Below are 115343 nucleotides of genomic sequence, written 5' to 3'. Positions count from 1 at the left end.
AATACGCACCACCGCGCAGGTCAAGTTCTTCAGGTTTTGTATTTAATTCAGGATTTTTATACAGATCAAATAACTTTTTCTCTAATGCCTGTACGACTTGTGCGCGAACGCCATTTTTATAAAATTCCCCCATCTCAATGGCGAGCATTTCTTTATGTTTAAAATAGTAACGTAAGTAAGCACAGGGCAGAAGATTAAGTGCCCGAATTAAATTAGGATTGAAGGTTAAACTGTCAATATTTTTGACGGTACTTCCCTCAAGTAAACCTTCAACGACACCATCGAGCAATTCAGCAAAACGTGATTGTCCATTCACCCATACATCTTTAAGAAAGACCATGTGGTTTAAGCCAAATATGTCTAGTGAAAGGTCATCGTCGGCACCCAGCTTCAGGGCCTTGTGAACGAAACTCTTCATCCCAACAGGGACATTACAGACACCGATAAACCGTTTAAATTGGGTATGGCGGTACACGGCTTCAGTGACCATCCCGGCAGGATTAGTGAAATTAATAATCCAGGCATCGGGGCAAAGTTCTTCTACATCTTTGATGATATCAAAGACCACGGGGATGGTACGCAATCCGTTGAATAAACCGCCCGCGCCATTGGTTTCTTGCCCCAGATATCCCTGACTTAGTGGGATCAACTCATCCATTTCCCGCGCTTTTAATTGCCCGACCCGAAATTGTGTAGTGACAAAGTGCGCGCCCTGTAATGCCGCACGGCGGTCCAGAGTTTTCACAACTTTTAATGGTATACCTGCTTTTATCACCATCCGCTGACAAAGGTCGAAAATAATGTCCAGCTTTTCTTTGCCTTCTTCAATATCAACTAACCATAATTCACTGACTGGTAATTCATCGTAGCGTTTTATGAACCCGTCAAGGAGTTCTGGTGTATAGCTACTACCACCGCCAATAGTAACGATTTTTAAATTTTTCATGTTACTTCCATACTCAATATTAAATTGATTTGTGATGCCATGTTTTTATCTGAACGTTGGCATGATGAAGCGTGCTATTAAAACTTCAACGCATTGGCGATATCTTCTTCGCTTTCTTCTTTATTAATTTCGACTTGTGCTTTGTTTGAGATGATGACAAAGGGAAGATAAACCATTGTGGCAACACCTAAGTTAAAGAGCGCAAGGAGTAATCCGGCAATGCTCCCATTTGAACTGAAGAATGCATTGAGTCCGGGAGGCATGGTCCAGGGGGCAATATTTGTCGATGGCGGAATAATACCCATGTTATAGGCGATTAAGGTAATCCCAGCGAGAATGGGTTGGATCATCACAAACGGGATTAACATAATGGGGTTCATAATGATCGGCAAACCAAATAAAATAGGTTCGTTGATATTAAAGATACCAGAAGGTAATGCTAATTTAGCAACCTGACGATAATCTTCCCGGCGTGATGCAATGAAAATGGCGAAAATGAGTCCCAGCGTTGCCCCTGTTCCACCGAGGAAAACGTAAGCGTCAAGCATTGGGCCGGTCCAGAAATGGAAGGTTTTTCCTGCCTCCAGTGCCGCTTGTACCGAACCATATTGTGTGTAGGTTGCAATATTCTCCAGCCCCCAGGGACCCAGCGTGCTGCTTTGTAACGCAGTTAATACTAAGCCGCCGTGGATACCAAAGAACCATAACAGGGAATTAAAGACAACGAATGTCCAGCCAACAATACTACTCATTGAGGTTAATGGCGTAGCCAGAGAGGTAATAATAACCTGATGGAAATTGGTGCCATATATCGACAATATGCCAGATAAACTCCCCATAATTAACAGGATGATAAACCCAGGCACCATTGCCGAGAATGAGCGTGATACTGCGGCCGGGACACTCGCGGGTAAACGAATCACCCAGTTGTGGCGGATTATAAAAGCGAAAATTTCCGCCACAACTAACCCAATGATCATTCCAGAAAGAATATTGGCTCCCCCCAGCCAGTTTGCGCCAATGACATTAGCGGTTTCTCCTGTTTTGAAGGGGGTGACGGTCATAAACGCTGCGACAGAGAGTAAGCCAACGGATAACGAATCAACTTTCCGTTCTTCGGCCAGTCCCATCCCAATAAAAAAGGGCGTCATGAGCGACATAATGCCCAGCGTGCCATGATAAGCACTATCACCGACGACGGTGAAGGCACTTAAGGTTTTAATGGTTGATGGATCCAGACGGACGCCTAATGAATAAAAAAAGGAACCTTCACTAAAATCTAAAAAAACGCTGTTAATGAGAACAAATAATGTACCAGCCAAAGTTAACGGCATCATACGGATAAAACCGTTTTTTATTGCGTTGACGTGAGGCTGTTTCCCTAGTTTAACTGCAAAAGGAAGAATGAGTTTTTCAAGTAGTGCCATCATTCCGGGCATAAAAATATCCTTATATACCGATTAATGTATCACTGCGACGTTGGTTTTATTAATATCCTGTTTATATGGTTTGGTCACTTTTGCTCTTTTTTATTATGGCGATAGCTGATTTTAGAACACCTAAGCCATCAATTTTTCCATATAATATTGAATCAATAACTTCTACTGGCTTTCCTGGTAATAAGCTTTGGATCTCTGATTGCATGTAAGCAATTTGAGGTCCCAATAATATAACATCAGCTTCCGGACCTTTCTCTGCGGCAACAGATTCCGAGAATGCCTCAATAATTACTGGTACATCATATTTTATCGCCTGCACTTTCATTTTTGATACCAGCAGTGATGTTGACATTCCCGCTGAACAAAATAAGTATATCTTTTTCTTTTCCATAGAAACTCCAGATATATTACGACATAATATATTTGTCATGCCATGAATGGCATATGAGGCGACTTTAATTAAAAAGGCACGGATATTTATATTGATTTCCTGAATATCGTCTTTTGGTATTAATCTCAAAAAATTCAGGAGCCATTGAATAATCTGGTTTATAGAATTGAATGTCAAGAGAGTGAAATTGTGGGCGTGTTGTAATAAAAACAACGCGGCTTTCGGTAGGTTTCTTTTTTAGCGGAATGAAAAGTACAGGCGATATGGTAATAGAATAAATTAACGTTTTTTCAATAGATTACGTTTTTTCTGCCTCCAGGAATGAAAAAAACAACAATCTAAAAATACTTTAGATATGTGAGCGTTATCACTTCCTTTTTGTTGGGAAAACGGGGAAACACAGTCTCCCCATTTTCCGTTCATGCAAGGCCGTCAGGTCACCGGTGCCGGGTTAAACACCGCCAGCTGGTTATGCAATCCCCATTGATCCGAGAAGGTTTTCTTCTTCCCGCTGGCGACGTCGAGAATAAAGTGGAACAGCTTCCAGCCCACTTCTTCTATGGTTTCTTCGCCGGTGGCGATGGTGCCTGCGTTGATATCCATTAAGTCAAACCAGCGGTTCGCCAGTTCGGTGCGGGTTGCCATTTTAATGACCGGTACTGCCATCAGACCATACGGCGTGCCGCGACCGGTCGTAAACACTTGCACGGTAATACCCGAAGCCACCTGTTGCGTGCCACAAACAAAATCGCTGGCTGGCGTCGCGGCGTAAATTAATCCGCGTTTAGTCGGGCGTTGACCAGGCGACAGCACTTCAACAATTGCGCTTTTACCCGATTTAGCAATGGAGCCGAGTGCCTTCTCCACCACATTTGCCAGACCGCCTTTCTTGTTGCCCGGCGAAGGGTTGGCGCTGCGGTCGGTTTTTCCCATATTGAGATAGTTATCGTACCACTCCATCTCTTCCAGCAGCCGTTTGCCGACCTCTTCGTTAATGGCGCGCGGTGTCAGTAGATGAATCGCGTCACGCACTTCCGTTACTTCTGAAAACATCACCGTTGCACCGCAGCGCACCAGTAAATCAGACGCATATCCAACCGCCGGGTTTGCCGTTACGCCAGAAAATGCATCGCTGCCGCCGCATTGCATGCCGACAACCAGTTCCGAAGCAGGACAGGTTTCTCGCTGACGTTGATTCAGTTTTTGTAGATGGCGTTCGGCGACCTGCAAAATATCCTCGACCATTGATTGAAAGCCGACATGCTTTTCATCCTGCAAGCTGACAATGCTGGCGCTTTCTACTGGAATAGCCTGCACATCATCCGTGCCGACCAGCAGGCGCTCTGGTTGCAATTTCTCGCATCCCAAGCCAATCACCATCACCTCGCCGCCAAAATTTGGATTGAGCGAAATATTGTGAATGGTACGTATTGGCACTACAGCCGCCGGAGCATTAATCGCCACGCCACAACCGTACAGGTGATTCAGTCCCACTACGCCATCGACGTTCGGGTATTTTGGCAGCAGATCGCGCTCAATGATTTTTACTACGTAATCCACCACGCCTGCCACACAGTGGACGCTGGTGGTAATGCCGAGCAGGTTTTTGGTTCCCACGCTACCATCAGCATTGCGATAGCCTTCAAAGGTATAACCTTCCAGCGGCGGTAAGGGTTCCGGGACTTTGGTTGCCAGTGGCAGCGTGTGTAACGGCGGCGCTTCCGGTAGTACTACCATTGATTCGTCGATCCAGCTTCCGCGTGGGATGGCGCGCACGGCGTAACCAATCACTTCGCCATAACGAATAATTTCTCCATTAGCTGGAATGTCCAGCAATGCGACTTTATGCCCCTGAGGAATATGTTCAATTAATTCCAGTCCGTCCGGAAAACGCGTTCCTGCTTTCAGGCCATTATCATTAACAATAATTGCCACATTATCTGTGTCGTGAACTTTTATATAAAACGCAGTTGGTGTTTCTTGTCTGATTTCGATGTTGGCCATTGTGCAATATTCTCCAGCCAGGGACTATTAAAATGAGGACCTGGTCTCATTTAAAAATAAATGACTTCATTGGGTGAAATAAGAATGTCAGGAGTTTAAACGCAGAAATGTGATCAATGTCAATCATTTCAGGGATTGCAGTACCGCCCGGCAAGGCAATGCGTAAATCTGTGCTTTAGCGCGCAACCTTATGTGCATATGCTCAAAATAATATTTAAATCGTATTAATTAAATTAGCATTTGCACAATGATTATTATTCTCGCGCTGCTTATACTGATTCCCGAGTTCATTGTCATTACGGCATAAATGAAACTCATAAATAACATCTTCCCCATAATAATAAAAATCAGCATAAGTACCCGAGGTAAATAAAATGATTCTGGACACCGTTGACGAAAAAAAGAAAGGCGTGCATACCCGCTATTTAATATTAATGATTATTTTTATTGTTACCGCCGTTAACTACGCCGATCGTGCAACGCTGTCTATTGCTGGTACCGAAGTAGCAAAAGAGTTGCAGTTAAGTGCGGTTTCGATGGGTTACATCTTCTCCGCTTTTGGCTGGGCCTACTTGCTGATGCAAATCCCCGGCGGCTGGCTGCTTGATAAGTTTGGCTCGAAGAAAGTTTACACTTACAGCCTCTTTTTCTGGTCGCTGTTCACCTTCCTGCAAGGCTTTGTCGATATGTTTCCGCTGGCCTGGGCTGGGATCTCCATGTTCTTTATGCGCTTTATGCTGGGGTTTTCGGAAGCGCCGTCATTCCCGGCGAACGCCCGTATTGTCGCGGCCTGGTTCCCGACGAAAGAACGTGGTACTGCCTCCGCCATCTTTAACTCGGCGCAATATTTCTCGCTGGCGCTCTTCTCACCGCTGCTTGGCTGGCTGACTTTTGCCTGGGGCTGGGAGCACGTCTTTACCGTTATGGGAGTGATTGGTTTTGTGCTGACGGCGCTGTGGATCAAGTTGATTCATAACCCGACAGATCACCCACGCATGTCCGCGGAAGAGTTGAAGTTTATCTCTGAAAATGGCGCGGTGGTTGATATGGACCACAAAAAGCCGGGCAGTGCGGTGGCAAGCGGTCCCAAACTGCATTACATCAAGCAATTGCTCTCCAGCCGCATGATGCTGGGTGTATTTTTCGGACAATATTTTATCAACACCATCACCTGGTTCTTCCTTACCTGGTTCCCGATTTATCTGGTGCAGGAAAAAGGCATGTCGATTCTGAAGGTAGGCCTGGTCGCCTCGATTCCGGCACTGTGTGGTTTTGCTGGCGGTGTGCTCGGTGGTGTCTTCTCGGATTATCTGATCAAACGCGGTTTGTCACTGACCCTGGCTCGTAAGCTACCGATTGTACTGGGAATGTTGCTGGCTTCCACCATCATCTTATGTAACTACACCAACAACACCACGCTGGTGGTCATGCTGATGGCGCTGGCCTTTTTTGGCAAAGGATTTGGTGCGCTGGGCTGGCCGGTGATTTCTGACACCGCGCCGAAAGAGATTGTTGGCCTCTGCGGCGGCGTATTTAACGTCTTTGGCAATGTTGCCTCCATTGTCACTCCACTGGTGATTGGTTACCTGGTAAGTGAACTGCACTCCTTCAATGCGGCACTGGTCTTCGTGGGATGTTCGGCGCTGATGGCGATGGTCTGCTACCTCTTCGTGGTTGGCGACATTAAACGTATGGAATTGCAGAAATAAGCAAAGGTATAAGCGATGAATAACGATATTTTTCCCAATAAATTCAAAGCCGCATTGGCCGCGAAACAGATACAAATTGGTTGCTGGTCAGCTCTCTCTAACCCGATAAGCACTGAAGTTCTTGGTTTGGCTGGCTTTGACTGGCTGGTGCTGGATGGCGAACATGCGCCAAACGATATCGCCACATTTATTCCCCAGCTGATGGCCCTGAAAGGTAGCCCCAGCGCGCCAGTGGTGCGGGTGCCGACCAACGAACCGGTAATTATTAAGCGTCTTCTGGATATCGGTTTCTATAACTTCCTGATTCCATTTGTCGAAACAGAAGAGGAAGCGGTACAAGCAGTGGCATCTACTCGTTATCCACCAGAAGGTATTCGCGGCGTCTCCGTTTCTCACCGTGCCAATATGTTTGGCACCGTGGCGGATTATTTCGCTCAGTCGAACAAGAACATCACCATTCTGGTCCAGATTGAAAGTCAGCAAGGCGTAGATAACGTCGATGCCATCGCCGCTACCGAAGGTGTAGACGGCATCTTCGTCGGTCCCAGCGATCTGGCTGCGGCATTAGGCCATCTCGGCAATGCATCACACCCGGATGTACAAAAAGCGATTCAACATATTTTTAACCGTGCCAGAGCGCACGGCAAACCCAGCGGTATCCTCGCACCGGTCGAAGCCGATGCGCGTCGTTATCTGGAATGGGGCGCGACGTTTGTGGCTGTTGGTAGCGATCTCGGCGTGTTCCGCTCTGCCACCCAGAAACTGGCAGATACCTTTAAAAAATAACCACCACCGCAACAAGAGAGATGATTGATATGACTATGAAAGTTGGTTTTATTGGCCTGGGTATTATGGGTAAACCAATGAGTAAAAACCTTCTGAAAGCAGGTTACTCGCTGGTGGTTTCTGACCGTAACCCTGAAGTTATCGCAGAAGTGATAGCTGCAGGTGCAGAAACAGCTTCTACGGCTAAAGCGATCGCTGAACAGTGCGACGTCATCATTACCATGCTGCCAAACTCTCCTCATGTGAAAGAAGTGGCGCTGGGTGAAAATGGCATTATTGAAGGCGCGAAACCCGGCACGGTATTGATCGACATGAGTTCTATCGCACCGTTGGCAAGCCGTGAAATCAGCGAAGCGCTGAAAGCAAAAGGCATTGATATGCTGGATGCTCCGGTTAGCGGTGGTGAGCCGAAAGCGATTGATGGCACTCTGTCAGTGATGGTGGGTGGCGATAAGGCTATTTTCGACAAATACTATGACTTAATGAAAGCGATGGCGGGGTCTGTGGTACATACCGGGGAAATCGGTGCAGGCAACGTCACCAAACTGGCCAACCAGGTCATTGTGGCGCTGAATATTGCCGCGATGTCAGAAGCGTTGACGCTGGCAACCAAAGCAGGCGTTAACCCGGATCTGGTTTATCAGGCAATTCGTGGTGGACTGGCGGGCAGTACCGTGCTGGATGCGAAAGCGCCAATGGTGATGGACCGTAACTTCAAGCCAGGTTTCCGTATTGATCTGCATATTAAGGATCTGGCGAATGCGCTGGATACCTCCCACGGCGTTGGCGCGCAACTGCCGCTGACGGCTGCGGTTATGGAGATGATGCAAGCGCTGCGTGCCGATGGTCTGGGAACAGCAGACCATAGCGCCCTTGCGTGCTACTACGAAAAACTGGCGAAAGTCGAAGTTACTCGCTAATGACGTCGTGCCCGGATGGCTTATTGCTATCCGGGCCTGGAATCCAGGCCGAATAAGAGAAACGCCCCCCGGCGTCATGTGGTAACAGGCAAAGATATGAAAATCGTAATCGCCCCAGACTCTTATAAAGAAAGTTTATCAGCCAGCGAGGTTGCGCAGGCGATAGAAAAAGGATTTCGGGAAATTTTTCCTGATGCACAGTACGTTTCTGTTCCTGTTGCCGACGGTGGCGAAGGAACGGTGGAAGCGATGATTGCTGCCACCCAGGGGGCTGAACGTCACGCCTGGGTTACAGGGCCGCTGGGCGAGAAAGTGAATGCCAGTTGGGGGATCTCCGGCGACGGCAAAACCGCGTTTATCGAAATGGCTGCGGCCAGTGGGCTGGCGCTGGTGCCATCGGAAAAGCGTGATCCGCTGGTAACCACTTCACGCGGCACAGGGGAGTTAATCCTGCAGGCGCTGGAGAGCGGTGCAACAAGCATCATTATCGGTATTGGCGGTAGCGCCACCAACGATGGCGGTGCTGGGATGATGCAGGCGCTGGGAGCGAAGTTAAGCGATGCCAATGGCAATGAAATCGGCTTTGGCGGCGGCAGTCTTAATACTCTGAATACCATTGATATCAGTGGCCTCGATCCACGTTTAAAGAATTGTACGATTCGCGTCGCCTGTGATGTCACCAATCCGCTGGTGGGCGACAGTGGCGCTTCGCGGATCTTTGGCCCGCAAAAAGGGGCGAATGAAGCCACGATTGTCGAGCTGGACAAGAATCTCTCTCACTATGCTGATGTCATCAAAAAATCGCTGCATGTTGATGTGAAAGACGTCCCCGGTGCAGGTGCGGCGGGCGGAATGGGCGCGGCGTTGATGGCTTTTCTTGGCGCAGAGCTAAAGAGCGGCATTGAGATTGTGACGACGGCGCTCAATCTGGAAGAACATATTCATGATTGCACGCTGGTTATCACCGGAGAAGGGCGCATTGATAGCCAGAGCATCCATGGCAAAGTACCGATTGGGGTGGCTAATGTGGCGAAGAAATACAATAAACCGGTAATTGGTATTGCGGGTAGTCTTACGAAGGATGTTGGCGTTGTGCACCAGCATGGTATCGATGCTGTATTCAGCGTGTTAAACAGTATTGTTACGCTGGATGAAGCTTTCAGCGGGGCTTATGACAATATTTACCGAGCTTCGCGCAATATTGCTGCAACACTGGCGATTGGAATGCGCAACGCGGGGTGACAAGGGCGTGTAAACGCTCTATACTGCGCGCCGAAGCTGACCAGACAGTCGCCGCTTCGTCGTCGTCCTCTTCGGGGGAGACGGGCGGAGGGGAGGAAAGTCCGGGCTCCATAGGGCAGGGTGCCAGGTAACGCCTGGGGGGGAAACCCACGACCAGTGCAACAGAGAGCAAACCGCCGATGGCCCACGCGAGTGGGATCAGGTAAGGGTGAAAGGGTGCGGTAAGAGCGCACCGCGCGGCTGGTAACAGTCCGTGGCACGGTAAACTCCACCCGGAGCAAGGCCAAATAGGGGTTCATAAGGTACGGCCCGTACTGAACCCGGGTAGGCTGCTTGAGCCAGTGAGCGATTGCTGGCCTAGATGAATGACTGTCCACGACAGAACCCGGCTTATCGGTCAGTTTCACCTATTTTAACGAAAACCCGGCAGTGCGAACTGGCGGGTTTTTGCTTTTGCGCGGCAGTAAGATGAATGACTGTCCACGACGCTATACCCAAAAGAAAGCGGCTTATCGGTCAGTTTCTTTTTTTCAGTATAAATACTCTTTTTTCGTCACCCTTTTTGTCTCCCGAGATTACTTACCTGCAAATATGAATTATTAGTTTTGTGATCATCAACACAAAATGCTATCCGTGCATTATGATGACAGCAGAAACCATGGAAAACGATTGCATTCACAAAATGACATCCTGCTATGATGGTAAAAATTGACGTTAATCAATTGTTCGAGATGATCAATATCTGTATTCGATTTTTTAAAATATTGATAAAATAGATGTTTTGTGACCAACAAATTCCGAGAAAAAATGTGACGCGGCGCATTATTTACCTGTAAATATGATTTGTTTATAATAAAATTTGATAAGTTGCTTATTAAATTTAACTTAAAATTCGCCTGAGAAATACACGATATTTGCTTGAAATATCGTCGCAGGACATTTTTTAATAAGCCAGATAAAGCGTGTTGTTATCGCCATAAAATATGGTTATCCCCCCCTTTGTTTTTTGATAAAAGTCAGGCTTTATGCGGATTTCATTATGTTAACTTATTGATATTAAAGATTTATATTGATTTAAGTAGATACCTGGAAAACAATTGAAAGTTAATTTGTGAGTGGTCGCACATATCCTATTCATTCCATTTTGATACACTTCATGTCGTCAATGAGGTAATTAATGCAGGCCGATATGAGCACTATTCTTCTTCCTAAAACGCAGCACCTGGTAGTCTTTCAGGAAGTCATCAGAAGTGGCTCTATTGGCTCGGCTGCAAAAGAATTAGGTTTAACTCAACCTGCTGTAAGTAAAATCATTAACGATATTGAAGATTATTTTGGCGTGGAATTAGTGGTACGGAAAAATACCGGTGTAACGCTGACGCCAGCCGGTCAATTGTTGCTCTCACGTTCCGAATCCATTACCCGCGAAATGAAAAATATGGTTAATGAGATAAGCGGTATGTCCTCTGAAGCCGTGGTGGAAGTCTCATTTGGTTTTCCTTCGCTAATTGGCTTTACCTTTATGTCCGGGATGATCAACAAATTCAAAGAGGTGTTCCCGAGAGCGCAAGTCTCAATGTATGAAGCACAGTTGTCCTCGTTCTTACCTGCTATCCGCGACGGACGCCTCGATTTTGCGATTGGTACGTTAAGTGCAGAGATGAAGCTTCAGGATTTGCATGTTGAGCCGCTGTTCGAGTCCGAGTTTGTGCTGGTGGCCAGCAAGTCCCGAACATGCACCGGCACTACCACGCTGGAGTCGTTGAAAAACGAACAGTGGGTGTTGCCGCAAACTAATATGGGATACTACAGCGAACTTCTCACCACGTTACAAAGAAATGGCATCAGTATTGAAAACATCGTTAAAACCGACTCAGTCGTGACAATTTATAATCTTGTTCTCAATGCTGATTTCTTAACCGTTATTCCTTGTGATATGACTTCACCTTTTGGTTCTAATCAATTTATTACTATTCCGGTTGAAGAAACGTTGCCCGTGGCGCGATATGCCGCGGTATGGTCAAAAAATTATCGTATTAAAAAAGCAGCATCGGTTTTGGTTGAACTAGCCAAAGAGTATTCATCTTATAATGGGTGTAGACGAAGACAATTAATAGAAGCTGATTAGTTATTTGTTTTTTCTCAAACATAAATAATCCACCTGTCTTTTTTCGGGTGTCGGTTACGGTTACCTACATATTTAATTCAGGTTAAGAGGTTTATCATGCATATTACATACGATCTCCCGGTTGCTATTGATGACATTATCGAAGCAAAACAACGACTGGCTGGGCGAATTTATAAAACAGGCATGCCTCGATCCAATTATTTTAGTGAACGTTGCAAAGGTGAAATATTCCTTAAGTTTGAAAATATGCAGCGTACTGGTTCATTTAAAATTCGTGGCGCATTTAATAAATTAAGCTCTTTAACCGATGCTGAAAAACGCAAAGGTGTGGTGGCCTGTTCTGCGGGTAACCATGCGCAAGGGGTTTCGCTCTCCTGCGCAATGCTGGGCATCGACGGGAAAGTGGTAATGCCGAAAGGCGCGCCAAAATCCAAGGTCGCGGCGACATGTGACTACTCCGCTGAAGTTGTTCTGCACGGCGACAACTTTAACGACACCATCGCCAAAGTTAGCGAAATTGTCGAAACGGAAGGCCGTATTTTTATCCCACCTTATGATGATCCGAAAGTGATTGCCGGTCAGGGAACGATTGGCCTGGAAATTATGGAAGATCTCTATGATGTCGATAATGTGATTGTGCCAATTGGCGGTGGCGGTTTAATTGCTGGTATTGCGGTAGCGATTAAATCTATTAACCCGACAATTCGTGTTATTGGTGTGCAATCAGAAAACGTTCACGGCATGGCGGCTTCTTTCCACTCGGGAGAAATAACCACGCACCGAACTACCGGCACCCTGGCGGATGGTTGTGATGTCGCCCGCCCGGGTAATTTAACTTACCAAATCGTTCGTGAATTAGTCGATGACATCGTGCTGGTCAGCGAAGACGAAATCAGAAACAGTATGATTGCCTTAATTCAGCGCAATAAAGTCGTCACCGAAGGCGCAGGCGCTCTGGCATGTGCTGCTTTGTTAAGCGGTAAATTAGACCAATATATTCAAAACAGAAAAACCGTCAGCATTATTTCCGGCGGCAATATAGATCTTTCTCGCGTCTCTCAAATTACCGGTTTCGTTGACGCTTAATCATCTCGTTGAGGATAGGATATGAGTACTTCAGATAGCATTGTATCCAGCCAGACAAAACAATCGTCCTGGCGTAAATCAGATACCACATGGACGTTGGGTTTGTTCGGCACAGCTATTGGTGCCGGCGTGCTGTTCTTCCCTATCCGCGCAGGTTTTGGCGGACTGATCCCGATTCTTCTGATGTTGGTATTGGCATACCCCATCGCGTTTTATTGCCACCGGGCGCTGGCGCGTCTGTGTCTTTCAGGCTCTAACCCTTCCGGCAACATTACGGAAACGGTGGAAGAGCACTTTGGTAAAACGGGTGGCGTGGTCATCACGTTCCTGTACTTCTTCGCGATTTGCCCACTGTTGTGGATTTATGGCGTAACCATTACCAACACCTTTATGACGTTCTGGGAAAACCAGCTTGGCTTTGCGGCGTTAAACCGCGGCTTCGTGGCGCTGTTCCTGCTGCTGCTGATGGCGTTCGTCATTTGGTTTGGTAAGGATCTGATGGTTAAAGTGATGAGTTACCTGGTATGGCCATTTATCGCCAGCCTGGTACTGATTTCTCTGTCACTGATCCCTTACTGGAACTCTGCTGTTATTGATCAAGTTGACCTCAGTGCGCTGACGTTAACCGGTCATGACGGTATCTTGATTACCGTCTGGCTGGGGATTTCCATCATGGTCTTCTCCTTTAACTTCTCGCCAATCGTCTCTTCCTTCGTGGTTTCTAAGCGTGAAGAGTATGAGAAAGACTTCGGTCGCGACTTCACCGAGCAGAAATGCTCACAGATCATCTCCCGTGCCAGCATGCTGATGGTTGCCGTGGTCATGTTCTTTGCCTTCAGCTGCCTGTTTACGCTGTCTCCGGCAAACATGGCGGAAGCAAAAGCACAGAACATTCCGGTGCTTTCTTATCTGGCTAACCACTTTGCTTCCATGTCCGGCGAGAAATCGACGTTCGCCACCGTACTGGAATATGCCGCTTCTATTATCGCACTGGTTGCTATCTTCAAATCTTTCTTCGGTCACTATCTGGGAACGCTGGAAGGTCTGAACGGTCTGGTACTGAAGTTCGGCTACAAAGGCGATAAGACGAAAGTGTCTTCAGGCAAACTGAACACCATCAGCATGATCTTCATCATGGGTTCCACTTGGGTAGTTGCTTACGCCAACCCGAACATTCTGGACCTGATTGAAGCCATGGGCGCGCCGATTATCGCTTCACTGCTGTGCCTGTTGCCGATGTATGCCATCCGTAAAGCGCCGTCGCTGGCGAAATACCGTGGTCGTCTGGATAACGTGTTTGTTACCGTGATTGGTCTGCTGACCATCCTGAACATCGTATACAAACTGTTTTAATCCGTAACTCAGGATGAGAAAAGAGATGAATGAATTTCCGGTTGTTTTGGTTATTAACTGTGGTTCGTCTTCAATTAAGTTTTCCGTGTTGGATGCCTCGAACTGTGAAGTATTAATGTCAGGTATTGCCGACGGTATTAATTCGGAAAATGCATTCTTATCCGTAAATGGAGGAGAGCCAGCACCGCTGGCTCACCACAGCTACGAAGGTGCACTGAAGGCAATTGCGTTTGAACTGGAAAAACGGAATTTAAATGACAGCGTGGCCTTAATTGGCCACCGCATCGCCCACGGCGGCAGTATTTTTACCGAGTCCGCCATTATTACCGATGAAGTCATTGATAATATCCGTCGCGTTTCCCCACTGGCGCCGCTGCATAATTACGCCAATTTAAGTGGCATTGAATCGGCCCAGCAATTATTTCCTGGCGTAACTCAGGTAGCAGTATTTGATACCAGCTTCCACCAGACAATGGCCCCGGAAGCGTTTTTATACGGCCTGCCGTGGAAATATTACGAAGAGCTGGGTGTGCGCCGCTATGGCTTCCACGGCACGTCTCACCGCTATGTGTCCCAGCGTGCGCATTCTCTGCTGGATCTGGCGGAAGAAGACTCCGGCCTGGTGGTGGCGCATCTTGGCAATGGCGCGTCTATTTGCGCGGTTCGTAACGGGCAGAGTGTGGATACCTCAATGGGTATGACGCCGCTGGAAGGGCTGATGATGGGGACGCGCAGTGGCGATGTCGACTTCGGCGCGATGTCCTGGGTGGCCAGTCAAACTAACCAGAGTCTTAGCGACCTGGAACGCGTGGTGAATAAAGAATCGGGGCTATTGGGGATTTCCGGTCTTTCTTCCGACCTGCGTGTACTGGAAAAAGCCTGGCATGAAGGTCATGAACGTGCACAACTGGCAATTAAAACGTTTGTTCACCGAATTGCCCGTCATATTGCCGGACACGCTGCCTCATTACATCGCCTGGATGGAATTATATTCACCGGCGGAATAGGTGAGAATTCAAGTTTAATTCGTCGTCTGGTCATGGAACATTTGACTGTATTAGGCGTAGAGATTGATGCAGAAATGAATAATCGCTCTAACGCTTACGGTGAAAGAATTGTGTCCAGTGAAAATGCGCGCGTAATTTGCGCCGTTATTCCGACTAATGAAGAAAAAATGATTGCGCTAGATGCAATTCATTTAGGCAAAGTTAAAGCACCCGCAGAATTTGCATAATTTAGTTGAAGTATTGTAGAGAGATTATTTTTCATGAAGGTAGATATTGATACCAGCGATAAGCTGTACGCCGACGCATGGCTTGGCTTTAAAGGTACGGACTGGAAAAACGAAATTAATGTCCGCGATTTTATTCAACATAACTATACACCGTATGAAGGGGATGAATCTTTCCTCGCCGAAGCGACGCCAGCCACCACGGAATTGTGGGAAAAGGTGATGGAAGGTATTCGTATCGAAAACGCGACCCATGCGCCGGTTGATTTCGATACCAATATTGCCACCACCATTACTGCCCATGATGCCGGTTATATCAACCAGCCGTTGGAAAAAATCGTTGGCCTGCAAACAGATGCGCCACTGAAACGTGCGCTGCATCCGTTTGGCGGCATCAACATGATTAAAAGTTCATTCCACGCCTATGGCCGTGAAATGGACAGCGAATTTGAATACGTGTTTACCGATCTGCGTAAAACCCATAACCAGGGCGTATTTGATGCTTACTCACCGGATATGCTGCGCTGCCGTAAATCTGGCGTATTGACTGGTCTGCCGGACGGTTATGGCCGTGGACGTATTATCGGTGACTATCGCCGCGTGGCGTTGTACGGGATCAGTTATCTGGTCCGTGAACGCGAACTGCAATTTGCCGATCTCCAGTCTCGTCTGGAAAAAGGGCAAGATCTGGAAGCCACCATCCGTCTGCGTGAAGAGCTGGCAGAACATCGTCATGCGCTGCTGCAGATTCAGGCAATGGCGGCGAAATACGGCTTCGACATCTCTCGTCCAGCGCAAAATGCGCAGGAAGCGGTGCAGTGGCTCTACTTCGCTTACCTGGCGGCGGTGAAATCGCAAAACGGCGGCGCGATGTCGCTGGGTCGTACTGCATCGTTCCTCGATATCTACATTGAACGTGACTTCAAAGCCGGCGTGCTCAACGAGCAGCAGGCGCAGGAATTGATCGACCACTTCATCATGAAGATCCGCATGGTGCGCTTCCTGCGTACGCCGGAATTTGATTCGCTGTTCTCCGGCGACCCTATCTGGGCAACGGAAGTCATCGGTGGGATGGGGCTGGACGGTCGCACACTGGTGACCAAAAACTCCTTCCGTTACCTGCATACACTGCACACTATGGGGCCAGCACCGGAACCTAACCTGACCATTCTGTGGTCGGAAGCATTGCCGATTGCCTTCAAAAAATATGCGGCACAAGTCTCCATCGTCACTTCTTCTTTGCAGTATGAAAACGACGATCTGATGCGTACTGACTTCAACAGCGACGATTACGCGATTGCCTGCTGCGTCAGCCCGATGGTGATTGGTAAGCAGATGCAGTTCTTCGGCGCACGCGCTAACCTGGCGAAAACGCTGCTGTACGCAATTAACGGCGGGGTGGATGAGAAGCTGAAGATTCAGGTCGGCCCGAAAACAGCACCACTGATGGACGACGTTCTGGACTACGACAAAGTCATGAGCAGCCTTGACCATTTCATGGACTGGCTGGCAGTGCAGTACATCAGCGCGCTGAACATCATCCACTACATGCATGACAAGTACAGCTACGAAGCCTCACTGATGGCGCTGCACGATCGTGATGTCTATCGCACGATGGCATGTGGTATTGCGGGCCTGTCGGTGGCGACGGATTCACTTTCCGCAATTAAATATGCTCGCGTGAAACCAATCCGTGACGAAAACGGCCTGGCGGTGGACTTTGAAATCGACGGCGAATATCCGCAGTACGGCAACAACGACGAGCGCGTAGACAGCATTGCTTGCGACCTGGTTGAACGCTTTATGAAGAAAATTAAAGCCCTGCCAACCTATCGTAACGCCGTACCAACTCAGTCGATTCTGACCATCACCTCTAACGTGGTGTACGGCCAGAAAACCGGTAACACACCGGATGGTCGTCGCGCCGGTACACCGTTCGCACCAGGTGCTAACCCGATGCACGGTCGTGACCGCAAAGGGGCCGTGGCTTCGCTGACCTCCGTTGCCAAGCTGCCGTTCACCTACGCCAAAGACGGTATTTCGTACACCTTCTCAATTGTCCCTGCGGCGCTGGGTAAAGAAGATCCGGTACGCAAAACCAACCTTGTCGGCCTGCTGGATGGTTATTTCCACCACGAAGCTGATGTGGAAGGTGGTCAGCACCTCAACGTCAACGTTATGAATCGGGAAATGTTGCTGGATGCCATTGAGCACCCGGAAAAATACCCGAACCTGACAATCCGTGTCTCTGGCTACGCCGTGCGCTTCAACGCACTGACCCGTGAACAGCAGCAGGATGTGATTTCACGTACCTTTACCCAGGCGCTTTGATGCCGGAGGATGTATGAAAAAGATTATCGAAACGCAACGTGCGCCAGGCGCAATCGGCCCGTATGTTCAGGGCGTTGATTTAGGCAGTATGGTATTCACCTCCGGGCAAATTCCGGTTTGTCCGCAGACCGGGGAGATCCCTGCGGACGTGAAAGATCAGGCGCGTTTAAGTCTGGAAAACGTCAAAGCGATCGTGGTTGCTGCCGGGCTGACCGTTGGCGATATCGTGAAGATGACGGTGTTCATTACCGACCTTAATGACTTTGGCACCATCAATGAAGTCTACAAGCAGTTTTTTGACGAGCATCAGGCGACCTACCCGACACGCAGCTGCGTGCAGGTAGCGCGTTTGCCGAAAGATGTGAAGCTGGAAATTGAAGCTATCGCGGTACGCAACGCATAAAGCTCCTGAGCGGGGCGATCGCAGGGTCGCTCCGCTCCTCTTCACGAACGGCAATCCGAGGGTGTGGATATGATTAGTGCATTCGATATTTTCAAAATTGGGATTGGTCCCTCCAGTTCTCATACCGTGGGGCCAATGAATGCCGGAAAAAGTTTTATTGATCGACTGGAGAAGAGCGGCTTATTAACCGCGACGAGCCACATTGTGGTCGATCTTTATGGATCGTTGTCACTGACGGGCAAAGGTCACGCCACGGATATCGCTATCATCATGGGACTGGCAGGAAATAGTCCGCAGGACGTTGTTATTGATGAGATACCTGCATTTATGGAATTAGTGACGCGCAACGGAAGGTTGCCGGTGGCAGCGGGCGCACATGTCGTTGATTTCCCAGTGGCAAAGAACATTATTTTCCATGCGGAAACGCTGCCCCGTCATGAGAATGGGATGCGTATTACCGCGTGGAAAAAGCAGGAAGAACTGTTAAGCAAAACCTATTATTCAGTCGGTGGCGGATTTATTGTCGAAGAAGAACAATTCGGCTTGTCACTGGATGTTGAAACGCTCGTCCCTTACGATTTCCATTCAGCAGGTGAGCTGCTGAAAATGTGTGATTACAACGGGTTATCTATTTCTGGTTTGATGCTGCAAAACGAGTTGGCACTACGTAGCAAAGCCGAAATTGATGCTGGTTTTTCGCGTATCTGGCAGGTGATGCATGACGGTATTGAACGCGGTATGAATACCGAGGGTGTGCTGCCAGGCCCGCTCAATGTGCCACGTCGGGCGGTGGCGCTGCGGCGTTTGCTGGTTTCCAGCGACAATATCTCTAACGATCCGATGAACGTGATCGACTGGATCAATATGTTTGCTCTGGCAGTCAGCGAAGAAAATGCCGCTGGCGGGCGTGTTGTGACAGCGCCAACTAACGGCGCTTGCGGCATTATTCCTGCGGTGCTGGCCTATTACGATAAATTCCGCCGCCCGCTCAATGAGCGCTCCATTGCCCGTTTTCTGCTGGCGGCTGGCGCTATCGGTGCGTTGTATAAAATGAATGCCTCCATTTCCGGTGCGGAAGTGGGCTGTCAGGGCGAAATTGGCGTGGCCTGTTCAATGGCGGCGGCAGGGTTAACCGAACTGCTGGGCGGCAGCCCGGCGCAGGTGTGCAATGCGGCGGAAATCGCTATGGAACACAACCTGGGACTGACCTGCGATCCGGTTGCCGGGCAGGTGCAAATTCCGTGTATTGAACGCAATGCTATTAATGCTGTTAAAGCCGTGAACGCCGCGCGGATGGCGATGGGACGCACTTCCGCACCGCGTGTTTCTCTCGATAAAGTTATCGAGACGATGTACGAAACCGGCAAAGATATGAACGATAAATACCGCGAAACTTCACGCGGAGGACTGGCCATTAAAGTGGTCTGCGGCTGATATCTCATCCGCGTTTATACTGGGGTGCACAAAATGTGCACCCTTTTTTATTGTGATCTGCCGCAAATAGAGAATAACTATTTCTCTAAGATTGATTTGATAGAAAATTATTATCCATAATTGCTATTTCAAAGTCTTGATTGTGAAGATTTTCTCTGACCTCACGCGTATCATTTCTTCATTCTAATAACTCGCCTGCAAAAAAACGTAGACCGCGTATCGCCTTGATGCGGCTCGAAAAAAATAATAAGCCCTACAAAATATTGAGCGAGAACTTATGGAAATTGCAACGAATAAAGGCGTCATTGCAGACGCTTCGACCCCGGCGGGTCGTGCTGGAATGAGTGAAAGTGAATGGCGTGAAGCTATCAAATTCGACAGTACCGACACCGGTTGGGTGATTATGAGTATTGGGATGGCGATTGGCGCGGGGATAGTTTTTCTCCCGGTGCAGGTCGGATTGATGGGATTGTGGGTATTTTTGCTCTCATCAGTGATTGGCTACCCGGCAATGTATCTATTTCAGCGATTGTTTATTAATACGCTGGCGGAATCTCCAGAGTGTAAAGATTACCCGAGTGTCATTAGTGGTTATTTGGGTAAAAACTGGGGCATTTTGTTAGGTGCACTTTACTTTGTGATGCTGGTTATTTGGATGTTTGTTTACTCCACCGCCATCACTAACGATAGCGCCTCCTATCTGCATACTTTCGGCGTGACGGAAGGATTGCTGTCTGACAGTCCGTTTTATGGCCTGGTACTGATTTGTATTCTGGTAGCGATCTCTTCACGCGGCGAGAAACTGTTATTCAAAATTTCGACCGGCATGGTGCTGACCAAACTGCTGGTGGTGGCGGCGCTGGGTGTATCGATGGTCGGGATGTGGCATCTGTATAACGTAGGTTCGCTGCCGCCGTTGGGGCTGCTGGTGAAAAACGCCATTATCACACTGCCGTTTACCTTAACCTCGATTCTGTTTATTCAGACGTTAAGCCCGATGGTGATTTCCTATCGCTCGCGAGAAAAATCGATCGAAGTAGCACGACACAAAGCGTTGCGGGCGATGAACATTGCGTTTGGGATCCTGTTTGTCACCGTCTTTTTCTACGCAGTGTCGTTCACTCTGGCGATGGGACATGACGAAGCAGTAAAAGCCTATGAGCAGAATATTTCCGCGCTGGCGATTGCCGCACAGTTTATTAGCGGCGACGGTGCAGCATGGGTGAAAGTGGTCAGCGTCATCCTCAATATCTTTGCCGTTATGACAGCGTTCTTTGGCGTCTATTTAGGCTTTCGCGAAGCAACGCAAGGGATCGTAATGAACATCCTGCGCCGCAAGATGCCAGCTGAGAAGATTAACGAAAATCTCGTTCAGCGCGGCATCATGATTTTCGCCATTTTACTGGCCTGGAGCGCCATCGTACTGAATGCGCCAGTGTTGAGCTTTACCTCTATCTGTAGCCCGATTTTCGGCATGGTAGGGTGCCTGATCCCGGCGTGGTTGGTTTACAAAGTACCGGCATTGCACAAATACAAAGGTGCCTCTCTGTACCTGATTATCGTCACCGGTTTGTTGCTTTGCGTTTCTCCGTTCCTGGCATTTTCATGATTTACCTGAAATTTTAAGGTTTTTATTATGTTTGATTCGACTCTAAATCCGTTATGGCAGCGTTACATCCTTGCAGTTCAGGAGGAAGTAAAACCGGCGCTGGGATGTACTGAACCTATCTCACTGGCGCTGGCGGCGGCGGTTGCTGCGGCAGAACTGGAAGGTCCGGTTGAACGTGTAGAAGCCTGGGTTTCGCCAAATCTGATGAAGAACGGTCTGGGCGTCACCGTTCCCGGTACGGGAATGGTGGGGCTGCCGATTGCCGCGGCGCTGGGGGCGTTAGGTGGAAATGCCAACGCCGGGCTGGAAGTGCTGAAAGACGCAACGGCGCAGGCAATTGCCGATGCCAAAGCGTTGCTGGCGGCGGGGAAAGTCTCGGTCAAGATCCAGGAACCTTGCGATGAAATCCTCTTCTCACGCGCCAAAGTCTGGAACGGCGAGCAGTGGGCTTGTGTCACCATCGTCGGCGGACATACCAACATTGTGCATATCGAGACGCACAATGGCGTGGTTTTTACCCAGCAGGCGTGTGTGGCAGAGGGCGAGCAAGAGTCGCCGCTGGCGGTGCTCTCCAGAACGACGCTGGCCGAGATCCTGAAGTTCGTCAATGAAGTGCCGTTTGAGGCTATCCGCTTTATTCTCGATTCTGCGAAGTTAAACTGCGCGTTATCACAGGAAGGTTTGAGTGGGAACTGGGGGCTGCATATTGGCGCGACGCTGGAAAAACAGTGTGCACGCGGTTTGCTGGCGAAAGATCTCTCCTCGTCAATTGTGATTCGTACCAGCGCGGCATCCGATGCGCGTATGGGTGGCGCAACGCTTCCGGCAATGAGTAACTCCGGTTCTGGCAACCAGGGGATCACCGCGACAATGCCCGTGGTGGTGGTCGCGGAACACTTCGGGGCAGATGATGAACGGCTGGCGCGCGCGCTGATGCTTTCGCATTTGAGCGCGATTTATATCCATAACCAGTTACCGCGTTTGTCTGCGCTGTGTGCCGCAACGACCGCCGCAATGGGCGCCGCCGCTGGGATGGCATGGCTGGTGGATGGGCGTTATGAAACCATCTCGATGGCAATCAGCAGCATGATCGGTGATGTTAGCGGTATGATTTGCGATGGCGCGTCGAACAGTTGCGCGATGAAGGTTTCGACCAGTGCGTCGGCGGCGTGGAAAGCGGTGTTAATGGCGCTGGATGATACCGCCGTGACTGGCAATGAAGGGATTGTGGCGCATGATGTTGAGCAGTCAATCGCCAACCTGTGTGCGCTGGCAAGTCATTCAATGCAGCAAACGGATCGGCAGATTATCGAGATTATGGCCAGTAAGGCCAGGTAAGCACCGGATTTCGGAGGTCATACCTGATGCCGGATGCGATGCTGACGCATCTTATCCGGCCTACGGATTGTGCGATTTGTTGATGTTGTTGGGTTTTGTACCTGATGCCGGATGCGATGCTGGCGCATCTTATCCGACTTACGGATTGTGCAATTCGTTGATGTTGTTGGGTTTTGTACCTGATGCCGGATGCGATATTGGCGCATCTTATCCGGCTTACGGGGTGTGCAATTTGTTGGTTTTGTTGGGTTTTGGACCTGGTGCCGGATGCGATGCTGGCGGATCTTATCCGGCCTACGGATTGTGCGATTTGTTGATGTTGTTGGGTTTTGTACCTGGTGCCGGATGCGATGCTGGCGCATCTTATCCGGCTTACGGGGTGTGCAATTTGTTGGTTTTGTAGGCCGGATAAGGCGTTTACGCCGCATCCGGCAACCTGTGTTTACGCGGTAGCTTCATCCTCGGCTAACCGTATTTCGGCGTCGGCTACTATCGCCTCCAACTCACTCAACATCTCTTCATAGCCAAAACTTTTGGTAGCGCGGGTGGTTTCTTTCGCTGCAACGGACTTTACTGGCTGACGTTTCTTCGCCGATTTTTTACTCATCATCTTCTCCCTGTAAAAAAACTAGACAGGTAAATCTATCAGCAAAGCACGCAGCGGGGAATCAGCAACGAGTGTAATGTTAGCCTCGTCACGAATAAATGCGCCATCACCGCAGGTCAGCGCAGCTTTCTCTTCGTGATGCGTAATCGCATGAAATTGACCGTGGATCGATTGCAAATAAGCACGCGGACCGTGCAGTTGAAAGTTCGCGCTTTCTCCCTCGGCGAGCACAATATGATGCAGCCACACCTGCTGGCGCAGTTGCAGGCTACCTTTCGCGCCATCTGGCGAGGCGATTAATTGCTGCTTGTCCATATTCAGCGCCAGTTTTTGAATCAGCGGATTCTCCCGTTGCGGGCAGGCATCCAGCCAGAGCTGCATTCGCGTTAACGGTTTGTCCTTGCTGATATTATGTTCGCTATAACTCACGCCCGGCTGAGTAGAAAGCAATAAGGCTTCACCGGCGTGGGCCTGAACATGATTACCTTCGCTGTCCCGATACTCTGCTTCTCCGTCGAGAATCACATTCAAAATATCAACTTTTGGGTAGGTACGTGGCTGGAAGGCGGCCCCTGGAGCCAACACTTCCTGGTTAAGCACGCGCAGGGAGGCATAGCCTAACAATTTAGGGTCGAAGTAGTGTCCAAAGGAAAAAGTATACCGGGCCTGCAACCATCCGTAGTCTGCTTGTCCACACTGCCTGGCAGTTCGGGTAGTAATCATAATTCTTGACCTCTCTTTACTTCCTTTTATGGTAAGGGGCTGGACGCTACATTGTTAGCCAGATATTCTGCCCGGTATGTTCAAATTTCCTGAATGAGAACGAAATGGCCAAAGAAAGGGCATTAACGCTGGAAGCACTAAGGGTTATGGATGCGATCGATCGCCGTGGTAGTTTTGCAGCGGCGGCCGATGAGCTGGGACGAGTGCCTTCCGCGCTTAGCTACACCATGCAAAAACTGGAAGAAGAGCTCGATGTGGTGCTGTTTGACCGCTCGGGCCATCGCACCAAATTCACCAATGTCGGGCGGATGTTGTTGGAGCGAGGACGTGTTCTGCTGGAAGCCGCAGATAAACTGACCACCGATGCCGAAGCCCTCGCGCGTGGTTGGGAAACGCATCTCACCATTGTGACCGAGGCGCTGGTGCCCACGCCTGCCTTTTTCCCGTTGATCGACAAACTGGCGGCTAAAGCCAATACCCAACTGGCAATCATCACCGAAGTGCTGGCGGGGGCGTGGGAGCGGCTGGAACAGGGGCGGGCAGATATTGTTATCGCGCCGGATATGCATTTTCGTTCCTCGTCGGAGATCAACTCTCGTAAGCTTTACACCTTGATGAACGTCTACGTGGCAGCGCCTGATCACCCGATTCATCAGGAGCCGGAACCGCTTTCTGAAGTTACGCGCGTGAAATATCGCGGAATTGCAGTGGCAGATACTGCTCGTGAACGCCCGGTATTGACCGTACAGTTACTGGATAAACAACCGCGCCTGACGGTCAGCACCATTGAAGATAAACGTCAGGCATTGCTGTCAGGGCTTGGCGTCGCAACGATGCCGTACCCGATGGTAGAAAAAGATATCGCTGAAGGACGGTTGCGTGTAGTTAGTCCGGAATCGACCAGCGAAATCGATATTATTATGGCCTGGCGTCGCGACAGTATGGGAGAAGCAAAATCCTGGTGTCTGCGGGAAATTCCAAAGTTGTTCGCTGGAAAATAATCTATAAAGCACCTTTCACAAGGTGCTTAATTATTATTCCTGTTCCAGTTTTGGATCAGGTCCAAACCGGTTTTCGCCTGGTGTCCCCGGCTGGCAGTTAAAGATGATGATAATCAGCCAACCGATAAACGGAATTAAGAACAGTAGCACCCACCATGCTGAACGGTCGGTGTCATGCAGGCGACGGAACTGTACAGCCCACCACGGCAAAAATACCAGAATGCCGTAGATAGTCGTCAGGATGCCTTCGCCACCGGCACGTTGCCAGCCCAGCATTTTATCCAGCAGCCCCAGTACGAGCGTAAAGATGATGTTGACCAGAATAAACATCCAGTACTCTTTGCGCCGTGCACGTCCCCGGAAACCGACATAATTTTTTAGTACTTTCAGATACCAGTCCATTTTTGCCTCAATTTTGCTCAATCACTTGTTTTTAAAGCAGCAAATTAAGAATAGACATGAATGAATTTGCAGTAAATATTATCGCGATGAATTAATAAGGCGCTGTGAAGGATAAGGGTAAGCGCAAAATCGCCAGATGCGCTACGCTTATCTGGCCTGGGCGGGTTCTGCAATATATTAAATGTACAATGTTTTGTAGGTCAGATAAGGCGTTCCCGCCACATCCGACATGAACAACACGCACTTAGCCAACAACCATAGGCACCACGAAGGGTGCCTTTGTTTAACCGAAGCGAACATCCCGCCCGTGCGGTTCATCGAGATCCTGCCACGGGCCAATCGAAATAATTCCTGTTGGGTTGATGGTCTTATGGCTGCGGAAGTAGTGATTACGGATATGGTCGAAATTGACGGTTTCAGCTATTCCCGGCATCTGATAGATATCGCGCAGGAAGCCATACAAATTCAGGTAATCGCTGATACGGTGCTTATCGCACTTGAAGTGGGTGACATACACCGGATCAAAACGGACCAGCGTGGTCCACAGGCGAATATCGGCTTCGGTTAGCTGGTTACCTGTCAGGAAGCGATGCTGCCCTAATATCTGTTCCAGACGCGCCAGTGATTCAAACACTTTCACCACCGCCTCGTCGTAGGCTTCCTGGCTGGTGGCAAAACCAGCTTTATAGACGCCATTATTTACGGTGTCGTATATCCAGCCGTTAAGTTCGTCAATTTTAGTTTGCAGAGCCGGGGGGTAATAATCGCCCGCTTTTGCGCCCAGCGCATCAAATGCGGTATTGAACATGCGGATGATTTCTGCTGATTCGTTGCTGACAATGGTGTGATTCTTTTTGTCCCACAGCACGGGGACAGTAACTCGTCCGGTGTAGTGTGGATCAGCGTGGAGATAAAGCTGGTACAGGAATTCATGTTGATAGAGCGTGTCGCCGGTTGCACCCGGGAAACTGTCATCAAAGGTCCAGCCGTTTTCCAGCATCAGCGGATTCACCACGGAAACGGAAATAAACGGTTCCAGTCCTTTGAGTTTACGCATGATCAGCGTGCGGTGCGCCCACGGGCAGGCGAGTGAGACATAGAGATGATAACGATCTTTCTCTGCGGCAAATCCACCTTTGCCAGTGGGGCCTGGTGCGCCATCGGCAGTGAGCCAGTTACGAAATGCGGAAGCTGAACGTTGAAATTTACCGCCAGTGGATTTGGTGTCGTACCAGGTGTCATGCCAGACGCCGTCAATCAGTTGACCCATTTTTCTCTCCTCCAATAGCAAAAACGAGGAGCGTTTCTCCTCGTTTGAGACTGATGGCAAACGCAAAACTGCCTGATGTGCTATGCTTATCAGGCCTACGAGGTTCTTGCAATATATTGAATTTGCATGTTTTTGTAAGCCGGATAAAGCGTTCACGCCGCATCCGGCATGAACAACGCGTACTTTGTCAACAATCTGAAACGAGGAGTTTCCCCCTCGTTTTTTATCGTTAAGTATAGCGCGTGCTTACCACTTTTTATTCAGCAGACGGTCGATGCTATACGCGCCCGGTCCGGTAATCGCCAGCAGCAGGAATCCGCCAGAAATTGTCAGGTTTTTCATGAACATCAGCGAGTTGACGCCTTCAGCAAAGTTGCTGTGAAATAAAAACGCCGTCAACAGTGTAAAGCCAGCGGTAAACAGCGCGGTGGTGCGAGTCAGGAAACCGAACAGGATTGCCAAACCGCCACCGAACTCAAGCAGGATCACCAGCGGCAGCATAAAGCCCGGGACGCCCATTGCTTCCATATATTGTTGAGTACCAGCGTAGCCAGTAATTTTTCCCCAGCCTGCGGTAACGAACAGAATCGGCATTAAAATACGCGCTACCAGTACACCAACATCTTCTAATTTTTTCATCATACTCTCCACTGCGCCACTCAGGCTGCTGATTGTTTTTTTGTGCAAGGGCGCGGTATTAGCGTCATTGCTGTCGATGGAGAGAAGCATAAACGTAGTGAATGGTGATTGTTAGCAAGGAAAACTGTCAAAAATTTTCAAAAAATTTGAGGGATAAGGCCGGAATAGTTCCGGCCAGAGAGGAATTTAACCGCGAAGCTGTTGCTGATTGAGGGTGGTTTTAACCAGACGCCACGCACTCCAGACGCCAAAACCGCGCCTGGCCCAGCGGACCAGCATATTCGGATGGCGAATCGTCCAGATAGCCATCACGCTGCTGCCGACCAGCGCCCAGGAACGCAGGCTCAACAGCATATTCCAACGACGATCGTAGGCGCCTGTCGCCTCCAGCCAGTCACGCCGACTGGCGGAAAGATCCAACCGTTGCTGCTGGATCTGACGAAGCAGCTGTGCCTTACGTTGTTCACGTTCGACTTTACCGCTCACGGGATTCCTCCTCGAGAAGTTGTCGATCGTTTGCCAGTTCGTGACGCGTATGGCGCAGCAAGGTGGATTTGCGCGACTTGCGTAATGTCCAGATACCGCCGATGAGTGCCAGAAGCAGCAACACCACAGTGGTGGCAATCATTGCATTCAGGCGATATTGCGGATCAACTGCCCAGATAATCAGCACCATCAGGCTCATAAGACCAAATGCAGCGAAAAGCATCGTCAGGCCGAGCATCAGTAAAAGCTGAAAGATATTGGCTTTTTCTTCTTCCAGCTCAACCACCGCCAGCCGCAGACGCGTCTCCACCATTTCGACCATGATGGTGACAATTCGCTGCCCGATTCCCAGAACGCTTTTACCGGGCCCTTGCGCGTGATGAGTGTCCGCCATAATTAACGACGCGACAGCAGAACGCCCAGCACCACGCCGATGGCTGCGCCAATACCAACTCCCGCCCACGGATTCTCACGCACATATTCATCGGCACGCGCCGCCGCTTCGCGGGTTTGTTTAGCAATCGCATCACCGGTTTCACCCAGACGATAGCGACTCTGCTTCAGTGCCTGTTCCGCTTTGCTACGAATCTTACTCAGCTCTTCTTTTGACTTTTCGCCAGAGGAGCTAAGCACCTCTTCCAGCGTATCGGACAGGGATTTCAACTCAGCACGCAGGTGTTCCGTAGTGTGTTCTTTCGACATAGTTTTCTCCAGGTGAGTAAGTATTAACTATTGGGGATTAGTAGTCGCGCGCTTCCAGCTTTTTCAGCTCTTCCTGCGCTTCTGCCAGTTTCCGTTCGCGTTTAGCAATCTTATCGGCATCGCCTTTTTGTTTCGCCTCGGCTAAATCATGCTTGCGTTCTGCCACTTCATCTTTCTGCTTCGCGATTTTCTTTTGATGATCGGCACGCAACTGGTTATCTGAACAATTCGCCCGCACTTCACTAAGGGCTTTGTTCAGGCCATTGATACGATTCTGGTTTTGGTGTTTTTCGGCATAGCTGATCTCCTTAAGGATATTTTGCTCCTTTTCCTGACAAAGGGTAGTGGCATAACTACTGACACTAAGAGCAAAAAGAGAAACAGCTAAAGCGATGCGGTATTTCATTCTTGAACCTTCCATTGTGACTCGGACCCATTACAGAGGAACGATTGTCCAGACAACGAGGCGGTGGTATTAACCACCGCCTTATTAATCATAGACAGTAACGGTGAAATCACCAAAGTGAGTGATATGTTTCGGATAACAGGAAGTTATCCGAAGCGATGAGAATTGTCCCGCAGCCGGGTCAGCCATTGCATGGCCTGATTATTATCGTCCTGCTGCGCAATGATGTAGCCATGAGGCAATGTTCTATCGAGGACCGCTTTGGCGGCGGCGCTTTGATCGCTGGAATCAAACGTAATCAACAGAGTGTCATTCTTAGGGGTGATGCTTTTGAAAGGAATTCCATGAGCGTCAAGGTGATGCCAGATGGAAAAACCGTCCGGCATCGTCGTCCCTTGATGAATGGCGCGGATCGCCAGCGTGGATTCTTGTTGACGAACCGCAGACCAGGCCAGCAGCAGCGTGCCAGCCAGCAATATAGCAGCGCCGAACCAGGCTAGCTGGCGAAGCGACATGCGAGGTATTTGCATCCTTTACCCCCGATTTCCATATTTCTTTTTCCATAACACAACCAGAGAACCTGCCAGGCCGAACACCAGCAGTACCACCGGGAGCAGCATCAGGCATGACATCAGCTGGTCCTCATACTTCAAAAATACCGGCGTCTTGCCGAGCATGTAACCTAAGGTTGTCAGAATCAACACCCACAGCAGGCCACTCATCCAGTTGAAGAACTGAAAGCGGGCGTTATTCAGCCCTGACAATCCGGCAATGGTCGGCAGTAATGTTCTGACAAATGCGATAAAGCGACCAATTAACAGCGCAGATAAACCGTGTTTATGAAAAAGATGGTGTGCGCGTTGGTGGTAGTGCGCAGGTAAATGGGATAGCCAGTTTTGTACGGTGCGGGTGTTTCCCAGCCATCGCCCCTGTATGTAGCTGACCCAGCAACCGAGGCTGGCCGCAACAGTGAGCAGCATAATAGTCTGCGGGTAACCCATTGCGCCTTTGGCAATCAATACACCGACCAACACCAGCAAGCTGTCGCCTGGTAAAAAGGCCGCTGGAAGCAAGCCGTTTTCGAGGAACAAAATCACAAACAAGACAAAATACAACATGCCAATCATCGACGGATTGGCCAGGGTTTCAAAATCCTGCGCCCACAGGGCTTGCAGCAATTGGGTCAAAAGTTCCATTCATTATTCCTGGTGAATCGGTTAACGCCACGCCGGTTTTAAATGATGCACACCCGTCAGGTTATTGCTGTTGTTGTATATATTGCGGGTCGAGACACCAATACGGCCTGAACTATTCCCTGTTAAAACGTGAGATAAGAAAACATTTAATAGCATAAATTCAAATTGAATCTAATTGTAACAAAGGTCAACGTTGTTCGTTATCAAAATTACATGTCCGTGGAGTCTGATTTTGCTGATTGCAGAGGAGGGTGGCGAGAGGATTTACACAGGCTGACACTTTATACTTTTCGCTTACTGATAAAGCGAACAGGCGCGTTGCTGCGCCTGTCAGAAATGGGAGTTTATTTGCTGCTGTTGGCCACAGTATCCAGATGAACGACTGGATTCTCGGCGAACAAATAGCGGTCGGCATTGAACTCGAAATCGTCACTGGTTTCGTTAAACAACATAATTTTGGTATTTTCCAGATGCTGCCACATTGCAAGTTTGGCGGCATGAGGATCTTTGCGTATCAACGCTTTGAGGATCTGATCGTGGTCATCACACCAGTTATCGACGGTACGGGAATCAATGTGCTCGTGCAGCTTTTTCCAGTACGGGTTATGGCTACGCTGGGTCCACATTTTCTCTACGATGGCAGCCAGTGCAGAGTTCTGCGTCGCTAATGCGACCTGAATATGAAACTGCAAATCCCACTCGGAATCACGGAAGCATTGTTCGCCGCGCGCCTGCTCCTGGATGGCCATCAGTTTCATGATGTCCTGTTTCGTTACCTGGGTTGCAGCAAACTCGGCAATATTGCTTTCGATAAGTTGACGTGCCTGGAGCAGTTCAAACGGACCGTAATTGGCAAATTCCATATTCGCGTCCGCCGCCTGCTGATGGCGAGGCTGGTTGGAAACCACATGAATTCCCGAGCCTTTGCGTACTTCTACATAGCCCTCGACTTCAAGCATGATGATGGCTTCACGAACCACGGTGCGGCTGACGTTTTTTTCATCAGAAATAAAACGTTCGGCGGGCAGTTTATCACCCACCAGATAGACGCCCTGCTCGATGCGTTCTTTCAGGTCAGCGGCGAGCTGTTGGTACAAACGGCGTGGTTCAGTGATTTCCATATGCGCTCCAGGCATGATACGGCAGACTATATTTGTTATACCACTTTTGCGAGCTTAGCTCTACTCGCAGTGGTGAAAAAGCCGCCTGAGAAGGCGGCTTTGAAGGGAAACTAAAACTTACATTTAGCGTTAATGTTGCGGTGCGGGGTCGTTATGTGATTCCTGCGCTACCTCAATTGCCGGTTTGTTCTGCAACACGGTCCAGATAACCAGCGCACCCAGCAAGTCGAATACCGCCAGTACTGCGAACAGCGGGCTGAAGCCGATGGTGTCAGCCAGTGCACCCACAACCAGCGCAAACAGCGTACTTGCCAGCCATGCAGACATCCCAGTCAGACCGTTTGCCGTTGCCACTTCGTTACGACCAAACACGTCAGAAGAGAGGGTAATCAGCGCGCCAGACAGCGCCTGGTGAGCAAAACCACCGATACACAGCAGCATAATCGCGACATACGGGTTGGTGAACAGACCGATCATACCTGGGCCAATCATCAGTACCGCACCCAGTGTTACCACCATCTTACGGGAAACAATCAGGTTCACACCAAACCAACGCTGGAACAGTGGCGGCAGGTAACCACCGAGGATACAACCAAGGTCAGCAAACAGCATTGGCATCCAGGCGAACATCGCGATCTCTTTCAGGTTAAAGCCGTAAACTTTAAACATGAACAGCGGGATCCACGCGTTGAAAGTACCCCAGGCTGGTTCAGCCAGGAAGCGCGGTAATGCGATACCCCAGAACTGACGGTTACGCAGGATCTGAGCAACGGACATTTTCTTCGCCGCGCCAACCTGGTGCTGGGCTTCCTGACCATTAATAATGTAGTCACGTTCTTCATCGGTCAGATGTTTCTGGTCGCGTGGATGTTTATAGAAAATCAGCCATGCCATCGCCCAGATAAAGCTCAACGCACCGGAGATAATAAATGCCATCTGCCAGCTGTGCATGACGATTGCCCATACCACCAGCGGCGGCGCAATCATCGCACCAATTGAGGAACCAACGTTAAAGTAACCTACTGCGATGGAGCGTTCTTTCGCCGGGAACCATTCAGAACTGGCTTTCAGACCTGCTGGGATCATCGCCGCTTCTGCCGCACCTACCGCACCACGGGCAATCGCCAGACCGCCCCAGCTACCAGCCAGTGCGGTTGCGCCACAGAATACCGCCCACAGCACGGCAAACATTGCGTAACCGATTTTCGTCCCCAGAACATCCAGTACATAACCCGCTACAGGTTGCATGACCGTATATGCAGCAGAATAGGCTGCGATGATGTAGGAATACTGTTGGGTGGAGATGTTTAACTCTTCCATCAGAGTTGGTGCAGCTGCCGCCACAGTGTTACGCGTCAGGTAACCGAGCACGGTGCCGAGCGTCACCAATGCGATCATGTACCAACGTAACCCTTTAATTTTACGCATGTAAAACCTCATCGTTTTGTTATATCCGCAATAAGCGCGGTCATCATCCTGCCTGGGGCAGAGGATGTTAGTTACGACCGGATGACCGAAAAAAAAACCGGTACACCCCGAACGCTGCCATGAAAGTTTCGTGCTAATTCGGCTTCCGTACCGGTCAACCCAATTCATCTAAAAAATGAATGAATCGGCAATTTGCATTCCGTCGACTTATGATTCGCGACGGCAGAAAGATAACTTGTCATACAACTTTAAAAGGTGAGAGCCATCACAAATGTGGGAATATTTGTAGGGGCATTACTGGATGAGAGCGAAGCCAGAACTGGCGCGGCTTGCAGAGGGATTTACCACTTTGAGAGTAATTTTTTTAACTACGTTTATTGATCTAACTCACGAAAATATCTTCGGGCTCTGGAAATTGGTGTGATAACTTTGTCAGCATCGCACCCTAAGCAAGCTAGCTCACTCGTTGAGAGGAAGACGATAATGACTCCGTTTATGACTGAAGATTTCCTGTTAGATACTGAATTTGCCCGCCGTCTGTATCACGACTACGCAAAAGACCAGCCGATTTTCGACTACCACTGCCATTTACCGCCGCAGCAAATCGCAGAAGACTATCGCTTTAAGAATCTGTATGACATCTGGCTGAAAGGCGACCACTACAAATGGCGTGCAATGCGTACCAATGGTGTTGCTGAGCGCCTGTGTACTGGTGATGCATCTGACCGTGAGAAGTTTGATGCCTGGGCAGCGACCGTTCCGCACACGATCGGTAACCCGTTATACCACTGGACGCACCTCGAACTGCGTCGTCCGTTTGGCATCACTGGCAAACTGCTGTCTCCGTCTACTGCAGATGAAATCTGGAACGAATGTAACGAACTGCTGGCGCAGGACAAATTCTCCGCGCGCGGCATCATGCAGCAGATGAACGTGAAAATGGTCGGCACCACCGACGACCCGATCGACTCTCTGGAACATCACGCAGAGATCGCCAAAGACGGCTCTTTCAACATCAAAGTGCTGCCGAGCTGGCGTCCGGATAAAGCCTTCAACATTGAACAGGCGACCTTTAACGACTACATGGCGAAGCTGGGTGAAGTTTCCGATACCGATATTCGTCGCTTTGCTGATCTGCAAACTGCTCTGACCAAACGTCTGGATCACTTCGCCGCTCACGGTTGTAAAGTGTCTGACCACGCGCTGGACGTGGTGATGTTTGCCGAAGCGAACGAAGCGGAACTGGATAGCATCCTGGCACGTCGTCTGGCAGGCGAAACCCTGAGTGAGCATGAAGTCGCACAGTTCAAAACTGCGGTGCTGGTATTCCTGGGCGCCGAATACGCACGTCGCGGCTGGGTACAGCAGTACCACATTGGCGCGCTGCGTAATAACAACCTGCGTCAGTTCAAACTGCTGGGGCCGGATGTCGGCTTTGACTCCATCAACGACCGTCCGATGGCGGAAGAGTTGTCTAAGCTGCTGAGCAAACAGAACGAAGAAAACCTGCTGCCGAAAACCATTCTCTACTGCCTGAATCCGCGCGATAACGAAGTGCTGGGTACTATGATCGGTAACTTCCAGGGCGAAGGTATGCCAGGCAAAATGCAGTTCGGTTCCGGCTGGTGGTTTAACGATCAGAAAGACGGTATGGAACGTCAGATGACCCAACTGGCACAGCTCGGTCTGCTGAGCCGTTTTGTTGGGATGCTGACTGACAGCCGTAGCTTCCTGTCGTACACCCGTCACGAATACTTCCGCCGCATTCTGTGCCAGATGATTGGCCGCTGGGTGGAAGCGGGCGAAGCACCGGCGGACATCAACCTGCTGGGCGAGATGGTGAGAAATATTTGCTTTAACAATGCGCGTGACTACTTCGCCATTGAACTGAACTAAGGTCTGGGGTTGATATGCAATACATCAAGATCCATGCGCTGGATAACGTCGCGGTCGCTTTAGCGGATTTGGCGGAAGGCACAGAAATCAGTGTCGATAACCAGACCGTAACGCTGCGCCAGGATGTTGCTCGTGGACATAAATTTGCGTTAACAGATATCGAAAAAGGGGCCAACGTCATTAAATATGGCCTACCGATTGGTTATGCATTGGCGGATATTGCGGCGGGGGAACACGTTCACGCCCACAATACGCGCACGAATCTGAGCGATCTGGATCAGTATCGCTATCAACCTGATTTTCAGGATCTGCCTGCGCAAGCGGCAGATCGTGAAGTGCAGATCTATCGTCGCGCTAACGGTGATGTCGGGGTGCGTAACGAGTTGTGGATCCTGCCGACCGTGGGCTGCGTTAACGGCATCGCGCGACAGATCCAGAACCGTTTTTTGAAAGAGACGAACAACGCTGAAGGTACTGACGGTGTGTTCCTCTTCAGCCACACCTATGGCTGCTCGCAGCTGGGCGACGATCACATTAATACCCGCACCATGCTGCAAAACATGGTGCGTCATCCGAACGCAGGCGCCGTGTTGGTCATTGGTCTGGGCTGTGAAAACAACCAGGTTGATGCTTTCCGTGAAACGCTGGGCGATATCGATCCTGAACGCGTTCATTTCATGATCTGCCAACAGCAGGATGATGAGATTGAAGCCGGGATCGAGCATTTGCATCAGCTGTATAACGTCATGCGCAATGACAAGCGCGAGCCGGGTAAACTCAGCGAACTGAAGTTTGGTCTGGAGTGCGGCGGTTCTGACGGCCTTTCCGGTATTACTGCTAACCCAATGCTGGGGCGTTTCTCTGATTACGTCATCGCTAACGGCGGTACTACCGTGCTGACCGAAGTACCGGAGATGTTCGGTGCAGAGCAGTTACTGATGGACCATTGCCGTGACGAAGCGACGTTTGAAAAATTGGTCACCATGGTCAACGACTTCAAACAGTACTTTATTGCCCATGACCAGCCGATCTACGAAAACCCATCGCCGGGGAACAAAGCGGGTGGTATCACCACGCTGGAAGATAAATCACTCGGCTGTACGCAGAAAGCGGGCTCCAGCCAGGTGGTAGACGTGCTGCGCTACGGCGAACGTTTGAAAACACCAGGGCTGAACCTGTTAAGTGCACCGGGTAACGATGCCGTAGCGACCAGCGCCCTGGCGGGTGCGGGCTGCCACATGGTGCTGTTTAGTACCGGTCGCGGCACGCCGTACGGCGGATTTGTACCGACGGTGAAAATCGCTACCAACAGCGAACTGGCAGCGAAGAAAAAACACTGGATCGACTTTGACGCGGGTCAGCTGATCCACGGTAAAGCGATGCCGCAGTTGCTGGAAGAATTTATCGATACCATCGTTGAGTTTGCCAACGGTAAGCAAACCTGCAACGAGCGTAACGACTTCCGCGAACTGGCGATCTTTAAAAGCGGCGTAACGCTGTAAAGTCGAAATAAGTTGTGAATAAAAAACGGCGTTTCATAATATGAAGCGTCGTTTAAGATTGTTGATAAACGCATAATTGCCTGATGCGCTTCGCAATATAGTAAAGTTGCACGATCTTGTAGGCCGGATAAGGCGTTTACGCCGCATCCGGCAAGAAATGAGATGCACTTTGTCAGCAATCTGAAGCGGCGTTTCTAACTCGAAGCGCCGTTTGCTTTTCCATACCTGCTAAGGATTTATCATGACCGCGTATTGGCTGGCCCAGGGCGTGGGTGTCATCGCCTTTCTGATTGGTATTACAACATTCTTCAACCGCGATGAACGTCGCTTCAAAATTCAGCTTTCCATCTATAGCGTATTTATTGGCATACATTTTTTCCTGATGGGTGTCTTCCCGGCGGGGGCCAGCTCAATCCTCAATGCTATCCGTACGTTAATTACTCTGCGTACCCGTAGTTTATGGATAATGGCGATCTTCATCGTGCTGACGGGAGGAGTTGGTCTGGCGAAGTTCCATCATCCGATGGAGCTGCTGCCAGTCATTGGCACGATTGTCAGTACCTGGGCGCTATTTCGCTTTAAAGGACTGACCATGCGCTGCGTGATGTGGTTTTCTACTTGTTGCTGGTTAACTCACAACATTTGGGCCGGGTCGATTGGTGGCACGATGATTGAGGGTAGTTTTCTGCTAATGAATGGCCTGAACATCATTCGTTTCTGGCGTATGCAGAGAAGGGGAATTGATCCGTTTAAAGTGGAGAAAACCCCTTCCGCCGTAGACGAAAGGGGCTAAGCATTAGTTTCGCAGGGCGCTATTTGCCAGACGTGCATCTTCTGCCTGGCAAGCCGCTGCGGTGAACAGCACGTCAGTTGAAGAGTTCAGCGCGGTTTCGCAGGAGTCCTGCAACACGCCGATGATAAAGCCGACGGCAACCACCTGCATGGCGATATCGTTCGGAATACCGAACATATTACAGGCCAGCGGGATCAGCAGCAGAGAACCACCTGCCACGCCTGATGCACCACAGGCACAAAGTGATGCAACTACGCTCAACAGCAGCGCCGTGGGCAGATCCACCGGAATACCCAGCGTATGGACCGCAGCCAGCGTCAACACGGTAATGGTAATGGCTGCGCCTGCCATATTGATCGTCGCCCCTAGCGGAATAGAAACGGAATAGGTATCGCGGTCCAGATTTAGCTTTTCACACAACGCCATGTTTACCGGAATATTCGCCGCCGAGCTACGGGTGAAGAAGGCGTATACACCGCTTTCGCGCAGGCACAGCAGCACCAGCGGGAATGGGTTACGACGAATTTTCCACCATACCAGCAGCGGGTTAACCACCAGCGCCACCAGCAACATACAGCCAACCAGCACCACCAGCAGTTGCGCGTAGCCCCACAGGGTGGAGAAACCGGTGGTTGCCAGCGTTGAAGCTACCAGACCAAAAATACCGATTGGTGCGAAACGAATCACCAGTTTCACCATAAAGGTAACGGCATTCGACATATCGTTGACCAGGTTTTTGGTGGTTTCGTTACCGTGACGCAGAGCGAAACCAAGGCCAATGGCCCACACCAGAATCCCGATGTAGTTACCTTTCAGCAGGGCGTCGATGGGGTTGGAAACCATGCTCAACACCAGCCCTCGCATCACTTCCACAATGCCTGACGGCGGGGAAATATCGCTCGCGCTACTGGACAAATGCAGGGTCGAAGGGAAGGCGAAGCTGAAGACAACTGCAGCCAGCGCGGCAGAGAAAGTACCCAGCAGATAGAGGAACAGAATAGGGCGGATATTGGTTTTCTGCCCGTGCTGGTGGTTAGCGATGGAAGCCATTACCAGCATCAGCACCAGAATTGGCGCTACAGCTTTCAATGCACCGACGAACAAAGTGCCTAACAGACCGACAGCTTCAGCGGCCGGTTTTGAGATCCATGCCAGGAGAATCCCCAGAACAAGGCCGACCAGGATTTGTTTTACCAGGCTGCCATGAGCCAGACGCCGGAATAGCCCCGGTGAACGTTGCGTAGTCATTTTTCGATCCTTTCGTTGTGTTGTCGCACATCCCTGGTGCGTTCTGTCGACGCATCTTTCAGGATGTAACAAAGTGTTTGCAAGGTCGAGTATAAGGAAAGTTACAGCTTCGGGAAGCGAAAAATGCTGGATTTTAAAGAGAGGTCATGTTTTGCAACTTAATGGTTACATTTATTTGACATAAGCAGAGGGAAGGACTGGCTACTAAGGCTGATTAGATGACATATGGGCAAAACAATTTGGAATATGAGAACGGTTGCGCTCCTTTAATGTGCAATGCCATATAAAGTCACTGGCGCGGGGAGCGCGCAGGGGGCGGCCAATCGCTACCGCCCCCTGCGCCCGTGCGGTCTTTTTGTAAAGAGCTATAAGCCGATTACATAATTAGTAGCTCATCTTTGTCTGGAATGAGTTATCTCCAGTAATGGCTTAATATATAGCGAATCATTCTCCCCGCTGCTTATCATGCCGATAATTCACCCACGCGTTGATAATAAATGTCGTCACCAGAATGCCAAACACCACGCCCAGCGAAACGGCGATCGGAATATGGTAGAAGTCGACAATCAGCATCTTGATACCGATAAACACCAGAATCACTGCCAGACCATATTTGAGCATCGAGAAACGCTCTGCTACGCCCGCCAGCAGGAAATACATCGCACGCAGGCCGAGGATCGCAAACAAGTTTGAGGTCAGCACAATAAACGGGTCGGTAGTCACGGCGAAGATAGCCGGAATGCTATCCACGGCGAAAATCACGTCGCTCAACTCCACCAGAATCAGCACCAGCATCAGCGGCGTGGCATACAACAAGCCATTCTTACGCACAAAGAAATGCTCGTTGTCGATGGTGTCAGTCATACGCAAATGACCACGCAGCCAGCGCACCAACGGCTTGTCGCCAATCCCTGATTCATCTTCATGGGCGAGCGCCATCTTCACGCCGGTAAACAGCAGGAAGGCGCCGAAGATATACAGGATCCAGTCGAACTGAGAAATCAGCCAACTACCGGTGAAGATCATGATGGTACGCAGAACAATCGCCCCGAGCACGCCATATACCAGCACGCGGCGTTGTAATGCCGCCGGAACAGAGAAATAGCTGAACAACATCAGCCAGACAAAGACGTTATCGACCGCCAGCGATTTCTCAATCAGATAACCGGTGAGGAAGGCCAGTGCCTGCGGGTCCGCGACTTCGCGCCCCTGCGTCTGGACTAAATACCACCAGAAAGCGGCGTTAAACAGTAACGAAAGGGTCACCCACACCAGCGACCAGGCCGCAGCCTGTTTCATGGTCATGGCATGCGCGCCACGACGCCCCTGCAGTAACAGGTCGATAGCCAGCATAATGGCGACAACAACAGCGAATCCGCCCCATAGCAACGGCGTGCCGACAGTATTCATAGAAGTTCCTTACACATAAAAAAACGGCCAACGTCGGAAGACGTCAGCCGCTGCTTTTTATGCATAGACCTCGCCTTCCGGCAAGGTCTCACTTACAACAAAAAAGGAATACGTCTGCGTATTCCTTTCGGGTTGCCCGGTGACCGGATGTGGTTTTTCACACATCGTAATGACGATCGACCGGCAATGAAGTTACTCCCCTTTGCAGGTAACAAAGTATGACAGACCATTCATCCAGTCAATGGTCTGTTACATGCCTTTTACACTGCTTTACGGTAACCATTGTTGTTTTACGCTATCTGCCGGAAAAATCACCCCAGTCTGGCGGCGGATCTCGGTCAGCAGTTTGGCGGTGATGCGACTAACCGCCAGCCCCGGATGATTAATCAGATGCTCATCCACCAGTTCAGCAAACAGCTCTGCTTCGTAGAGCATGGTATTAATATGCTGTGGCTGAGTGAGATCCTGCATCTGGCTGCCGCGCGGCACAAAGCAGACTTTCTGGCATTCAGAGAGTTTTTCAATCACCAGCGATCCCGCTTCGCCCTGAATCTCGCTCGCCAGGACAGAATCACTGACTTTTGAGTGCTGCAACGTAACGCTGAAATCACCGTAATCCATCACCACCACGCCGTGGGCATCCACGCCGCTTGCCAGCAAACTGGCGGTTGCCTGCACGCTTTTCGGTTCACCAAATAACGCCACCGCCGACGCCAGGCAGTAAAAGCCGATATCCATAATTGAACCGTTAGAGAATGCCGGATTAAAGGTGTTGGGATTCTCACCATCCAGATAACGTTGATAACGCGAGGAATACTGGCAGTAGTTGAAAAAGACTTTCCGCAGTTTGCCGACTTTTGGCAGCGCCTGGCGTAACAGATGAAAGTTAGGCAGGCAGGCCGTTTTAAATGCTTCAAACAGCACCACCTGATTTTCCCGCGCACAGGCAATGGCGGCATCCACTTCCGCCAGATTCGACGCCAGCGGTTTCTCGCAAATCACATGAATTTTGTGGCTAAGGAAAAGCTGCGTCTGGGCAAAATGCAGGGCATTCGGGCTGGCAATATACACCGCGTCAATGGCATCGCTTTCCGCCATCGCTTCCAGCGACGTAAACAGATGCTCGACAGAAAACTCATTGGCGAAGTGCTGGGCCTGTTCAAGGCTGCGGGAATAGACGGCGGTTAACTTATATTTACCGCTCTCATGTGCGGCCTCCACGAACTGGTGAGTGATCCAGTTCGTACCAATCACAGCGAAACGTATCATAACGCGTGGATACTCCATAAAGGGATTCTGCCGTCAATGTAGCACGCCTTTTTCATCTTCGACGTGCGCGGATACGCATTATTTCTGCGCCGGACAACCATGCTCACTAAACGGACCAATCATGACCGACGGCCCGAGATATTTTGGCTGACGATGGAGGATTTTTGCGTCTATCACCGCTCTAACCCTGGCGAGTTTCTCCCGCAGCTGAGTATACAAACCGTGCTTCATATTCAGGTCTGGCGCGTTAAACCCGATAGCATCGATGCCGTACTGTTTTGCCAGCCAGATGGCGCGTTGGTTATGAAATTCCTGCGAGATAATGGTGATATGGTTTTCCCCAAACACTTTATTGGCACGTACCACTGAATCAAGCGTTGAGAATCCGGCATAGTCACAGAAGATCACTTTTGCCGGTACGCCCTTAGCGATCAAAGCCTGCTGCATGCCTGACGCTTCATCGTAATTTTTACGTCCGTTGTCGCCACTGACCAGCAACCATTTCACTTTTCCTGCGTGGTACAACTCTGCGGCGGTATCAATACGTCGGGTAAAGTAACGATTACCTGGCCTTGCTCCCAACAATAAACCCACGTTACGTGCCGGAATAGCGTTGACGTCACTCCAGGTGAGTTGTTGGCTGGCGTTGACCATTGCCCGATCGGCGATAAAAATCGTCGCGCCTGCCACAAGCAACAGAAAACAGGCAATTTTGAGAGTCCGGCGAGAAAAACAAATGCGGCGAAGAAGGTGGGCGAATGCGCGCAGCATGGTCGTTATCCTTAACGATAGAGGGGAGGTCGATTTTAGGCGCTAAAGGAGGAAAAGATAGCGCCTGAGATCATTTTCAGATTTTGTCTTGTCCCAGTGACAGTTGCGTCAGCCACAGGCGAGTGTCGAACTCAAGCTGGTGGTACTGCGGTTCCATATGGCAGCACAACTGGTAAAACGCTTTGTTGTGCTCTTTCTCCTTCAGATGCGCCAGCTCGTGCACCACAATCATGCGCAAAAACGGTTCTGGCGCGTTGCGAAACACGGTGGCGACGCGGATCTCCGCCTTCGCTTTCAGCTTGCCGCCCTGCACACGTGAAACAGCGGTATGTAACCCGAGCGCGTTTTTCAGCACGTGGATCTTATTGTCATACATCACTTTATTGATCGGCGGGGCATTGCGCAGAAACTGATTTTTTAGATCCTGGGTATATTGCCAGAGGGCTTTATCGGTGGCGTAGTCGTGCGTTCCCGGATAGCGTTTTGCCAGCACATCGCCCAGACGCTGTTCATTAATCAGCGTGCGCACCTGGGAAAGCAGCTGCTCGGGATAACCCTGAAGATAAGTAAGATTGCTCATAACCGCCCACGAAAAAGAGAAAAAGGGTATACTCACGCACCCTTTTCAGGGGCAACGTCGAAATTTTATCATTCAGGAGGGCCGATGAGCCACTTAGACAACGGTTTCCGTTCACTGACACTACAACGTTTTCCGGCGACGGATGACGTTAACCCGCTACAGGCGTGGGAAGCGGCGGATGAATATTTGCTGCAACAGTTGGACGATACAGAAATCCGCGGCCCGGTGTTAATCCTGAATGATGCTTTTGGCGCGTTAAGCTGTGCGCTGGCGGAACATAAGCCGTACAGCATCGGCGACTCATACATCAGCGAACTGGCGACACGCGAGAATTTACGCCTCAACGGGATTGATGAGTCGAGCGTGAAGTTTCTTGACAGCACCGCTGACTACCCGCAACAGCCGGGCGTGGTGCTGATCAAAATACCGAAAACACTGGCATTGCTGGAACAGCAACTGCGTGCGCTGCGCAAAGTGGTCACGCCGGAAACACGCATTATTGCCGGTGCCAAAGCCCGTGACATTCACACTTCCACGCTGGAACTGTTCGAAAAAGTGCTCGGCCCGACCACCACCACGCTGGCATGGAAAAAAGCGCGCCTGATTAATTGCACTTTCAATGAACCGCCGCTGGCCGATGCGCCGCAGACCGTTAGCTGGAAGCTGGAAGGTACTGACTGGACTATCCACAACCATGCGAATGTCTTCTCCCGCACCGGGCTGGATATTGGCGCGCGCTTCTTTATGCAACATCTGCCGGAAAATCTCGAAGGGGAGATTGTCGATCTCGGCTGTGGTAACGGCGTTATTGGCCTGACGCTGCTTGATAAAAACCCGCAGGCGAAAGTGGTGTTTGTCGATGAATCACCGATGGCGGTTGCTTCCAGCCGTTTGAACGTCGAAACCAACATGCCAGAGGCGTTGGATCGCTGCGAGTTTATGATCAACAACGCGCTCTCCGGCGTGGAGCCTTTCCGCTTTAATGCTGTGCTCTGCAACCCGCCGTTTCATCAGCAACATGCGCTAACCGATAACGTCGCCTGGGAAATGTTCCACCACGCCCGCCGCTGCCTGAAAATCAACGGCGAGCTGTATATCGTTGCCAACCGTCACCTGGATTACTTCCATAAACTGAAGAAAATTTTTGGCAACTGCACCACTATTGCGACGAATAATAAATTTGTGGTGCTGAAAGCAGTGAAGCTGGGGCGCCGTCGATAAGATTGGGAGTTACCTGCCGGATGCGGCGTAAACGCCTTATCTGGCCTACGTTCAGCACGTTACCCCCAGGCCGGATAAGCCGCGGCAAGCGTCGCATCCGGCAATGTCTGCCCAGTTCTGGAATCGCGCTTCCATAAAACAAAAAATCCCAGTCACATCCTCTGCATTCTCTTGTTTAGCGTTGTTCAACGTTTATGCTACATACGTGAAGTTATGACGCACAAAGAATACGATTTCTTTACCGCCGTTCATCGTACTAAGGGGAAAAAATGATTGCGATTGCCGACATCTTGCAAGCAGGAGAAAAGCTAACCGCTGTGGCACCTTTTCTGGCGGGTATCCAGAACGAAGAACAATACGCCCAGGCGCTGGAACTGGTCGATCATCTGCTGCTCAACGATCCTGAAAACCCCTTGCTGGCTCTGGTGTGTGCCAAAATAACCGCGTGGGAAGAATCAGCGCCCGAATTTGCTGAATTTAATGCCATGGCTCAAGCCATGCCTGGCGGTGTTGCTGTGATTCGTACACTGATGGATCAATACGGTTTAACCCTTTCTGATCTGCCGGAAATTGGCAGTAAATCGATGGTGTCACGCGTTTTGAACGGAAAGAGAAAATTAACGCTGGAACACGCTAAAAAACTGGCAACGCGATTCGGCATTTCCCCTGCATTGTTTATTGATTAACGCGGCCTGCCGGATGTGGCGTAAACGCCTTATCCGGCCTACGTTCAGCACATTACCCCCAGGCCGGATAAGACGCGGCAAGCGTCGCATCCGGCACTTCAATGCACGATTTAAATCTCCAGCGCCAGCCGTGTCCCCTGCGCGATCGCCCGTCGCGCGTCCAGCTCCATAGCCACATCGCAGCCGCCGATTAAATGCACAGTTTTCCCGCTATCAATCAGCGGTTGCGCCAGCGCGCGGTTTGGCTCTTGCCCTGCGCAGATCACCACATGATCCACTGCTAACACCTGCGTTTCGCCATTTATCACCACATGCAGCCCGTCATCGTCGATCTTCTGATAACTTACGCCAGGGATCATTTTCACGCCGCGCGAGAGCAGGGTGGTGCGATGGATCCAGCCCGTAGTTTTGCCCAATCCTTGTCCTGGTTTGCTGGCTTTGCGCTGGAGCATCACAATTTGCCGTGGGCTACGAGGGATCTGCATGCCTTGCGGACTCAAACCTCCGGCCTGTTGCAGGCTACTGTCGATCCCCCACTCATTACAGAACTCGGCGATATTCTGGCTGGTGGATTCGCCCGGCTGACTTAAATACATCGCCGTATCAAAACCAATCCCACCACAACCGATGATGGCAACTTTGTTGCCCACCGGCGCTTTGTCGCGCAGTACATCGAGATAACTCAACACCTTCGGGTGATTGATCCCGTCAATGGGCGGAATTCGCGGTACGATCCCGCTAGCGAGGATCGTTTCATCGAACGGCTGTAACTGATCCGCCGTCACGGTGTGATTGAGTTTTAGCGTCACGCCCGTCACTTCGATCATGCGGCGGTAATAGCGCAGCGTTTCGTAAAACTCCTCTTTGCCGGGGATCTGTTTGGCGATATTAAATTGCCCGCCGATCTCGCTGTGAGCGTCAAACAACGTTACCTGATGATCACGCGCCGCCGCGTTAATGGCAAACGCCAGCCCTGCCGGACCTGCACCGACTACCGCCAGATTTTTTTTCTGCATGGCGGGAAGGATTGGCATTTTGGTTTCGTGGCAGGCGCGAGGATTCACCAGGCACGAGGTGACTTTGCCAACGAAGATCTGATCGAGACAGGCCTGATTGCAGCCAATACAGGTGTTGATCTCATCGGCTCGTCCCGATTGCGCTTTTGATAGCAGCTCCGCATCAGCGAGAAACGGTCGCGCCATCGACACCATATCGGCATCACCGCGCGAGAGAATGTCGTCGGCAACCTGCGGATCGTTAATCCGGTTGGTGGTCACCAGCGGCAGCGAAACGTGGCCTTTCAGTTTGCGCGTGACCCAGCTAAAGGCACCGCGCGGCACGGGCGTGGCGATGGTCGGAATACGCGCTTCATGCCAGCCAATGCCGGTGTTGATAATGGTCGCGCCCGCCGCTTCAATGGCCTGCGCCAGCTCTACCGTTTCTGCAAAAGTCCCACCGCCTTCGACCAGGTCGAGCATCGACAGCCGGTAGATAATAATGAAGTCGTTGCCAACGCGTTCGCGCACCGCACGCACTACTTCTACGGCAAATCGCATCCGGTTGCGGTAATCGCCGCCCCACTGGTCACTACGCTGATTGGTGCGCAGTGTCAGAAATTCGTTGATCAAATAGCCTTCGGAACCCATCACCTCTACGCCATCGTATCCGGCCTCCCGCGCCAGTTGCGCGCAGCGGGCGAAATCGTCGATCAGTTGCAGGATCTCTTCATGGGTGAGTTCATGAGGAACGAAACGGTTGATGGGGGCCTGCAACGCGGAGGGCGCTACCAGATGCGGCTGGTAGCTGTAGCGTCCGGTATGCAAAATTTGTAGGGCGATTTTGCCGCCTTCCTGATGTACGGCTTCGGTAATGGTGCGATGGTGTGGGATCTGGCTGGCGTCGTTGAGCATTGCGCCACCTTCCATGCCAACGCCTGTTAAATCTGGTGCGATACCGCCGCTGACAATCAACGCCACGCCGTGACGGGCGCGTTCAGCATAAAACGCCGCCAGCCGCTCGGCACCGTCTGGATATTCCTCCAGCCCGGTGTGCATTGAGCCCATCAGCACGCGGTTTTTTAACGTGGTAAAACCTAAATCAAGCGGGGCGAACAGCGACGGGTAGCTCATAAAATTGTCCAGTATGTAAAATAATTGTTATGTGGTCGGATGAGTTCTAATTTAGCCGTCGTCGGGGAAAAGGGAAAAGGGGAATGCGGGGTTTGTGATGGGATTCAAAAAGAATACGCCCGGTGGTAACGTCGGATGCAACGCTTGCCGCGTTTTATCCGGCCTGGGGGAACGCACATGTAGGGCGGATAAGGCGTTTACGCCGCATCCGCCAGCCGTTGCAAATTACTGCTTACGGAAAAAATCGTTATACAACATATACAAATGCGCGGCACTCCAGGAGAAATTTGGTGCGCCTTGCTGCGCGCCAGTGAGCGGGTTGTAATTTTCCTGAATCGGACCGTCGGCGGTTAACCCTTTGGCGTGCCGGAAGAACGTATCCGCCAGTTTCAGGGCATCATCGCGATAACCGTAACGCTCCATCCCTTTCAGACCAAACCAGAACTGATCCACCCATACGCGCCCGCGCCAGTAGATATCCGCGCCAAAAGCCGGGTTGGTTAACGCCGCCGTTCCCAGTGGGACAAAGGTGTTGAACTCTTTAGGATCGAGCATCACCTTCACCACCGCGTCGGCGTTGGCCTGCGTTGCCGCACCGTTAAACAGCGGTGACCAGCCTTCCGGTCCTTTACCGCGTTCGACAATCGGTTTGCCCGCGCAGCCGTTCGCCAGCGGTTTATCTTCAATACGCACGTCATAGTAAAACTGCGTAGTCGGGTCGAACATACAGGTGTTGATGTAGTCCGCGAGCTGCTGTGCCAACTGGCGATAGTGCTTAGCCTCTTCCGACTTACCGAGGATGGTTGCCATCTCCGCCAGATAATGATTATCGCTGTACATATAGCTGGCCTGATCCACCGACTCCTGCAATAGCGAGTAGCCCAGCAACGTTCCGTCCTGACTGCGGTTTTCGGCGAATTTCACCGTCCAGTCGCTACGTTTGCCGCCATTAGCGACATATTTATCCAGCTGTTCTTTGTCGATAAAACCAAAGACGGCGGCATCATCACGGCCCGATTCCCACGACGCAGCAACCTGTGCCGGAATTTCCAGACTGTCGTACTGGCCTTTCTCCACCACGTGGGCGTAGTTGTTCAGCCCAGACTGCGTCTCTTCTTTGTCACCTTTTTTCACCGTAAACAGCATCTCGCCATTCTCAGTGTTGTGGGCTTTGTCGCGGGTCGCGCCATATTCCGGCACGCCGTTGCCGTTATGATCGCGGTTACGTAACCACCAGTCGTGATAGGCCACCAGTTTCGGGTACATCTCTGCCAGCCAGGTTTTATCCTGGGTGACGTTATACACTTCCATCACCGACCAGGCGGCAAGGCTGGGTTTGGTGTTACGTTCGTTCCAGTTGCCACCATCGCCGCCACGCTCGGGGCTAAGGTTCCACGCTATCAGGTCGGGGACAAAGCCCACATCCTGTGGACGCACGGTGTCGCCGGGCTGGATCTGCCAGGAGAAGACCGCGCGGATATTCTCTTTGGCGATGTCCGGATTGAAATGCGCCATCGCAAACGCCTGCTTCCAGGTATCCCACGGCCAGGTCTGATTGCCGGAGAACCAGCGCCCGGTCACCGACGGCGTGACGGTGTTAAATTTCACCGCCCCGCCAGGCGAACGCCAGTTACCGTTGAGCGTTTCGATTGCTTTCACCGCGACGCGCGTCTGTTCCGGCGTCGCATCCGGATTGGTTAACCCTTTCTTCAGGTACTCTTCCCAGCGTTGCTGCGAGGCGGTGAGATAAAACGCCGGACGCGCCAGAATATCGCGGATCTGCATTTGCTCTTTGCTAACTTCCTGGGCGGTCAGCAGATGGGAATAGGTGGTATAGAGCGTGGTCGAACCGTTGATATGTGCCTTACTGGTAAAGCGATTACCGTTGATTTCAGTCTGCACCGGCAGGGATTTATGCACCTGATATTCCGATTCGCCGGAGGTCAGCAGATCCCAGGTGGCGCGCACTTTGCCAAAGGTGACTTTCAGGCCATCACGGGTGGCGCTGATTTTGCGCTGATAGTCAGGGTACTCGCCAGCAATGGTTTTATCGGAAAGCGGTTTCCCTTCTTTCGCTTCCAGTTTTTCCAGCAGTTCGCCGTCCCACACCAGATCCAGCGGTTTATTGCTGATGATTTTAGTTTCCAGTAGTGACGTGCGCGGCGTGGCGAAGCGCAGAGTCATTTCGACCTGCACATCTTTTGCTGTCAGTTTTTGCACCAGCGCGCCGGGAATACTGTATGCCTCCAGCGTGAAGTCGACTTTCTTGCCGTCCTGCCAGACGGTCAGGCGGTCGAAATTGCTGGCCATAAAGTTGATGTATTCTTCCGTCAGCAGCGCTACGCCCGGAAAACCGCCCATGGTGTTCGGGCCGTCTGGCAACAAGTGACCATGCCAGGCTCCGAGATCGAAAAACGGATTAAAACGCTGGTGGTCGTCGTAATCGTAATCCTTCATGTACTGCGGCGCGCCGGTACGGTTAATCACGTTTTTATAATTGTTGGCGTTGGCGGCATGGGCGGAAAAACTCATCAGCAGGGCACAGGCTACTGGTGTTAAAATAGTTTTGATTTTCATGAGATTACTGTCCTTATTACCAGTAGAAATATTGCATCAGGAAGATTTGGTCGCTGGGATCGTGAGAGGCATTTTTCATGTAGAAGCGGCTATCAAAAGCCGTTGCGAAACGTCCGCCGCCGTATTCGTACCAGATACCAAACTGCATGAAAGAGGTGGTTTCATCATCAGCGTGGTCAGGGCGATGTTTGGCGTAGGTGTAAGCGGTGGAGAGATAAACGCCCTTTAACGCTTCATACATGGCGCTCACCATCATCCCGCTCTCACTTCCCGGTACGTCCAGCCCGTCGGCGCGTCCGGTATGGTGCCAGGCGCGAGCGGCAAAGTTAGGGGTAAGCAGGCCCGTCAGATAGAGTTGTCCGGTGCCGTCGGTGATTTCCAGACCGTTCATCCAGGTGATGCCTTCGGCAAGGTCATACTGGATGTAACCGTTCATCATTGCCGGATAGGTGTATTTGTCGTCGTAGCGATCGTATTTGCCAAAATGTAGCCAGGCTTTGCTTTCGTCATGATGTCCGGCAGGTGTGGCGGTGACGCTATAACGAAAGTTGCCGGTTAAATTCTGCACCTTCAGCGCGGTCATAATGTCGCGGGTATTGGGAATGACGTAGCCCAGATCGGGCGTGAAATCGCCCCACCATTGCAGGTCATCCAGCGAGGAATCCTGACGCAGACTGAGCATGATTTCGGTGCCATCATTGGTACGATAACCGCCATAGAAACGGTTAATCCCACCTTCGAAACCGCCCCAGCTATGGTCAGGCACCCAGGCATTACCGTCGTGGTCGGCCTGCACGGTCCAGCCTTCGCCGTAAATCAGGCCGAACCAGGAGCCGTACTTCATCTCCAGACCACCTTCAATATAGGTACCGTCGCTGTATTTATGTTTATTCTCACCCTCTAAATCCATATATCCACCAACCCCTAATTCGCCGTAAAAACGAAATGAAGGAGAAGATGTTGAGGTAATTGCGGGTGTTTTTGTGTCGTCATGTTCTGCCGGACGTACTTCTTCGCCCATCGCAGAAAAGGCATAGCAAAACGGCAGAGCAAGTAATGCTCTGCATGGTGCAGTGATTAATTTCATTGTGTTAATCCATGAGCTAAAGAAAAAGTACAGCCTTTTATCGTTGTAATTATAAAAATAGAAAGGCAGAAACTATTTTCCCTCTCCCCATCCAGGAAGAGGGAAAATGCCTGCTCATTTTTTATTAGTCTGCTTAATCAACATTGCTGGCTGGCGTCGCTTCAATATGGCGCTCATCAGCCGTTAATCCCTTTATATATTTACTGTATTTCCACCACGCAAATCCGAGGAAGATAACAATACCGCCGACGTTATAAAAAATGATGGTCAGAATATTCGCGCCAGTCGGGAATGTCGAAGCGACAAACCCTACGGTAAATATCGCAATCAGCATTGAAACAATGATAATACCGGTGCGGCGGGAGCCCATACGGAAATCGCGTGGCAGGTGATCTAATTTGGCGCGTAAATTCAGGTAAGCCAGCATGATGAATAACGGCGGAAGCATGGACGCTGCGGCAGTCATATTAATAATGGTATTCATCAGATCCTGCACGGTATTGGAACCGAGCATCGGGATAATCATCAGCGGGATGACGATCAGGAACTGGATCCACGCCGCGCGCGCCGGAACGCCGTTTTCGTTAAGTTCGACGGTTTTCTTACCAAAGATGCCTTCCGGGATTTCGGAGAAGAAAATTTTCACCGGTGTTGCGGTCCACATCAGCAGGGAGCCGAACATCGCGGTAAAGGACACCAGACCGACAAAGCGATTCATCAGCGCTTCCGGCAGACCAAAATACGCCGCCATGCCGTGGAATACCTGCACCGATCCACCGGTAAATTTCAACTCTTTGCTGCTGACGAAGACGTTAATCAGCACTGAGGAGACGGAATACAGTACGCCGATAAAAATCCCGGCGAGGATGATCACTTTAACGAACGATTTCGAACCGCCTTTGACGTCGTTAACGTACACCGCGACGGACTCCGCGCCACCTGCGGCCATAAAGATCCAGGTGGTAACGCCGAGGAACGCCCAGTTGAAGTTCGGGATCATCGCGTCAACGGTGATCGGATCGGCAGGCTGTACGCCGCCAACCAGTGCCGTACCTGCCAGTAAAATGTAGGAGAGCGTTAACAGCAGCATCAGCGTTGAAGTGACGGAAGTAATTGGCCCCAGCATTTTCGCCCCGTTGGTAGAAACCCAGGTGGAGAAGGCGAACAGCACCATACTAATAATAGTGGTGGCAACCGGCGTCATAATATATTCGTAGCCGAGGAAGGCATACGAAGCATAAGCAATAACGCGCGGCAACAGCGAGGTGAAAAAGAACAGATTTACGAACCAGTAGGTATAGGCAGTAATAAATGCCCAACGTCCGCCCAGCGAACTTTTTACCCATGCGTAGACACCAGCTTCTGAGTTTTTATTTAACGAAACAAATTCTGCGATGATCAAGCAGAAGGGAATAAAATAAAAAATCGTCGCAAGGAAAAACATCGGTGCCGAGGCCAGTCCAAGCTCAATATTATTATTGATAACGTTATTAAAGCTGTAAACGGCGGCAAAAGTCAGCGAGAGCAAGCCGAATTTGCCGATTGTATTACGTTTGGTATCAGACATAACACATCTCCGAAAATGAGTAGGGTAGAGGTGGTGGCAAACTCCTTTTGCCGCCGTAATTGTTATTTGTTATGGAAATAACCATCTTCGATGGTGACTTTGAGAACCACTTTTTTGACCGCGTTATTGCAGATAAACCGATATGCTTCATGGATATCGCAAATAACGATTTGCCCTTCGTGGACCTCTACGGTTTCTCCGCAGCCTTTTAAATATTCACGGTCAGTTTCATCGCGATAATATTCCACTACCTGTAACGTCTCTTTCGGCGCATATTCAATTTTTTGCTGCCCTTGCAGGTAGTAATGCACTTCAAAATAGCGACGATGCCCGGTAAATAGTGCATCGGTCGCGGAGTCTGTCTCCACGCGGTAAGTCAATGAGTCACCGATGGAGTGGGCGACGCCAGGCTGAATGTTGTCGATATTTTCAATCGCTTCAACGCAGCGTTGCCACTTCTTGCCAGAGGCGTAAATCTGGCGGAACTGTTCTAAGTTATCGATGATCCTCATTGCTTATTCTCGCTGTGCAAATTCGTGGAAAAGAATCCTGCGCCGAACTCATACGACGCCAGGCTTTGCGCGGTAGCTTCTCCGCCAGAAACCGGCAGCAACGTAAAGCCGTAGCTGAAGTCACGGAACCAGACGCGCCAGGAGTCCAGTACCTCGCTGCCCCAGGAGTTAGAGCCTAGGCCAAGCAGCTGGTGGTCGAGATTCAGGGTGATGTCATCACTGCGCTGCAGCTCGTTACAGTGCTGGGCAGCGTGGATGTTTTCCTGGGTATAGTGCCAGGCGCTGAAGTTAATTGGGCGCTGCGGAACCACCAGCAGACCGTTGCCGTGGCGGTTAGTCAGTGCTGTCCAGCGGACATGCTGACGGTTGCCGTTGTTCTGCGGGAAGGGATAGTTCTCGAACATGGCATCGACGTTGCTGCGCCAGATATCGATGATGTTAGCCTGCTGGCTGTCGGCGTAGTTTTCGCCCGGTCCACGACCGTAATACGTCACCTGGTCGTATTCGCCGTTAATTCCCATGGTGAAACCGATGCACGGAATGATGTGCGGATAGTCGCCGTAACGCTCGCCGGAAAGCGCCACGTTAACCTGGCCATCGGCAGCGATGCGCCAGATGTAGGTGCAGCGCATTCCGAAGTCAAACACCGGCGGGGCTATAACCGTGCGGCTGATGATCAACACCTCGCTATCGCTCTGTTCTACGGCAAAGTCGCGCAGATGTTCCTGCATGATCTGCAAATGATTCGGCTGCCACAGCCCTTCGTATTCCTGCTTGTGGTTGTCGATCATTGGCTTGAAGAAGTTGATCTTTGGCTCGCGGGTCAGCAGCGATTCGCCATTCACCTGCCAGGATGTCGGTTTGCCACTCATTTTTGAGAAGGTGATCGCGAAGTTGTAGCCGCGAACGGTGCAGCTCAAACGATCGTCTTCCAGCGTCAGCGGACGCGCATTATTCGGCGCGAAAGGCACTGGCTGCGCGGTGTTTTCCTTCAGCGGGAACTGATACGTGGCGATAGGGTGTCCGGCTTCGCTGTAGCGGGTGCGGGAATCTTTGGTCACCGTAATGTTGAGAAACGCTTCGCGGGCGTCCAGCTGCGGCAGCGTGATCTGTAAGGGGGCTTCGCTGTTCGGCGCAACGTCGCGCAGTTTAATCTGCTGCGTCGCGAGCGTTTCACCTTCGGCGCGCACCTCTGCGTGCAGGGTGTAGTCATCAAGCGTGGTAAACCACAGTTTATTTTCGACTTTCAGCTCGCCGCGAGTCAGATCCAGCGCGTGGATTTTTACCGGCGCAATAACCTGTTTGTACTCTTTCAGGCCCGGTCCCGGCGTCTGATCGGAATAGATCAAACCATCAAGACAGAAGTTATAGTTGTTGGGATAGTCGCCGTAGTCGCCGCCGAATTTATACCAGACATTGCCGTTGTCATCCTGCGCCTGGAGCCCGTGGTCGCACCATTCCCAGACATAATGGCCCTGAATGCAATCGTGCTTATAGAAAACGTTCTGGTACTCCGTCAGCCCGCCCGGTCCGTTCCCCATTGCATGAGCATATTCACAGATGATGCGCGGCTTCGGATGCGGGTATTCACCAAACTCATTCATCAGCGGCACGCGGGTGTACATGGTGGAAATAATATCGACCACTTCAGCATCGCGATCTTCCTCGTAGTGCACCAGTCGCGTGTCATCCAGCGCCTTCGCTGCGTGGTACATCGCGCGGATGTTACAGCCGTAGCCGGATTCATTGCCCAGCGACCAGATGATGATCGACGGATGGTTTTTCTGCGCGTGAATATGGCGAACAATGCGCTCGACGTAGACTTTTTCCCACTGCGGATCGTCGGTAATGCGGCTGATATCGCCGACATTAGCAAAGCCGTGCGATTCGACATCGGTTTCCGCCATCACAAACAGGCCGTAGATATCACACAGTTCGTAAAAACGCGGATCGTTGGGGTAGTGAGCGGTACGCACGGAATTGATGTTGTGCTGCTTCATCAACTGGAGATCTTTCTCGACGCGATCCATCCCAACGGCGCGGCCTTTGCGATGATCATTGTCGTGGCGGTTGACGCCGTGCAGCATCACATAACGGTTATTGATCCAGAACAGACCGTCGCGCACTTTGATATCACGGAAGCCAACGCGTTGTGGCACCACTTCCAGAACGTTGCCGTCGGCGTCTTTCAGCGTCATGACCAGATGGTAAAGATAAGGGGATTCTGCTGACCATTGCTGCGGCTGTTCGACAGTAAAAGCAAAGCGGGCGCTGGTCAGTTTTTCAATTGCCAGATGATCAATGGCGCTGCTGTGCACCACGCGTTCGCCGTCGAACAGGGTATATTCCAGCGTCGTGACGACAGGGGAGACGGCGAGATTTTCCAGCACCACTTCGCAGGAAAGTGTGGCATCGCAATAGGCTTCGTCAAAGTCGGTACGAACGGTGAAATCGTTAATATGCGTGAGTTGTTTACCGACCAGATAAACATCGCGGAAAATCCCCGCCGACCACCACATATCCTGGTCTTCCACGTAGGTAGAGTCCGCCCACTGCATCACGCGCACACACAACAGGTTGTCGCCGGTTTTAACCATCGCGCTGATGTCAAACTCTGCGGTCAGGCGACTGCCCTTGCTGAACCCCACATACTGACCGTTAACGTAGACTTCAAAATAGGTTTCGACGCCGTCAAATTTAATCAGGGTCTGTTTACCCTGCCAGCCGTCGCTGAGGGTGAAAATACGTTGATAGGCACCGGTTGGGTTATCGCTGGGGACAAACGGCACATCGATGGGGAACGGAAAACCTTCGTCGGTATATTGCAGTTTGCCGTGACCTTCCATTTGCCACATGGCGGGGACGGTAATATGCCCCCAGTCAGCCATTAACTCAGAGGTGAAGGCTTCTGGCACTTGCAGCGGATGGTCAAAAAAGTGGAAATTCCACTGACCGCTTAAGGGCAGAAACAGGCTGCTGGTTTCACGGGCAAAAGTACGCGCCTGCGCAACAGAGTCATATGAAAAAAAGTACGCACGCGGAGCAAGTCGGTTTTCGTGGGTGAGCTGAATGTTTTCCCAGCGATTCATAGGGCCTCCCGGTAGAGAGAAATCGGAACCATTCATGGTGATGGTAGTTTGTGTAATTGCTGGGGAGTTTAGTAAAATTTTTACTAAAATGTAGCGAGTAAATGCATTTACTTTAACTGGATCACGAAAATAAACGGCAGCACTGTCCGGCAAAAACGATTGCCGGACAGTGTGCAAGGGGATTTAACGGGTCGTGCCGCGCAGTTTTAATTTGCTGGGAACGAAGACTAATAGCGGCAGCGCGCGACCATCGCGGGCTTTTTCATACACCAGGTTAACGCCCTGGCTTCCCATCATTTCGGAATGGATGCGCACGGTGGAGAGCGGCGGAAAGGTAAATCGCGCGGTGGGGATGTCGTTCACGCTGATAAGCGAAATATCCTGTGGGATGTTCAGACCACGTTCATGAATTGCCCGCAGTACGCCGATAGCAATGGAATCGGAAGCAACAAACAGTGCCTTCGGATAGTCTTCCCGCGCCAGCATCTGTTTTGCCAGTTCATAGCCCGACGAACTGGAAAAACCGCCGCGCCAGATATCCTCTTCGCGTACCACTTGTTTCAGTCGGCCATATTCCGCAAAGGCGACCTCACGAATATCCGCCTTGCCAGGCAAGTCCTCGCCGCCAATAAAACCAATGCGATTAACGCCCTGATCGATATAGAAGTCGATGATTTCTTTACTGATGCGTGCCAGATCGATATCTACAGCATCGTAATTACTGCCGGGTTCGTGAAAGTCGATAAAACAGATATTGTCGGTCAACGCGCTGGCAGCGGCGCGCAGGGCGGGCGTGGGTTTGCCGACAATTAAAATACCGGTGACGTTTTTAATGTCTGGTAAGCCGCTGTGTTCATAACAATTGGTCAGTTCGATCGCCAGCTTTTCGCACTGGGTTTCAATGCCGTGGCGGATCGCCAGATAGTAAGGATCGTTGATCTCCAGCTCCTGCTGGTAGCTGTAGATAGCCAGAATATGGTGTTGGTTGACTGCACCTGTCTGGAGTTTACGGGCACTACTGGTCTTGTACTCCAGCTTTTCGGCGATCTCGAGAATGCGATGTTTCGTCTCTTCTTTCACATTCAATGTCGGATCGTCATTTAAGACCCTGGATACTGTCGCCAGGGATACGCCAGCTTCGATTGCGATGTCTTTTAGTGTTGCCATGTTTACCTTTTTTACTTTCCCTGATGTGCGCCCCCATTGTAGAGGAAGTGCTTATCGGGTCACCTGTTTTCAGTAAATAAAGCGCGTTTCTTTGACGCTGTAACGGTAACACAGCGGCTTACGAATGTGATCACGCCTGCATTCTCCATTTTTAGCCTACAGGATTGAGAAAAACTTTTGCTATAGTTTAGTAAAATTTTACTCGAAGGGAGGAAGCAATGGAAACCGTGGCTTACGCTGATTTTGCACGTCTGGAAATGCGCGTCGGAAAGATTGTGGAAGTGAAACGCCATGAAAACGCCGACAAGCTGTACATCGTACAGGTTGATGTGGGTGAAAAAACGCTGCAAACCGTGACCAGCCTGGTGCCGTACTACAGCGAAGAAGAGCTGATGGGGAAAACGGTGGTGGTCTTATGCAATCTGCAAAAAGCGAAAATGCGCGGTGAAACGTCGGAATGCATGCTGTTGTGTGCGGAAACCGATGACGGCAGTGAAAGCGTGCTGTTAACGCCGGAGCGGATGATGCCTGCGGGCGTACGTATCGTATAAATAGATCGGATGGCGACGTCGTATCGCCATCCGATTTGATATTACACTTCTTCGACACTTACTCGCATGGCCGCCAGCGCCTTACGCGCCGCTTTGATCACCAGTTCACACTGTTCAATGGTCAGTGTCAGTGGCGGTTCAATGCGGATCGTTTTGGCGTTATTGAGCGTTCCGGCCACCAGTACGCGCTGGCGGAACATCTCGCTGGCAAAGTTATAGCCGATTTCGTTATCAACAAACTCAATCGCCATCAACATCCCTTTACCACGCGCTTCCTGCACCAGATCGGGATATTCCCGCGCCAGTTGACGGAAACCGTCCAGCAACATATCGCCTTTTTGTTCAGCCTGAGCCGGTAAGTTCTGCTCCAGCAACACATTGATGGTCGCCAGCGCCGCCGCACAGGCCAGCGGGTTGCCGCCAAAGGTGGTGGTATGCAGGAACGGGTTGTCGAACAGGACAGAGAACACCTCTTCAGTAGCGATGGTTGCGCCAATCGGCATCACGCCGCCGCCGAGGGCTTTTGCCAGACACAGGATGTCCGGCTGTACGTTCTCATGCTCGCAGGCAAACATTTTGCCCGTGCGCCCCATGCCCGTTTGTACTTCATCGAGGATCATCAGTGCGCCGAACTCATCGCACAGCTTACGCACGGCGGTGAGATAGCCTGGCGGCGGCAGAATTACGCCACCTTCGCCCTGAATCGGTTCGAGGATCACCGCAGCCACATCATCACCGGTTTTTTTGCACTCGTTAAGAGCCGTGCGCATGGCTTCGATATTGCCAAACGGCACATGACGGAACCCTGGCAGCAGTGGCATAAACGGCTTGCGGAAGGTCGATTTCGCCGTGGCCGACAGCGCGCCAAGTGATTTACCGTGGAACGCGCCGCTGGTGGCAATAAAAGTAAATTTGCCGCGCGGCGACTGATAAGCCTTCGCCAGCTTCAGCGCCGCTTCCACGGACTCGGTGCCGCTATTACAGAAGAAGCTGTATTTCAGTTTACCGGGCGTTAGCGCAGCGAGAGTTTTCGCCAGCATCGCCCGTAACGGATCGAGCAGCTCCTGGCTGTGCAGCGGTTGTTTCGCAAGTTGATTCTGTACGGCGGAAACCACAACTGGATTACGGTGCCCCACGTTGAAAATTCCAAAACCTCCCAGGCAGTCGATAAACTCCTGTCCCTGGGTGTCGACAAGCGTATTTAAACCTCCCGCTTGCCACTCTACGGCTCCGTAATCCCCGCCGGCGGTAACAGATTTGCGATACTCTAAAAACCCCGGATTGACATGCTCTTTGAAGTATTCAATCACTTCTCGGTTAAGTGCTTTCATCTCCTCATGATCCAGCGTTCGCTTCTCAATGAGATTCAGGGCGTGGGCGCTGCACGCTAAAGCCGATGCGCTCGAAGGTAACCTGTTCAAAATATGCTCCGGAGGCTCGCGTATCACATGATACCGATTTAAGTATTGCAGGGATTGCGCCACTCCGGCTGCGATCGCGAAAATCGGGATAAACACAAATCGTATTATCATTTGTATAACATTTAATGCTAAACGTTAACTGTTGTCGTTATTTTGCACGATTTTATCGGGGAGGAATTTTGCTATCGCTGCGCAAATGCACTCTTTCAGGGCAATAAATGCCTGATTTTTGGGCAAGATAATTAACGGCTTCGGATAATAACAGAGTGAAAGTATTTTAAATCAATGGATTAGAGCTTGTGCTTAGATCGCAAATTGCGATCTAAATCAAATTAAAGTGCTAAAGATAACCGCGCCGGGGCCGACATAACCTCCGACAAGAAGTTAACAACCATATAACCTGCACAGGACGCGATTATGTCTTCTCATCCGTATGTCACCCAGCAAAATACCCCGCTGGCTGACGATACTACCCTGATGTCCACTACCGATCTGCAAAGCTATATCACCCACGCCAATGATTCTTTTGTACAAGTAAGCGGCTATACCTTGCAGGAGTTACAGGGCCAGCCGCACAAGATGGTGCGTCACCCGGATATGCCAAAAGCGGCGTTTGCTGATATGTGGTACACCCTGAAAAAAGGGGAACCCTGGAGCGGTATCGTGAAAAATCGCCGCAAAAATGGCGACCATTATTGGGTACGTGCGAATGCGGTACCGATGGTGCGCGAGGGTAAAATCAGTGGCTATATGTCGATTCGCTCCCGGGCGACGGATGAAGAGATCGCGGCGGTAGAGCCGCTGTATAAGGCGCTGAACGCTGGACGTACCAATAAACGTATGCATAAAGGGCTGGTGGTACGTAACGGTTGGTTGGGAAAACTGCCGTCATTACCGCTTCGCTGGCGAGTGCGTGGAGTGATGACACTGATGTTTATCGTGCTGGCGGCCATGCTTTGGTTTGTTGCTGCCCCGGTGGTGACGTATTTCCTCTGTGCGTTAGTGATGTTGTTTGGAAGTGCCTGTTTTGAAAGGCAAATTGTACGCCCGATAGAAAATGTCGCCAGCCAGGCACTGAAGGTGGCTACCGGAGAACGTAATAGTGTTGAGCATTTGAATCGCAGCGATGAGCTGGGGCTGACATTACGCGCGGTAGGGCAGCTTGGCCTGATGTGTCGCTGGTTGATTAATGATGTCTCAAGCCAGGTTTCCAGCGTCAGAAACGGTAGTGAGGCGCTGGCAAAAGGCACTGATGAACTGAACGAGCATACTCAGCAGACGGTAGATAATGTCCAGCAAACTGTAGCGACCATGAACCAGATGGCGGCGTCGGTGAAACAGAACTCAGCCACAGCATCGGCTGCCGATAAACTTTCTATCACCGCCAGTAATGCGGCTGTGCAGGGCGGGGAGGCGATGACCACGGTGATCAAGACGATGGACGATATCGCCGACAGTACCCAGCGCATTGGCACCATTACTTCGCTGATTAACGATATTGCGTTTCAGACCAATATTCTCGCCCTGAATGCGGCGGTGGAAGCGGCGCGTGCCGGAGAACAGGGCAAAGGTTTTGCAGTGGTGGCAGGGGAAGTGCGTCATTTAGCCAGCCGCAGCGCCAATGCTGCCAACGATATCCGCAAGCTGATTGATGCCAGTGCTGATAAGGTGCAATCCGGTTCGCAGCAGGTACACGCCGCCGGACGGACGATGGATGATATTGTGGCGCAGGTAAAAAACGTCACGCAGTTGATCGCCCAAATTAGCCATTCAACGCTGGAACAGGCCGATGGGCTTTCCAGCCTGACCCGTGCGGTGGATGAGCTTAACCTGATCACGCAGAAAAACGCCGAGTTGGTGGAAGAGAGTGCGCAGGTGTCGGCGATGGTGAAACACCGCGCCAGCCGACTGGAAGACGCGGTGACGGTGCTGCATTAATCGGTATGCCGCATCCGGCGGTTGGAGCACGATGCCTGATGCGATGCTGGCACATCTTATCAGGCCAACGGGGCGCGTAGGCTGGATAAGGCGTTTATGCCGCATCCGGCAATCGGTGATTAATCCAGTTGCGTAATATCAAACGCGGCGCGGTCGATCACCGCAATGATCTTTTTTATCTGCGCGTCGCTGATGTCGCTCTGATTGATGCGTAAATCCAGCACCGCTTTAAAATTATCCAGCGCTCGCTTCATTTGCGGGTTCTGGCGCAGCGCCGCACCAACGCAACGTGCTTTGATGCGTTCTTCAATCATCTCCACCTGTTCGCGGTTTTCTTCCAGCCACTGCGCGCCTTGTTCGGTCAACGCAATCTGCTTCTTACCACCTTCCTCTTCGCGGATGGTAATCAGTGACTGCTCCTGCAGAAAATCCAGCGTCGGGTAGATGACGCCTGGGCTTGGGGTGTAATTCCCCTGGGTCAGATTCTCAATCGCTTTAATCAACTCGTAACCGTGGCTGTCATCGCGCGAGAGAATATCCAGAATCACCAGACGCAACTCACCGTGACCAAAGAAACGTTGCCGACGACCGCCGCCGCGACCGTGGCGCCCCCCGCAGCATTGACCGTGTTCATGCTGGTGACCGTGTCCGCAGTGCTCGTGTTCTGACTTCTCACCTTTGCAGCAGCCTTCATGGCGTGGCTGGCCTTCATGTTTACAACACCCTTCGTGATGATGGCTCATATCAGCCTCCTTTTGCTTAATTAGATATATCTAATTTATATCTAATATGAGAGTTCTTGCAAGTGTAAAAATGATTTTTGAACGCAGATGTACTCAACATGTCGGCCGGATAAGGCGTTCACGCCGCATCCGGCAGCCTTGCTATGGCGCTGAATGCCTTCACATACTTCAGATATATCAGTTCTACAAATCGCTTGCATTTATCATGATTAACAATCATTATCATTTGTGAAATTTATTTAGATATATCTGATTACCATCACGAAGGCGATAACAATGAATAACTCCCCCCGCTACCCGCAGCGCGTTCGCAATGATCTGCGCTTCCGTGAACTGACTGTGTTACGCGTTGAGCGCATCAGCGCCGGTTTTCAGCGCATTGTCCTCGGCGGCGAGGCGCTGGACGGCTTTACGTCGCGCGGCTTTGACGATCACAGCAAACTCTTCTTTCCTCAATCTGACGCTCACTTTGTGCCGCCAACAGTAACGGAAGAGGGGATCGTCTGGCCGGAAGGACCACGTCCACCGTCGCGTGACTATACGCCGCTGTATGACGAACAACGCCATGAACTGGCGATCGATTTCTTTATTCACGACGGTGGGGTCGCCAGCGGCTGGGCGATGCAGGCGCAACCGGGTGATAAACTCACGGTGGCAGGACCGCGCGGTTCGCTGGTGGTGCCGGAAGATTACGCGTATCAGCTGTATGTTTGCGATGAGTCCGGGATGCCCGCACTACGCCGCCGCCTGGAAACGTTGAGCAAACTTGCTGCTAAACCGCAAGTTACCGCGCTGGTCAGCGTGCGGGATAACGCCTGTCAGGATTATCTCGCGCACCTTGATGGTTTTAATATCGAATGGTTGGCGCATGATGAGCAGGCGGTAGATGCGCGTCTGGCGCAGATGCAAATCCCTGCCGATGATTACTTCATCTGGATAACCGGTGAAGGGAAGGTGGTGAAGAATTTAAGCCGTCGCTTTGAAGCGGAACAGTATGACCCTCAACGGGTACGCGCAGCGGCTTACTGGCACGCGAAGTAACTGATATATGAAAAGAAAAAGGCTGACGATTTCTCGTCAGCCTTTACTGTATTTGGTGGCCCCTGCTGGACTTGAACCAGCGACCAAGCGATTATGAGTCGCCTGCTCTAACCACTGAGCTAAGGGGCCATGGTAGCGGATTATAAAGTAACTCCGTGTCGCAATCCAGCCATTACCGCGCGCCTGCTGTTTTTATAAACAATGTGTTTTCAATTCGTTATACTTTCCCTTGGTTGTGTTGTTCAGGGGTTAATATGGTTGAAGATATTATTGCACCAGGGTTGCGCGTGGTGTTTTGCGGCATCAATCCGGGGCGTTCATCTGCGGATACTGGCTTTCCTTTTGCTCATCCGGCGAACCGTTTCTGGAAGGTGATTTATCAGGCCGGGTTTACTGACAGACAGTTGAAGCCGCAGGAGGCACAGCATCTGCTGGATTATCGTTGTGGCGTCACCAAACTGGTAGACCGTCCAACAGTGCAAGCCAATGAAGTTTCAAAGCAGGAGCTGCACGCAGGCGGGCGTAAGTTGATTGAAAAAATTGAAGATTATCAGCCTCAGGCATTGGCGATTTTGGGCAAACAGGCCTATGAGCAGGGATTCAGCCAGCGCGGCGCACAGTGGGGGAAACAAACGCTCACTATTGGTTCGACGCAGATCTGGGTACTGCCAAATCCCAGCGGTTTAAGTCGAGTTTCTCTGGAAAAGCTGGTGGAGGCGTATCGGGAACTGGATCAGGCACTGGTGGTGCGGGGCTTGTGAAGTACAGTGTAACGAAGTTATGAGCGGGCCAGGCACCGCTCCTCACCGCTACTGGCTTATTCTTCCGCCAAACGGTCTCTGACTACCATAAGCGCAAATCCCAGCAGATTTTTCCCCTTCCAGTGAGATGGCACACCGGCATGGGGATGATCTTTTGCAAGGCCAATCCCCCAGATTTTATCCACCGGGCTGGCTTCAACCAGAATGCGAGGCTGCGTATTCAGCAGGAATGTTTTTAATGCCGAATGTTGGCTAAATTTATGGTAGTTCCCTTCGCAGACCAGATCAAAGCAGCAAGCTTGCCAGCGTTGCTCGTCAAAGTTTGTCACCTGTCGTCCCAGCTTTTTGGCTTCTGCCGGAGTCGCCGCCGCCAGAATTCTGGCAAGTGTTTTACTGTCATTAAACAGCCGCGCTTTTCCCGCCATCATCCAGTGTTCTGCGGTGGCATAGGTTATACCATCATAGGTAAAAGGCGAACCCTGCCACCATTGGCTAAAGCAAGAGGCGGTAACGTGATTCGCGGCAGGTTGATGGCCCCAGAACCACAGGTATTTCACTTTTTTCCCGGCATCGAGAGCGGAAATAAGGGCGGGGAGAGAGTAGTATCCTTGCTGCATTGCCAGATTTCCTTAAAAAAAAGCCCTCACGATGGAGGGCTTATGCACATCTTTACAATTAATCGTCCAGGAAGCTACGCAGTACTTCAGAACGGCTCGGGTGACGCAGTTTACGCAGCGCCTTCGCTTCGATCTGACGGATACGTTCGCGGGTAACGTCGAACTGTTTACCCACTTCTTCCAGCGTGTGGTCGGTGTTCATATCGATACCAAAACGCATACGCAGAACTTTCGCTTCACGCGCGGTCAGGCCAGCCAGCACGTCGTGTGTTGCCGCACGCAGGCTTTCGGTGGTCGCAGAATCCAGCGGCAGCTCGAGGGTAGTATCCTCGATGAAATCACCCAGATGCGAATCTTCATCATCACCGATCGGCGTTTCCATGGAGATTGGCTCTTTGGCGATCTTCAGCACTTTGCGGATCTTATCTTCCGGCATCAGCATACGTTCAGCCAGTTCTTCCGGCGTCGGCTCGCGGCCCATCTCTTGCAGCATCTGGCGAGAAATACGGTTGAGCTTGTTGATAGTCTCAATCATATGCACCGGAATACGAATGGTGCGCGCCTGATCCGCGATAGAGCGGGTGATCGCCTGACGGATCCACCAGGTTGCGTAGGTGGAGAACTTGTAACCACGGCGGTATTCGAACTTATCAACCGCTTTCATCAGGCCGATGTTACCTTCCTGAATCAGGTCAAGGAACTGCAAACCACGGTTGGTGTATTTCTTGGCGATAGAAATAACCAGACGTAAGTTTGCTTCAACCATCTCTTTCTTCGCACGGCGGGCTTTCGCTTCACCGATGGACATGCGACGGTTGATATCTTTAACCTGCTCGATGGTCAGGCCGGTTTCTTCTTCAATCTGTTGCAGTTTCTGCAGGGCGCGATGTACTTCTTCAGAGACATCGTGCAGTTTTTCCGACCACGGCTTGTTCATCGCAATTGCCGCATTGAACCAGGTATCGCTGGTTTCATTGCCGGTAAACAGGGTGATGAAGTTTTTCTTCGGCATTTTGCACTGCTCAACGCAGAGCTTCATGATCAGACGTTCTTGCGTACGAACGCGGTCCATCATGACGCGCATGCTGTTGACCAGGTAGTCAAACTGCTTCGGCACCAGGCGGAACTGTTTGAACACTTCAGACAGTTTCAGGATCTCTTCCTGAGCGGCTGCATGGCTCCGGCCTTTCGCTTTGATGGTGTCACGCGTTACAACGTACTGAGCGCGCAGTTCCGCAAATTTTTCACGAGCCAGTTCCGGGTCGATGCTGTTGTCATCGTCGGCGGTATCGTCGTCACCATCTTCTTCGTCTTCATCTTCGTCATCGTCCAGATCTTCCTGGGAAAGCTCAGAGCCGACGTGAGTGGCGGTTGGTGCCAGATCTTCTTCTGCGTTCGGGTCAACAAAGCCGGTGATCAGATCGGACAGACGCGCTTCTTCTGCTTCCACACGATCGTACTGTTCCAGCAGATAGGTGATCGCTTCCGGGTATTCAGCAACGGAGCATTGAACCTGGTTGATCCCGTCTTCAATACGTTTAGCGATGTCAATTTCGCCTTCGCGGGTCAACAGTTCAACGGTGCCCATTTCACGCATGTACATGCGTACCGGGTCAGTCGTGCGCCCGATTTCAGATTCCACGCTGGAAAGCACCTGCGCGGCGGCTTCGGCAGCATCTTCGTCCGCGGTGTTTTCAGCCAGCATCAGATCATCGGCATCCGGTGCTTCTTCCATCACCTGAATGCCCATGTCGTTGATCATTTGGATGATGTCTTCGATCTGATCTGAATCGACGATATCTTCCGGCAGATGGTCATTGACCTCGGCATAGGTCAGATAGCCTTGCTCCTTACCACGGGTGACAAGAAGTTTCAGCTGTGACTGCGGGTTTTGCTCCATAAGACGGTATCCACACTTATTTCATGAGGTTGGTGTTGGGCGATTGACCCGATGTCCTTCAGGTGTTAACGCTGAAATCCAACGGCTGTTTACCGCCAACGATAATTACGAGGGCGTACTTATATATTTGCCGCTGCCTCTCAGTGCGGCTGTCGGGGGCTTCCCGATCGCTATTCGGCACTTAAGCCGTTAAATCACTTTTTCGCCAGTTCCTGGTTCAATGTCCAGAGTTCCAGGCGTTCTTCGTTGCTTAAACCATGCGTGCGCTCACGAGCGATTAACTCTTCCTGACGCAGTTCAAGCAGCGAATCAAACATATGGTTGAGTGAGTCGGTGAAGGTTTGCTCAGCAATATTCTTATCTGCTATATCGTCCCACATCGACAGTTTTTCAAGGGTGGCAGCATTATTTGTACCACGATAGTGCTCTAAAAGTTGCCCGGTGGTCAGACCTGGCTGAGAGAGACAAGTGTTGACCAGTTCTCTGAATAAGCCAAGTCCAGGGAGCTTATTTTCATCCAGATTCTCAAGCGGCGGGACCAACGTCGCTAATTCTGGATTTTGCACCAGCAACCCTATAAGTATACGCATGGTCGTGCGTTTTAGCTGCGGAACAGGACGAGAAACGCCGCTCTCTGCCGCTTTTGGCATTAATCGTTCAAGCTGGCTGTCATCAAGTATGCCTAACTTATTGCCTAATTCCTGACGAAGATATATTCGCAGCGTTTCGCCCGGCACCTGCGATATCAATGGCAGTGCCAGAGTACTCAAACGCGCGCGCCCGTCTGGGGTGCTCAGATCAACTTGCGGCATCAGGCTGTTAAACAGAAATGCGGAGAGCGGCATCGCCTGCTCCATCCGCGCTTCAAACGCCTCTTTACCTTCTTTGCGCACCAGCGTGTCAGGGTCCTCGCCATCAGGCAAAAACATAAAACGTAGCTGACGACCGTCTGTCATGTAAGGCAGCGCCGTTTCCAGCGCTCGCCAGGCGGCATCGCGACCTGCGCGGTCGCCGTCATAACAGCAAATGACATTGTTGGTTGCGCGGAACAACAGCTGTATGTGATCGGCAGTGGTTGACGTACCCAGCGACGCAACGGCGTAATTAATGCCGTATTGCGCCAGCGCAACTACGTCCATATAGCCTTCGACCACAAGCAGACGATTGGGTTCAGCGGTATCCTGCTGCGCTTCATAAAGACCGTAAAGCTGGCGGCCTTTATGGAAAATATCAGTTTCCGGCGAGTTCAGGTATTTGGGGGTATCGTTGCCCAGCACGCGCCCGCCAAACCCAATCACCCGACCGCGTTTATCGCGAATGGGGAACATCACCCGCTCGCGGAAACGATCGTAACTGCGACCCTGATCGTTAGTGACCAACATACCCGCATCAATCAATGACTGACGATTTTCTGGATTGCCACCAAACCGTTTCAGGACGTTGTCCCAGCCGGGGGGCGCAAAACCAATCGCAAAGCGGGCGATAACCTCGTGGCTTAATCCGCGTTTTTCCAGATACTGGCGCGCAGACGTGGCAACAGGTTGCTGTAAAGATTGTTGGTAAAACGTATTCAGACCGTCCATCAACTGATAAAGCGTTTGCCGTTGATGGCGCTCGATCTGGCTGGGGCCGCTGCCTGCTTCAAATGGCACTTCAAGATTGTGCATTGCCGCCAGCTCTTCGACCGTTTCGACGAACTCGAGCTTGTCGTAGTTCATCAGGAAGTCGATCGCGTTGCCGTGCGCGCCACATCCAAAGCAGTGGTAAAACTGTTTCTCACCGTTAACGGTGAATGACGGGGTTTTCTCGTTGTGGAATGGACAACACGCGTGGAAATTCTTGCCCTGCTTTTTCAGCTTCACACGGGCATCGATCAGATCGACGATGTCGGTGCGTGCCAGCAGATCATTAATGAATACGCGTGGGATTCGTCCAGCCATAGGCCCCGATTTTTAGCAATCCATAAACGAAAATAAGCCGCGCATTCCTTTCGGAAGCACGGCCTTACAACTACAACTCGGTCTGATCGGAGAGCAACGCTCTCGAGGAATTAGTACAGACGAGTGCGGCGTGCGTTTTCGCGAGCCAGTTTCTTCGCGTGACGTTTCACTGCAGAAGCTTTAGCGCGCTTACGTTCGGTAGTCGGTTTTTCATAGAACTCACGACGACGAACTTCCGCCAGAACACCTGCTTTTTCACAGGAACGCTTGAAGCGACGCAGAGCTACGTCGAACGGCTCGTTTTCACGTACTTTAATTACCGGCATGTGCCTCTCACCTTTGATTAATTCGGTTTGCCGCTGGCATCAACGCCAGCTTATTTCAAAATGGTGCGGAATTTTACTGCAATTGCTGCTGCTTTGTAAAGCACCGCGGCCTCTTTTGAAAGGGACTTTTATAAGGGTGGGGAGTATACACGAGGCTTTATCCAGGGGCGAACAAAGTTTTACATCAACCCGCATTGGTCCTACACTGCGCGGTAATAAAGCGAGGTAAAACAAGTCATGCGTGTACTGGGTATTGAAACTTCCTGCGATGAAACTGGCATCGCCATTTACGACGATGAAAAAGGTTTGTTAGCCAACCAATTGTATAGTCAGGTGAAATTGCACGCTGACTACGGCGGCGTCGTGCCTGAACTGGCTTCCCGCGATCACGTGCGTAAAACCGTACCGTTGATCCAGGCAGCGCTGAAGGAGTCTGGTTTAACGGCAAAAGACATTGACGCTGTGGCCTATACCGCAGGTCCTGGATTAGTCGGCGCGCTGCTGGTTGGCGCGACCGTGGGGCGTTCTCTGGCGTTTGCCTGGGACGTTCCGGCGATCCCGGTACACCATATGGAAGGGCATCTGTTAGCGCCGATGCTGGAAGATAACCCGCCGGAATTTCCGTTTGTCGCGCTGTTGGTTTCCGGCGGTCATACGCAGTTAATCAGCGTGACTGGCATTGGTCAGTACGAGCTGCTCGGTGAGTCTATCGATGATGCTGCTGGTGAAGCGTTTGATAAAACTGCAAAGCTGCTGGGGCTGGATTATCCTGGCGGGCCGTTACTGTCGAAAATGGCGGCTCAGGGTACTGCCGGGCGCTTTGTCTTCCCGCGCCCGATGACCGACCGTCCGGGGCTGGATTTCAGCTTCTCTGGCCTGAAAACCTTCGCCGCGAACACGATTCGTGACAACGGCACCGACGACCAGACGCGTGCTGATATCGCCCGCGCCTTTGAAGATGCGGTGGTCGATACGTTGATGATTAAGTGTAAGCGTGCGTTGGATCAGACGGGCTTTAAGCGACTGGTAATGGCAGGCGGCGTGAGTGCTAACCGCACGCTGCGGGCGAAACTGGCGGAAATGATGAAAAAACGCCGTGGCGAAGTGTTCTACGCGCGTCCAGAATTTTGTACTGATAACGGCGCGATGATCGCCTATGCCGGAATGGTGCGGTTTAAAGCAGGCGCGACGGCGGATCTCGGCGTTAGCGTGCGCCCGCGCTGGCCGCTGGCGGAGTTACCGGCTGCGTAAAACTATCAGGTGCCGGATAGTCTCTTCCGGCACCTTCCTTTCTTAAAGCAACACCACGGGCATCCACAGCAAGCCGGTAATCACCAGCAACACGAGGAATATCAGCCCAAAAATCGCCCCCAGTCGCCAGTAATCCACCGTTGGCAGATAACCACTACCGTAGTAAATCGGGCTGGGTCCGGTGGCGTATGGCGTAAGAATGCTCCCCAGACCAATTGCCGCGCCAACCATCAGGCAGAACACCGGCAGCGGGATTCCCAGCATCGCCAGCGCGGCGGCAATCATCATCGGTGCGAGGGCGGAGGTATACGCCGTGGCGCTGGCAAAAAAGTAGCGCAGCAGATAAAAGACCACAATCAACGCCACCATCACCATCGTCGGCGAATAACCGTTTAAGCTGCCTGCTAACAGTTTGCCAAACCAGCTAATAAAACCGGTGTTGTTGAGTCCGGTTGCGAGGGTGATAAGCGAAGCCAGCCAGAAGAAAACGTTCCACGCCGCTTTATTACTGACAATATCGTCCCAGCAGATAATGCGCAGAAGCAGCATCAGTGCCACTACGCTGTAACCGACCATCGCGGCATCGATATAATCACCGCCAAAAATCCACAGCACCAGCGCGCCCACCATCAGCCCCAGCATCCGTTTTTCACGCGAACAGAGCGGGCCCATTGCCTGCAGTTCCGTCTCTGCCCAGCGCGGCACCTGATCGCCAGACTTCAATACCGGCGGGTACAGTACGTAAGCCAGCCAGGGAACCAGCAGAACCAGTAAAATACTGAGCGGCAACATCCCGAGGAACCAGTCGCCCCAACTCAGCGTGGCGTGAGATGCGCTTTTCATCAGTCCAATTAACAGCAAGTTTGGTGCCATCGCCGTCAGGAAAATGGCGCTGGTCACGCAGTCGGCAACAATCCCCATCCACATGATGTACGAGCCAATACTGCGCGAACTGCTGTCGTTCGGCCGTGATTGATAGAGCGGCGGCAGGTTACGGATGATGGGATAGATAATCCCCGCACCGCGCGCCGAGTTGGACGGTGTTACAGGTGCCAGGATCAGCTCGGAGAACATCACCGCATAGCCGAGAAACAGTGTGCGATGCCCCATCTTTTTCACCAGAATCAGCGCGATGCGACGTCCAAGACCGGTTTTTTCATAGCCCGTACCAAACATAAAGGCGGCGAAAATCAGCCAGATAACCGAATTAGAAAAACCAGAAACCGCCCAGGAAAGAGATTTGGCGGTGAATTTAAAACCTGGCTGGGCGAGCTGCTCCGGGCTGAACAGCAGCCAGGGAGAGAGAATGGCGATGATGGAGATACCCACCATCGCCACCACGGCACCCGGCACGGGTTCGAGGATCAGCCCAACGATCACGCCAGTAAAAACGGCAAAGTAGAGCCAGGTATGACTCTCCAGCCCTGCGGGAACCGGAATTAGAGCAATAATGGCGATGACCGCCAGCGGCGCAAGGTATCGCCACCATTCAGTGGAAGGTTTCATCGTGTTATGCCTGCGAAAAAGGAGAGGGGGCGAGCCTCTCCGTGAGGGTTATTTGATGTAATGGACGTGCTCGCAGATCTCTTCCACGATGGGCTCGCGGCGTTCGGCGAACAGCTTTTTGTTTTCGGCTATCAGGTTGTTTCCGTGGGTATCTATAGAGACAATCAGCGGGCCGAACTCTTTGACCCGGCAGACCCACAGCGACTCCGGCATCCCGAGCTCTGTCCAGTGCACTTCTTCAATCTCTTCCACCTGGGTTGCCGCCAGTACCGCGCAGCCAGCCGGGAAAATCACATGTAACGCCTTGAATTTCTGGCAGCCTTCTTCGGTCAGCGGCCCCATTCCACCTTTGCCAACCACCAGTTTCACGCCGGTCTGCTCGATAAATTCACGTTCAAAACTTTCCATACGCATACTGGTTGTCGGGCCGACGGAAACCATCTCCCATTTGTCGCCGTTTTTGCGCACGATGGGGCCAGCGTGGAAAATCGCTTTGCCGTTGAGATCGTAAGGGATCGGACGTTTGAGTTCGATCAAGCGACGGTGACAAACGTCACGGCAGGTCACCAGCGTACCGGTCAGGTAGATCACATCGCCGACGCGAATATCTTGCAGATCTTCAGCTTTGATCGGGGTTGTCAGGATCTTTTTCATAACGCGCTCCGGGTGTGAGATAGATTTTCAAAGGAGAGATCGGCATGAACCAGCAGCGTGCCGCGGCGATGCGCCCAGCAGCCTGTAGAAACAGCAACGCCGATGGTTGACGGATGGCGGGCGGCAGATTCGATATGTACGCCCATCACTGAACTGTTGCCAGTCAGCCCTTGTGGACCAATCCCCAGACGGTTGAGTCCTTCTTCCAGGCGTAACTCCAGCTCTGCCGCTTTTGGATTGGGATGGCGGCTGCCAATCGGGCGCAAAATGGCTTTACGCGAGAGCACTGCGGCGGTTTCCACTGAGGTGGCGATGCCCACGCCCACCAGTACTGGTGGACAGGCGTTTACGGCGAGGGTGGAGATATTTTCGAAGACGAATTTCACCACGCCTTCGTAGCCTTCCGAAGGCATTAACACTTTCGAGCGGCCAGGCAGTGTGCAGCCGCCGCCAGCCATGTAAACTTCGATTTCCGCATCGTCACCGTCGGGAATGATGTCCCAGGTAACCCACGGTACGCCGCTGCCGGTATTTTTGCCGGTGTTCACTTCGTCAAAAATTTCCACCGCGTTGTGGCGCAGTGGCGCTTTGACGGTTGCTTTTTCCACAGCTTGCTTAAGAATGCTTTGCAGCTCGCCAAGCAGCGGGAAACGGGAACCGACTTTAACGAAGAACATAATCTCCCCGGTGTCCTGACAGGCAGGACGATTCAGGTCGATCGCTTTTTGCATGTTGTCGAACATCGTGTGGTAGATGATTTTTCCCATCGACGATGTTTCGGCATCCTTTAGCTGTTTTAGTTTATCCACCACGTCATCAGGCATCCGGGTAGATATCATAGCGGTAAAGTTAGCGACAATATCCGTCAGCTTATTCACTGCCTGTTGCTTATTACTTTCGCTCATCATGGCAACTCCAGTTTCTGTATTTGTCTGGAAAAATTCACCGTCACAAACTACCACTAAAAATGTGGTTTTATATTTTTTGCCGCCGTGAATATGTAATTAACAGTTCGTTAATCAACACGAAAATAAGAACGAATATTGCGCCAGAGCAGGGAATGGCAATGTTTTGCGAAATACACTGCGTTTATCAAAACTGCGGATATTTAACAATGCTAAATAGCTGGCCTTTAGCCAAAGACTTGCAGGTACTGGTGGAAATCGTCCATAGCGGGAGTTTTAGCGCCGCTGCGGCTACGCTTGGGCAAACGCCTGCATTTGTCACCAAGCGGATCCAAATCCTTGAAAATACGCTGGCAACCACACTGCTGAACCGCTCTGCCCGAGGCGTGGCACTGACTGAAAGTGGCCAACGTTGTTACGAACATGCGCTGGAAATCCTCACCCAATATCAGCGACTGGTCGATGACGTCACGCAAATCAAAACGCGCCCGGAGGGGATGATTCGTATTGGTTGCAGCTTTGGCTTTGGGCGCAGTTATATTGCGCCAGCCATTACCGAACTGATGCGCAATTACCCTGAATTACAGGTGTATTTTGAATTGTTCGATCGGCAAATTGATTTAGTGCAGGATAATATTGATCTTGATATTCGTATTAATGATGACATTCCTGATTATTATATTGCGCATCTGTTAACGAAAAATAGAAGAATATTATGCGCAGCACCTGAGTATCTGAAAAAATATTCCCCGCCACAATCATTACAGGAATTAAGTCGCCATGACTGTCTGGTGACTAAAGAGCGTGACATGACCCACGGAATATGGGAGTTAGGGAACGGCCAGGAGAAAAAGTCGGTGAAGGTTAGTGGGCATCTTTCCTCCAACAGCGGCGAGATTGTGCTGCAATGGGCGCTGGAGGGCAAAGGGATTATGCTGCGTTCCGAGTGGGATGTTTTGCCGTTTCTGGAGAGTGGCAAACTGGTGCGAGTATTGCCGGAGTATGCACAAAGCGCCAATATCTGGGCTGTTTACCGGGAGCCGCTCTATCGCAGCATGAAATTACGTGTCTGCGTGGAATTTTTGGCGGCGTGGTGCCAGCAACGGCTGGGTAAACCTGACGAGGGCTATCAGGTTATGTAGGCTCGTCATAAATCACTCGGGATCTTTTTCACGCTTTCTTTTGAATTTCGTCCAGATTTTTGTCTCCTGGTGACGCCACAGACGCTGGATGTTGTCATGATGACGCAGCAGGATCAGGCAAGAGAGCATCGAAACCGGGAAGGTGAATTGAGGCTTGAACCACCAGACATAAAACGGAGCAATCAGCGCGCTGACAATCGCCCCCAGCGACGAATATCCACTCAATAGCACGGTAAGCAGCCAGGTCCCCGCCATCACGCCCGTTAAATCCCAGCCGATCGGAGCAATAGCGCCAAAAGCGGTGGCAACGCCTTTTCCCCCTTTAAAACCGAAGAAAACGGGCCAGATGTGTCCAAGACAGGCGGCAATCGCAATTAATCCCAGCCAAAATGGGCTGACGCCTAATTCATATGCTCCCCAGACAGGCAACATACCTTTTAGAACGTCAAAGATCAGCACTGCTACGGCTGCTCCTTTGCCACCCATGCGTAAAACGTTGGTCGCGCCAGGATTACCGGAGCCGCTGGTTCGCGGGTCGGGCAAGCCACAAAGGCGGCAAACCAGAATGGCACTGGAAATGGAGCCGCAGAGGTACGCGATGAGGATCATTCCAGGCGCGATTGCACTCATAAGCTGTTCCGTTTTGAAAATTCGTGTTCAACGATGAATCTGTGGATAATACGCACATTTCGCCGGAAGTGGTATCCGGTTAGCCAAAAAGCAGGCAGGACGTGATGGATATTGTATTTATAGAGCAACTTTCGGTAATCACCACTATTGGTGTTTACGACTGGGAACAGACCATCGAACAGAAGCTGGTGTTCGATATCGAAATGGCGTGGGATAACCGTAAAGCGGCGAAAAGTGATGATGTGGCGGATTGCCTCAGTTACGCTGACATTGCAGAAACGGTGGTCAGCCACGTCGAGGGGGCGCGTTTTGCACTGGTGGAACGCGTGGCGGAAGAAGTGGCGGAACTGCTGTTAACTCGCTTTAATTCGCCGTGGGTTCGCATCAAACTTAGCAAGCCAGGCGCAGTGGCGCGGGCGGCGAATGTCGGCGTCATCATTGAGCGTGGCAATAATCTGAAAGAAAATAATTAATTTTACAGCTGTTAAACCAAACGGTTATAACCTGGTCATACTGCAGTAGTTCGGACAAGCGGTACATTTTAATAATTTAGGGGTTTATTGATGAGCGATATGCACTCGCTGCTGATAGCGGCAATATTGGGTGTGGTCGAAGGATTGACAGAATTTCTGCCGGTATCCAGCACGGGCCATATGATTATTGTCGGTCACTTGTTGGGGTTTGAGGGCGACACGGCGAAAACCTTTGAAGTCGTGATCCAGTTAGGATCAATTCTGGCGGTAGTAGTGATGTTCTGGCGGCGTCTGTTTGGTCTGATTGGCATTCACTTTGGACGCCCGTTGCAGCACGAAGGAGAAAGCAAAGGTCGTTTAACGCTGATCCACATTTTGCTGGGGATGATCCCAGCGGTGGTGCTGGGACTGTTGTTCCACGACATGATTAAATCATTGTTTAACCCGATAAATGTCATGTATGCGCTGGTTGTCGGCGGTTTGTTGCTGATTGCCGCCGAATGCCTGAAGCCGAAAGAGCCGCGTGCGCCGGGTCTGGATGATATGACCTATCGCCAGGCGTTTATGATTGGCTGCTTCCAGTGTCTGGCGCTGTGGCCGGGATTCTCTCGCTCCGGGGCGACCATTTCAGGTGGGATGCTGATGGGGGTGAGCCGTTACGCGGCTTCTGAGTTCTCGTTCCTGCTGGCGGTGCCGATGATGATGGGCGCAACGGCGCTTGATCTCTACAAAAGCTGGGGCTTCCTGACAACCGGCGATATCCCGATGTTTGCTGTTGGGTTTATCACTGCCTTCGTAGTGGCGCTGATAGCGATTAAAACCTTCCTGCAATTGATTAAGCGCATTTCGTTTATCCCGTTCGCCATTTATCGCTTTATTGTGGCGGCTGCGGTGTACGTCGTGTTCTTTTGATGTGAAGAATAGTGTCGGATGCCTGGAATTGTCCACGATTGCGTAGGCCGGATAAGGCGTTTACGCCGCATCCGGCAATCAACGCCTGATGCGACGCTTGCGCGTCTTATCAGGCCTACAACCGTCGTTGACATGCAGCCGGAGAAGGCGTTTACATCGCATCCGGCAATCAACGCCTGATGCGACGCTTGCGCGTCTTATCAGGCCTACAACCGTCGTTGCATGTAGCCGGATAAGGCGTTCACGTCGCATCCGGCAAAGTGCCCAACACTCACTCAGGCTTTGGGCAACGCTGTTCCTTCCAGCTGGCTACCGCTGCAATTCGTCGGCGGGTCAGCTCTTCGCGAATCTCTACACCTTTAAATCCTGCTTCAACGACGGCTTTTGTCGGCACTGACTGCGCCACTTCCCAGGCTTCGCGCAACCAGCGGCCTTGCGGGTAGTCCGCCGATTCAAAACCGGTTCTGCCGCGCACGTCTGCCTCGCTGGTCAGCGCCAGTTGCTCTACACGTTGCGGCTTACGCCAGGCGTCAATGGAATCGAATAATTTGACGATGGTTTTCGGGTTCAGCATGGGGAAGGTATGAATGAGATCGTGAAACTCAGCCACCAGTTTGGCTAAGTCACGAATTTCATTAGGCACACGCAGACGTTGGCACAGTTGTTCCACTAATTTCACACCCGCCGGACCGTGACCGTGATGACGCGGCCAAAGCTCTGGCGGCGTCAGCCCTTTACCGAGATCGTGGCATAACGTCGCGAAACGGACATCGACCTGCGGACTTAGCATCGCCGCCATGGAGAGCGTCATTAAGGTATGAATCCCGGTGTCGATTTCCGGATGCCATTTGGCGGGGGCCGGAACGCCGAACAGGGCGTCAATTTCCGGGAATAAAACGCGCAGTGCGCCGCAATCGCGCAGCACCTGGAAGAACACTTGTGGATTGCGGGTGGTGAGGGCGCTTTCCGTCTCTTTCCACACCCGTTCAGGCGTAAGATGTTCCAGTTCGCCCGCGTGGGTCATTTCGCGCATCAGCGCCAGGGTTTCATCAGCAATACGAAAACCAAGGTGGGCATAACGCGCAGCAAAACGCGCTACGCGCAGCACGCGTAGCGGATCCTCGCCAAAAGCGGGGGAAACATGGCGTAACAGACGATTTTGCAGATCGCCCAGACCGTTGTACGGGTCGATAATCTCGCCGTCATCGTCCTGGGCCAGCGCATTAATGGTCAGATCGCGACGCTTAAGATCATCTTCCAACGTGACATCCGGTGCGGCATAGCAGGTAAAACCGGTGTAACCGGAGCCGGATTTCCGTTCGGTACGTGCCAGCGCATACTCTTCATGCGTTTGCGGATGCAGAAAAACAGGAAAATCGCGGCCTACCTGCTGGTAGCCCGCGTCGAGCATCTCCTGTGGCGTGCTGCCGACAACCACCCAATCTCTGTCTTTGACCGGTAGCCCTAACAATGCATCCCGTACCGCACCACCGACCAGATAAATCTTCACGCCATCTTCCCTTCGTCAAATACACAATTCCTAATAATAAGACAGTGCAACGAAGAAGGCGATTTAGTTCATCCAGCGATCTTTGCGTTTGCGCGTTGGGATCAGGTGCGGTAATACCAGTCCGAGCAGCAAGCCAAGACCCAGTACACCGCCGCCATACATAAACCATTGCATGATGATGGTGCGCTGTTTGTCATCTAACTGCACGCTGGCGGCATCGACCTTTTTCTGAGCGACAATCAGTTCGTTTTTCAGCTTCTGATTTTCTTCTTTTAACCCGTTGATCACACTGTCGCTCTGCGCCACTTTTTGCTGCATTTCAGCAGTGCGCTGATTCCAGGTGTTATCAATATTGGTGAGCTTATCGGTCAGCGTTTTGACCTGATTTTCCAGCACCGGTACACGAGTGCGCAGGCTTGGCTCGGTATTAAGTTCTTTTAACGGGATCCAGGCGGTACGGCCGGAGCTGTCTTTCACCTGGGCATAATTGGTGTTGGCGTCAGTTTGTAATAAGGTTACTTCCTCGCCCGCGTTAACTGTGCCCACGAGGCGATAATTATCCCCCGGACCACTGCGGACCCAAGTGTTCAGTTCGTCAGAAACATAGCGCTTTTCTTCGGCGTGCGAGACGGCAGTGGCGCTAAGTGCAAGTATAGTTAATCCGATCAGGCGTAATTTTGGCATCAGGCTGTCGTTATTGTCTGGGAAAAGTGGAACGATAGTAGTGGCATCAGTGTCGCTACGCAAAGCATTCGCTATCAATCGGAATCCTCTGTGTCAGGTCTTGCCACAGCTTCAATCTTTTACGCCCGTCAAATTGCCCGTTGCATGGCAATTTGGCGCAAAATACTATCTACTGACAAAAAAGATCGCATTAAGTTCGCCGTTCATCGTCACTAATGTGACATAACCGGATAAGTAAAGGCCATGGCTCAGGAAATCGAATTAAAGTTTATTGTTAATCACAGTGCCGTTGAGGCGTTGCGTGACCATCTCAATACGCTGGGCGGCGAGCACCATGACCCCGTGCAGTTGCTGAATATTTACTACGAAACGTCGGATAACTGGCTGCGTGGGCACGATATGGGCTTGCGTATTCGTGGCGAAAATGGTCGCTATGAAATGACGATGAAAGTCGCCGGGCGAGTGACTGGCGGTTTACACCAGCGCCCGGAATATAATGTGGCGTTGAGCGAACCGACGCTCGACCTGGCGCAGTTTCCGACGGAAGTCTGGCCGAACGGCGAGTTACCTGCCGATCTCGCTTCCCGCGTACAACCGCTGTTCAGCACCGATTTTTATCGCGAAAAATGGCTGGTGGAGGTCGATGGCAGTCAGATTGAAATTGCCCTCGACCAGGGGGAAGTGAAAGCTGGGGAATTTGCTGAGCCTATCTGCGAGCTTGAACTGGAACTGCTTAGCGGCGAAACGCGCGCGGTGCTGAAACTGGCAAACCAACTGGTATCGCAAACTGGTTTACGCCAGGGCAGCCTGAGCAAGGCGGCGCGTGGCTATCATCTGGCGCAGGGAAATCCCGCGCGTGAAATCAAACCTACCACCATTTTGCATGTTGCGGCAAAAGCCGATGTGGAACAGGGGCTGGAAGCGGCGCTCGAGCTGGCGTTAGCACAATGGCAGTACCATGAAGAGTTGTGGATACGCGGCAACGAGGCGGCGAAAGAGCAGGTTCTGGCAGCAATCGGCCTGGTTCGCCATACTCTGATGCTGTTCGGCGGTATCGTGCCGCGTAAAGCGAGCACTCACTTACGTGATCTGCTGACTCAATGCGAGGCGACCATTGCTTCTGCGGTTTCTGCCGTGACGGCGGTCTATTCTACCGAAACGGCAATGGCGAAACTGGCGTTGACCGAATGGCTGGTAAGCAAAGCCTGGCAGCCGTTTTTAGATGCCAAAGCACAGGGCAAAATCAGCGATTCCTTCAAACGCTTTGCCGATATCCATCTTTCCCGCCATGCCGCTGAACTGAAAAGCGTTTTTTGCCAGCCGTTGGGCGATCGCTACCGTGACCAGTTGCCACGCCTGACACGTGACATTGACTCAATACTGTTACTGGCGGGTTACTACGATCCTGTCGTCGCGCAAGCCTGGCTGGAGAACTGGCAGGGGCTGCATCACGCTATTGCGACCGGGCAACGCATTGAAATTGAACATTTCCGTAATGAAGCAAACAATCAGGAACCGTTCTGGTTGCACAGCGGAAAACGTTAATCAGGCAAGGATAAAATCGCTTATGAAGCCGCTCTCTTCACCGTTACAGCAGTACTGGCAGACCGTTGTTGAGCGGCTGCCAGCGCCTTTAGCCGAGGAATCACTTAGCGCACAGGCGAAGTCAGTACTTACTTTTAGTGATTTTGTGCAGGACAGTGTAATTGCGCATCCAGAGTGGCTGACGGAGCTGGAAAGCGAGCCGCCACAAGCCGATGAATGGCAGTATTACGGCGAGTGGTTACAGGAGGCGCTCAGTAACGTGAGTGACGAGGCTGGGTTAATGCATGAACTGCGGCTGTTCCGGCGGCGCATTATGGTACGTATCGCCTGGGCGCAAACGCTGGCGCTGGTTACTGAAGAGAGCATATTGCAGCAGCTCAGCCATCTGGCGGAGACGCTGATTGTTGCGGCGCGTGACTGGTTGTATGACGCATGCTGCCGCGAGTGGGGAACGCCGTGCAATGCGCAGGGCGAAGCGCAACCGCTGCTGATTTTAGGCATGGGTAAGCTGGGTGGAGGGGAACTGAATTTCTCCTCAGATATCGATCTGATTTTTGCCTGGCCTGAACATGGTTGTACGCAGGGCGGACGCCGGGAACTGGACAACGCTCAGTTCTTTACCCGCATGGGGCAGCGGTTGATTAAAGTGCTGGATCAACCAACGCAAGATGGCTTTGTCTATCGCGTAGATATGCGGCTGCGTCCGTTTGGCGAAAGTGGCCCGCTGGTGCTGAGCTTTGCGGCGCTGGAAGATTATTACCAGGAGCAGGGGCGTGACTGGGAGCGTTACGCGATGGTCAAGGCGCGGATTATGGGCGATAGCGAAGGCGTCTATGCTAACGAGTTGCGTGCGATGCTGCGCCCGTTTGTTTTTCGTCGTTACATCGATTTCAGTGTGATTCAGTCTCTGCGCAACATGAAAGGGATGATTGCCCGTGAAGTGCGTCGCCGCGGTTTGACCGACAACATCAAACTTGGCGCAGGCGGCATTCGCGAAATTGAATTTATCGTTCAGGTGTTCCAGCTCATTCGCGGCGGGCGCGAACCGTCGCTGCAATCGCGCTCTTTACTGCCAACGCTCAGCGCCATTGCCGCGCTGCATCTGCTTTCTGAAAACGATGCGGAACAATTGCGAGTGGCGTATCTGTTCCTGAGGCGTCTGGAAAACCTGCTGCAAAGCATTAATGACGAACAAACCCAGACGCTTCCTTCTGATGAGCTTAACCGTGCGCGGCTGGCGTGGGGGATGGAGTTCGCTGACTGGCAGCAACTGACCGGAGCGCTGGGCGGACATATGGCTAATGTGCGTCGGGTATTTAACGATCTGATTGGTGACGACGAAAGCGAAACCCAGGAAGAGACTCTATCGGAGCAGTGGCGTGAGCTGTGGCAGGATGCATTGCAGGAAGATGACACCACGCCAGTGCTGGCGCATCTTAGAGAAGATGATCGCAAAAAGGTGCTGACGCTGATTGCCGATTTCCGCAAAGAGCTGGATAAGCGCACTATCGGGCCGCGCGGACGTCAGGTGCTCGACCATCTCATGCCGCATTTGTTAAGTGACGTATGCGCGCGTGAAGACGCTGCTGTCACGCTGTCGCGCATCACCGCCTTGCTGGTGGGGATTGTTACCCGCACCACCTATTTAGAATTGCTCAGTGAATTCCCCGCGGCGCTTAAGCATTTGATTTCTCTGTGTGCCGCATCGCCGATGATTGCCAGTCAACTGGCGCGTTATCCATTATTGCTGGATGAACTGCTCGATCCGAACACCCTCTACCAGCCGACAGCGACGGATGCCTATCGCGACGAATTGCGCCAGTATTTGCTGCGCGTGCCAGAAGATGACGAAGAACAACAGCTTGAGGCGCTGCGTCAGTTCAAACAGGCGCAGCTGTTACGCATCGCCGCAGCGGATATTGCCGGTACGCTACCGGTAATGAAAGTGAGCGATCACTTAACCTGGTTGGCAGAAGCCATGATAGATGCCGTCGTTCAGCAGGCATGGGTTCAAATGGTCGCCCGTTACGGAAAACCGACCCACCTGAACGAACGTGAAGGTCGAGGCTTTGCGGTGGTTGGCTACGGTAAGCTGGGCGGTTGGGAGTTAGGCTACAGTTCCGATCTTGACCTGATCTTCCTCCATGATTGCCCGATGGATGTAATGACGGACGGCGAGCGGGAAATCGACGGGCGGCAGTTTTACCTGCGTCTGGCGCAACGCATTATGCACTTGTTCAGCACGCGCACGTCTTCCGGTATTTTGTACGAAGTGGATGCACGGCTACGCCCGTCCGGGGCGGCGGGAATGCTGGTTACTTCCGCAGAAGCGTTTGCCGATTATCAGAGAAACGAGGCCTGGACGTGGGAACATCAGGCGCTGGTACGTGCTCGCGTGGTATATGGTGATCCACAATTGACCGCTCAATTTGACGCAGTACGCCGGGAGATTATGACGCTGCCGCGTGAAGGCAAAACTTTACAGACAGAAGTGCGGGAAATGCGCGAGAAAATGCGCGCCCATCTCGGCAATAAACATCGCGATCGCTTTGATATCAAAGCCGATGAAGGCGGAATTACCGATATCGAATTTATTACCCAATATCTGGTGTTGCGCTACGCCCATGAAAAACCGAAGTTAACGCGCTGGTCAGACAACGTGCGCATTCTGGAACTGCTGGCGCAAAACGACATTATGGAAGAGCAGGAAGCGATGGCCCTGACCCGTGCTTACACTACGCTGCGCGATGAACTTCATCATCTGGCATTACAAGAGTTGCCGGGCCATGTGCCGGAGGATTACTTCACCGCAGAGCGTGAACTGGTGCGGGCAAGCTGGCAGAAGTGGCTGGTGGAGGAATGAAATATGGTATTATCGCGCGCAAATTTTGAATCTCTCAGGAGACAGGAATGAAAGTAACGCTGCCAGAGTTTGAACGTGCAGGAGTGATGGTGGTTGGTGATGTAATGCTGGATCGTTACTGGTACGGTCCCACCAGCCGTATCTCGCCGGAAGCGCCAGTACCCGTGGTTAAAGTGAATACCATCGAAGAACGTCCGGGCGGCGCGGCCAACGTGGCGATGAACATCGCTTCTCTCGGTGCAAACGCACGCCTGGTGGGGCTGACAGGTATTGATGATGCGGCGCGTGCGCTCAGTAAATCGCTGGCGGACGTGAACGTAAAATGCGACTTCGTTTCTGTGCCGACGCATCCGACCATCACCAAACTGCGGGTGCTTTCTCGTAACCAACAGTTGATCCGCCTGGATTTTGAAGAAGGTTTCGAAGGTGTTGATCCGCAGCCGCTGCATGAGCGGATTAATCAGGCTCTCGGTACGATTGGCGCGCTGGTGCTTTCTGACTATGCGAAAGGTGCGTTGGCAAGCGTACAGCAGATGATCCAACTGGCGCGTAAAGCGGGCGTTCCGGTGTTGATTGATCCAAAAGGCACCGATTTTGAACGCTACCGCGGCGCTACGCTTTTAACGCCTAATCTCTCGGAATTTGAAGCTGTTGTTGGTAAATGTAAAACCGAAGAAGAGATTGTTGAACGCGGCATGAAACTGATTGCCGACTACGAACTCTCTGCGCTGCTGGTAACCCGTTCCGAGCAGGGGATGACGCTGCTGCAACCGGGTAAAGAGCCGCTGCATATGCCAACTCAGGCGCAAGAAGTCTATGACGTTACCGGTGCAGGCGACACGGTGATTGGCGTGCTTGCGGCAACGCTGGCGGCTGGTAATTCGCTGGAAGAAGCCTGCTTCTTTGCCAATGCGGCGGCTGGTGTGGTGGTCGGCAAACTGGGGACATCCACGGTTTCGCCGATCGAGCTGGAAAACGCAGTACGTGGACGTGCAGACACTGGTTTTGGCGTGATGACCGAAGAGGAACTGAAGCTGGCCGTAGCGGCGGCACGTAAACGCGGTGAAAAAGTGGTGATGACCAACGGCGTCTTCGACATTCTCCACGCCGGGCATGTCTCTTATCTGGCAAATGCCCGCAAGCTGGGTGACCGCTTGATTGTCGCCGTGAACAGCGATGCCTCCACCAAACGCCTGAAAGGGGATTCTCGCCCGGTTAACCCGCTCGAACAGCGTATGATTGTGCTGGGCGCACTGGAAGCGGTCGACTGGGTGGTGTCGTTTGAAGAGGACACGCCGCAGCGCCTGATCGCCGGGATCCTGCCAGATCTGCTGGTAAAAGGAGGCGACTATAAACCAGAAGAGATTGCCGGGAGTAAAGAAGTCTGGGCCAACGGCGGCGAAGTGCTGGTGCTCAACTTTGAAGACGGTTGCTCGACCACTAACATTATCAAGAAGATCCAACAGGATAAAAAAGGTTAACCGGAAAGCGGTTCACAGATCTCGCTTCGTGCCAGGTAGACCTATTGACGCTGTTGTTTTTTCAACCTAAAGTAAAGGAACAAGGGTAAGGGAGGATTTCTCCCCCCTCTGATCAGTTGTTAGTAAGTTGGGAAGCTTAGCAGTAACAACACAACCAGTATGATGACGAACTTCATCATAACCCTTTCCTTCTATAAGGCCCCTTCTTCGGGAGGGGCTTTCCCGTTTCAGCCCCTTACTGACTTCCCGATTGTTGATTAGCGCCTGACCCCGCGCAACGCTTTCCCTGATGCAGTTTTCTCTTCCCCGAGTCGACTCGCAAAACGCTGCAACAGCCTGATCATTTGCACTTTTTAGCGGAATGCAGATATAAAAAATCCCCGGCTTTTTGGGCCAGGGATATGCGTTAATGAAACCTTCTTGACGCTGATTTTTTTTCAACCTAAAGTAAAGGAACAAGGGTGAGGGAGGATTTCTCCCCCCTCTGATTGGCTGTTAGTAAGCGTGGAAACTTATCAGTAACAACACAATCAGTATGATGACGAGCTTCATCATAACCCTTTCCTTCTGTAAGGCCCCTTCCTCGGGAGGGGCTTTCCCGTTTCAGCCCCTTGCTGACTCCCCGATTGTTGATTAGCGCCTGACCCCGCGCAACGCTTTCCCTGATACAGATTTCTCTTCCCCGAGTCGACTCGCAAAACGCTGTAACAACCTGATCATTTGCACTTTTTAGCGGAATGCAGATATAAAAAATCCCCGGCTTTTTGGGCCAGGGATGTGTGTTAATGAAACCTTCTTGACGCTGTTGTTTTTTCAACCTAGAGTAAAGGAACAAGGGTGAGGGAGGATTTCTCCCCCCTCTGATTGGCTGTTAATAAGCTGCGAAACTTACGAGTAACAACACAATCAGTATGATGACAAGCTTCATCATAACCCTTTCCTTCTGTAAGGCCCCTTTCTCGGGAGGGGCTTTCCCGTTTCAGCCCCTTGCTGGCTCCCCGATTGTTGATTAGCGCCTGACCCCACGCAACGCTTTCCCTGAAGCAGTTTTGCCTTCCCCGAGCGGTCACGCAAAATGCTGCAACAACCTGAGCATTTGCACTTTTTAGCGGAACGCAGATATAAAAAATCCCCGGCTTTTTGGGCCAGGGATATTCATAGATGAAAATTTATTCTACGTTTTCTGCGACGGGAGTTGTTGAGGTTAAGGGTGAAGTCAATGCCGCCAGCGAGCCGCCTGAAACGCCAATTTCATTGAGCAAGGAGTCAATCAGCGGTGCCTGTGTGCGGTAAGAAAGGGCAGCAGACAATGCCTGTTCCGCCAAGTTTTCGCCACCAACGTTGCCTGATGCCGCATCCCCCGCAGCGCCACCACGGTTCAATCCATCGACCTGAATAATCTTGATGCCGTCGATAGACTTCATCGGTTCAACGGATTTCTCTATTACCGCAGGTAACGACTGTAATAGCGCCAGTTTGAATTTAAGGCTGGTTTGTTCATCAGAAAGCACGTTGATTGCATCGTTCAGCGCACGTTGCGCTTCTGCTTCCGCCAGACCTTTTTTACGCGTAGCTTCGGCTAACTCAACGATCGCTGCCGCCTGCATTTCTGCGGCTTCTTTCTCTGCTTTTGCTCGGACGGTCAGTTCGACCGCTTTGGTTTCTGCGTCTTGCGCTGCGGCAATCAGCGCCACCTGCTTGGCACGATCGGCTTCGGCTGTCTGGCGAGTGGTTTCTACGTTTTGTTGCGCACTTACCGCTTCTGCAAGTGCGAGGTTGGCACGCGCTTCTGCCTGTGATTGTTGTTCTGATTTTGCCGCAATAGCGATCGATTTCGTCTGGTTGGCGATTTCGGTAACCTGCTGCTGTTCGATCTCTTTAATGCGAACTTCACGTTCAGCCTCAACCTTTCTTGAGCGGACGGCCTGTTCGCGGTCGATTTCCGTTTCCTGAATCTGTCGTTCAGCCAGAATTCGCGTCTGCTCTGCTTCACGACGACGTTCAGCTTCAAAAGCCGCAATTTTCGCATTCTGCTCAGCGGTACGGGTTTTAACCTGCTGCTCCTGCTCAAGCGTCATAAACGCTTCTTGCTGTTCAATCTCCAGCTTCCGCGAAAGAGCGTCTCGATTTTTCTCACGCACCGCAACTTCTACATCCTGTTCAACTTCGTTACGCTCGCGACGACGGCGTTCCGTCTCCTGGGTTAGTTTGGTCAAACCTTCGGCGTCAAAAGCGTTGTTCGGGTTAAAATGCTCTTTCGAAGTCTGGTTAAAGTTGGTGAGTGAAACACTTTCCAGTTCCAGTCCGTTTTTCGACAAGTCTTCTGCCACGGTATTTTGTACACCCTGCACGAAGTTCTCGCGGGTATCCTGTAACTCATGCATCGTCATTTGCGCAGCGGTGGCGCGTAGGGCATCGACGAATTTATCCTCGACCAGCATACGTAAATCTTCTGGTGATAGCGTGCGTTGCCCCAACGTCTGGGCCGCAGTGGCGATGCCTTCTACTGACGGTTTTACCCGTACAAAGAAAGCCACTACAACATCAACACGCATACGATCTTTCGTAATCAGGCTATCAATAGTAGAACGGCTGACTTCCAGCTTAAGCGTATTCATATTGATAGGAATGATTTCGTGGAAGATCGGCATTACGATTGCGCCGCCGCTCATTACCACTTTTTGCCCGCCTAACCCGGTACGAACAAATGCCTGCTCGGCAGATGCCCGACGATAAAGTCGCGCGAAAATAATACCGATAATAAACAGAACACATACGGCAACAATCGCCATAAACATCCATGACGGTACTAAGTTAACGATATCATCCATTATTAAATTTCCTTTTGTTTAAATATTTACAATATATTTGGCCAGGGATTTTTTTCTGCTAAATATCGTGTTGCAGAAAGTCGGCAAATAATCAATACCTTGTCACCTTTGGTGAAGTTTTTTCCTTCTTCAGGTTCCAGTAATAAATAGTGTATTTGACCAAATTGATCGGTAAGTTTTCCTTCACAGGGTCTGCCTGATATTGCCTGATGACCGGTAATTAATGCCATGCAGCCAATATATTCTTCTTCTGTAATAGCAGAACTATGATCGCGAGGAATCCAGGGGGCGATCGCCTTGCCGATATAATGCACTGTAATAACAGTGAGCAGTAAACAAACAGGAACCACCAACAGGTTTGAGAGTGGAGCTTTCCAGACCGTCACGCAGGCATGCTGTAGAACGATGCCGATAAGGCCAAAAAAACCAGCCAACAGGCAGAGGATGACGAGGGCTGGTAGCCTTCCAATATTAAGATAATGAAGTGCCTGACTAATATTACCTGTGGTTATGGAATCGTAATGATCAAGATGTGCATCAAGAGCACCGGAGAGCATGTGACCGCAGACAATAGCAATAATTTCTAACAGGCCGATCAAAAGTACAAAGGAAATAGCGAAAAGATAAGGTGTGTTATAGTCGGCAAATAAAATCATCAGTCACTCCATCGTCCATTCAGTGACGCATTGTTTACTATGGTATGATTTCCTTTCTTACATTTATCTTTGCTAATAATAACATGCGTTAGTGAAATTTTAAAAGGGAAAGTCTTTTAACGTTGTAATTATTTTCAATAAAAAGTGTGATCCAAAACAATATATTTACGCACGTTATGTTTAAAGGCACTACACTGATTAAGGAATACTGAAATCAGAAAAAGCATATGGCCTTAAAAGGTATGCGATAACCGGAGGATGTGCTTATGGATCATGGTCTTAATTCTTTAAATAATTTCGATTTCCTGGCGCGTAGTTTTGCCAGAATGAATGCTGAAGGTCGACCGGTCGATATTCTGGCCGTCACTGGTAATATGGATGAAGAACACAGAACCTGGTTTTGCGCTCGTTATGCCTGGTATTGCCAGCAAATGACACAGTCAAGAGAACTGGAACTAGAACATTGAGATTACGGGCCGTCAGGCCCGTTTTTGTGGTGCTTTATTCTGCTTTATCAACTGGCGGGATGGCGGGAGGAGATTGAACTTCTGCTGCCGGATTACTACGAGCTTCCAGTTCACTGATGCGCTGCTCCAGTAACGCCAGTTTCTCACGAGTCCGTAACAGGACCTGCGTCTGCACATCAAATTCTTCGCGGCTTACCAAATCGAGGCGAGTCAGCTGTGCTTGTAGGGTTTGGCGGATTTTTTTCTCCACATCTTCCCCGAACTCCCTGATTCCTTTAGGCATTGATTCGTGAACCTGGCGAGCAATTTGCTCAATTTTTTTCGGGTCAATCATTGTAGTTTCCCTGTACTGATAGGTGTTTGGTGCCATTGTAGTGCGATAAGGGTAAGTCATAAACCAGAATTATGTGAACCTATGCGTTGCTGCCGTTAATCATTAGCGTTATAGTGAATCCGCTTATTCTCAGGGCGGGGCGAAATTCCCCACCGGCGGTAAATCAACTCAGTTGAAAGCCCGCGAGCGCTTTGGGTGCAAACTCAAAGGACAGCAGATCCGGTGTAATTCCGGGGCCGACGGTTAGAGTCCGGATGGGAGAGAGTAACGATTCTGTCGGGCATGGACCCGCTCACGTTATTTTGGCTATATGCCGCCACTCCTAAGACTGCCCTGATTCTGGTAACCATAATTTTAGTGAGGTTTTTTTACCATGAATCAGACGCTACTTTCCTCTTTTGGTACGCCTTTCGAACGTGTTGAAAATGCACTGGCTGCGCTGCGTGAAGGACGCGGTGTGATGGTGCTTGATGATGAAGACCGTGAAAACGAAGGCGATATGATCTTCCCGGCAGAAACCATGACCGTTGAGCAGATGGCTCTGACCATTCGCCACGGTAGCGGTATTGTTTGCTTGTGCATAACCGAAGAACGCCGTAAACAACTCGATCTGCCAATGATGGTCGAAAATAATACCAGCGCCTATGGCACTGGTTTTACCGTGACCATTGAAGCTGCTGAAGGTGTGACTACCGGTGTTTCTGCCGCTGACCGTATCACGACTGTTCGCGCTGCGATTGCTGATGGTGCTAAACCTTCAGACTTGAATCGCCCTGGCCACGTTTTCCCATTGCGCGCACAGGCGGGTGGTGTACTGACTCGTGGCGGTCATACCGAAGCGACTATTGATCTGATGACGCTGGCAGGCTTTAAACCTGCAGGTGTGCTGTGTGAACTGACTAATGACGATGGCACCATGGCCCGCGCGCCAGAGTGCATCGAGTTTGCCAACAAACACAATATGGCGCTGGTCACTATTGAGGATCTGGTTGCATACCGTCAGGCGCATGAGCGCAAAGCTAGCTGAAAATAACTGCTAAGACTGGTGCGATAATCAAAGAAACCGAAGCTGTAGAAGGCTTCGGTTTTATTTTGCCCTTACCCTGCTGAATGTAAATTTCACCGCTTTATCTATGAGTAAATTTCACTAATATCAGACAACCTTTTTCATTATGATCAAAATCATATAAATGTTCCGATATTATGCGACCATATAAATATATCCGAAAATGGATATGTGAAATTTATGCGCTAAATGTTTGGTATTGTTAAATATTAAGGGTAAAAAGGATGTTTATCTCCTGGTACTGGATTGTATTGATTGCGCTGGTTGTGGTGGGGTATTTCCTGCATTTGAAACGTTATTGCCGGGCGTTTCGCCAGGACAGAGACGCACTGCTTGAAGCGAGAAACAAATACTTAAACAGTGCGAGAGAAGAGACAGCAGAAAAGCTGGAGTAGTGCTTCTGCGATGCCTGCAGATGTTGTCCATGCTGGACAACATCTGAAGTTGTTTTCAACCAATTCCCGCCGTTTGTAACAGCACTAAACTAAATCCCATTACTGACATCCCACACAGCACGCCATAGCTGGGATTATTATTGGGATCAATCTCTTTGGCTAACGGCATTAATTCGTCCACGGAGAGCGCCACCATGATTCCTGCAACCGCCGCCATGATTGCCGCCATGACTACCGGGGAAATCATGCTACCAAGGATTAACCACGCCAGAACGCCGCCGAGAATTTCCGCCAGCCCAGAAATCCCCGCCCACAGAATTGCGGTGCGTTTCGACCCCGTTGCCGCGTAAACCGGCCCCGCAACCGCCAGACCTTCAGGAATATTGTGCAACGCCACGGCCAGCGCGATGCCAAAGCCCAGCTCCAGGTTACTGCTTGCCGTAACAAAAGTGGCAATCCCTTCCGGGAAGTTATGCAGACTGATTCCAAGAGTGAGCAGAATAGCAGTGCGCTTGATCGATTTGGGCAACGGTTGCACCGATTTTTGCATTAAATCCTGCGGATGCGCATGCGGCAACATGCGGTCCAGACCAAAATAGCCCAGCAGACCAAAGATAAACATCCCGTAGCCCAGAACGGGGGACATTCCTTCGGCGGCTAATGCGGCAGGGAGCATCTCCATCAATGAGATAAGCAACATGATCCCCGCCGCAAACCCTAGCGAAAATGCCAGCAGTCGGTTCGAGGGTTTTTGCCCGAGAACGCCGAGAAACGCGCCAATAAACGTGGCTGCCCCCGCCAGTATGGTCAGAATGAGAGGTACTGACATCGACAACTCCTTATAAATCTTCACCTTCAGGCAGATCGTCAAAATAACTGATGATGATCATCATCGTTATCCGGGTTCTTACTCCGCCGAACGAGCGTATTGTGAGGATATCAAAATGACACCTTTAGTTAAGGATATCATCATGTCTTCAACACGTATGCCAGCATTGTTTTTAGGTCACGGTAGTCCGATGAACGTGCTGGAAGATAATTTGTATACCCGCAGTTGGCAGAAGTTGGGGATGACATTGCCACACCCGCAAGCGATTGTCGTGGTTTCGGCTCACTGGTTTACCCGTGGTACAGGAGTGACTGCGATGGAGACGCCGCCAACGATTCATGACTTTGGCGGCTTTCCGCAGGCGCTGTACGACACCCATTATCCGGCTCCTGGCTCACCGGCTTTGGCTCAGCGATTGGTTGAGCTGTTAGCGCCAGTGCCTGTCACACTGGATAAAGAAGCCTGGGGCTTTGACCACGGCTCGTGGGGCGTACTAATTAAGATGTATCCGCAAGCGGATATCCCGATGGTGCAGTTGAGTATCGACAGTACCAAACCCGCCACCTGGCACTTTGAGATGGGGCGTAAACTGGCAGCACTGCGAGATGAAGGAATAATGTTGGTCGCCAGCGGTAACGTGGTGCATAACCTGCGCACGGTGAAATGGCATGGCGATAGTTCCCCCTATCCGTGGGCGACGTCGTTTAATGAGTATGTGAAAGCGAATCTGACGTGGCAAGGACCGGTGGAGCAGCATCCTCTGGTGAATTATCTCGACCATGAAGGTGGCGCGTTATCGAATCCAACACCGGAGCATTACCTGCCGCTATTGTATGTTTTAGGTGCATGGGATGGGCAGGAGCCAATTACCATTCCGGTCGATGGTATAGAAATGGGCAGTTTAAGTATGTTGTCGGTGCAGGTAGGTTAATAGATGAAGAAAACCGAAGCCAATTTCTGGCTTCGGTTTGCATTACCTTACTTTCTCAGCAGCTTGAGTCCCCATGCGCCGCTCATCACTAATAGCAGCAATAAGCAAAGACCAAAAGCCAACATACAGGCCTGAGCCATGTTCATAAAGTGCCACGGCGGTAGCAGATACCAGCCTTCAGATTGCTGATACATCGCCACAAACCACTGCTGCATACTGCTCAGTGTGACGCCATCGGGAACGATTGGCGCATCATAGCCGCAATCCCCGGTAGGTTTGAACCAGTTTGGTGCCCACTGTGCCAGCGGCAGGTTAAAGGGGAAAGTTGGATCGGTAGAGCAACCCTGAACGCCAAACAGTGAATCGGGATCCGGGTTATGCACCGCATGGTGGATATCGTTCAGTTTGAATGAAAACTTCAGCCCCATGATGCTGCCGTAAAATGCCATCACGCAGCCAATTAGCTTAAGGATGATGTTCTTCGGGTTGATCGCCGCAACCAATCCTCCAATAACCATCACAAACATGGCATAGCGAATGTATACACATTGCTCACAGGGGGCCATGTAGAGATAGATCTGGAAGAAAGAGTGCGCCAGGATAATTAACGCGCCCATCGCAACGGCCATTAACAACCACAAAAAGCGTTGCTCCTGCCATCTGACCAGTGTGTCGACTGGTGATGTGCGAAGGTCTTTCCACATTCCCTTAATACCCATAGCCTGTTTCCCTGTTATTTGCTTGCTAACTCACGGATAAGGTCTGCCATCGCGTCGATGGATTTGATGCTCTTGGTGTAGATCAAATACTTACCATTAACGACGTAAGCCGGAACCCCCTGGATTTTGGCGACTTCATAAGAGGCTTTCCATTTTTCCAGTGTTTCTTGTACCGCTGGCTCTTTCAGTGCAGCTTCAAAATCCGCCTGGCTCATACCAGCAGCATCCAGACCCGTTTTGATAAAGGCTGCGGGATCTTTACCGTCAGACCAGCGTTCTTTTTTGTCGTGATAAGCCGCGTAGTAGGCAAACTTGGCTTTCTTAAACTGAGAGTTAGCATCAAATAAGGAAATACCTGCTGCTTTATCTTTATTGATCAAGACAGCAAAGACTTCGCTCGCCTGTTTACCGTATTCGCCTTTGGTTTCCAGATGGAACGGCGTGAAAGCAACGACATCTTTCACTTTTTCCGATACCGGACCGGTAACCGCTTTGTCGTACTTGTAACAGAACGGGCAGGCGTAGCTGAATACCTTAATCAGCGTTTTGTCGGCATTCGGAATCGGTTTTTCCAGTACCATATAATCCGTGCCTTCGGTAAATGCAGAAGCAGTAAATGAAACCGCCAGAGCTGCAGTAAGCAGTACGCTTTTAAACAGTGATGAGATCCCTAATTTCGACATTTTTATTCCCTTCTTAATTATTTAAACATCTGTTTTGGACGGACTAACAGCGCACGGTAGTGAGTCTGGTTGGGTTTATCAGACATCACGTCGATTTCCACTTTCACTTCTTTGGTTTTGTAGTCGATCTCGTTCAACTTGCCGACGGTCGGCTGACCGACGTCAAACAGATGAATGGAGCCGCCGAAGCCGAACATGGTGTCACGGTCAGCCTGGTATTCGATAATGGAGGTGATTGGGCTATAGAAATCGTAACCACGTTCTTTACCGTATTCCCAAACTTGCTGAACGGTACCTTTCTTCTCATCAATCTTATATTCCACAAAACGGGAATATTTCATGGTTGGTAAGGCAGGTTGTTCCAGATGGCGACCGTCGCCGTTATCAAAAATAGTGAGTGTACCTTTGCTGGAGATCCATGCGGTATGCTGGGTATAGGTAAAGTCGAAGTCTGAGTTTTCACACAGGCCATTTTCGTTACAGGTGATCGGCTTACCGTTAGCGTCAACGGGTTTCAGCAATTTGCTGGCCAATGGTTTTTCCCAGCCTTTCGATGGGGCAAGGATCCATTTCACTTGTTTATCACGACCAATTTTCACAACGCCCTGGTGACGAGAAGAGAGGATAATTGAGTCATCTTTCGCGTCATAGGCGATGGAGTTGACGTGCGCCCAGTTACGACCTGGTCCTACACCCAGCGCGTCGCCAAACGGTGTATCTGGCTCCAGTTTTGCCTGCTGTCCGGCGTGAGCAAGGTCAACGTTGACGCAAACTGCGCCTGCATCCAGTGCACCGAGCAGAGCATCACGTTTCGGATCGAGGATCTTCGTCAGATCCCATACATCGACAACACGACCAGATTTATCGACTTCGAGGATATGGTCACGAATGGTGGTGACGTGTACGCCGTCATCGCGACGGTAGTTACTTTTACCTACGCGCAATAGTACCGTACCATTAGGCGTCTCAATGGATTCATGAGTGGCGTCAGCGAATCCGCGCGGCAGTTTATGATCTTCCAGCACCTGACCCATCATGTCGAACTCGTACCAGTGCTGGCCTTGTACTGCGGTAAAGGTGCCGCGTGGTGTTTCGCGGATACCCATCAGATAACCACGTTTGTTGATATTACGGTCACGGCCATCGTAGAAGGTGTCTTGATCCAGCCACCAGCGGTATTCACCTTCGGTATCGACAATGAAAGTAAAGGGCGCGATATCAAAGGGCAGTGCGCCGGTGGCCGGACCTGCATCGAGGATCCCTGCATTTTTATCTTTCTCACCGTGCCAGTGGAGATCGGAACCTTGTGCAGTAAAGGTGTGGGTATTAACCAGATAGAGGCGATCTTCAAAACCAGGTGCGACTTTAACGACTTTGGTCTGCTGTAGATCAGAGATGGAACGGTTATCCATGTAATTGTTGACGATGGCTGAAGTTTGCACCACGTAATCATCTTTCATGGCCTTGCCGTTTTCTTTCCACTCAACGGTCACTTTGTTGGCAAATTTCTGATAAAGACCAAAAATCGGTACACCATCGTAAGTTTTTAGTGACTCCTGGCCCACGGAATAGCTGATTTCAACGCCTTTTTCGCCCTTCCCGTGGACGGTAACTTTGACGTCAGAAATGACGTGGCTATCTAAGTCAACCAGAGCGGTCAGTGGTGCATTGCCGTAGGGATCGACAATGATTGCACCGAGTTGCCCGGCAGGTGGTGCAGGTTTAAAACCCGCCGCCATTACGCCAGTTGCAGACAATCCCAGGGCTAATGCTACTGTTCCGGCTACCAGTGTTTTTCTATATTTATCAAACATGGATATATCTCCTTATATAACGCAAATATATAATAATGATGAATATCGACTGTTGAGATGGTACTAATAAATTTGTTTTGTGAATGAATAATGTAACTCTAATAAAATATGAGAATGTTTTGCTGCTTTTGAATATGTTGTTATTTGTTGAAACAACTATTTATTTTTAATGGATAGTAGGGTGGCGATATATCAATAACAATGTTCAATATTGCGTAGTGTGATCTCTGCGACATTGTTTTTTAATTATTAAATTAAAATATGAAGAGATAAAAACAAAATATTTAATATATATCAATGTGTTATGCGGTGATTTATTTACTTACTTTAATTGCAATATCACTTACATATGACGATTTAACATTAAATTGGTTATTAATGTTAAATAAAAGTTGGAGATGTATGGATTTATATATTGATGGAGATTATAAATGATGGATTATGAAAAGTTGCCCCGATTATCGGGGCAATATTAAGCAGTATTATTCAACAAAAATATGTGGATAAAACCGAGACATATCCTGGGTGATCAACGCACGGTCTTCACGAATGCCAATTCCGGCGGGTTGATCGTTCACCAGCCAGCTACCAATCAGCATATAACTGTCGCCAAATTTTGGTAACGGATGGAATTGCTGAACAATCATGCCTTCTTCGCCATACGGACCTTCTGCTGCTTCAATGGTTTTGCCATTCTCGATAATCGACACGTTTGCGCCTTCACGCGAGAAGATTGGCTTAACCACATATTTTTCCATTTCTGGATAATCATCTTCAGCAAAATAAGCGGGCAACAGGTTCGGATGATTCGGGAACATCTCCCACAGTAGCGGCAGAAGTGCTTTGTTGGAGATAATGCTCTTCCACGCCGGTTCCAGCCAGCGTACGCCAGCATCTTCCAGCTTGGTGGAGAACATCTCGCGCAGCATAAATTCCCATGGATAAAGCTTGAACAGGTTAGCAATCACCTGATCCTGCAAATCCGTGAACTGACCTTTTTCGCCTAAACCAATATCGTCGATGTACAGGAACTCGGTAGCGATTTCAGCTTCCGTCGCGCAGTCCTGCAAATACTGGATGGTGCCACGATCTTCCACCGTGTCACGACAGCAGGTGAGATGCAGCAACTGGAAGCCATACTGTTCACGCAGCTCGACAAAGCGATCGATCAGCTTTTCTTGCAGACTGTTAAACTGGTCGCTGCCTTCCGGCAGGTTGCCCGCGTTAAGCTGATCTTCCAGCCAGATCCACTGAAAGAATGCTGCTTCATACAGTGACGTGGGCGTATCAGCGTTATTTTCCAGAAGTTTAGGTTCGCCAGTGCCATCCCACGCCAGATCAAGGCGTGAATAAAGCGACGGCTGGTGCGTCAACCATGACTGACGCACAAAACTCCACGTGTGCTTTGGAATGCGGAATTTGGTCATCAGCTCATCGCTGGAGATCACTTTTTCCACCACTTTCAGGCACATCTGGTGCAGTTCGGCGGTGACGTCTTCCAGCTTTTCAACCTGGGCGAGGGTCAACTTGTAGTAAGCATCTTCACACCAGTACGGCTCGCCGTACATGGTGTGAAAATTGAAACCGTATTCGTGGGCTTTTTCACGCCAGTCTGGGCGCTCGGTAATACTGACTCTTTCCATCGGTATCAGCCACCCATTGAACGAGAAGAGGTGCCGGTTGCGCTACGCTGCATAGTGCTTTGTTTGGCAACAGATTCACCAAAACCGCCGCGGGTAACGGTAGTGGTGGTCGCCGGTTTTGGTGCCATTGCCGTCTTCGGTACGGTCATGGTGCGGCCTGGCTGGGCTGCGCCATAGTTTTTACCAGTCGCGTCGGTATATTTACCGTAAGCCGGGCTGGCTGGGTTTTTCGAGGAGAACAACGGCTGCTGTGCAAATCCCGCGCCGCCGCCCATCAGACGTCCCATCATGTAACCGGCCATCAGCGGCATCCAGAAACTCCCGCTGGATTGCTGGGCCTGCGCCTGGTTTTCAGGTGCCATGCCAGCCTGGGCTGGTGCCTGCTGGCACTGACCTTCACCAAATTCGGCAATACAGTCTTCACGAGTGGCGTATTTCGGCGCAGTACGTTCTGCTTCTTTCAGCGCATTGTTGTACGCGGTGGTACATTCGGCGCTTTTGCCTGGGTTTGCAGCTGAACAGTCGTCAGCATTTTGATAGAGAGACACTGTTTCATCACTCTTTTCACAGCCTGCCAGCATAAAAACAGTAGCAACAGCGAGAGCGACAGGTGTCAGGTGGCGTGCGCTCCAGTTTTTGCGGAACGATGCGTGGCGTATGGATTTTGTCCGTTTCATTTTTGTCTTCCAGGACCAGTGGTAAATACCCATCAGAATAGAGGATGGCTGGTCGAAATTGAAGCGAGAAGGGGGAAGAATGCGGCAGATAACCCGTATCTTTACGTTGCCTTACGTTCAGACGGGGCCGAAGCCCCGTCGTCGTCATCAGTTACGGAAAGGGTTATGACCGTTACTGGTGTTAGTGCGTGCGGATGCTTGCTGAACGGCTGGAGCCGGGCTATCAGGTGCATAACCATCAGCAATAGCATTCTGTTCTGGCGTTTGCGGCGCGACGTTTTCCGGGTTAGTGGAAACCGGTTTGCTCAGCGCATTGTTCAGTGCCAGCAGATCCTGCTCGTTCAGCGTACCCAGAGCTGATTTAATATTCAGCTGGTTAATCAGGTAGTTATAACGCGCATTCGCCAGTTCTTGCTTGGCGTTGTACAGCGTAGTGGTCGCATCCAACACGTCAACAATGGTACGCGTACCGACCGAGTAGCCCGCTTCCATTGCGTCTAAAGAGCTTTGGGCGGAAACCACGGCTTGTTTGTAGGCGTTAATGCTACTAATAGATGCATTAATGTTGTTGAAGGAGGAACGCACGGTCTGCACTACGCTACGATGGGCGCTTTCCAGTTGCTCGCTGGCACCGACAAAGTTGTACTGTGCCTGTTTCACCTGCGAGTTAACCATTCCGCCCTGATAAATCGGCAGCGAGAAGCTTAGACCCACTTTGTTCTGACCCATATTGCTGTCGTCATATTGGGTACCTGTCGCACCACGGGTTTTTGAACCGCTGTAAGAGGTGTCAGAAATTCCGGTAGAGGCCGTCAAATCCAGAGTCGGTAAGTGACCGTCCTGCGCTTGGCGAATTTGCTCGCGCGCCAGATCCTGGCTCAAGCGTGCCTGTAACAGCGACAGGTTGCGTTTTTCGGCTTCTTTCAGCAGCGCGTTAACCGGCTGTGGCTTGTCGGTCTTGAAGTTTTCGACGTTCAGCGCCGCCAGTTCCGGATAGTAGTTACCGGTGATCTGACGCAGCTGCTCAACGGCGTTGTCGAGGTTGTTACGTGCGGTCACTTCGTTCGCCAGCACGGTATCGTACTGTGCGCGGGCGTTCTGCACGTCGGTGATCGCCACCAGGCCCACGTTAAAGCGTTGGGTGGTTTGATCTAACTGACGGTAGATTGCCTCTTTTTGTGCCTGAGTATAAGAAAGCACGTCAATGGCATTCAACACGTTGAAATAAGCGGTCGCGGTGTTGAGGATCAAAGTTTGTTGATCGGTCTGGTAAGTGACGTCCTGAATACCGGCAGCTTTTTCCTGCAAGGTCAGTGCGCGCCATTTCGACATATCGAAAATGGACTGGGTCAACTGCAGGGACGCACTGGTTGCGTTAGAGTTGATGCCGTTCGCGTCGCGGTAGCCGTTGCTGTAGGTGTAATCTGCACCTAAACCTAGCTGTGGCAGTAATGGACTGCGAGCTTCATTAATTTTTTCAAAGGCAGCATCACGATCGGCGGCAGACTTACGCAATTCCGGGTTACTAAGGCGTGCTTGCTGATAAACTTGCATCAGGTTCTCGGCCTGGCTCAACGAACTGAACCCAGAAAGGCTCAGGCCGATAAGAATGGGGAGCAATTTCTTCATTTGCATTCCTTGTGGTGAAGCAGTATTTAGCGCGATCAAACTGTAAAATTATTGCGGATTCTAGCAGAAGCCGCTACCGCAAAAGGTTGGCGTTACGTGCCATAGGGCGTTAATGTGCCTCAATTTAACACATGACTGCTCAAACGGCAGTCAAACGTCGCTGAAATTCACATTTTATTCACTATTAGTGCCAGGACATTAGCCATGCTTAAGCCAGACAACCTGCCCGTTACATTTGGCAAAAACGATGTAGAAATTATTGCACGAGAAACACTTTATCGCGGCTTTTTTTCATTAGATCTTTATAGATTTCGTCATCGTTTATTCAACGGGCAAATGAGTCATGAGGTCCGGCGGGAAATTTTTGAACGCGGTCACGCCGCAGTCTTGCTACCCTTTGACCCAGTGCGCGATGAAGTTGTACTGATTGAGCAGATACGAATTGCCGCGTATGACACCAGCGAAACGCCCTGGTTACTGGAAATGGTTGCCGGGATGATTGAAGAAGGTGAGAGTGTGGAAGATGTTGCCCGTCGCGAAGCGATTGAAGAGGCGGGACTAAAAGTGAAACGGACCAAACCGGTGTTAAGTTTCCTGGCAAGCCCGGGCGGCACCAGCGAGCGTTCGTCAATTATGGTGGGCGAAGTGGACGCCACGACCGCAAGCGGTATTCACGGTCTGGCTGATGAAAACGAAGATATTCGCGTTCATGTGGTAAGTCGGGAACAGGCATACCAATGGGTAGAAGAGGGGAAAATCGACAACGCAGCGTCGGTCATCGCTTTGCAATGGCTGCAACTGCATCATCAAGCGTTAAAAAATGAGTGGGCATAAATGAAGCGTTACACACCTGACTTTCCTGAAATGATGCGCCTGTGCGAGATGAACTTTTCACAATTGCGCCGTTTGTTACCGCGCAATGACGCACCCGGTGAAACTGTAAGCTATCAGGTGGCAAACGCACAATATCGGCTAACGATTGTGGAATCGACCCGATACACTACCCTGGTGACTATTGAACAGATTGCGCCAGCGATCAGTTACTGGAGCCTTCCGTCGATGACAGTGCGTCTGTATCATGACGCGATGGTGGCTGAAGTGTGTTCAAGTCAGCAGATTTTTCGCTTCAAAGCGCGGTATGATTATCCTAATAAAAAGTTGCATCAACGCGACGAAAAGCATCAAATTAATCAGTTTTTAGCGGACTGGTTGCGATACTGTTTAGCACATGGAGCGATGGCGATTCCGGTTTATTAGCGTCGTGAAACCTAAGGACACCATTTGGAAAGCCTGTTAACCCTTCCTCTGGCTGGTGAGTCCAGAGTCAGGATTTTACAAATTACCGATACTCACCTGTTTGCGCAAAAGCACGAAGCCCTGTTAGGGGTGAACACCTGGGAAAGTTACCAGGCGGTGCTGGAGGCGATTCGCCCACACCAGCACGAATTCGACCTGATTGTCGCGACAGGTGATTTAGCGCAGGATCAAACGGCTGCGGCCTACCAGCACTTCGCTGAAGGTATCGCAAGTTTTCGTGCGCCCTGCGTCTGGCTGCCGGGCAACCATGATTTCCAGCCTGCGATGTACAGCGCGCTACAGGACGCGGGTATATCTTCAGCGAAACGCGTGTTTATCGGTGAACAGTGGCAAATCCTGTTGCTGGACAGCCAGGTGTTTGGCGTACCGCACGGTGAGCTAAGCGAGTTTCAACTCGAGTGGCTGGAACGTAAACTGGCCGATGCGCCAGAGCGCCATACCTTGCTTCTGCTGCATCATCATCCGTTGCCTGCGGGCTGTAGCTGGCTTGACCAACACAGTCTGCGTAACGCGGGTGAACTGGATAACGTGCTGGTGAAGTTTCCGCACGTCAAATATCTGTTATGCGGCCATATCCATCAGGAACTGGATCTCGACTGGAATGGTCGTCGCCTGCTGGCAACGCCATCGACCTGCGTGCAGTTTAAGCCGCACTGTTCCAACTTCACGCTGGACACTATCGCGCCCGGTTGGCGTACGCTGGAACTCCATGCCGATGGTACGCTGACCACAGAAGTACACCGCCTGGCAGACTCCCGTTTCCAACCAGATACCGCTTCAGAAGGTTACTGATGTCGACGCTTCTTTATTTACACGGTTTCAATAGTTCGCCGCGTTCTGCGAAAGCGAGCTTGTTGAAAAACTGGCTGGCGGAACATCACCCTGACGTTGAGATGATTATTCCGCAGTTACCGCCGTATCCTTCCGATGCGGCAGAACTGCTGGAATCCATTGTCCTGGAACATGGCGGCGATTCGCTGGGGATTGTTGGTTCGTCACTGGGCGGGTATTACGCCACCTGGTTGTCGCAATGTTTTATGCTGCCCGCAGTGGTGGTAAACCCGGCGGTGCGCCCGTTTGAACTGCTTACTGACTATCTCGGTCAGAACGAGAACCCCTACACCGGGCAGCAATATGTGCTAGAGTCTCGCCATATTTACGATCTTAAAGTCATGCAGATTGACCCGCTGGAAGCGCCGGATTTGATCTGGCTGCTGCAACAGACGGGAGATGAAGTGCTGGATTACCGCCAGGCGGTGGCGTACTACGCTTCCTGCCGCCAGACTGTTATAGAAGGCGGCAACCACGCATTCACGGGCTTCGAAGATTATTTCAACCCGATCGTCGATTTTCTTGGTCTGCACCATCTCTGACGATCAACTCGAATTACTAACTTAAACCATGACGCAAACTTATAACGCTGATGCCATTGAGGTACTCACCGGGCTTGAGCCGGTTCGCCGCCGTCCGGGGATGTATACCGATACCACTCGCCCTAACCATTTGGGGCAAGAAGTCATTGATAACAGTGTGGATGAAGCACTGGCCGGTCACGCAAAACGCGTGGACGTTATTTTACATGCTGACCAGTCGCTGGAAGTGATTGACGATGGCCGTGGAATGCCGGTGGATATTCACCCGGAAGAAGGTGTTCCGGCGGTAGAACTGATTCTTTGCCGTTTGCACGCGGGCGGTAAATTTTCTAACAAAAACTACCAGTTCTCTGGCGGTCTGCACGGCGTGGGGATTTCGGTGGTTAACGCCCTGTCGAAGCGCGTAGAAGTTAACGTGCGCCGCGATGGTCAGATTTATAACATCGCCTTTGAAAATGGCGAAAAGGTGCAGGATTTGCAGGTTGTTGGTACTTGCGGTAAACGCAACACAGGCACCAGCGTGCACTTCTGGCCGGATGAAACTTTCTTTGACAGCCCGCGCTTCTCTGTTTCCCGTCTTACACATGTGCTGAAAGCCAAAGCGGTACTGTGCCCGGGCGTTGAGATCACTTTTAAAGATGAGATCAACAACACCGAACAACGCTGGTGCTACCAGGACGGTCTGAATGATTACCTGGCGGAAGCGGTAAACGGCCTGCCGACGCTGCCGGAAAAACCGTTTATCGGTAATTTTTCTGGCGATACCGAAGCGGTGGACTGGGCGCTCTTGTGGCTTCCTGAAGGTGGCGAACTGCTGACCGAAAGTTACGTCAACCTGATCCCAACGATGCAGGGCGGTACGCACGTTAACGGTCTGCGTCAGGGGCTGCTGGACGCGATGCGTGAGTTTTGCGAATACCGCAACATTCTGCCGCGCGGCGTGAAGCTGTCGGCGGAAGATATCTGGGATCGCTGCGCCTATGTGCTGTCAGTAAAAATGCAGGATCCGCAGTTTGCCGGGCAGACCAAAGAGCGTCTCTCTTCGCGTCAGTGTGCGGCATTCGTTTCGGGCGTGGTGAAAGATGCCTTCACCTTGTGGCTGAACCAGAACGTTCAGGCGGCTGAACTGCTGGCGGAGATGGCGATTTCCAGCGCCCAGCGCCGTATGCGTGCGGCCAAAAAAGTGGTGCGTAAAAAGCTGACCAGCGGCCCGGCACTGCCTGGCAAACTGGCAGACTGTACCGCGCAGGATCTTAACCGTACCGAACTGTTCCTTGTGGAAGGGGACTCTGCAGGCGGATCTGCCAAGCAGGCACGCGATCGTGAATATCAGGCGATCATGCCGCTGAAAGGTAAGATCCTTAACACCTGGGAAGTTTCTTCCGACGAAGTGCTGGCCTCACAGGAAGTACACGATATTTCGGTAGCGATCGGTATCGATCCTGACAGCGACGATCTTAGCCAACTGCGTTATGGCAAGATCTGTATCCTGGCGGATGCTGATTCCGATGGTCTGCACATTGCCACGTTGCTCTGCGCCTTGTTTGTAAAACACTTCCGTACGCTGGTGAAACACGGTCACGTATATGTAGCGCTACCACCGCTCTACCGCATTGACCTTGGTAAAGAGGTCTATTACGCCTTGACGGAAGAAGAGAAAGAGGGCGTGCTCGAACAATTAAAACGCAAGAAAGGCAAGCCAAATGTCCAGCGTTTTAAAGGTCTGGGTGAAATGAACCCGCTGCAACTACGTGAAACTACGCTCGACCCGAACACTCGCCGTCTGGTGCAGTTGACCATCGACGATGAAGACGATCAGCGTACCGACGCGATGATGGACATGCTGCTGGCGAAGAAACGCTCGGAAGACCGCCGTAACTGGTTGCAAGAGAAAGGTGACATGGCGGAGATTGAGGTCTGATGATCTTCCCGTCAGGAGAATAAAACATAGCCCGGTATACACGCGTATACCGGGCTTTTTTTATCAAAATTCCATTTTCACCGTGAATTGTACTTCACGCGGATCGCCAATCTGATTACCCAGATTATTTGTGGCGATGGAAGAGGTGTAATACGTTTTATCAAACAGGTTTTTGACGTTTAATTGAAGAGTGACTGGATACTGCAATTTCATTTTGTATGCGGCGAAGGCATCGGCAACAAAATAGCCTGGCAGATAATAGTCAGCCCCATTGGTTGCCGAACGACGGCTTACGCCATGTCCGCCACCGCCAAACGTTAGTGTGTTATTGCCAGGCATGTTATGAATGTCATAGGTCAGGAATAGCGAACCGGTATGACGAGGAACATTCGGCAATGGTTTTCCTGCATAATCAGGATCTTCCAGAACCTTAGCATCGGTATAGCCGTAGCTGGCAATGATATTAATGTTTTCTGTTAATGCTCCTGCAAGGTCGACTTCTACCCCTCTTGAACGAACGCGGCCCGCCGTTTTGGCGATGGTTTCATCACCAATACTTTCGGTATACAACACATTACGTTTATGGATATCAAACAGCGCAATATCTGCGGTTATACCATCGAACAGCTCGAATTTTGCCCCGACTTCGTAAGCATTAGATGATTCCGGTGGAAGATCGCCGATGTAGCTGGCAATTGACGATTGCGGCATAAATGTTTGCGAATAATTGGCAAATAAAGATACCGATGGCGTCAGTTTGTAGACCAACCCCAGTTTGGGCGTCCATTGTTCATCGCGGCTGTCAGTATTGACATTAAAAGGACGGCCTTTACCCGCATATTGCGTGTAATACTGATAGCGGAGCCCGGCGACAGCAATCCAGTTATCTGTCAGATAGAGCGCATCCTGTACATAAGCTGAGTAGCTCTCCTGTTTGATCGTCTGATCGCTGTCCGACGCCGAAACCGTTGTGCATTTGCTGCTATTGCCATAAACAGGATTGTAGATATTGAAATCTTTAGCGTTTTTACAGCGAATCATATCTGTGCGCAGAAGATCATAATATTCATATGACACCCCACCCAGAATCTCATTATAGAATCCAGCAATATCAACATTCCCTTGCAGATCCGCACGAGTAGAATGCATACGCTGGGTAGATCCCTGAGTTGCATCAACACGCCGTGTCAGCGTTCCTGTCGTTGCATCATACGCGGTAACACGAGCCTGATTATCGCTGTATTTATCCTGGCTGTAGCTGTAATCAAAGCGCGCTGTCCACTGGCTATTGAGATGATATTCTGCGTTGAGTTGCGCCAGATCGGACTGACCATCTGTAATATTAAACGGTTCGTCGAAACGTATTTTTCGATCAACGTTGACGGGCTGTTTCGTCGTAAGGTCGAAAATCGTTCCACGATCGAACGGCGTTTTATAATCCCGATGTGAATAGAGCATGGTTACTGTTGCATTATCACCAAACCAGGTGAGTGATGGGGCAATAAATGTGCTGCGCTCTTTACCGAAATTCCGCCAGTAATCTTCATCTTGCACTTCCCCCGTCAGGCGATATGCCAGCTGAGTACCTTCAATAGGGCCAGTGATATCCAGTTGCCCAGTGCCTCCGCCAAAACTGGAGGAAGTGGCTGAGACAGTACCATGGAATGTTTTTTCCGGGCGCTTTGTCACGACGTTAATCAGTCCGCCAGGATCGAGAATGCCATACAGCGTGGAGGCCGGACCTTTTAGCACTTCCACACGTTCAGTTGCAGCGTTGAAGCTACGAGGAAGTACGGTTCGCAGACCATTGGTCATGATGGAGCCATCCCGGTTAGCACCAAACCCACGACGTACAAAGGCGTCCTGAGTTCCGCCTAATGTATTGGTCTGTACCACGTTACTGACGTTATAAAGCGCCTCATCCAGCGTCGTCGCATTCTGATTTTCCAGAACCTGATCGCTAACCGTATTGACCACCTGCGGGATATCCAGCATCGGCATATCGGTTAATGTCGCCGTGGAGGTGCTCAGAGGTTGATAACCATCGGTCGCCTCAGTTGCGGTATTTGCATCCGCTGTAACAGTGATTGTTTCGCCATCTTTGGTCGTTACAGTGTCGGTTGCATGAATCATCGGTGCTGCAAAGAGCAGTGAAAAGAGCGCCCGACCTTTGATTCCTGAGAATGAAGGTGTGAACTTAGCCATTTAGTCTGTTATCCCAAAAACTCACGGATTGTCGCGAGTGAAAATTGTTTCTTGTTGCTCACTAAGCACTATCCGTTTGTTATTTCGCCATCGGATATGTAATTGAGAATCATTCAATCACGCGGTGATGTAGTAGTAAATGAGAAATAACAAAAAATTGCTACATGTGTTTTTATGAGAGGTTAATGCAATTAAATTGATGGTAACTTATTAATATTTAATGGTTTTATTTTTATATTTAAAAATATTTCACCTGTTATTTACCTTGTTTTTGTATGGCTTTTAACTTCTTGACTACTACATTTTGTGGCGTCAAACTCTCAAAGGAGAATGAGTTTTATTTTTGTTTGTCTTTGATTAAGTTGGCGTACACGTGGCACATAACGCAAAAGGGCAGGGGCTGATCCTCGACAATGTTTCTGCCGGGTATCACAAGAAAATCATTGTTGATGGTGTTTCTTTCTCCGTTCCCACAGAAAAAATGACCGTTCTGGTTGGGGCAAACGGCTGTGGAAAGTCGACGTTGCTCAGCACCATTGCACGTATCTTGCAACCCATGGGCGGCGCGATATTGCTGGATGGTAAAGCGATTCACGAGCAACCAACGAAAGCGTTATCCCGTAGACTTGGGATCTTGCCGCAGTCGCCATTATTGCCGGAGGGCTTAACCGTTTATGAACTGGTGTCGCGTGGGCGTTTTCCCTGGCAAAATTTCATACGTCAATGGAGCGACGCCGATGAGCTGGCGGTAGAAGAGGCTCTGAAATTAACCGGTACGCAGGAGTTTGCACATTTACCTGTTGAAAAACTCTCTGGTGGGCAGCGCCAGCGTTGCTGGATTGCGATGGTGTTGGCGCAAAAGACGCCTTATATCCTGCTGGATGAACCCACAACCTGGCTTGATTTACGTTATCAGGTTGAAATTCTTGAGTTATTACATGATTTAACGCGTCATCACGGGCGTACTGTCGTCGTGGTGTTGCATGATCTGAATTTTGCCGTGAATTATGGTGATACGTTGATATTTTTACGCCAGGGGAAAGTGGTGCGTGTGTTAAATGAGGGGGAACATTGCACGCCTGAGCTGGTAAAAGCGGTTTTTGACGTTGATGTTCACGCATCAATAAATCCTCTGACGGGGAAACCGTTCTTCATGCCGTTTCGTGGTGTAGAAAAAGTATGATGCGCACGGGGCTGGTTACTGTTTTTTTCCTCGCCTTACTGTTGGTGGGATGCGTGGTATATCCAGGGATTGGTGCCCGATTTATTGCACCACAAACGGTGTTGCAGGCATTTCTTCATTTTGAACCGCAAAACTTCGATCACAACGTAATTGTAAGACTCCGTTTGCCGCGTTTAGCTGCAGCATTGCTCACCGGTGCTTCTCTTGGTGTTGCTGGTGCTTTGTTGCAGGCTGTCATTCGTAACCCATTGGGAGAGCCACATATTTTAGGCTTAAATGCCGGAGCCGCCCTCGCTGTCGTTGCAGCCAGCGCGCTTGGACTGGCCTTTCCGGTTGGACGTCCACTGCTGGCATCTGCGGGAGGCGCGTTATTGTTCCTGTTGATATTGCTGCTTTCCTCCGCAGGGCGTTCAGGGTTAACGCCAATGAAAGTTACTTTATGCGGCGTGGCGCTATCGGCGTTCGTGTCCTCAATAACGGCGGCAATCCTGATTCTTGACGAACAAACCTTGCTGGCGATGCGGACATGGCTAGCTGGTGATTTAGCAGGGCAGGATTGGGCGACGCTGGGTACGTCCGCCTGGTTTTCTCTGGGGGGATTTGTATTAGCCCTTTACCTCGCGCCCTCTCTTAATATGCTGGCTCTGGGCGATCGCATGGCGCAGGGGCTGGGCGTCTCGGTACTCCGCACGCGAACATTCACCCTGCTTGCGATCGCGTTGCTCTGTGGCGCAGCCGTATCGATTGCTGGCCCCATTGGCTTTGTCGGCCTGTTGGTACCGCAGATTGTCCGGCGTCTGGTATCAGCGGATCTGCGCGTTCTGCTCCCTCTTTCAGCCTGTGTCGGTGCCTTACTGTTATTACTGGCAGATATTATTGCCCGGACGCTTTTCACGCCCCATGAGTTAGCGACCGGTGTCATGACGGCGTTAGTTGGTGCGCCCGTTTTTGTCATTATGGCGACGAGGATGTTCAAATGAGTCGGATAATGAACGTCGGGCTACGCCCACTACGTGTTGGTAAGTTTTCGACGCTGGTACGCCCTAAAAATCTGGTGTTGCTTGGTGGGCTGTTTCTGTTTGCAGTTGGAATACTGATATTCGGTCTGATGCATGGCTCTTTCTCCGTCCCGGCATCGGAAGTAGGGCGAGCGTTGTTTGCTCCAGAAAACGTAAGCACAGACGCACGTTATATTGTGCAGGATATTCGCTTGCCGAGAGTCATCATGGCATTGCTATGCGGGGCCATGTTAGGTATGGCGGGGGCCGCAATGCAATCCATTGCGCGTAACGGCCTTGCCGATCCCGGTTTAATCGGCGTCAAAGAAGGATGTAGCGTGGCGGTGCTGTGGCTGATTTTCCAGTTTCCCATGCTGGGAATGTTCTGGCGTCCAGTGGCTGGTCTTGCTGGTGGCTTGTTGGTGGCTTTAATCGTGATTTTTTGTGCGCGCGATATTTCCCGCCCGCGATTTGTTCTGATTGGCATTGGTGTTTCCTGGTTTTTCGCCGCCGGTATCGGTGTATTTATGACCACTGCAGATGTTCGAGATGTACAAACTGCATTGATGTGGTTATCGGGAAGCCTGCATGCAGCTAACTGGATGTTAGTCGGTATTTCAGCCTGTTGGATGTTGCCAGCCGCTCTTTTATTGCTGTTCACCGCCAGGACGGCGGATATCGCTCTGCTTGGTCATCAGGTTGCAACCGGGTTAGGGGGGAATAGTTCTCGTCTGGCGTTGTTACGTGTAGCCGCACCAATAATCCTGACAGCCGTCTGCGTTTCGTGTGTTGGTAACATCGGTTTTGTCGGATTGATAGCACCCCATATATCACGTTTTATTCTACGTGGCGGGCAGACGACATTACTGCTGGGGAGCGCCGTATCGGGGGCGTTGTTAGTTATCCTGGCGGATAGCATTGGTCGTTTGGCTTTTTTGCCTTTGCAACTGCCTGCCGGAATCATTATTTCATTGATTGGTGGACCATTCTTTTTGCTACTGCTCTGGCAGCGCAGGAACAGTTTTTAACGGGAGTTATATGCGTTTATTTTTTTCTCTGCTGATACTGTTGTCATTTTTTGCCCGCGCGACAGAACCTGTTCAGGTGTTTACCGATGATTTAGGGCGCAAAGTCACAGTGCCCGCACATCCAAAGAGAATTGTCTCTTTACACGATCTTGATATCACTATTCCTCTGATTGAGCTTGGTGTACCTCCTGTCGCCAGCCACGGGCGAACACGGCCTGACGGTAGCCATTTCATTCGATCAGGCGCATTACTGACAGGTGTCGACTTCGATAATTCATCGATCGCCTTCATTGGAACAGCCGACATTGATATTGAAGCGATTGTGGCGGCAAAGCCTGACCTGATCATCACAGAACCGACCCGTAATACGCCTATTGAACAACTGGAAAAAATTGCGCCCACGGTGAGCATTGATCATCTCAAAGGGGGGGCGCCAGAAATCTACCGCAAGCTGGCAGAACTTACAGGAACACAGGCGCAGCTGGCGATACTTGAACGCCGCTATCAGGCACAAATCAATGCGCTGAAGGCGACGCTGGACAGCCAAAAAATAACGGTATCGGTGATTCAGGCAAATCAGGGAAAAATTAATGTGATGCATAGCTATCATTCGCTGGGGCGGGTATTACGCGATGCGGGTTTTCGCTTTCCACCGCTGATTGAGAGCATTCCTGAAGGTGGGCGAATGGATGTGAGCGCGGAGCGTTTGCCTGAACTGGATGCCGATTTTGTTTTTGCAACCTGGCGCGGTGACACCGGTGGTAAACCTCAGGATGAGCTGGCAGCAATGGAAAAAGTCATGCCGGGGTGGTGTCAGTTTCTGACGGCCTGTCGTTCAGGACGCTATGTGTTGATTTCTCGTGAAGAGGCGATTTCTAACTCCTTTGCATCTCTGGGGCTGATGGCTGCGCAGATACAATCACAAATTGCGGGACGACCTCTACCGGAGGCCAAATGATTCAGAAAGACAAAACGCGGGTTGATATTTATGGTGAGCGTTTTCGCACTCGCGCGAGTCAGCTAACGCCTGGGTTAAGAGCCGTCGCCAGCTACATTAATGAGCATCGTGAAGTGATACTCGAGCAAACGGCGATGGAAATTGCGGCCACGTTGAACACTTCCGATGCCACAGTGATTCGGGCTATCCAGGCCCTGGGATTTGCCGGGCTGCGCGATTTGAAACGCACTCTGGAACAGTGGCTTGGTCCAGCCCTTAGTTCCAGCGAAAAGATGTCTACGACGGTGAGTAACTTGACGAGCGATGTTAACACCGCAATCGACTTTGTTCTTGAAGGGCATTTGTATACCTGTAATGTCCTGTCAGAGCCTGAAAACCGCCACGCGCTTGCGCAAGCGGTAGCGTTGTTGGTGCAGGCACGGCAAGTCGCAATTTTTGGCATTGGCGCTTCGGGGATTCTGGCGGACTATACCGCACGACTATTCAACCGCATAGGCTTGCCTGCCACGGCGCTAAACCGTACGGGTATTGGCCTTGCCGAGCAATTGATCGCGCTTCAGCGAGGTGATGTTCTGATCATGATGGCGCAAAAATCTGCGCACCGGGAAGGGCTGACAACGCTGCGTGAAGCGAGACGGCTGGGGATCCCTGTTATTTTGCTGACAAACGCGCTGGATTCACGTTTTAGCAAAGACGCCAGTATCGTGATTCATGTTCCGCGCGGGGATGAAAAGGGGAAAACGCCACTACATGGTACGGTATTGTTGTGCCTGGAAATGATTGTCTGGTCGGTGGCTTCCGCGATGCCGCAGCGTGCGGTTAAAACCATTAAGCGAATTAACGATTTCCATCGGGGTTTGAAAACGGGAAGAAAGAATGGCTAATCTGACCTGAGGCCGGTAGCAACACCGGCCTCTTTTCAGGAAGGTTAAATCCCCGGTTGCAGGATGCGGATATTCATCTCCAGCACATCGCCTTTTACGGCCTCGCTGTACGCTTTCATGTGCGGGGTCTGCAAGTGCGCTTCAAGATGCGCGATACTTTCCCACTGCTCAATCATCACGATAGAGTCCGGCGCCATAGACTGGAAACTCACGCCAGCAGCGCAATCCACCATCGGCGCATAGCCGTGGCAACCTTCTTCCTTCAGTACGGTTGGAACGATTTTAGCAAATTGATCCAATACCGCCTGACGGTGATGTTGACCAGGACGAGTACGGATTTCTGCGATTACGGTAATCATGGTTAACTCCTTCTAAAGCCAGAGCCCTAGTTAACCAAAAATCTCTACAAGATGCTTGCGATATTCTTCAGTATAGCGGGGAACATCAGGCATTTTTATCACATCATTAGCGATAAATGTCGGCAGCGGTTCCATACCCAGGAATTGGTTTGCTTTATGGAACGGCAGATACACGCCGTCAACGCCAACGCCGTGGAAGAATTGGTCTTTTTCGGTGAAGGCTTCCATTGGTGCGTTCCAGGTCAGGGAAAGCATATATTTTTTGCCCTGTACCAGGCCGCCGGAGCCGTATTTTTTCGACGGATCTTTGCGGGTACGACCATCGCTGGCATACAGCGTGCCGTGACCTTCGGTGAACACATCATCGATATATTTCTTCACCGTCCACGGTGCGCCCATCCACCAGCCTGGCATCTGCCAGATCACCACATCAGCCCAGAGAAAGTTTTGTACTTCGGCTTTGACATCGTAGTCGCTCTCGGCGCGAACGATGCGGACATCATGCCCGAGGTCGCGCAGCGTGCCATCCGCGACTTCGGTCAGGGTGTCGTTCAGTTGACCATTGGAGTGGGCGAATTTTTTCGCGCCGTTGATAATCAGGATGTTGCTCATTTTTTATCCTCAAGGTGAGACGTTTGCCGACTATAGTACGTCACAGAGCGGTGCGGTGAAATTAGCAAAATGTGCAAAGTCTTTTGCGAATTTTGCAAAAATATCACCACTACCAGCGCACCTTCGCCTCAAATCCACCTTGTTCCGCATTCCCAAACACAACATTCATGCCATGTAATTTGGCGATTCGCTGGACAATCGACAGCCCAAGCCCGCTGCCGGTAGCGGTTTGTCCAGGGGGGCGGTAGAAACGTTCACCAATTCGCGCCAGTGCCTCTGGTGTCACACCGGGGCCGTTGTCTCTTATGGTGAAATTATCTGCATTCAGAGTGACGTCCACCACGCTGCCCTGTGGACTGTAACGTACTGCGTTATCCAGCAGATTTCGGACCAGTAGACTTAGCAATAGCGGTTGCCCGGTGCGTTTGATGCCGTGGGCATTGAGCGTCAGCCGCACGTCAATTTTTGCCTGCTGCGCCGTGTGGTAGATATCCATCACTGCCGATTGCAGGAGATCCTCAAGCGGAATCTCCGTGACGTCCTGAAGATTATCCAGCGAATCCAGCCGCGACAGGGTGAGCAATTGATCAACCAGGCGGGTAGCGCGATCGATCCCCGAATGTAATTGCATTAGTGCTTTTTTCCGTGCCTGTGGATCATCATCGGAAAGCTGTGCGACTTCGGTTTGCACTTTCAGCGCCGTTAATGGGCTGCGCAGTTCGTGAGCTGCATCAGAGGTAAAGCGCCGCTCACGGATCATCATCGCATGTGTACGATCGAACAGTTGATTCAGCGACTCGACCAGTGGACGCACTTCGCTGGGTACACCTGCGGTGTTAAGTGGTTTTTCTGAGTCGGGATCGCGCAAACGTAGCGCAAGCGCCAGTTTGTTCAGCGGCGAGAGTTCACGACCCAGCAGTACCATCATGATGATTAACATAATGGGTAACGCAACGAGCCACGGGATCAATTGCCCGGCGACAATCGCCAGCGCCATGTCTTCACGGTATTCCCATTCCTGACCTACAACGATGCGGTATTTACCATCAGACGACGTCATCCAGACAAAACGCCAGGGATCATCTTCATCTACCAGTTGACCGTTAGTAAATCCTTCACGTTGATAGTGATAGGGAATATCCTCCCCGTTGTCGCCATCGTTGAGCACCATTTTTCCATCGTGGGTAAAGATGGCAAAGGTTAGCGCATCATCATCTACATGACCGTGTTTGAATTTCTTCGGCGCTCTTGCCATACGATCTGCCGCGTTGATTTCGTTGAGATCGAGCGTACTTAACCGTTTGGCAAACAGCATTAACTGGGTATCGAACAACTCGTCGACGTTATCCGTTGTTTGCTTCCAGGCGACAAAACTGGAAAGCAGCCAGGTCACCGAGGCCAGAATCAAAAAGATCAGCGTCAGCCTGACTCGCAGACTAAGGCGTTGGGTAAATTTCATTTCTCACCTAATGTGTAGCCTATACCGTGAACGGTACGAATAAAGTCACTGCCGAGTTTGCGCCGCAGATGATGCACATGCACTTCGACGGCATTGCTGGTGACCTCTTCGTCCCAGGTATACAGTTTTTCTTCAATCAGTTTGCGCGGCAGTACCCGACCGGCGTTGCGCATCAGGAGTTCCAGCAGGGCAAATTCTTTTGGTTTTAACGTTAAGGGTTCACCTGCCAGGGTGGCGATACGTTTGCCGGGGTCAAGCATTACGTTGCCGTGGTGTAACTCATTACTGACTTGCCCGTTGCTTCGACGCATCAGGGCTTCCAGCCGGGCGGCGACTTCTATCAGCGCAAAAGGTTTGCACAGATAATCGTCGGCCCCCAGGCGCAAACCTTCTACGCGCTCCGCCAGTGCGTCGCGCGCGGTCAGGATCAGTACCGGCTCACGTTGACCTTTTTCTCGCCATTCGCGCAAAATATCGCGGCCATCCATTCCCGGTAAGGTTAAATCCAGAATTACCGCGTCGTAAGGTGCGCTATAGAGCGCCTCTTTTCCCTGACGACCTTCCGTAAACCAGTCGACGCTAAAACCCATCTTACTCAGACCTGTTTTGATGCCATCGCCAATCAGCATGTCATCTTCTATCAGTAAAATTCGCATCTTTTCATCCCTGCGATAACTGTATTTGTTGCAAGTAAACCGTGTTGTAACGTGCTCTGTACAGCCCTAAATTTTCTTTTTTTTCCTTAAGAAGTTGTTAAGGACTATCTTGTTTAATGCTCGGAAACAGACATTAAAGGGAGTAACAAACATGAAAAAATTCGCAGCAGCAATTGCAGTAATGGCCCTGTGCAGCGCACCGGTAATGGCAGCAGAGCAGGGTGGTTTTTCTGGCCCATCGGCAACACAAAGTCAGACCGGAGGATTCCAGGGGCCGAACGGCAGCGTAACTAACGTAGAAAACGCGAAATCTCTGCGTGACGACACCTGGGTAACCTTGCGCGGGAATATCGTTGAGCGCATCTCTGACGATCTGTACCTGTTCAAAGATGCCAGCGGCACCATCAATGTAGATATCGACCACAAACGCTGGAACGGTGTGACGGTAACGCCGAAAGATACGGTTGAGATTCAGGGCGAAGTGGATAAAGACTGGAACTCTGTTGAAATTGACGTTAAACAGATCCGCAAAGTAAACCCGTAATTTTACCGCTCCCGGGACGCGTTCCCGGGAATAATTTCGCAGGGAGGCAAAATGAAAAACCAGACCTTGAAAGTAAGTGTTATCGATTTTCCATCCACCCATGTGGCGATTTTGCCGCATCGCGGTAGTCCTGAGTTGCTCAACTACAGCGTGGCGAAATTTATCATGTGGCGCAAAGAGACGGGGCTTTCCCCTGTTAATCAAAGCCAGACCTTTGGCGTCGCCTGGGACGATCCTGCCACCACCGCACCAGATGCGTTTCGCTTTGATATCTGCGGCAGTGTTAACGAACCGATTCCGGAGAATCGTTATGGCGTGAGTAATGGTGAACTTACTTCGGGGCGCTATGCCGTTGCCCGCCATGTTGGCGATCCGGATAACATATCTCATACCATCTGGGCCATCATTCGCCGCTGGCTTCCTGAAAGTGGTGAGAAAATGCGTAAAGCACCGCTCCTGTTTCACTACACCAATCTTGCCGAAGAGATGACAGAGCAGCGACTGGAAACGGATGTTTATGTGCCGTTGGTGTGATGGGGAATCTTGTGAGCCAAATGTGTCTTTGTGCTTGATAAGTGGGTCGTTAACGAAAAGATTACTGCTCGCAAAAATTCTAAGTACCGCGATGCAGAGCATACCGTTTTGCAGCAGGTCGAGTATCTGGCCCTGGATAATTCGGTCACTGGCTATAACCGCTATCGCGCGGGAGAGGTCGATCTTACCTGGGTTCTGGCGCAGCAAATTCCCGCTATTGAAAAATCACGGCCTGGCGAGCTGCAGATTATCCCGCGTCTGAACAGCGAATATTACAATTTCAACACGCGGAAACCGCCGTTTGACGATGTGCGTGTCCGGCGGGCGCTATATCTGACGGTCGACAGGCCGTTAATCGCGCAAAAGGTACTCGGGCTGCGAACGCCTGCAACCACGCTGACGCCGCCAGAGATAGAAGTTTTTAGTGCGACGACGTTCGATGAATTGCAACAGCCAATGAGTGAGCGCGTCGCGACGGCAAAAGCCTTGCTGAAACAGGCGGGATACGACGCCTCTCACCCGCTACGCTTTGAACTGTTCTACAACAAATACGATCTGCATGAGAAAACGGCGATAGCCTTGTCTTCCGAATGGAAAAAATGGCTTGGCGCACAGGTGACGCTGCGCACGATGGAGTGGAAAACGTATCTTGATGCCCGGCGTAGCGGTGATTTCATGTTGTCGCGGCAGTCGTGGGATGCGACGTACAATGATGCTTCCACTTTCCTGAACACGCTTAAAAGCGATAGTGAAGAGAACGTCGGTGACTGGAAAAACACGCAGTATGACGCGATATTGAATCAGGCGGCGCAAACCACTGATGCGGGGAAACGTAACGTGCTGTATCAACAGGCCGAGGCCATTATCAACCAGCAGGCTCCGCTCATTCCCATCTACTATCAACCGCTGATCAAACTGCTTAAACCCTACGTTGGCGGTTTCCCGCTGCATAATCCTCAGGATTATGTTTACAGCAAAGAGTTGTATATCAAGGCACATTGATGCCTTTATCGCCGCCGGAGCACGTCCGGCGGCGCTAATGACGCTGATCTCCTGTGACTCGACGCGGCAGATAATGTAGTATCTCCAGCAATATTGCCCCTTTGAAGGCTGGCGAATAAGTTGAGGAATCAGAATTAATGAGCGATATGGCAGAGCGCCTTGCGCTGCATGAGTTTACGGAGAACGCCTACTTAAACTACTCCATGTACGTGATCATGGACCGTGCGTTGCCGTTTATTGGTGATGGTCTGAAACCCGTTCAACGCCGCATTGTGTATGCGATGTCAGAACTGGGCCTGAATGCTACCGCCAAATTTAAAAAGTCGGCTCGTACTGTCGGTGACGTACTGGGTAAATACCATCCGCATGGCGACAGCGCCTGCTATGAAGCGATGGTGCTGATGGCACAGCCATTCTCTTACCGTTATCCGCTGGTGGACGGGCAGGGGAACTGGGGGGCGCCGGACGATCCGAAATCGTTCGCAGCAATGCGTTACACCGAATCCCGCCTGTCGAAATATTCCGAGCTTTTATTAAGTGAACTGGGGCAAGGAACGGCGGATTGGGTGCCAAACTTCGACGGCACGTTGCAAGAGCCGAAAATGCTCCCTGCCCGCTTGCCGAATATTTTACTTAACGGCACCACTGGCATTGCCGTCGGCATGGCGACGGATATTCCGCCGCACAACCTGCGTGAAGTCGCGCAGGCGGCAATCGCCTTAATTGAGCAGCCCAATACCACGCTCGACCAGTTACTGGATATCGTGCAGGGGCCGGACTACCCGACCGAAGCGGAAATCATTACCTCCCGAGCGGAGATCCGCAAAATCTACGAAAACGGTCGCGGTTCTGTGCGTATGCGCGCGGTGTGGAAGAAAGAAGATGGCGCGGTGGTTATCAGCGCACTACCGCATCAGGTTTCTGGCGCGCGCGTACTGGAACAGATTGCTGCGCAAATGCGCAACAAGAAGCTGCCGATGGTTGACGATCTGCGCGATGAATCTGAC

General features: G+C 51.0%; 109 protein-coding genes, 1 tRNA gene, 1 other RNA gene, 2 pseudogenes and 1 riboswitch (2 of these 114 running past the window's edge). Of the genes and pseudogenes, 51 read left to right on the top strand and 62 right to left on the bottom strand.

The window, feature by feature from the left end:
• From AACS80_RS09125 to garD, 4 genes are all read right to left on the bottom strand, one after another.
• Window positions 1–946, bottom strand: partial view of a 6-phospho-beta-glucosidase gene (locus AACS80_RS09125; protein WP_138183755.1) — the 5' portion only. It extends 407 nt beyond the left edge of the window; the window shows 946 of its 1353 coding nt (coding positions 1–946); the start codon lies at window positions 944–946; its stop codon lies beyond the left edge, outside the window.
• Between the two features lie 77 nt (window positions 947–1023).
• Entirely contained in the window at window positions 1024–2385 is a 1362-nt protein-coding gene (chbC, locus tag AACS80_RS09120; protein WP_138183754.1) for a PTS N,N'-diacetylchitobiose transporter subunit IIC, read from the bottom strand.
• Between the two features lie 61 nt (window positions 2386–2446).
• Window positions 2447–2776 carry a PTS sugar transporter subunit IIB gene (locus tag AACS80_RS09115; protein ID WP_138183753.1) on the bottom strand — a complete coding sequence of 110 codons (330 nt, stop codon included), beginning with the start codon at window positions 2774–2776 and terminating at the stop codon, window positions 2447–2449.
• A 432-nt stretch (window positions 2777–3208) separates the two neighbouring features.
• On the bottom strand, window positions 3209–4780 hold the full coding sequence (gene garD / locus AACS80_RS09110; RefSeq protein ID WP_130204644.1) for a galactarate dehydratase: 1572 nt from the start codon (window positions 4778–4780) through the stop codon (window positions 3209–3211).
• A gap of 374 nt (window positions 4781–5154) precedes the next feature.
• Between garD and garP the strand changes: the two genes are divergently transcribed.
• From garP to rnpB, 5 genes are all read left to right on the top strand, one after another.
• Window positions 5155–6489, top strand: a complete 1335-nt coding sequence (gene garP, locus AACS80_RS09105) for a galactarate/glucarate/glycerate transporter GarP (RefSeq protein ID WP_138183752.1) — start codon at window positions 5155–5157, stop codon at window positions 6487–6489.
• A gap of 15 nt (window positions 6490–6504) precedes the next feature.
• The gene (garL, locus tag AACS80_RS09100) at window positions 6505–7275 is read left to right on the top strand and encodes a 2-dehydro-3-deoxyglucarate aldolase (RefSeq protein ID WP_135410487.1); all 771 of its coding nucleotides are present in this window, start codon (window positions 6505–6507) and stop codon (window positions 7273–7275) included.
• 29 nt (window positions 7276–7304) lie between these two features.
• Window positions 7305–8195 (top strand): 2-hydroxy-3-oxopropionate reductase, encoded by an 891-nt coding sequence (gene garR, locus AACS80_RS09095; RefSeq protein ID WP_130260155.1) that lies wholly within the window; start codon window positions 7305–7307, stop codon window positions 8193–8195.
• A gap of 96 nt (window positions 8196–8291) precedes the next feature.
• The gene (gene garK / locus AACS80_RS09090) at window positions 8292–9437 is read left to right on the top strand and encodes a glycerate 2-kinase (RefSeq protein WP_130204650.1); all 1146 of its coding nucleotides are present in this window, start codon (window positions 8292–8294) and stop codon (window positions 9435–9437) included.
• A 32-nt stretch (window positions 9438–9469) separates the two neighbouring features.
• An RNA gene (gene rnpB, locus AACS80_RS09085) (RNase P RNA component class A) lies at window positions 9470–9846 on the top strand.
• 229 nt (window positions 9847–10075) lie between these two features.
• Here rnpB and tdcR read toward each other — a convergent pair.
• Entirely contained in the window at window positions 10076–10312 is a 237-nt protein-coding gene (tdcR, locus tag AACS80_RS09080; protein WP_135490388.1) for a transcriptional activator TdcR, read from the bottom strand.
• 314 nt (window positions 10313–10626) lie between these two features.
• Here tdcR and tdcA point away from each other — a divergent pair, with 314 nt between their 5' ends.
• The 10 genes from tdcA (at window position 10627) to AACS80_RS09030 (ending at window position 22753) form a co-directional block, all read left to right on the top strand.
• Entirely contained in the window at window positions 10627–11565 is a 939-nt protein-coding gene (tdcA, locus tag AACS80_RS09075; protein WP_130210820.1) for a transcriptional regulator TdcA, read from the top strand.
• A gap of 96 nt (window positions 11566–11661) precedes the next feature.
• Window positions 11662–12651 carry a bifunctional threonine ammonia-lyase/L-serine ammonia-lyase TdcB gene (gene tdcB, locus AACS80_RS09070; RefSeq protein WP_130218297.1) on the top strand — a complete coding sequence of 330 codons (990 nt, stop codon included), beginning with the start codon at window positions 11662–11664 and terminating at the stop codon, window positions 12649–12651.
• A gap of 21 nt (window positions 12652–12672) precedes the next feature.
• Entirely contained in the window at window positions 12673–14004 is a 1332-nt protein-coding gene (tdcC, locus tag AACS80_RS09065; protein ID WP_130210806.1) for a threonine/serine transporter TdcC, read from the top strand.
• 25 nt (window positions 14005–14029) lie between these two features.
• Complete coding sequence (gene tdcD, locus AACS80_RS09060; protein ID WP_130259083.1) at window positions 14030–15238, top strand: propionate kinase; 1209 nt, start codon at window positions 14030–14032, stop codon at window positions 15236–15238.
• A gap of 33 nt (window positions 15239–15271) precedes the next feature.
• Window positions 15272–17566 carry a 2-ketobutyrate formate-lyase/pyruvate formate-lyase gene (gene tdcE / locus AACS80_RS09055; RefSeq protein WP_135410486.1) on the top strand — a complete coding sequence of 765 codons (2295 nt, stop codon included), beginning with the start codon at window positions 15272–15274 and terminating at the stop codon, window positions 17564–17566.
• Between the two features lie 13 nt (window positions 17567–17579).
• Complete coding sequence (locus AACS80_RS09050) at window positions 17580–17969, top strand: enamine/imine deaminase (RefSeq protein WP_064529572.1); 390 nt, start codon at window positions 17580–17582, stop codon at window positions 17967–17969.
• A 69-nt stretch (window positions 17970–18038) separates the two neighbouring features.
• Complete coding sequence (gene tdcG / locus AACS80_RS09045; protein WP_130210812.1) at window positions 18039–19403, top strand: L-serine ammonia-lyase; 1365 nt, start codon at window positions 18039–18041, stop codon at window positions 19401–19403.
• Window positions 19404–19680: 277 nt separating this feature from the next.
• Window positions 19681–21012: an amino acid permease gene (locus AACS80_RS09040; RefSeq protein WP_130210814.1), complete on the top strand. Its 1332-nt coding sequence runs from the start codon at window positions 19681–19683 to the stop codon at window positions 21010–21012.
• A gap of 27 nt (window positions 21013–21039) precedes the next feature.
• Window positions 21040–22350 carry a cysteine desulfidase gene (cyuA, locus tag AACS80_RS09035; RefSeq protein ID WP_130210816.1) on the top strand — a complete coding sequence of 437 codons (1311 nt, stop codon included), beginning with the start codon at window positions 21040–21042 and terminating at the stop codon, window positions 22348–22350.
• 76 nt (window positions 22351–22426) lie between these two features.
• The gene (locus AACS80_RS09030; protein ID WP_138183751.1) at window positions 22427–22753 is read left to right on the top strand and encodes a hypothetical protein; all 327 of its coding nucleotides are present in this window, start codon (window positions 22427–22429) and stop codon (window positions 22751–22753) included.
• A gap of 39 nt (window positions 22754–22792) precedes the next feature.
• Here AACS80_RS09030 and yhaL read toward each other — a convergent pair whose 3' ends face one another.
• Both yhaL and AACS80_RS09020 read right to left on the bottom strand, forming a co-directional pair.
• The gene (yhaL, locus tag AACS80_RS09025; protein WP_130210466.1) at window positions 22793–22957 is read right to left on the bottom strand and encodes a protein YhaL; all 165 of its coding nucleotides are present in this window, start codon (window positions 22955–22957) and stop codon (window positions 22793–22795) included.
• A 21-nt stretch (window positions 22958–22978) separates the two neighbouring features.
• Window positions 22979–23680 (bottom strand): pirin family protein, encoded by a 702-nt coding sequence (locus AACS80_RS09020; RefSeq protein WP_130210374.1) that lies wholly within the window; start codon window positions 23678–23680, stop codon window positions 22979–22981.
• A gap of 104 nt (window positions 23681–23784) precedes the next feature.
• On the opposite strand from AACS80_RS09020, the gene yhaJ reads away from it, so the two are divergent.
• Entirely contained in the window at window positions 23785–24681 is an 897-nt protein-coding gene (yhaJ, locus tag AACS80_RS09015) for a DNA-binding transcriptional regulator YhaJ (protein ID WP_135410485.1), read from the top strand.
• A 33-nt stretch (window positions 24682–24714) separates the two neighbouring features.
• Here the strand turns inward: yhaJ and AACS80_RS09010 are convergent, their stop codons facing one another.
• The 12 genes from AACS80_RS09010 to exuT form a co-directional block, all read right to left on the bottom strand.
• Window positions 24715–25083 (bottom strand): DUF805 domain-containing protein, encoded by a 369-nt coding sequence (locus AACS80_RS09010; RefSeq protein WP_130218283.1) that lies wholly within the window; start codon window positions 25081–25083, stop codon window positions 24715–24717.
• A gap of 283 nt (window positions 25084–25366) precedes the next feature.
• Complete coding sequence (yqjG, locus tag AACS80_RS09005; RefSeq protein ID WP_135410484.1) at window positions 25367–26353, bottom strand: glutathionyl-hydroquinone reductase YqjG; 987 nt, start codon at window positions 26351–26353, stop codon at window positions 25367–25369.
• A gap of 246 nt (window positions 26354–26599) precedes the next feature.
• Window positions 26600–26992, bottom strand: coding sequence for a DoxX family protein (locus AACS80_RS09000; protein WP_135488730.1), 393 nt, complete (start codon window positions 26990–26992; stop codon window positions 26600–26602).
• Between the two features lie 186 nt (window positions 26993–27178).
• Window positions 27179–27478, bottom strand: a complete 300-nt coding sequence (locus tag AACS80_RS08995; RefSeq protein WP_130210382.1) for a YqjK-like family protein — start codon at window positions 27476–27478, stop codon at window positions 27179–27181.
• A complete protein-coding gene (locus AACS80_RS08990; RefSeq protein WP_130210384.1) occupies window positions 27468–27872 on the bottom strand; it encodes a phage holin family protein in 405 nt (134 codons plus the stop codon). Before AACS80_RS08990 ends, AACS80_RS08995 begins: the two co-directional genes overlap by 11 nt.
• Before the next feature lie 2 nt (window positions 27873–27874).
• Window positions 27875–28180 (bottom strand): DUF883 family protein, encoded by a 306-nt coding sequence (locus AACS80_RS08985; protein ID WP_130210386.1) that lies wholly within the window; start codon window positions 28178–28180, stop codon window positions 27875–27877.
• A 37-nt stretch (window positions 28181–28217) separates the two neighbouring features.
• Window positions 28218–28586 (bottom strand): DUF1090 family protein YqjC, encoded by a 369-nt coding sequence (gene yqjC, locus AACS80_RS08980; protein WP_130210388.1) that lies wholly within the window; start codon window positions 28584–28586, stop codon window positions 28218–28220.
• 146 nt (window positions 28587–28732) lie between these two features.
• Window positions 28733–29116, bottom strand: a complete 384-nt coding sequence (mzrA, locus tag AACS80_RS08975) for an EnvZ/OmpR regulon moderator MzrA (protein WP_130210390.1) — start codon at window positions 29114–29116, stop codon at window positions 28733–28735.
• A 3-nt stretch (window positions 29117–29119) separates the two neighbouring features.
• On the bottom strand, window positions 29120–29782 hold the full coding sequence (gene yqjA, locus AACS80_RS08970) for a DedA family general envelope maintenance protein YqjA (RefSeq protein WP_064529586.1): 663 nt from the start codon (window positions 29780–29782) through the stop codon (window positions 29120–29122).
• 21 nt (window positions 29783–29803) lie between these two features.
• Window positions 29804–29938 (bottom strand): hypothetical protein, encoded by a 135-nt coding sequence (locus tag AACS80_RS23950; protein WP_441316611.1) that lies wholly within the window; start codon window positions 29936–29938, stop codon window positions 29804–29806.
• Between the two features lie 188 nt (window positions 29939–30126).
• Window positions 30127–30903, bottom strand: a complete 777-nt coding sequence (exuR, locus tag AACS80_RS08965; RefSeq protein ID WP_064529587.1) for a transcriptional regulator ExuR — start codon at window positions 30901–30903, stop codon at window positions 30127–30129.
• Between the two features lie 129 nt (window positions 30904–31032).
• Complete coding sequence (exuT, locus tag AACS80_RS08960) at window positions 31033–32331, bottom strand: hexuronate transporter ExuT (RefSeq protein WP_130210392.1); 1299 nt, start codon at window positions 32329–32331, stop codon at window positions 31033–31035.
• A gap of 483 nt (window positions 32332–32814) precedes the next feature.
• Between exuT and uxaC the strand changes: the two genes are divergently transcribed.
• The 3 genes from uxaC to AACS80_RS08945 all read left to right on the top strand — a co-directional run bounded on the left by uxaC (window position 32815) and on the right by AACS80_RS08945 (window position 36522).
• Window positions 32815–34227 (top strand): glucuronate isomerase, encoded by a 1413-nt coding sequence (gene uxaC, locus AACS80_RS08955; protein WP_130210394.1) that lies wholly within the window; start codon window positions 32815–32817, stop codon window positions 34225–34227.
• Between the two features lie 14 nt (window positions 34228–34241).
• Entirely contained in the window at window positions 34242–35729 is a 1488-nt protein-coding gene (uxaA, locus tag AACS80_RS08950; protein WP_135385456.1) for an altronate dehydratase, read from the top strand.
• A 241-nt stretch (window positions 35730–35970) separates the two neighbouring features.
• Window positions 35971–36522 carry a YgjV family protein gene (locus AACS80_RS08945; protein ID WP_130210398.1) on the top strand — a complete coding sequence of 184 codons (552 nt, stop codon included), beginning with the start codon at window positions 35971–35973 and terminating at the stop codon, window positions 36520–36522.
• A 3-nt stretch (window positions 36523–36525) separates the two neighbouring features.
• Here AACS80_RS08945 and sstT read toward each other — a convergent pair whose 3' ends face one another.
• From sstT to AACS80_RS08920, 5 genes are all read right to left on the bottom strand, one after another.
• A complete protein-coding gene (sstT, locus tag AACS80_RS08940) occupies window positions 36526–37770 on the bottom strand; it encodes a serine/threonine transporter SstT (RefSeq protein WP_135410483.1) in 1245 nt (414 codons plus the stop codon).
• A gap of 444 nt (window positions 37771–38214) precedes the next feature.
• Window positions 38215–39180, bottom strand: a complete 966-nt coding sequence (alx, locus tag AACS80_RS08935; protein WP_130223864.1) for a TerC family membrane protein Alx — start codon at window positions 39178–39180, stop codon at window positions 38215–38217.
• 270 nt (window positions 39181–39450) lie between these two features.
• Window positions 39451–40449, bottom strand: a complete 999-nt coding sequence (locus AACS80_RS08930) for a Gfo/Idh/MocA family protein (protein WP_135410482.1) — start codon at window positions 40447–40449, stop codon at window positions 39451–39453.
• 78 nt (window positions 40450–40527) lie between these two features.
• On the bottom strand, window positions 40528–41220 hold the full coding sequence (locus tag AACS80_RS08925) for a SanA/YdcF family protein (RefSeq protein WP_135410481.1): 693 nt from the start codon (window positions 41218–41220) through the stop codon (window positions 40528–40530).
• A gap of 76 nt (window positions 41221–41296) precedes the next feature.
• Window positions 41297–41800, bottom strand: a complete 504-nt coding sequence (locus AACS80_RS08920) for a M48 metallopeptidase family protein (protein WP_001295542.1) — start codon at window positions 41798–41800, stop codon at window positions 41297–41299.
• Between the two features lie 84 nt (window positions 41801–41884).
• Between AACS80_RS08920 and rlmG the strand changes: the two genes are divergently transcribed.
• The 3 genes and pseudogenes from rlmG (at window position 41885) to higA (ending at window position 43707) form a co-directional block, all read left to right on the top strand.
• A complete protein-coding gene (gene rlmG, locus AACS80_RS08915; protein ID WP_130210408.1) occupies window positions 41885–43021 on the top strand; it encodes a 23S rRNA (guanine(1835)-N(2))-methyltransferase RlmG in 1137 nt (378 codons plus the stop codon).
• Window positions 43022–43213: 192 nt separating this feature from the next.
• Window positions 43214–43294 (top strand): annotated as a pseudogene (locus AACS80_RS08910) (type II toxin-antitoxin system toxin HigB); the annotation flags it as partial.
• Complete coding sequence (higA, locus tag AACS80_RS08905) at window positions 43291–43707, top strand: type II toxin-antitoxin system antitoxin HigA (RefSeq protein WP_130210410.1); 417 nt, start codon at window positions 43291–43293, stop codon at window positions 43705–43707. The pseudogene AACS80_RS08910 and the gene higA, both read left to right, overlap by 4 nt.
• A gap of 110 nt (window positions 43708–43817) precedes the next feature.
• Here higA and fadH read toward each other — a convergent pair whose 3' ends face one another.
• The 7 genes from fadH to ebgR all read right to left on the bottom strand — a co-directional run bounded on the left by fadH (window position 43818) and on the right by ebgR (window position 55835).
• Window positions 43818–45836 (bottom strand): NADPH-dependent 2,4-dienoyl-CoA reductase, encoded by a 2019-nt coding sequence (gene fadH / locus AACS80_RS08900; RefSeq protein WP_138183750.1) that lies wholly within the window; start codon window positions 45834–45836, stop codon window positions 43818–43820.
• 225 nt (window positions 45837–46061) lie between these two features.
• Entirely contained in the window at window positions 46062–48413 is a 2352-nt protein-coding gene (gene ygjK, locus AACS80_RS08895) for an alpha-glucosidase (protein WP_135410480.1), read from the bottom strand.
• Window positions 48414–48429: 16 nt separating this feature from the next.
• On the bottom strand, window positions 48430–49500 hold the full coding sequence (gene ygjJ, locus AACS80_RS08890) for a protein YgjJ (RefSeq protein ID WP_135407911.1): 1071 nt from the start codon (window positions 49498–49500) through the stop codon (window positions 48430–48432).
• Between the two features lie 133 nt (window positions 49501–49633).
• Entirely contained in the window at window positions 49634–51067 is a 1434-nt protein-coding gene (locus AACS80_RS08885) for an amino acid permease (protein ID WP_138183749.1), read from the bottom strand.
• 62 nt (window positions 51068–51129) lie between these two features.
• Window positions 51130–51579 (bottom strand): beta-galactosidase subunit beta, encoded by a 450-nt coding sequence (locus tag AACS80_RS08880; RefSeq protein WP_001219954.1) that lies wholly within the window; start codon window positions 51577–51579, stop codon window positions 51130–51132.
• The gene (gene ebgA, locus AACS80_RS08875) at window positions 51576–54668 is read right to left on the bottom strand and encodes a beta-galactosidase subunit alpha (protein WP_135410479.1); all 3093 of its coding nucleotides are present in this window, start codon (window positions 54666–54668) and stop codon (window positions 51576–51578) included. Before ebgA ends, AACS80_RS08880 begins: the two co-directional genes overlap by 4 nt.
• A 183-nt stretch (window positions 54669–54851) precedes the next feature.
• On the bottom strand, window positions 54852–55835 hold the full coding sequence (gene ebgR, locus AACS80_RS08870) for a transcriptional regulator EbgR (protein WP_130210420.1): 984 nt from the start codon (window positions 55833–55835) through the stop codon (window positions 54852–54854).
• A gap of 218 nt (window positions 55836–56053) precedes the next feature.
• On the opposite strand from ebgR, the gene AACS80_RS08865 reads away from it, so the two are divergent.
• Window positions 56054–56386 (top strand): tRNA-binding protein, encoded by a 333-nt coding sequence (locus AACS80_RS08865; RefSeq protein WP_000450588.1) that lies wholly within the window; start codon window positions 56054–56056, stop codon window positions 56384–56386.
• 41 nt (window positions 56387–56427) lie between these two features.
• Here the strand turns inward: AACS80_RS08865 and ygjG are convergent, their stop codons facing one another.
• Window positions 56428–57807, bottom strand: a complete 1380-nt coding sequence (gene ygjG / locus AACS80_RS08860; protein WP_130210422.1) for a putrescine aminotransferase — start codon at window positions 57805–57807, stop codon at window positions 56428–56430.
• Window positions 57808–58224: 417 nt separating this feature from the next.
• Here ygjG and aer point away from each other — a divergent pair, with 417 nt between their 5' ends.
• Complete coding sequence (gene aer, locus AACS80_RS08855) at window positions 58225–59745, top strand: aerotaxis sensor receptor Aer (protein WP_135410478.1); 1521 nt, start codon at window positions 58225–58227, stop codon at window positions 59743–59745.
• Between the two features lie 119 nt (window positions 59746–59864).
• Here aer and nfeR read toward each other — a convergent pair whose 3' ends face one another.
• Window positions 59865–60488 carry a DNA-binding transcriptional regulator NfeR gene (nfeR, locus tag AACS80_RS08850; protein WP_000018001.1) on the bottom strand — a complete coding sequence of 208 codons (624 nt, stop codon included), beginning with the start codon at window positions 60486–60488 and terminating at the stop codon, window positions 59865–59867.
• Window positions 60489–60764: 276 nt separating this feature from the next.
• Here nfeR and nfeF point away from each other — a divergent pair, with 276 nt between their 5' ends.
• Complete coding sequence (nfeF, locus tag AACS80_RS08845; RefSeq protein ID WP_138183748.1) at window positions 60765–61529, top strand: NADPH-dependent ferric chelate reductase NfeF; 765 nt, start codon at window positions 60765–60767, stop codon at window positions 61527–61529.
• A gap of 53 nt (window positions 61530–61582) precedes the next feature.
• Here the strand turns inward: nfeF and AACS80_RS08840 are convergent.
• Window positions 61583–61658, bottom strand: a tRNA-Ile gene (locus AACS80_RS08840).
• 125 nt (window positions 61659–61783) lie between these two features.
• Between AACS80_RS08840 and mug the strand changes: the two genes are divergently transcribed.
• On the top strand, window positions 61784–62290 hold the full coding sequence (gene mug / locus AACS80_RS08835; protein WP_135410476.1) for a G/U mismatch-specific DNA glycosylase: 507 nt from the start codon (window positions 61784–61786) through the stop codon (window positions 62288–62290).
• Window positions 62291–62346: 56 nt separating this feature from the next.
• On the opposite strand, the gene AACS80_RS08830 is transcribed toward mug, so the two are convergent.
• The 4 genes from AACS80_RS08830 to rpsU all read right to left on the bottom strand — a co-directional run bounded on the left by AACS80_RS08830 (window position 62347) and on the right by rpsU (window position 67073).
• On the bottom strand, window positions 62347–62907 hold the full coding sequence (locus AACS80_RS08830) for an NADAR family protein (RefSeq protein WP_135410475.1): 561 nt from the start codon (window positions 62905–62907) through the stop codon (window positions 62347–62349).
• A 58-nt stretch (window positions 62908–62965) separates the two neighbouring features.
• Entirely contained in the window at window positions 62966–64807 is a 1842-nt protein-coding gene (gene rpoD, locus AACS80_RS08825) for an RNA polymerase sigma factor RpoD (RefSeq protein ID WP_064529606.1), read from the bottom strand.
• 194 nt (window positions 64808–65001) lie between these two features.
• Window positions 65002–66747: a DNA primase gene (gene dnaG, locus AACS80_RS08820; RefSeq protein WP_131162535.1), complete on the bottom strand. Its 1746-nt coding sequence runs from the start codon at window positions 66745–66747 to the stop codon at window positions 65002–65004.
• Between the two features lie 110 nt (window positions 66748–66857).
• A complete protein-coding gene (rpsU, locus tag AACS80_RS08815) occupies window positions 66858–67073 on the bottom strand; it encodes a 30S ribosomal protein S21 (RefSeq protein WP_001144069.1) in 216 nt (71 codons plus the stop codon).
• A gap of 237 nt (window positions 67074–67310) precedes the next feature.
• Here rpsU and tsaD point away from each other — a divergent pair, with 237 nt between their 5' ends.
• Entirely contained in the window at window positions 67311–68324 is a 1014-nt protein-coding gene (tsaD, locus tag AACS80_RS08810) for a tRNA (adenosine(37)-N6)-threonylcarbamoyltransferase complex transferase subunit TsaD (protein WP_001264352.1), read from the top strand.
• Between the two features lie 42 nt (window positions 68325–68366).
• Here tsaD and ttdT read toward each other — a convergent pair whose 3' ends face one another.
• Genes ttdT through ttdA form a run of 3 tightly spaced genes read right to left on the bottom strand, consistent with a single transcriptional unit; the run spans window position 68367 to window position 71392 of the window.
• A complete protein-coding gene (gene ttdT / locus AACS80_RS08805) occupies window positions 68367–69830 on the bottom strand; it encodes an L-tartrate/succinate antiporter (RefSeq protein WP_135410474.1) in 1464 nt (487 codons plus the stop codon).
• Between the two features lie 48 nt (window positions 69831–69878).
• Complete coding sequence (gene ttdB, locus AACS80_RS08800; protein WP_021559517.1) at window positions 69879–70484, bottom strand: L(+)-tartrate dehydratase subunit beta; 606 nt, start codon at window positions 70482–70484, stop codon at window positions 69879–69881.
• Complete coding sequence (gene ttdA / locus AACS80_RS08795) at window positions 70481–71392, bottom strand: L(+)-tartrate dehydratase subunit alpha (RefSeq protein WP_135410473.1); 912 nt, start codon at window positions 71390–71392, stop codon at window positions 70481–70483. Before ttdA ends, ttdB begins: the two co-directional genes overlap by 4 nt.
• A gap of 206 nt (window positions 71393–71598) precedes the next feature.
• Between ttdA and ttdR the strand changes: the two genes are divergently transcribed.
• On the top strand, window positions 71599–72531 hold the full coding sequence (ttdR, locus tag AACS80_RS08790) for an L-tartrate utilization transcriptional activator TtdR (RefSeq protein WP_130210440.1): 933 nt from the start codon (window positions 71599–71601) through the stop codon (window positions 72529–72531).
• A 12-nt stretch (window positions 72532–72543) separates the two neighbouring features.
• Here ttdR and plsY read toward each other — a convergent pair whose 3' ends face one another.
• Window positions 72544–73161, bottom strand: coding sequence for a glycerol-3-phosphate 1-O-acyltransferase PlsY (plsY, locus tag AACS80_RS08785; protein WP_130210442.1), 618 nt, complete (start codon window positions 73159–73161; stop codon window positions 72544–72546).
• 104 nt (window positions 73162–73265) lie between these two features.
• On the opposite strand from plsY, the gene folB reads away from it, so the two are divergent.
• A complete protein-coding gene (gene folB / locus AACS80_RS08780; protein ID WP_010347879.1) occupies window positions 73266–73634 on the top strand; it encodes a bifunctional dihydroneopterin aldolase/7,8-dihydroneopterin epimerase in 369 nt (122 codons plus the stop codon).
• A gap of 90 nt (window positions 73635–73724) precedes the next feature.
• Complete coding sequence (bacA, locus tag AACS80_RS08775) at window positions 73725–74546, top strand: undecaprenyl-diphosphate phosphatase (RefSeq protein ID WP_130210446.1); 822 nt, start codon at window positions 73725–73727, stop codon at window positions 74544–74546.
• 271 nt (window positions 74547–74817) lie between these two features.
• Here the strand turns inward: bacA and cca are convergent, their stop codons facing one another.
• Both cca and AACS80_RS08765 read right to left on the bottom strand, forming a co-directional pair.
• Window positions 74818–76056, bottom strand: a complete 1239-nt coding sequence (gene cca, locus AACS80_RS08770; RefSeq protein ID WP_135410472.1) for a fused tRNA nucleotidyltransferase/2',3'-cyclic phosphodiesterase/2' nucleotidase/phosphatase Cca — start codon at window positions 76054–76056, stop codon at window positions 74818–74820.
• Window positions 76057–76119: 63 nt separating this feature from the next.
• Window positions 76120–76740: a TIGR04211 family SH3 domain-containing protein gene (locus tag AACS80_RS08765; protein WP_130210468.1), complete on the bottom strand. Its 621-nt coding sequence runs from the start codon at window positions 76738–76740 to the stop codon at window positions 76120–76122.
• Window positions 76741–76983: 243 nt separating this feature from the next.
• Between AACS80_RS08765 and ygiF the strand changes: the two genes are divergently transcribed.
• Genes ygiF through hldE form a run of 3 tightly spaced genes read left to right on the top strand, consistent with a single transcriptional unit; the run spans window position 76984 to window position 82629 of the window.
• Window positions 76984–78285 (top strand): inorganic triphosphatase, encoded by a 1302-nt coding sequence (ygiF, locus tag AACS80_RS08760; protein WP_135410471.1) that lies wholly within the window; start codon window positions 76984–76986, stop codon window positions 78283–78285.
• A gap of 22 nt (window positions 78286–78307) precedes the next feature.
• Window positions 78308–81148, top strand: coding sequence for a bifunctional [glutamate--ammonia ligase]-adenylyl-L-tyrosine phosphorylase/[glutamate--ammonia-ligase] adenylyltransferase (glnE, locus tag AACS80_RS08755; protein ID WP_135410470.1), 2841 nt, complete (start codon window positions 78308–78310; stop codon window positions 81146–81148).
• 47 nt (window positions 81149–81195) lie between these two features.
• Window positions 81196–82629, top strand: coding sequence for a bifunctional D-glycero-beta-D-manno-heptose-7-phosphate kinase/D-glycero-beta-D-manno-heptose 1-phosphate adenylyltransferase HldE (gene hldE, locus AACS80_RS08750; protein ID WP_130210454.1), 1434 nt, complete (start codon window positions 81196–81198; stop codon window positions 82627–82629).
• A gap of 119 nt (window positions 82630–82748) precedes the next feature.
• On the opposite strand, the gene ibsE is transcribed toward hldE, so the two are convergent.
• From ibsE to AACS80_RS08725, 5 genes are all read right to left on the bottom strand, one after another.
• Window positions 82749–82808 (bottom strand): type I toxin-antitoxin system Ibs family toxin, encoded by a 60-nt coding sequence (gene ibsE, locus AACS80_RS08745; RefSeq protein WP_001387082.1) that lies wholly within the window; start codon window positions 82806–82808, stop codon window positions 82749–82751.
• Window positions 82809–83124: 316 nt separating this feature from the next.
• Window positions 83125–83184 carry a type I toxin-antitoxin system Ibs family toxin gene (locus AACS80_RS08740; protein ID WP_104917541.1) on the bottom strand — a complete coding sequence of 20 codons (60 nt, stop codon included), beginning with the start codon at window positions 83182–83184 and terminating at the stop codon, window positions 83125–83127.
• A gap of 316 nt (window positions 83185–83500) precedes the next feature.
• Window positions 83501–83560, bottom strand: a complete 60-nt coding sequence (locus AACS80_RS08735) for a type I toxin-antitoxin system Ibs family toxin (RefSeq protein ID WP_001387081.1) — start codon at window positions 83558–83560, stop codon at window positions 83501–83503.
• Between the two features lie 238 nt (window positions 83561–83798).
• Window positions 83799–85460: a flotillin family protein gene (locus AACS80_RS08730; protein WP_135410469.1), complete on the bottom strand. Its 1662-nt coding sequence runs from the start codon at window positions 85458–85460 to the stop codon at window positions 83799–83801.
• Between the two features lie 26 nt (window positions 85461–85486).
• Window positions 85487–86116 (bottom strand): OB-fold-containig protein, encoded by a 630-nt coding sequence (locus AACS80_RS08725; RefSeq protein ID WP_130210458.1) that lies wholly within the window; start codon window positions 86114–86116, stop codon window positions 85487–85489.
• 266 nt (window positions 86117–86382) lie between these two features.
• On the opposite strand from AACS80_RS08725, the gene glgS reads away from it, so the two are divergent.
• A complete protein-coding gene (gene glgS / locus AACS80_RS08720; protein WP_130210460.1) occupies window positions 86383–86583 on the top strand; it encodes a cell surface composition regulator GlgS in 201 nt (66 codons plus the stop codon).
• A 34-nt stretch (window positions 86584–86617) separates the two neighbouring features.
• Here glgS and ubiK read toward each other — a convergent pair whose 3' ends face one another.
• Window positions 86618–86917 carry a ubiquinone biosynthesis accessory factor UbiK gene (ubiK, locus tag AACS80_RS08715; RefSeq protein ID WP_064529620.1) on the bottom strand — a complete coding sequence of 100 codons (300 nt, stop codon included), beginning with the start codon at window positions 86915–86917 and terminating at the stop codon, window positions 86618–86620.
• A 121-nt stretch (window positions 86918–87038) separates the two neighbouring features.
• A riboswitch (FMN riboswitch) is annotated at window positions 87039–87187 on the top strand.
• 103 nt (window positions 87188–87290) lie between these two features.
• Here ubiK and ribB point away from each other — a divergent pair.
• Both ribB and yqiD read left to right on the top strand, forming a co-directional pair.
• Entirely contained in the window at window positions 87291–87944 is a 654-nt protein-coding gene (gene ribB / locus AACS80_RS08710) for a 3,4-dihydroxy-2-butanone-4-phosphate synthase (protein WP_113305203.1), read from the top strand.
• Window positions 87945–88207: 263 nt separating this feature from the next.
• Complete coding sequence (gene yqiD / locus AACS80_RS08705; RefSeq protein WP_165382779.1) at window positions 88208–88378, top strand: protein YqiD; 171 nt, start codon at window positions 88208–88210, stop codon at window positions 88376–88378.
• Between the two features lie 55 nt (window positions 88379–88433).
• Here the strand turns inward: yqiD and zupT are convergent, their stop codons facing one another.
• On the bottom strand, window positions 88434–89207 hold the full coding sequence (gene zupT / locus AACS80_RS08700; RefSeq protein ID WP_001295627.1) for a zinc transporter ZupT: 774 nt from the start codon (window positions 89205–89207) through the stop codon (window positions 88434–88436).
• A gap of 142 nt (window positions 89208–89349) precedes the next feature.
• Here zupT and ygiD point away from each other — a divergent pair, with 142 nt between their 5' ends.
• Entirely contained in the window at window positions 89350–90138 is a 789-nt protein-coding gene (ygiD, locus tag AACS80_RS08695; RefSeq protein WP_167852416.1) for a 4,5-DOPA dioxygenase extradiol, read from the top strand.
• Window positions 90139–90185: 47 nt separating this feature from the next.
• Here ygiD and dsbI read toward each other — a convergent pair whose 3' ends face one another.
• The 6 genes from dsbI to tolC form a co-directional block, all read right to left on the bottom strand.
• On the bottom strand, window positions 90186–90857 hold the full coding sequence (gene dsbI, locus AACS80_RS08690) for a protein-disulfide oxidoreductase DsbI (protein ID WP_130218214.1): 672 nt from the start codon (window positions 90855–90857) through the stop codon (window positions 90186–90188).
• Between the two features lie 14 nt (window positions 90858–90871).
• Window positions 90872–91540, bottom strand: coding sequence for a thiol:disulfide interchange protein DsbA/DsbL (locus AACS80_RS08685; protein ID WP_000040018.1), 669 nt, complete (start codon window positions 91538–91540; stop codon window positions 90872–90874).
• 17 nt (window positions 91541–91557) lie between these two features.
• Window positions 91558–93354, bottom strand: a complete 1797-nt coding sequence (locus tag AACS80_RS08680; RefSeq protein ID WP_130210365.1) for an aryl-sulfate sulfotransferase — start codon at window positions 93352–93354, stop codon at window positions 91558–91560.
• A 482-nt stretch (window positions 93355–93836) separates the two neighbouring features.
• Complete coding sequence (locus tag AACS80_RS08675; RefSeq protein WP_130210363.1) at window positions 93837–94997, bottom strand: glutathionylspermidine synthase family protein; 1161 nt, start codon at window positions 94995–94997, stop codon at window positions 93837–93839.
• Between the two features lie 5 nt (window positions 94998–95002).
• On the bottom strand, window positions 95003–95674 hold the full coding sequence (locus AACS80_RS08670; RefSeq protein WP_000831534.1) for a DUF1190 family protein: 672 nt from the start codon (window positions 95672–95674) through the stop codon (window positions 95003–95005).
• Between the two features lie 147 nt (window positions 95675–95821).
• The gene (tolC, locus tag AACS80_RS08665) at window positions 95822–97303 is read right to left on the bottom strand and encodes an outer membrane channel protein TolC (RefSeq protein WP_130210361.1); all 1482 of its coding nucleotides are present in this window, start codon (window positions 97301–97303) and stop codon (window positions 95822–95824) included.
• A gap of 204 nt (window positions 97304–97507) precedes the next feature.
• On the opposite strand from tolC, the gene nudF reads away from it, so the two are divergent.
• From nudF to parE, 5 genes are read left to right on the top strand one after another with little or no spacing between them, the layout of a single operon-like run.
• A complete protein-coding gene (gene nudF, locus AACS80_RS08660) occupies window positions 97508–98137 on the top strand; it encodes an ADP-ribose diphosphatase (RefSeq protein ID WP_021564655.1) in 630 nt (209 codons plus the stop codon).
• Entirely contained in the window at window positions 98138–98560 is a 423-nt protein-coding gene (locus tag AACS80_RS08655) for a DUF1249 family protein (protein ID WP_000833390.1), read from the top strand. It abuts the gene before it with no gap.
• A gap of 24 nt (window positions 98561–98584) precedes the next feature.
• A complete protein-coding gene (gene cpdA / locus AACS80_RS08650; protein WP_130218206.1) occupies window positions 98585–99412 on the top strand; it encodes a 3',5'-cyclic-AMP phosphodiesterase in 828 nt (275 codons plus the stop codon).
• Window positions 99412–99993: an esterase YqiA gene (yqiA, locus tag AACS80_RS08645; RefSeq protein ID WP_000105733.1), complete on the top strand. Its 582-nt coding sequence runs from the start codon at window positions 99412–99414 to the stop codon at window positions 99991–99993. The genes cpdA and yqiA overlap by 1 nt, the downstream gene beginning before the upstream one ends.
• A 28-nt stretch (window positions 99994–100021) precedes the next feature.
• Window positions 100022–101914 carry a DNA topoisomerase IV subunit B gene (gene parE / locus AACS80_RS08640; protein WP_130210353.1) on the top strand — a complete coding sequence of 631 codons (1893 nt, stop codon included), beginning with the start codon at window positions 100022–100024 and terminating at the stop codon, window positions 101912–101914.
• Window positions 101915–101977: 63 nt separating this feature from the next.
• On the opposite strand, the gene AACS80_RS08635 is transcribed toward parE, so the two are convergent.
• Complete coding sequence (locus AACS80_RS08635) at window positions 101978–104119, bottom strand: TonB-dependent siderophore receptor (protein ID WP_135410467.1); 2142 nt, start codon at window positions 104117–104119, stop codon at window positions 101978–101980.
• A 373-nt stretch (window positions 104120–104492) separates the two neighbouring features.
• Here AACS80_RS08635 and AACS80_RS08630 point away from each other — a divergent pair, with 373 nt between their 5' ends.
• From AACS80_RS08630 to AACS80_RS08610, 5 genes are read left to right on the top strand one after another with little or no spacing between them, the layout of a single operon-like run.
• Window positions 104493–105302: an ABC transporter ATP-binding protein gene (locus tag AACS80_RS08630; RefSeq protein WP_135410466.1), complete on the top strand. Its 810-nt coding sequence runs from the start codon at window positions 104493–104495 to the stop codon at window positions 105300–105302.
• Window positions 105299–106282, top strand: coding sequence for a FecCD family ABC transporter permease (locus tag AACS80_RS08625; RefSeq protein ID WP_135410465.1), 984 nt, complete (start codon window positions 105299–105301; stop codon window positions 106280–106282). Before AACS80_RS08630 ends, AACS80_RS08625 begins: the two co-directional genes overlap by 4 nt.
• 8 nt (window positions 106283–106290) lie before the next feature.
• Window positions 106291–107328: a FecCD family ABC transporter permease gene (locus tag AACS80_RS08620; RefSeq protein ID WP_135410525.1), complete on the top strand. Its 1038-nt coding sequence runs from the start codon at window positions 106291–106293 to the stop codon at window positions 107326–107328.
• Between the two features lie 10 nt (window positions 107329–107338).
• A complete protein-coding gene (locus tag AACS80_RS08615) occupies window positions 107339–108286 on the top strand; it encodes an iron-siderophore ABC transporter substrate-binding protein (protein ID WP_130261294.1) in 948 nt (315 codons plus the stop codon).
• Window positions 108283–109170, top strand: coding sequence for a MurR/RpiR family transcriptional regulator (locus AACS80_RS08610; RefSeq protein WP_135410464.1), 888 nt, complete (start codon window positions 108283–108285; stop codon window positions 109168–109170). The genes AACS80_RS08615 and AACS80_RS08610 overlap by 4 nt, the downstream gene beginning before the upstream one ends.
• Window positions 109171–109214: 44 nt before the next feature.
• On the opposite strand, the gene AACS80_RS08605 is transcribed toward AACS80_RS08610, so the two are convergent.
• The 4 genes from AACS80_RS08605 to qseB all read right to left on the bottom strand — a co-directional run bounded on the left by AACS80_RS08605 (window position 109215) and on the right by qseB (window position 112256).
• Complete coding sequence (locus AACS80_RS08605; RefSeq protein ID WP_000633737.1) at window positions 109215–109529, bottom strand: putative quinol monooxygenase; 315 nt, start codon at window positions 109527–109529, stop codon at window positions 109215–109217.
• Window positions 109530–109559: 30 nt separating this feature from the next.
• Window positions 109560–110141 carry an NADPH:quinone oxidoreductase MdaB gene (gene mdaB, locus AACS80_RS08600; protein WP_000065441.1) on the bottom strand — a complete coding sequence of 194 codons (582 nt, stop codon included), beginning with the start codon at window positions 110139–110141 and terminating at the stop codon, window positions 109560–109562.
• 109 nt (window positions 110142–110250) lie between these two features.
• On the bottom strand, window positions 110251–111600 hold the full coding sequence (gene qseC / locus AACS80_RS08595) for a quorum sensing histidine kinase QseC (RefSeq protein WP_135410463.1): 1350 nt from the start codon (window positions 111598–111600) through the stop codon (window positions 110251–110253).
• A complete protein-coding gene (gene qseB / locus AACS80_RS08590) occupies window positions 111597–112256 on the bottom strand; it encodes a quorum sensing response regulator transcription factor QseB (RefSeq protein ID WP_130261290.1) in 660 nt (219 codons plus the stop codon). Before qseB ends, qseC begins: the two co-directional genes overlap by 4 nt.
• A gap of 151 nt (window positions 112257–112407) precedes the next feature.
• Between qseB and ygiW the strand changes: the two genes are divergently transcribed.
• The 4 genes and pseudogenes from ygiW to parC all read left to right on the top strand — a co-directional run.
• Window positions 112408–112800, top strand: a complete 393-nt coding sequence (ygiW, locus tag AACS80_RS08585; RefSeq protein ID WP_096251400.1) for an OB fold stress tolerance protein YgiW — start codon at window positions 112408–112410, stop codon at window positions 112798–112800.
• 51 nt (window positions 112801–112851) lie between these two features.
• Window positions 112852–113334, top strand: coding sequence for an AraC family transcriptional regulator (locus AACS80_RS08580; RefSeq protein WP_135410461.1), 483 nt, complete (start codon window positions 112852–112854; stop codon window positions 113332–113334).
• A 27-nt stretch (window positions 113335–113361) separates the two neighbouring features.
• Window positions 113362–114336, top strand: a pseudogene (locus AACS80_RS08575) (ABC transporter substrate-binding protein); the annotation flags it as partial.
• Between the two features lie 137 nt (window positions 114337–114473).
• Window positions 114474–115343: the start of a DNA topoisomerase IV subunit A gene (parC, locus tag AACS80_RS08570; RefSeq protein WP_130261289.1), read on the top strand. It continues 1380 nt past the right edge of the window; only the first 870 of its 2250 coding nucleotides appear in the window; the start codon lies at window positions 114474–114476; its stop codon lies beyond the right edge, outside the window.

Source organism: Escherichia sp. E4385 (genome assembly GCF_963883145.1).
In the GTDB taxonomy this organism is placed as follows: Bacteria; Pseudomonadota; Gammaproteobacteria; order Enterobacterales; family Enterobacteriaceae; genus Escherichia.
This window is presented reverse-complemented; position numbering and strand designations above follow the sequence as displayed.

What these genes read in the sequence shown, in the direction of transcription:
- AACS80_RS08620 (WP_135410525.1), top strand. Translation starts at nt 106,291, where the DNA reads ATGAACGTCGGGCTACGCCCACTACGTGTTGGTAAGTTTTCGACGCTG.
- AACS80_RS08670 (WP_000831534.1), bottom strand. Translation starts at nt 95,674, where the DNA reads ATGAAACGGACAAAATCCATACGCCACGCATCGTTCCGCAAAAACTGG.
- tdcB (WP_130218297.1), top strand. Translation starts at nt 11,662, where the DNA reads ATGCATATTACATACGATCTCCCGGTTGCTATTGATGACATTATCGAA.
- AACS80_RS08625 (WP_135410465.1), top strand. Translation starts at nt 105,299, where the DNA reads ATGATGCGCACGGGGCTGGTTACTGTTTTTTTCCTCGCCTTACTGTTG.
- ebgR (WP_130210420.1), bottom strand. Translation starts at nt 55,835, where the DNA reads ATGGCAACACTAAAAGACATCGCAATCGAAGCTGGCGTATCCCTGGCG.
- parE (WP_130210353.1), top strand. Translation starts at nt 100,022, where the DNA reads ATGACGCAAACTTATAACGCTGATGCCATTGAGGTACTCACCGGGCTT.
- AACS80_RS08765 (WP_130210468.1), bottom strand. Translation starts at nt 76,740, where the DNA reads ATGCCAAAATTACGCCTGATCGGATTAACTATACTTGCACTTAGCGCC.
- AACS80_RS08610 (WP_135410464.1), top strand. Translation starts at nt 108,283, where the DNA reads ATGATTCAGAAAGACAAAACGCGGGTTGATATTTATGGTGAGCGTTTT.
- mug (WP_135410476.1), top strand. Translation starts at nt 61,784, where the DNA reads ATGGTTGAAGATATTATTGCACCAGGGTTGCGCGTGGTGTTTTGCGGC.
- yhaJ (WP_135410485.1), top strand. Translation starts at nt 23,785, where the DNA reads ATGGCCAAAGAAAGGGCATTAACGCTGGAAGCACTAAGGGTTATGGAT.
- glgS (WP_130210460.1), top strand. Translation starts at nt 86,383, where the DNA reads ATGGATCATGGTCTTAATTCTTTAAATAATTTCGATTTCCTGGCGCGT.
- glnE (WP_135410470.1), top strand. Translation starts at nt 78,308, where the DNA reads ATGAAGCCGCTCTCTTCACCGTTACAGCAGTACTGGCAGACCGTTGTT.
- AACS80_RS08725 (WP_130210458.1), bottom strand. Translation starts at nt 86,116, where the DNA reads ATGATTTTATTTGCCGACTATAACACACCTTATCTTTTCGCTATTTCC.
- ubiK (WP_064529620.1), bottom strand. Translation starts at nt 86,917, where the DNA reads ATGATTGACCCGAAAAAAATTGAGCAAATTGCTCGCCAGGTTCACGAA.
- AACS80_RS09050 (WP_064529572.1), top strand. Translation starts at nt 17,580, where the DNA reads ATGAAAAAGATTATCGAAACGCAACGTGCGCCAGGCGCAATCGGCCCG.
- AACS80_RS09115 (WP_138183753.1), bottom strand. Translation starts at nt 2,776, where the DNA reads ATGGAAAAGAAAAAGATATACTTATTTTGTTCAGCGGGAATGTCAACA.
- AACS80_RS08675 (WP_130210363.1), bottom strand. Translation starts at nt 94,997, where the DNA reads ATGGAAAGAGTCAGTATTACCGAGCGCCCAGACTGGCGTGAAAAAGCC.
- tsaD (WP_001264352.1), top strand. Translation starts at nt 67,311, where the DNA reads ATGCGTGTACTGGGTATTGAAACTTCCTGCGATGAAACTGGCATCGCC.
- ttdA (WP_135410473.1), bottom strand. Translation starts at nt 71,392, where the DNA reads ATGATGAGCGAAAGTAATAAGCAACAGGCAGTGAATAAGCTGACGGAT.
- uxaA (WP_135385456.1), top strand. Translation starts at nt 34,242, where the DNA reads ATGCAATACATCAAGATCCATGCGCTGGATAACGTCGCGGTCGCTTTA.
- tdcC (WP_130210806.1), top strand. Translation starts at nt 12,673, where the DNA reads ATGAGTACTTCAGATAGCATTGTATCCAGCCAGACAAAACAATCGTCC.
- AACS80_RS08605 (WP_000633737.1), bottom strand. Translation starts at nt 109,529, where the DNA reads ATGATTACCGTAATCGCAGAAATCCGTACTCGTCCTGGTCAACATCAC.
- cyuA (WP_130210816.1), top strand. Translation starts at nt 21,040, where the DNA reads ATGTTTGATTCGACTCTAAATCCGTTATGGCAGCGTTACATCCTTGCA.
- ttdT (WP_135410474.1), bottom strand. Translation starts at nt 69,830, where the DNA reads ATGAAACCTTCCACTGAATGGTGGCGATACCTTGCGCCGCTGGCGGTC.
- AACS80_RS08990 (WP_130210384.1), bottom strand. Translation starts at nt 27,872, where the DNA reads ATGGCGGACACTCATCACGCGCAAGGGCCCGGTAAAAGCGTTCTGGGA.
- ribB (WP_113305203.1), top strand. Translation starts at nt 87,291, where the DNA reads ATGAATCAGACGCTACTTTCCTCTTTTGGTACGCCTTTCGAACGTGTT.
- AACS80_RS09010 (WP_130218283.1), bottom strand. Translation starts at nt 25,083, where the DNA reads ATGGACTGGTATCTGAAAGTACTAAAAAATTATGTCGGTTTCCGGGGA.
- yhaL (WP_130210466.1), bottom strand. Translation starts at nt 22,957, where the DNA reads ATGAGTAAAAAATCGGCGAAGAAACGTCAGCCAGTAAAGTCCGTTGCA.
- tdcD (WP_130259083.1), top strand. Translation starts at nt 14,030, where the DNA reads ATGAATGAATTTCCGGTTGTTTTGGTTATTAACTGTGGTTCGTCTTCA.
- dsbI (WP_130218214.1), bottom strand. Translation starts at nt 90,857, where the DNA reads ATGGGTATTAAGGGAATGTGGAAAGACCTTCGCACATCACCAGTCGAC.
- AACS80_RS08685 (WP_000040018.1), bottom strand. Translation starts at nt 91,540, where the DNA reads ATGTCGAAATTAGGGATCTCATCACTGTTTAAAAGCGTACTGCTTACT.
- rpoD (WP_064529606.1), bottom strand. Translation starts at nt 64,807, where the DNA reads ATGGAGCAAAACCCGCAGTCACAGCTGAAACTTCTTGTCACCCGTGGT.
- garP (WP_138183752.1), top strand. Translation starts at nt 5,155, where the DNA reads ATGATTCTGGACACCGTTGACGAAAAAAAGAAAGGCGTGCATACCCGC.
- hldE (WP_130210454.1), top strand. Translation starts at nt 81,196, where the DNA reads ATGAAAGTAACGCTGCCAGAGTTTGAACGTGCAGGAGTGATGGTGGTT.
- chbC (WP_138183754.1), bottom strand. Translation starts at nt 2,385, where the DNA reads ATGCCCGGAATGATGGCACTACTTGAAAAACTCATTCTTCCTTTTGCA.
- yqjA (WP_064529586.1), bottom strand. Translation starts at nt 29,782, where the DNA reads ATGGAACTTTTGACCCAATTGCTGCAAGCCCTGTGGGCGCAGGATTTT.
- AACS80_RS08985 (WP_130210386.1), bottom strand. Translation starts at nt 28,180, where the DNA reads ATGTCGAAAGAACACACTACGGAACACCTGCGTGCTGAGTTGAAATCC.
- AACS80_RS09000 (WP_135488730.1), bottom strand. Translation starts at nt 26,992, where the DNA reads ATGAAAAAATTAGAAGATGTTGGTGTACTGGTAGCGCGTATTTTAATG.
- AACS80_RS23950 (WP_441316611.1), bottom strand. Translation starts at nt 29,938, where the DNA reads ATGCTATTAAATGTTTTCTTATCTCACGTTTTAACAGGGAATAGTTCA.
- yqiD (WP_165382779.1), top strand. Translation starts at nt 88,208, where the DNA reads ATGTTTATCTCCTGGTACTGGATTGTATTGATTGCGCTGGTTGTGGTG.
- garR (WP_130260155.1), top strand. Translation starts at nt 7,305, where the DNA reads ATGACTATGAAAGTTGGTTTTATTGGCCTGGGTATTATGGGTAAACCA.
- AACS80_RS08865 (WP_000450588.1), top strand. Translation starts at nt 56,054, where the DNA reads ATGGAAACCGTGGCTTACGCTGATTTTGCACGTCTGGAAATGCGCGTC.
- ebgA (WP_135410479.1), bottom strand. Translation starts at nt 54,668, where the DNA reads ATGAATCGCTGGGAAAACATTCAGCTCACCCACGAAAACCGACTTGCT.
- qseB (WP_130261290.1), bottom strand. Translation starts at nt 112,256, where the DNA reads ATGCGAATTTTACTGATAGAAGATGACATGCTGATTGGCGATGGCATC.
- AACS80_RS08920 (WP_001295542.1), bottom strand. Translation starts at nt 41,800, where the DNA reads ATGAGCAATCTTACTTATCTTCAGGGTTATCCCGAGCAGCTGCTTTCC.
- ygjJ (WP_135407911.1), bottom strand. Translation starts at nt 49,500, where the DNA reads ATGAAATTAATCACTGCACCATGCAGAGCATTACTTGCTCTGCCGTTT.
- AACS80_RS08730 (WP_135410469.1), bottom strand. Translation starts at nt 85,460, where the DNA reads ATGGATGATATCGTTAACTTAGTACCGTCATGGATGTTTATGGCGATT.
- bacA (WP_130210446.1), top strand. Translation starts at nt 73,725, where the DNA reads ATGAGCGATATGCACTCGCTGCTGATAGCGGCAATATTGGGTGTGGTC.
- exuR (WP_064529587.1), bottom strand. Translation starts at nt 30,903, where the DNA reads ATGGAAATCACTGAACCACGCCGTTTGTACCAACAGCTCGCCGCTGAC.
- exuT (WP_130210392.1), bottom strand. Translation starts at nt 32,331, where the DNA reads ATGCGTAAAATTAAAGGGTTACGTTGGTACATGATCGCATTGGTGACG.
- AACS80_RS08580 (WP_135410461.1), top strand. Translation starts at nt 112,852, where the DNA reads ATGAAAAACCAGACCTTGAAAGTAAGTGTTATCGATTTTCCATCCACC.
- AACS80_RS08635 (WP_135410467.1), bottom strand. Translation starts at nt 104,119, where the DNA reads ATGGCTAAGTTCACACCTTCATTCTCAGGAATCAAAGGTCGGGCGCTC.
- zupT (WP_001295627.1), bottom strand. Translation starts at nt 89,207, where the DNA reads ATGTCAGTACCTCTCATTCTGACCATACTGGCGGGGGCAGCCACGTTT.
- alx (WP_130223864.1), bottom strand. Translation starts at nt 39,180, where the DNA reads ATGAATACTGTCGGCACGCCGTTGCTATGGGGCGGATTCGCTGTTGTT.
- sstT (WP_135410483.1), bottom strand. Translation starts at nt 37,770, where the DNA reads ATGACTACGCAACGTTCACCGGGGCTATTCCGGCGTCTGGCTCATGGC.
- dnaG (WP_131162535.1), bottom strand. Translation starts at nt 66,747, where the DNA reads ATGGCTGGACGAATCCCACGCGTATTCATTAATGATCTGCTGGCACGC.
- ygiD (WP_167852416.1), top strand. Translation starts at nt 89,350, where the DNA reads ATGTCTTCAACACGTATGCCAGCATTGTTTTTAGGTCACGGTAGTCCG.
- AACS80_RS08655 (WP_000833390.1), top strand. Translation starts at nt 98,138, where the DNA reads ATGAAGCGTTACACACCTGACTTTCCTGAAATGATGCGCCTGTGCGAG.
- mzrA (WP_130210390.1), bottom strand. Translation starts at nt 29,116, where the DNA reads ATGCAAATACCTCGCATGTCGCTTCGCCAGCTAGCCTGGTTCGGCGCT.
- ygiF (WP_135410471.1), top strand. Translation starts at nt 76,984, where the DNA reads ATGGCTCAGGAAATCGAATTAAAGTTTATTGTTAATCACAGTGCCGTT.
- yqjG (WP_135410484.1), bottom strand. Translation starts at nt 26,353, where the DNA reads ATGGGTCAACTGATTGACGGCGTCTGGCATGACACCTGGTACGACACC.
- plsY (WP_130210442.1), bottom strand. Translation starts at nt 73,161, where the DNA reads ATGAGTGCAATCGCGCCTGGAATGATCCTCATCGCGTACCTCTGCGGC.
- yqiA (WP_000105733.1), top strand. Translation starts at nt 99,412, where the DNA reads ATGTCGACGCTTCTTTATTTACACGGTTTCAATAGTTCGCCGCGTTCT.
- yqjC (WP_130210388.1), bottom strand. Translation starts at nt 28,586, where the DNA reads ATGAAATACCGCATCGCTTTAGCTGTTTCTCTTTTTGCTCTTAGTGTC.
- nfeF (WP_138183748.1), top strand. Translation starts at nt 60,765, where the DNA reads ATGAATAACTCCCCCCGCTACCCGCAGCGCGTTCGCAATGATCTGCGC.
- tdcA (WP_130210820.1), top strand. Translation starts at nt 10,627, where the DNA reads ATGAGCACTATTCTTCTTCCTAAAACGCAGCACCTGGTAGTCTTTCAG.
- ygjK (WP_135410480.1), bottom strand. Translation starts at nt 48,413, where the DNA reads ATGAAAATCAAAACTATTTTAACACCAGTAGCCTGTGCCCTGCTGATG.
- higA (WP_130210410.1), top strand. Translation starts at nt 43,291, where the DNA reads ATGATTGCGATTGCCGACATCTTGCAAGCAGGAGAAAAGCTAACCGCT.
- AACS80_RS08830 (WP_135410475.1), bottom strand. Translation starts at nt 62,907, where the DNA reads ATGCAGCAAGGATACTACTCTCTCCCCGCCCTTATTTCCGCTCTCGAT.
- rlmG (WP_130210408.1), top strand. Translation starts at nt 41,885, where the DNA reads ATGAGCCACTTAGACAACGGTTTCCGTTCACTGACACTACAACGTTTT.
- tolC (WP_130210361.1), bottom strand. Translation starts at nt 97,303, where the DNA reads ATGAAGAAATTGCTCCCCATTCTTATCGGCCTGAGCCTTTCTGGGTTC.
- AACS80_RS08615 (WP_130261294.1), top strand. Translation starts at nt 107,339, where the DNA reads ATGCGTTTATTTTTTTCTCTGCTGATACTGTTGTCATTTTTTGCCCGC.
- ttdB (WP_021559517.1), bottom strand. Translation starts at nt 70,484, where the DNA reads ATGAAAAAGATCCTGACAACCCCGATCAAAGCTGAAGATCTGCAAGAT.
- AACS80_RS08945 (WP_130210398.1), top strand. Translation starts at nt 35,971, where the DNA reads ATGACCGCGTATTGGCTGGCCCAGGGCGTGGGTGTCATCGCCTTTCTG.
- AACS80_RS08885 (WP_138183749.1), bottom strand. Translation starts at nt 51,067, where the DNA reads ATGTCTGATACCAAACGTAATACAATCGGCAAATTCGGCTTGCTCTCG.
- nudF (WP_021564655.1), top strand. Translation starts at nt 97,508, where the DNA reads ATGCTTAAGCCAGACAACCTGCCCGTTACATTTGGCAAAAACGATGTA.
- fadH (WP_138183750.1), bottom strand. Translation starts at nt 45,836, where the DNA reads ATGAGCTACCCGTCGCTGTTCGCCCCGCTTGATTTAGGTTTTACCACG.
- AACS80_RS08680 (WP_130210365.1), bottom strand. Translation starts at nt 93,354, where the DNA reads ATGTTTGATAAATATAGAAAAACACTGGTAGCCGGAACAGTAGCATTA.
- aer (WP_135410478.1), top strand. Translation starts at nt 58,225, where the DNA reads ATGTCTTCTCATCCGTATGTCACCCAGCAAAATACCCCGCTGGCTGAC.
- ttdR (WP_130210440.1), top strand. Translation starts at nt 71,599, where the DNA reads ATGCTAAATAGCTGGCCTTTAGCCAAAGACTTGCAGGTACTGGTGGAA.
- tdcG (WP_130210812.1), top strand. Translation starts at nt 18,039, where the DNA reads ATGATTAGTGCATTCGATATTTTCAAAATTGGGATTGGTCCCTCCAGT.
- AACS80_RS09020 (WP_130210374.1), bottom strand. Translation starts at nt 23,680, where the DNA reads ATGATTACTACCCGAACTGCCAGGCAGTGTGGACAAGCAGACTACGGA.
- folB (WP_010347879.1), top strand. Translation starts at nt 73,266, where the DNA reads ATGGATATTGTATTTATAGAGCAACTTTCGGTAATCACCACTATTGGT.
- garD (WP_130204644.1), bottom strand. Translation starts at nt 4,780, where the DNA reads ATGGCCAACATCGAAATCAGACAAGAAACACCAACTGCGTTTTATATA.
- AACS80_RS08930 (WP_135410482.1), bottom strand. Translation starts at nt 40,449, where the DNA reads ATGATACGTTTCGCTGTGATTGGTACGAACTGGATCACTCACCAGTTC.
- ygiW (WP_096251400.1), top strand. Translation starts at nt 112,408, where the DNA reads ATGAAAAAATTCGCAGCAGCAATTGCAGTAATGGCCCTGTGCAGCGCA.
- AACS80_RS08880 (WP_001219954.1), bottom strand. Translation starts at nt 51,579, where the DNA reads ATGAGGATCATCGATAACTTAGAACAGTTCCGCCAGATTTACGCCTCT.
- qseC (WP_135410463.1), bottom strand. Translation starts at nt 111,600, where the DNA reads ATGAAATTTACCCAACGCCTTAGTCTGCGAGTCAGGCTGACGCTGATC.
- uxaC (WP_130210394.1), top strand. Translation starts at nt 32,815, where the DNA reads ATGACTCCGTTTATGACTGAAGATTTCCTGTTAGATACTGAATTTGCC.
- garL (WP_135410487.1), top strand. Translation starts at nt 6,505, where the DNA reads ATGAATAACGATATTTTTCCCAATAAATTCAAAGCCGCATTGGCCGCG.
- tdcE (WP_135410486.1), top strand. Translation starts at nt 15,272, where the DNA reads ATGAAGGTAGATATTGATACCAGCGATAAGCTGTACGCCGACGCATGG.
- garK (WP_130204650.1), top strand. Translation starts at nt 8,292, where the DNA reads ATGAAAATCGTAATCGCCCCAGACTCTTATAAAGAAAGTTTATCAGCC.
- mdaB (WP_000065441.1), bottom strand. Translation starts at nt 110,141, where the DNA reads ATGAGCAACATCCTGATTATCAACGGCGCGAAAAAATTCGCCCACTCC.
- nfeR (WP_000018001.1), bottom strand. Translation starts at nt 60,488, where the DNA reads ATGAGCCATCATCACGAAGGGTGTTGTAAACATGAAGGCCAGCCACGC.
- AACS80_RS08925 (WP_135410481.1), bottom strand. Translation starts at nt 41,220, where the DNA reads ATGCTGCGCGCATTCGCCCACCTTCTTCGCCGCATTTGTTTTTCTCGC.
- rpsU (WP_001144069.1), bottom strand. Translation starts at nt 67,073, where the DNA reads ATGCCGGTAATTAAAGTACGTGAAAACGAGCCGTTCGACGTAGCTCTG.
- AACS80_RS09040 (WP_130210814.1), top strand. Translation starts at nt 19,681, where the DNA reads ATGGAAATTGCAACGAATAAAGGCGTCATTGCAGACGCTTCGACCCCG.